104 protein-coding genes, 5 tRNA genes, 2 pseudogenes and 1 riboswitch (2 of these 112 cut by a window edge) are annotated in these 111109 nt (G+C 72.3%); of the genes and pseudogenes, 57 read left to right on the top strand and 54 right to left on the bottom strand.

Features of this window, described 5'->3' with window-relative positions:
* Nucleotides 1-1052, top strand: partial view of an IucA/IucC family protein gene (locus ACZ7JA_RS05380; protein WP_470807266.1) — the 3' portion only. 718 nt of this gene lie to the left of the window's left edge; 1052 of the gene's 1770 nt are visible here — the last part of the coding sequence; the start codon falls outside the window, past its left edge; it ends in the stop codon at nt 1050-1052.
* Between the two features lie 62 nt (nt 1053-1114).
* Here ACZ7JA_RS05380 and ACZ7JA_RS05375 read toward each other — a convergent pair whose 3' ends face one another.
* Entirely contained in the window at nt 1115-2719 is a 1605-nt protein-coding gene (locus ACZ7JA_RS05375) for a beta-N-acetylhexosaminidase (protein WP_351665121.1), read from the bottom strand.
* Between the two features lie 139 nt (nt 2720-2858).
* On the bottom strand, nt 2859-4424 hold the full coding sequence (locus ACZ7JA_RS05370) for a purple acid phosphatase family protein (protein WP_351665123.1): 1566 nt from the start codon (nt 4422-4424) through the stop codon (nt 2859-2861).
* Nucleotides 4425-4601: 177 nt separating this feature from the next.
* On the opposite strand from ACZ7JA_RS05370, the gene ACZ7JA_RS05365 reads away from it, so the two are divergent.
* A complete protein-coding gene (locus tag ACZ7JA_RS05365) occupies nt 4602-4859 on the top strand; it encodes a hypothetical protein (protein ID WP_351665125.1) in 258 nt (85 codons plus the stop codon).
* A 26-nt stretch (nt 4860-4885) separates the two neighbouring features.
* On the top strand, nt 4886-6703 hold the full coding sequence (glmS, locus tag ACZ7JA_RS05360; RefSeq protein WP_351665127.1) for a glutamine--fructose-6-phosphate transaminase (isomerizing): 1818 nt from the start codon (nt 4886-4888) through the stop codon (nt 6701-6703).
* A 219-nt stretch (nt 6704-6922) separates the two neighbouring features.
* Here the strand turns inward: glmS and ACZ7JA_RS05355 are convergent, their stop codons facing one another.
* On the bottom strand, nt 6923-7450 hold the full coding sequence (locus ACZ7JA_RS05355) for a universal stress protein (RefSeq protein ID WP_351665129.1): 528 nt from the start codon (nt 7448-7450) through the stop codon (nt 6923-6925).
* Between the two features lie 316 nt (nt 7451-7766).
* On the opposite strand from ACZ7JA_RS05355, the gene ACZ7JA_RS05350 reads away from it, so the two are divergent.
* The 4 genes from ACZ7JA_RS05350 to ACZ7JA_RS05335 all read left to right on the top strand — a co-directional run bounded on the left by ACZ7JA_RS05350 (nt 7767) and on the right by ACZ7JA_RS05335 (nt 10554).
* Nucleotides 7767-8024, top strand: a complete 258-nt coding sequence (locus tag ACZ7JA_RS05350) for a hypothetical protein (RefSeq protein ID WP_389299136.1) — start codon at nt 7767-7769, stop codon at nt 8022-8024.
* 378 nt (nt 8025-8402) lie between these two features.
* On the top strand, nt 8403-9614 hold the full coding sequence (locus ACZ7JA_RS05345; protein WP_351665133.1) for a helix-turn-helix domain-containing protein: 1212 nt from the start codon (nt 8403-8405) through the stop codon (nt 9612-9614).
* A gap of 129 nt (nt 9615-9743) precedes the next feature.
* Nucleotides 9744-10346, top strand: coding sequence for an oligoribonuclease (orn, locus tag ACZ7JA_RS05340; RefSeq protein ID WP_351665135.1), 603 nt, complete (start codon nt 9744-9746; stop codon nt 10344-10346).
* A gap of 135 nt (nt 10347-10481) precedes the next feature.
* Nucleotides 10482-10554 (top strand) — tRNA-His (locus ACZ7JA_RS05335).
* Between the two features lie 126 nt (nt 10555-10680).
* Here the strand turns inward: ACZ7JA_RS05335 and ACZ7JA_RS05330 are convergent.
* The 5 genes from ACZ7JA_RS05330 to ACZ7JA_RS05310 form a co-directional block, all read right to left on the bottom strand.
* A complete protein-coding gene (locus ACZ7JA_RS05330; protein WP_351665136.1) occupies nt 10681-11736 on the bottom strand; it encodes a LacI family DNA-binding transcriptional regulator in 1056 nt (351 codons plus the stop codon).
* Nucleotides 11737-11923: 187 nt separating this feature from the next.
* A complete protein-coding gene (locus tag ACZ7JA_RS05325; protein WP_470807263.1) occupies nt 11924-13381 on the bottom strand; it encodes a GH1 family beta-glucosidase in 1458 nt (485 codons plus the stop codon).
* Between the two features lie 64 nt (nt 13382-13445).
* Nucleotides 13446-14366: a carbohydrate ABC transporter permease gene (locus ACZ7JA_RS05320; RefSeq protein WP_351665138.1), complete on the bottom strand. Its 921-nt coding sequence runs from the start codon at nt 14364-14366 to the stop codon at nt 13446-13448.
* Nucleotides 14367-14380: 14 nt separating this feature from the next.
* Nucleotides 14381-15373, bottom strand: a complete 993-nt coding sequence (locus ACZ7JA_RS05315; protein ID WP_351665139.1) for a carbohydrate ABC transporter permease — start codon at nt 15371-15373, stop codon at nt 14381-14383.
* Nucleotides 15374-15793: 420 nt separating this feature from the next.
* Nucleotides 15794-17116 (bottom strand): ABC transporter substrate-binding protein, encoded by a 1323-nt coding sequence (locus ACZ7JA_RS05310; RefSeq protein ID WP_351665140.1) that lies wholly within the window; start codon nt 17114-17116, stop codon nt 15794-15796.
* Between the two features lie 495 nt (nt 17117-17611).
* On the opposite strand from ACZ7JA_RS05310, the gene ACZ7JA_RS05305 reads away from it, so the two are divergent.
* Together ACZ7JA_RS05305 and ACZ7JA_RS05300 are read left to right on the top strand one after the other, a co-directional pair.
* A complete protein-coding gene (locus tag ACZ7JA_RS05305) occupies nt 17612-18649 on the top strand; it encodes a LacI family DNA-binding transcriptional regulator (protein WP_351665141.1) in 1038 nt (345 codons plus the stop codon).
* 697 nt (nt 18650-19346) lie between these two features.
* The gene (locus tag ACZ7JA_RS05300; RefSeq protein WP_470807260.1) at nt 19347-20777 is read left to right on the top strand and encodes a GH1 family beta-glucosidase; all 1431 of its coding nucleotides are present in this window, start codon (nt 19347-19349) and stop codon (nt 20775-20777) included.
* Nucleotides 20778-20905: 128 nt separating this feature from the next.
* Here the strand turns inward: ACZ7JA_RS05300 and ACZ7JA_RS05295 are convergent, their stop codons facing one another.
* The 3 genes from ACZ7JA_RS05295 to ACZ7JA_RS05285 form a co-directional block, all read right to left on the bottom strand.
* A complete protein-coding gene (locus ACZ7JA_RS05295; protein WP_470807258.1) occupies nt 20906-22360 on the bottom strand; it encodes a glycoside hydrolase family 18 protein in 1455 nt (484 codons plus the stop codon).
* Between the two features lie 175 nt (nt 22361-22535).
* Nucleotides 22536-23909 carry a sensor histidine kinase gene (locus tag ACZ7JA_RS05290; protein WP_389299118.1) on the bottom strand — a complete coding sequence of 458 codons (1374 nt, stop codon included), beginning with the start codon at nt 23907-23909 and terminating at the stop codon, nt 22536-22538.
* Entirely contained in the window at nt 23906-24613 is a 708-nt protein-coding gene (locus ACZ7JA_RS05285; RefSeq protein ID WP_389299116.1) for a response regulator transcription factor, read from the bottom strand. The genes ACZ7JA_RS05290 and ACZ7JA_RS05285 overlap by 4 nt, the downstream gene beginning before the upstream one ends.
* A gap of 99 nt (nt 24614-24712) precedes the next feature.
* Between ACZ7JA_RS05285 and ACZ7JA_RS05280 the strand changes: the two genes are divergently transcribed.
* Nucleotides 24713-25234, top strand: a complete 522-nt coding sequence (locus tag ACZ7JA_RS05280) for a hypothetical protein (RefSeq protein WP_470807256.1) — start codon at nt 24713-24715, stop codon at nt 25232-25234.
* A gap of 30 nt (nt 25235-25264) precedes the next feature.
* On the opposite strand, the gene ACZ7JA_RS05275 is transcribed toward ACZ7JA_RS05280, so the two are convergent.
* A complete protein-coding gene (locus ACZ7JA_RS05275) occupies nt 25265-26134 on the bottom strand; it encodes a spermidine synthase (RefSeq protein ID WP_351665147.1) in 870 nt (289 codons plus the stop codon).
* Between the two features lie 34 nt (nt 26135-26168).
* Entirely contained in the window at nt 26169-26579 is a 411-nt protein-coding gene (locus ACZ7JA_RS05270) for a hypothetical protein (protein ID WP_351665148.1), read from the bottom strand.
* Between the two features lie 266 nt (nt 26580-26845).
* Here ACZ7JA_RS05270 and ACZ7JA_RS05265 point away from each other — a divergent pair, with 266 nt between their 5' ends.
* Nucleotides 26846-28297 (top strand): hypothetical protein, encoded by a 1452-nt coding sequence (locus tag ACZ7JA_RS05265; protein ID WP_389299113.1) that lies wholly within the window; start codon nt 26846-26848, stop codon nt 28295-28297.
* Between the two features lie 93 nt (nt 28298-28390).
* Here the strand turns inward: ACZ7JA_RS05265 and ACZ7JA_RS05260 are convergent, their stop codons facing one another.
* Complete coding sequence (locus ACZ7JA_RS05260; RefSeq protein ID WP_351665150.1) at nt 28391-28987, bottom strand: histidine phosphatase family protein; 597 nt, start codon at nt 28985-28987, stop codon at nt 28391-28393.
* 212 nt (nt 28988-29199) lie between these two features.
* On the opposite strand from ACZ7JA_RS05260, the gene ACZ7JA_RS05255 reads away from it, so the two are divergent.
* From ACZ7JA_RS05255 to ACZ7JA_RS05225, 7 genes are all read left to right on the top strand, one after another.
* A complete protein-coding gene (locus tag ACZ7JA_RS05255; protein WP_351665151.1) occupies nt 29200-30144 on the top strand; it encodes a phosphatase PAP2 family protein in 945 nt (314 codons plus the stop codon).
* Nucleotides 30041-31237 (top strand): hypothetical protein, encoded by a 1197-nt coding sequence (locus tag ACZ7JA_RS05250; protein ID WP_470807254.1) that lies wholly within the window; start codon nt 30041-30043, stop codon nt 31235-31237. The genes ACZ7JA_RS05255 and ACZ7JA_RS05250 overlap by 104 nt, the downstream gene beginning before the upstream one ends.
* The gene (locus ACZ7JA_RS05245; RefSeq protein ID WP_450744191.1) at nt 31228-32826 is read left to right on the top strand and encodes a hypothetical protein; all 1599 of its coding nucleotides are present in this window, start codon (nt 31228-31230) and stop codon (nt 32824-32826) included. Before ACZ7JA_RS05250 ends, ACZ7JA_RS05245 begins: the two co-directional genes overlap by 10 nt.
* Nucleotides 32823-34160, top strand: a complete 1338-nt coding sequence (locus tag ACZ7JA_RS05240) for an AAA family ATPase (protein ID WP_470807253.1) — start codon at nt 32823-32825, stop codon at nt 34158-34160. The genes ACZ7JA_RS05245 and ACZ7JA_RS05240 overlap by 4 nt, the downstream gene beginning before the upstream one ends.
* Before the next feature lie 290 nt (nt 34161-34450).
* A complete protein-coding gene (locus ACZ7JA_RS05235; RefSeq protein ID WP_389446528.1) occupies nt 34451-34822 on the top strand; it encodes a hypothetical protein in 372 nt (123 codons plus the stop codon).
* Between the two features lie 114 nt (nt 34823-34936).
* On the top strand, nt 34937-35509 hold the full coding sequence (locus tag ACZ7JA_RS05230) for a bifunctional DNA primase/polymerase (protein ID WP_351665156.1): 573 nt from the start codon (nt 34937-34939) through the stop codon (nt 35507-35509).
* Nucleotides 35500-35573 (top strand) — tRNA-Lys (locus ACZ7JA_RS05225). The genes ACZ7JA_RS05230 and ACZ7JA_RS05225 overlap by 10 nt, the downstream gene beginning before the upstream one ends.
* Before the next feature lie 77 nt (nt 35574-35650).
* On the opposite strand, the gene ACZ7JA_RS05220 is transcribed toward ACZ7JA_RS05225, so the two are convergent.
* Nucleotides 35651-36874 carry a M6 family metalloprotease domain-containing protein gene (locus ACZ7JA_RS05220; protein ID WP_389299913.1) on the bottom strand — a complete coding sequence of 408 codons (1224 nt, stop codon included), beginning with the start codon at nt 36872-36874 and terminating at the stop codon, nt 35651-35653.
* Between the two features lie 366 nt (nt 36875-37240).
* Between ACZ7JA_RS05220 and ACZ7JA_RS05215 the strand changes: the two genes are divergently transcribed.
* A complete protein-coding gene (locus ACZ7JA_RS05215) occupies nt 37241-39055 on the top strand; it encodes a putative bifunctional diguanylate cyclase/phosphodiesterase (protein ID WP_389299093.1) in 1815 nt (604 codons plus the stop codon).
* On the opposite strand, the gene ACZ7JA_RS05210 is transcribed toward ACZ7JA_RS05215, so the two are convergent.
* From ACZ7JA_RS05210 to ACZ7JA_RS05200, 3 genes and pseudogenes are all read right to left on the bottom strand, one after another.
* Nucleotides 39034-40122 (bottom strand): LLM class flavin-dependent oxidoreductase, encoded by a 1089-nt coding sequence (locus ACZ7JA_RS05210; RefSeq protein WP_351665158.1) that lies wholly within the window; start codon nt 40120-40122, stop codon nt 39034-39036. The genes ACZ7JA_RS05215 and ACZ7JA_RS05210 overlap by 22 nt on opposite strands.
* A gap of 109 nt (nt 40123-40231) precedes the next feature.
* Entirely contained in the window at nt 40232-40963 is a 732-nt protein-coding gene (locus ACZ7JA_RS05205; protein WP_470807252.1) for a maleate cis-trans isomerase family protein, read from the bottom strand.
* Nucleotides 40960-41122 (bottom strand): annotated as a pseudogene (locus ACZ7JA_RS05200) (maleate cis-trans isomerase family protein); the annotation flags it as partial. The gene ACZ7JA_RS05205 and the pseudogene ACZ7JA_RS05200, both read right to left, overlap by 4 nt.
* Before the next feature lie 259 nt (nt 41123-41381).
* On the opposite strand from ACZ7JA_RS05200, the gene ACZ7JA_RS05195 reads away from it, so the two are divergent.
* The 7 genes from ACZ7JA_RS05195 to ACZ7JA_RS05165 all read left to right on the top strand — a co-directional run bounded on the left by ACZ7JA_RS05195 (nt 41382) and on the right by ACZ7JA_RS05165 (nt 46848).
* The gene (locus tag ACZ7JA_RS05195; RefSeq protein WP_351665160.1) at nt 41382-42335 is read left to right on the top strand and encodes a D-2-hydroxyacid dehydrogenase; all 954 of its coding nucleotides are present in this window, start codon (nt 41382-41384) and stop codon (nt 42333-42335) included.
* Between the two features lie 311 nt (nt 42336-42646).
* Nucleotides 42647-43573: an ectoine/hydroxyectoine ABC transporter substrate-binding protein EhuB gene (gene ehuB, locus ACZ7JA_RS05190; protein ID WP_470807251.1), complete on the top strand. Its 927-nt coding sequence runs from the start codon at nt 42647-42649 to the stop codon at nt 43571-43573.
* On the top strand, nt 43570-44289 hold the full coding sequence (gene ehuC, locus ACZ7JA_RS05185) for an ectoine/hydroxyectoine ABC transporter permease subunit EhuC (RefSeq protein ID WP_351665162.1): 720 nt from the start codon (nt 43570-43572) through the stop codon (nt 44287-44289). The genes ehuB and ehuC overlap by 4 nt, the downstream gene beginning before the upstream one ends.
* Entirely contained in the window at nt 44286-44936 is a 651-nt protein-coding gene (gene ehuD / locus ACZ7JA_RS05180; protein WP_351665163.1) for an ectoine/hydroxyectoine ABC transporter permease subunit EhuD, read from the top strand. Before ehuC ends, ehuD begins: the two co-directional genes overlap by 4 nt.
* Nucleotides 44926-45723 carry an ectoine/hydroxyectoine ABC transporter ATP-binding protein EhuA gene (gene ehuA / locus ACZ7JA_RS05175; protein ID WP_470807250.1) on the top strand — a complete coding sequence of 266 codons (798 nt, stop codon included), beginning with the start codon at nt 44926-44928 and terminating at the stop codon, nt 45721-45723. The genes ehuD and ehuA overlap by 11 nt, the downstream gene beginning before the upstream one ends.
* A 206-nt stretch (nt 45724-45929) precedes the next feature.
* Complete coding sequence (locus tag ACZ7JA_RS05170; protein WP_351665164.1) at nt 45930-46688, top strand: IclR family transcriptional regulator; 759 nt, start codon at nt 45930-45932, stop codon at nt 46686-46688.
* Between the two features lie 86 nt (nt 46689-46774).
* A tRNA-Lys gene (locus ACZ7JA_RS05165) sits at nt 46775-46848 on the top strand.
* A 79-nt stretch (nt 46849-46927) separates the two neighbouring features.
* Here the strand turns inward: ACZ7JA_RS05165 and ACZ7JA_RS05160 are convergent.
* From ACZ7JA_RS05160 to ACZ7JA_RS05145, 4 genes are all read right to left on the bottom strand, one after another.
* Entirely contained in the window at nt 46928-47392 is a 465-nt protein-coding gene (locus ACZ7JA_RS05160) for a DUF3592 domain-containing protein (protein WP_389299910.1), read from the bottom strand.
* A gap of 126 nt (nt 47393-47518) precedes the next feature.
* Nucleotides 47519-48124: a lytic polysaccharide monooxygenase auxiliary activity family 9 protein gene (locus ACZ7JA_RS05155; RefSeq protein WP_351665165.1), complete on the bottom strand. Its 606-nt coding sequence runs from the start codon at nt 48122-48124 to the stop codon at nt 47519-47521.
* 122 nt (nt 48125-48246) lie between these two features.
* Nucleotides 48247-49386, bottom strand: a complete 1140-nt coding sequence (locus ACZ7JA_RS05150; protein WP_389446520.1) for an SPFH domain-containing protein — start codon at nt 49384-49386, stop codon at nt 48247-48249.
* A gap of 108 nt (nt 49387-49494) precedes the next feature.
* On the bottom strand, nt 49495-50562 hold the full coding sequence (locus tag ACZ7JA_RS05145) for a peptidoglycan-binding protein (protein WP_470807248.1): 1068 nt from the start codon (nt 50560-50562) through the stop codon (nt 49495-49497).
* A gap of 184 nt (nt 50563-50746) precedes the next feature.
* On the opposite strand from ACZ7JA_RS05145, the gene ACZ7JA_RS05140 reads away from it, so the two are divergent.
* The 4 genes from ACZ7JA_RS05140 (at nt 50747) to glxA (ending at nt 55999) form a co-directional block, all read left to right on the top strand.
* Nucleotides 50747-50820: transfer RNA gene (locus ACZ7JA_RS05140), tRNA-Lys, on the top strand.
* 175 nt (nt 50821-50995) lie between these two features.
* A complete protein-coding gene (locus tag ACZ7JA_RS05135; protein ID WP_389446516.1) occupies nt 50996-51718 on the top strand; it encodes a FadR/GntR family transcriptional regulator in 723 nt (240 codons plus the stop codon).
* 313 nt (nt 51719-52031) lie between these two features.
* Nucleotides 52032-54065 (top strand): glycosyltransferase family 2 protein, encoded by a 2034-nt coding sequence (locus ACZ7JA_RS05130; protein WP_470807246.1) that lies wholly within the window; start codon nt 52032-52034, stop codon nt 54063-54065.
* Complete coding sequence (gene glxA / locus ACZ7JA_RS05125; RefSeq protein WP_470807245.1) at nt 54062-55999, top strand: radical copper oxidase GlxA; 1938 nt, start codon at nt 54062-54064, stop codon at nt 55997-55999. The genes ACZ7JA_RS05130 and glxA overlap by 4 nt, the downstream gene beginning before the upstream one ends.
* Before the next feature lie 88 nt (nt 56000-56087).
* Here glxA and ACZ7JA_RS05120 read toward each other — a convergent pair whose 3' ends face one another.
* The 6 genes from ACZ7JA_RS05120 to ACZ7JA_RS05095 all read right to left on the bottom strand — a co-directional run bounded on the left by ACZ7JA_RS05120 (nt 56088) and on the right by ACZ7JA_RS05095 (nt 62577).
* The gene (locus tag ACZ7JA_RS05120; RefSeq protein WP_470807243.1) at nt 56088-57113 is read right to left on the bottom strand and encodes a glycoside hydrolase family 6 protein; all 1026 of its coding nucleotides are present in this window, start codon (nt 57111-57113) and stop codon (nt 56088-56090) included.
* 211 nt (nt 57114-57324) lie between these two features.
* Complete coding sequence (locus ACZ7JA_RS05115) at nt 57325-57993, bottom strand: class F sortase (RefSeq protein ID WP_389446508.1); 669 nt, start codon at nt 57991-57993, stop codon at nt 57325-57327.
* 16 nt (nt 57994-58009) lie between these two features.
* Complete coding sequence (locus ACZ7JA_RS05110; protein ID WP_450744181.1) at nt 58010-58507, bottom strand: hypothetical protein; 498 nt, start codon at nt 58505-58507, stop codon at nt 58010-58012.
* A 254-nt stretch (nt 58508-58761) separates the two neighbouring features.
* On the bottom strand, nt 58762-59541 hold the full coding sequence (locus ACZ7JA_RS05105; protein ID WP_389299056.1) for an HAD-IIA family hydrolase: 780 nt from the start codon (nt 59539-59541) through the stop codon (nt 58762-58764).
* 141 nt (nt 59542-59682) lie between these two features.
* Nucleotides 59683-60618, bottom strand: a complete 936-nt coding sequence (locus ACZ7JA_RS05100; protein ID WP_389446504.1) for a hypothetical protein — start codon at nt 60616-60618, stop codon at nt 59683-59685.
* Nucleotides 60619-61299: 681 nt separating this feature from the next.
* Nucleotides 61300-62577, bottom strand: coding sequence for an ROK family transcriptional regulator (locus ACZ7JA_RS05095; RefSeq protein WP_470807240.1), 1278 nt, complete (start codon nt 62575-62577; stop codon nt 61300-61302).
* 56 nt (nt 62578-62633) lie between these two features.
* On the opposite strand from ACZ7JA_RS05095, the gene ACZ7JA_RS05090 reads away from it, so the two are divergent.
* The 3 genes from ACZ7JA_RS05090 (at nt 62634) to ACZ7JA_RS05080 (ending at nt 65202) form a co-directional block, all read left to right on the top strand.
* Entirely contained in the window at nt 62634-63725 is a 1092-nt protein-coding gene (locus ACZ7JA_RS05090) for a Gfo/Idh/MocA family protein (protein WP_393440543.1), read from the top strand.
* On the top strand, nt 63725-64225 hold the full coding sequence (locus tag ACZ7JA_RS05085; protein ID WP_450744174.1) for a heme-degrading domain-containing protein: 501 nt from the start codon (nt 63725-63727) through the stop codon (nt 64223-64225). Before ACZ7JA_RS05090 ends, ACZ7JA_RS05085 begins: the two co-directional genes overlap by 1 nt.
* 92 nt (nt 64226-64317) lie before the next feature.
* Nucleotides 64318-65202 (top strand): LLM class F420-dependent oxidoreductase, encoded by an 885-nt coding sequence (locus ACZ7JA_RS05080; protein ID WP_470807239.1) that lies wholly within the window; start codon nt 64318-64320, stop codon nt 65200-65202.
* A gap of 248 nt (nt 65203-65450) precedes the next feature.
* Here the strand turns inward: ACZ7JA_RS05080 and ACZ7JA_RS05075 are convergent, their stop codons facing one another.
* From ACZ7JA_RS05075 to ACZ7JA_RS05065, 3 genes are all read right to left on the bottom strand, one after another.
* On the bottom strand, nt 65451-66308 hold the full coding sequence (locus ACZ7JA_RS05075) for a fumarylacetoacetate hydrolase family protein (RefSeq protein WP_470807237.1): 858 nt from the start codon (nt 66306-66308) through the stop codon (nt 65451-65453).
* 142 nt (nt 66309-66450) lie between these two features.
* On the bottom strand, nt 66451-67167 hold the full coding sequence (locus tag ACZ7JA_RS05070) for a YidC/Oxa1 family membrane protein insertase (RefSeq protein WP_351665412.1): 717 nt from the start codon (nt 67165-67167) through the stop codon (nt 66451-66453).
* 142 nt (nt 67168-67309) lie between these two features.
* The gene (locus ACZ7JA_RS05065; RefSeq protein ID WP_351665194.1) at nt 67310-67642 is read right to left on the bottom strand and encodes a DUF6412 domain-containing protein; all 333 of its coding nucleotides are present in this window, start codon (nt 67640-67642) and stop codon (nt 67310-67312) included.
* 289 nt (nt 67643-67931) lie between these two features.
* Between ACZ7JA_RS05065 and ACZ7JA_RS05060 the strand changes: the two genes are divergently transcribed.
* The 5 genes and pseudogenes from ACZ7JA_RS05060 to ACZ7JA_RS05040 all read left to right on the top strand — a co-directional run.
* Nucleotides 67932-68546 (top strand): DUF1326 domain-containing protein, encoded by a 615-nt coding sequence (locus ACZ7JA_RS05060; RefSeq protein ID WP_351665196.1) that lies wholly within the window; start codon nt 67932-67934, stop codon nt 68544-68546.
* On the top strand, nt 68543-69304 hold the full coding sequence (locus tag ACZ7JA_RS05055; RefSeq protein WP_351665198.1) for a DUF2182 domain-containing protein: 762 nt from the start codon (nt 68543-68545) through the stop codon (nt 69302-69304). Before ACZ7JA_RS05060 ends, ACZ7JA_RS05055 begins: the two co-directional genes overlap by 4 nt.
* A 70-nt stretch (nt 69305-69374) precedes the next feature.
* Entirely contained in the window at nt 69375-70406 is a 1032-nt protein-coding gene (locus ACZ7JA_RS05050) for an SEC-C domain-containing protein (RefSeq protein ID WP_389299032.1), read from the top strand.
* 44 nt (nt 70407-70450) lie between these two features.
* Nucleotides 70451-70894, top strand: a complete 444-nt coding sequence (locus ACZ7JA_RS05045; protein ID WP_470807234.1) for a DUF3592 domain-containing protein — start codon at nt 70451-70453, stop codon at nt 70892-70894.
* 438 nt (nt 70895-71332) lie between these two features.
* Nucleotides 71333-72205, top strand: a pseudogene (locus tag ACZ7JA_RS05040) (DUF3427 domain-containing protein); the annotation flags it as partial.
* 32 nt (nt 72206-72237) lie between these two features.
* Here ACZ7JA_RS05040 and ACZ7JA_RS05035 read toward each other — a convergent pair.
* Nucleotides 72238-73635 (bottom strand): serine/threonine-protein kinase, encoded by a 1398-nt coding sequence (locus ACZ7JA_RS05035; protein ID WP_470807233.1) that lies wholly within the window; start codon nt 73633-73635, stop codon nt 72238-72240.
* A gap of 362 nt (nt 73636-73997) precedes the next feature.
* On the opposite strand from ACZ7JA_RS05035, the gene ACZ7JA_RS05030 reads away from it, so the two are divergent.
* A complete protein-coding gene (locus ACZ7JA_RS05030) occupies nt 73998-74540 on the top strand; it encodes an MOSC domain-containing protein (RefSeq protein WP_470807231.1) in 543 nt (180 codons plus the stop codon).
* Nucleotides 74541-74744: 204 nt separating this feature from the next.
* Here the strand turns inward: ACZ7JA_RS05030 and ACZ7JA_RS05025 are convergent, their stop codons facing one another.
* Entirely contained in the window at nt 74745-75251 is a 507-nt protein-coding gene (locus tag ACZ7JA_RS05025; protein WP_450744162.1) for a DUF2267 domain-containing protein, read from the bottom strand.
* Between the two features lie 227 nt (nt 75252-75478).
* Nucleotides 75479-75916, bottom strand: a complete 438-nt coding sequence (locus tag ACZ7JA_RS05020) for an Hsp20/alpha crystallin family protein (protein WP_351665212.1) — start codon at nt 75914-75916, stop codon at nt 75479-75481.
* A gap of 186 nt (nt 75917-76102) precedes the next feature.
* On the opposite strand from ACZ7JA_RS05020, the gene ACZ7JA_RS05015 reads away from it, so the two are divergent.
* On the top strand, nt 76103-76405 hold the full coding sequence (locus tag ACZ7JA_RS05015; RefSeq protein WP_351665214.1) for a hypothetical protein: 303 nt from the start codon (nt 76103-76105) through the stop codon (nt 76403-76405).
* A 165-nt stretch (nt 76406-76570) separates the two neighbouring features.
* Here the strand turns inward: ACZ7JA_RS05015 and ACZ7JA_RS05010 are convergent, their stop codons facing one another.
* Nucleotides 76571-77587 (bottom strand): GlxA family transcriptional regulator, encoded by a 1017-nt coding sequence (locus ACZ7JA_RS05010; protein ID WP_470807230.1) that lies wholly within the window; start codon nt 77585-77587, stop codon nt 76571-76573.
* A gap of 152 nt (nt 77588-77739) precedes the next feature.
* Between ACZ7JA_RS05010 and ACZ7JA_RS05005 the strand changes: the two genes are divergently transcribed.
* Entirely contained in the window at nt 77740-78189 is a 450-nt protein-coding gene (locus ACZ7JA_RS05005; RefSeq protein ID WP_389299015.1) for a hypothetical protein, read from the top strand.
* 82 nt (nt 78190-78271) lie between these two features.
* Here ACZ7JA_RS05005 and ACZ7JA_RS05000 read toward each other — a convergent pair whose 3' ends face one another.
* Entirely contained in the window at nt 78272-79606 is a 1335-nt protein-coding gene (locus ACZ7JA_RS05000; RefSeq protein ID WP_470807228.1) for an SGNH/GDSL hydrolase family protein, read from the bottom strand.
* Nucleotides 79607-79814: 208 nt separating this feature from the next.
* Here ACZ7JA_RS05000 and ACZ7JA_RS04995 point away from each other — a divergent pair, with 208 nt between their 5' ends.
* From ACZ7JA_RS04995 to rdgB, 3 genes are all read left to right on the top strand, one after another.
* Nucleotides 79815-81143 (top strand): DUF445 domain-containing protein, encoded by a 1329-nt coding sequence (locus ACZ7JA_RS04995; RefSeq protein WP_389299009.1) that lies wholly within the window; start codon nt 79815-79817, stop codon nt 81141-81143.
* Nucleotides 81144-81261: 118 nt separating this feature from the next.
* On the top strand, nt 81262-82800 hold the full coding sequence (locus ACZ7JA_RS04990; RefSeq protein ID WP_470807227.1) for an MFS transporter: 1539 nt from the start codon (nt 81262-81264) through the stop codon (nt 82798-82800).
* A gap of 107 nt (nt 82801-82907) precedes the next feature.
* Nucleotides 82908-83510 (top strand): RdgB/HAM1 family non-canonical purine NTP pyrophosphatase, encoded by a 603-nt coding sequence (gene rdgB / locus ACZ7JA_RS04985; protein WP_351665226.1) that lies wholly within the window; start codon nt 82908-82910, stop codon nt 83508-83510.
* A 43-nt stretch (nt 83511-83553) separates the two neighbouring features.
* On the opposite strand, the gene ACZ7JA_RS04980 is transcribed toward rdgB, so the two are convergent.
* Both ACZ7JA_RS04980 and bcp read right to left on the bottom strand, forming a co-directional pair.
* A tRNA-Leu gene (locus ACZ7JA_RS04980) sits at nt 83554-83637 on the bottom strand.
* 87 nt (nt 83638-83724) lie between these two features.
* Entirely contained in the window at nt 83725-84192 is a 468-nt protein-coding gene (bcp, locus tag ACZ7JA_RS04975) for a thioredoxin-dependent thiol peroxidase (RefSeq protein ID WP_351665228.1), read from the bottom strand.
* Nucleotides 84193-84284: 92 nt separating this feature from the next.
* Here bcp and ACZ7JA_RS04970 point away from each other — a divergent pair, with 92 nt between their 5' ends.
* The 3 genes from ACZ7JA_RS04970 to ACZ7JA_RS04960 all read left to right on the top strand — a co-directional run bounded on the left by ACZ7JA_RS04970 (nt 84285) and on the right by ACZ7JA_RS04960 (nt 85519).
* The gene (locus ACZ7JA_RS04970) at nt 84285-84614 is read left to right on the top strand and encodes a DUF3618 domain-containing protein (RefSeq protein ID WP_351665230.1); all 330 of its coding nucleotides are present in this window, start codon (nt 84285-84287) and stop codon (nt 84612-84614) included.
* Nucleotides 84615-84669: 55 nt separating this feature from the next.
* A complete protein-coding gene (locus ACZ7JA_RS04965; protein ID WP_351665232.1) occupies nt 84670-85029 on the top strand; it encodes a GroES family chaperonin in 360 nt (119 codons plus the stop codon).
* A 69-nt stretch (nt 85030-85098) separates the two neighbouring features.
* Nucleotides 85099-85165: riboswitch (guanidine-III (ykkC-III) riboswitch) on the top strand.
* Nucleotides 85166-85198: 33 nt separating this feature from the next.
* Nucleotides 85199-85519, top strand: coding sequence for a DMT family transporter (locus ACZ7JA_RS04960; RefSeq protein ID WP_351665234.1), 321 nt, complete (start codon nt 85199-85201; stop codon nt 85517-85519).
* A gap of 13 nt (nt 85520-85532) precedes the next feature.
* Here the strand turns inward: ACZ7JA_RS04960 and ACZ7JA_RS04955 are convergent, their stop codons facing one another.
* Nucleotides 85533-89600, bottom strand: coding sequence for a transglycosylase domain-containing protein (locus ACZ7JA_RS04955; protein WP_470807224.1), 4068 nt, complete (start codon nt 89598-89600; stop codon nt 85533-85535).
* Nucleotides 89601-89803: 203 nt separating this feature from the next.
* On the opposite strand from ACZ7JA_RS04955, the gene ACZ7JA_RS04950 reads away from it, so the two are divergent.
* From ACZ7JA_RS04950 to ACZ7JA_RS04935, 4 genes are all read left to right on the top strand, one after another.
* Nucleotides 89804-90604, top strand: coding sequence for an ABC transporter permease (locus ACZ7JA_RS04950; RefSeq protein ID WP_351665238.1), 801 nt, complete (start codon nt 89804-89806; stop codon nt 90602-90604).
* 91 nt (nt 90605-90695) lie between these two features.
* On the top strand, nt 90696-91463 hold the full coding sequence (locus tag ACZ7JA_RS04945) for an ABC transporter permease (RefSeq protein WP_351665414.1): 768 nt from the start codon (nt 90696-90698) through the stop codon (nt 91461-91463).
* Nucleotides 91421-92428 (top strand): ABC transporter ATP-binding protein, encoded by a 1008-nt coding sequence (locus ACZ7JA_RS04940; protein WP_351665416.1) that lies wholly within the window; start codon nt 91421-91423, stop codon nt 92426-92428. The genes ACZ7JA_RS04945 and ACZ7JA_RS04940 overlap by 43 nt, the downstream gene beginning before the upstream one ends.
* Before the next feature lie 9 nt (nt 92429-92437).
* On the top strand, nt 92438-93163 hold the full coding sequence (locus ACZ7JA_RS04935; RefSeq protein ID WP_389446473.1) for a DUF1707 SHOCT-like domain-containing protein: 726 nt from the start codon (nt 92438-92440) through the stop codon (nt 93161-93163).
* Nucleotides 93164-93598: 435 nt separating this feature from the next.
* Here the strand turns inward: ACZ7JA_RS04935 and ACZ7JA_RS04930 are convergent, their stop codons facing one another.
* From ACZ7JA_RS04930 to ACZ7JA_RS04920, 3 genes are all read right to left on the bottom strand, one after another.
* Complete coding sequence (locus tag ACZ7JA_RS04930) at nt 93599-94000, bottom strand: prefoldin domain-containing protein (protein ID WP_351665242.1); 402 nt, start codon at nt 93998-94000, stop codon at nt 93599-93601.
* Nucleotides 94001-94126: 126 nt separating this feature from the next.
* Nucleotides 94127-94864 (bottom strand): ribonuclease PH, encoded by a 738-nt coding sequence (gene rph / locus ACZ7JA_RS04925; protein WP_351665244.1) that lies wholly within the window; start codon nt 94862-94864, stop codon nt 94127-94129.
* 77 nt (nt 94865-94941) lie between these two features.
* Nucleotides 94942-95175, bottom strand: a complete 234-nt coding sequence (locus ACZ7JA_RS04920) for a PTS sugar transporter subunit IIB (RefSeq protein WP_351665246.1) — start codon at nt 95173-95175, stop codon at nt 94942-94944.
* A 220-nt stretch (nt 95176-95395) separates the two neighbouring features.
* Between ACZ7JA_RS04920 and ACZ7JA_RS04915 the strand changes: the two genes are divergently transcribed.
* On the top strand, nt 95396-96694 hold the full coding sequence (locus ACZ7JA_RS04915) for a PTS transporter subunit EIIC (protein ID WP_470807223.1): 1299 nt from the start codon (nt 95396-95398) through the stop codon (nt 96692-96694).
* A gap of 171 nt (nt 96695-96865) precedes the next feature.
* A complete protein-coding gene (locus ACZ7JA_RS04910; RefSeq protein WP_351665250.1) occupies nt 96866-98131 on the top strand; it encodes a PTS transporter subunit EIIC in 1266 nt (421 codons plus the stop codon).
* Between the two features lie 67 nt (nt 98132-98198).
* On the opposite strand, the gene ACZ7JA_RS04905 is transcribed toward ACZ7JA_RS04910, so the two are convergent.
* Nucleotides 98199-98951 (bottom strand): MBL fold metallo-hydrolase, encoded by a 753-nt coding sequence (locus ACZ7JA_RS04905; RefSeq protein WP_351665252.1) that lies wholly within the window; start codon nt 98949-98951, stop codon nt 98199-98201.
* 239 nt (nt 98952-99190) lie between these two features.
* On the opposite strand from ACZ7JA_RS04905, the gene ACZ7JA_RS04900 reads away from it, so the two are divergent.
* Nucleotides 99191-99649, top strand: coding sequence for a type II toxin-antitoxin system PemK/MazF family toxin (locus ACZ7JA_RS04900; protein WP_389298979.1), 459 nt, complete (start codon nt 99191-99193; stop codon nt 99647-99649).
* Between the two features lie 12 nt (nt 99650-99661).
* Here ACZ7JA_RS04900 and ACZ7JA_RS04895 read toward each other — a convergent pair whose 3' ends face one another.
* The 8 genes from ACZ7JA_RS04895 to clpS all read right to left on the bottom strand — a co-directional run bounded on the left by ACZ7JA_RS04895 (nt 99662) and on the right by clpS (nt 105125).
* Nucleotides 99662-100132, bottom strand: coding sequence for a hypothetical protein (locus ACZ7JA_RS04895; RefSeq protein WP_389446467.1), 471 nt, complete (start codon nt 100130-100132; stop codon nt 99662-99664).
* A 148-nt stretch (nt 100133-100280) separates the two neighbouring features.
* A complete protein-coding gene (locus ACZ7JA_RS04890; RefSeq protein ID WP_351665258.1) occupies nt 100281-101231 on the bottom strand; it encodes a PLP-dependent cysteine synthase family protein in 951 nt (316 codons plus the stop codon).
* 6 nt (nt 101232-101237) lie between these two features.
* Nucleotides 101238-101516 (bottom strand): MoaD/ThiS family protein, encoded by a 279-nt coding sequence (locus ACZ7JA_RS04885; RefSeq protein WP_351665260.1) that lies wholly within the window; start codon nt 101514-101516, stop codon nt 101238-101240.
* Nucleotides 101517-101635: 119 nt separating this feature from the next.
* Nucleotides 101636-101731, bottom strand: coding sequence for a putative leader peptide (locus tag ACZ7JA_RS04880; protein WP_351665262.1), 96 nt, complete (start codon nt 101729-101731; stop codon nt 101636-101638).
* Between the two features lie 134 nt (nt 101732-101865).
* Complete coding sequence (locus ACZ7JA_RS04875; RefSeq protein WP_351665264.1) at nt 101866-102288, bottom strand: M67 family metallopeptidase; 423 nt, start codon at nt 102286-102288, stop codon at nt 101866-101868.
* Between the two features lie 145 nt (nt 102289-102433).
* Entirely contained in the window at nt 102434-103852 is a 1419-nt protein-coding gene (locus ACZ7JA_RS04870) for an amino acid permease (protein ID WP_389453586.1), read from the bottom strand.
* 341 nt (nt 103853-104193) lie between these two features.
* Nucleotides 104194-104796: a DUF2017 domain-containing protein gene (locus ACZ7JA_RS04865; RefSeq protein WP_470807218.1), complete on the bottom strand. Its 603-nt coding sequence runs from the start codon at nt 104794-104796 to the stop codon at nt 104194-104196.
* A gap of 11 nt (nt 104797-104807) precedes the next feature.
* Nucleotides 104808-105125: an ATP-dependent Clp protease adapter ClpS gene (gene clpS, locus ACZ7JA_RS04860; RefSeq protein ID WP_351665270.1), complete on the bottom strand. Its 318-nt coding sequence runs from the start codon at nt 105123-105125 to the stop codon at nt 104808-104810.
* A 139-nt stretch (nt 105126-105264) separates the two neighbouring features.
* Between clpS and ACZ7JA_RS04855 the strand changes: the two genes are divergently transcribed.
* Both ACZ7JA_RS04855 and ACZ7JA_RS04850 read left to right on the top strand, forming a co-directional pair.
* Entirely contained in the window at nt 105265-106611 is a 1347-nt protein-coding gene (locus ACZ7JA_RS04855; RefSeq protein WP_351665271.1) for a nicotinate phosphoribosyltransferase, read from the top strand.
* Between the two features lie 101 nt (nt 106612-106712).
* Complete coding sequence (locus ACZ7JA_RS04850) at nt 106713-107306, top strand: isochorismatase family protein (protein WP_351665272.1); 594 nt, start codon at nt 106713-106715, stop codon at nt 107304-107306.
* A gap of 33 nt (nt 107307-107339) precedes the next feature.
* Here ACZ7JA_RS04850 and ACZ7JA_RS04845 read toward each other — a convergent pair whose 3' ends face one another.
* Both ACZ7JA_RS04845 and ACZ7JA_RS04840 read right to left on the bottom strand, forming a co-directional pair.
* Complete coding sequence (locus ACZ7JA_RS04845; protein WP_351665273.1) at nt 107340-107678, bottom strand: hypothetical protein; 339 nt, start codon at nt 107676-107678, stop codon at nt 107340-107342.
* Between the two features lie 121 nt (nt 107679-107799).
* Complete coding sequence (locus ACZ7JA_RS04840; protein ID WP_470807216.1) at nt 107800-110154, bottom strand: immune inhibitor A domain-containing protein; 2355 nt, start codon at nt 110152-110154, stop codon at nt 107800-107802.
* Between the two features lie 368 nt (nt 110155-110522).
* Here ACZ7JA_RS04840 and ACZ7JA_RS04835 point away from each other — a divergent pair, with 368 nt between their 5' ends.
* The gene (locus ACZ7JA_RS04835) at nt 110523-110759 is read left to right on the top strand and encodes a hypothetical protein (RefSeq protein ID WP_351665275.1); all 237 of its coding nucleotides are present in this window, start codon (nt 110523-110525) and stop codon (nt 110757-110759) included.
* Nucleotides 110760-110831: 72 nt separating this feature from the next.
* Here ACZ7JA_RS04835 and ACZ7JA_RS04830 read toward each other — a convergent pair whose 3' ends face one another.
* A protein-coding gene (locus ACZ7JA_RS04830; RefSeq protein ID WP_351665276.1) for an RDD family protein crosses the window boundary here: on the bottom strand, nt 110832-111109 show its end. The gene runs 496 nt beyond the window's last position; 278 of the gene's 774 nt are visible here — the last part of the coding sequence; its start codon lies beyond the right edge, outside the window; it ends in the stop codon at nt 110832-110834.

Genomic DNA, 111109 nt, shown 5'->3' with positions numbered 1-111109 from the left:
GGTGGAACAAGCTCAGCGTCACCTTCGCCGCCGAGGTGGCCCGCCGGCATCTGGTGTGCCTGGGCGAGGGCGACGACGAGTACCTGGCCCAGCAGTCCATACGGACCTTCTTCAACACCTCCGACCCGCGCCGGCACTATGTGAAGACGGCCCTGTCCGTCCTCAACATGGGCTTCATGCGCGGTCTCTCGGCCGCCTACATGGAGGCGACGCCGGCGATCAACGACTGGCTCGCGAAGCTCGTCGAGAACGATCCCGTGCTGAGGTCCACGGGCCTGTCGATCATCCGGGAGCGGGCGGCCGTCGGCTACCGGCACCTGGAGTACGAGCGGGCCACCGACCGCCACTCGCCCTACCGGAAGATGCTGGCCGCGCTGTGGCGGGAGAGCCCGGTGCCGTCCCTGCGCGAGGGCGAGTCACTGGCCACCATGGCCTCGCTGCTGCACGTCGACGACGCGGGCGCCTCCTTCGCGGGCGCGCTGATCGAACGCTCCGGCCTCCCGCCCGCCGAGTGGCTGCGGCACTACCTGCGGGCCTACCTGACCCCGCTGCTGCACAGCTTCTACGCCTACGACCTGGCGTACATGCCGCACGGCGAGAACGTCATCCTCGTCCTGCGGGACGGGGTGGTGCGGCGGGCGGTCTACAAGGACATCGCCGAGGAGATCGTCGTCATGGACCCCGACGCGGTGCTCCCGCCGGAGGTGGCGCGGATCCGCGTCGAGGTGCCCGAGGACCAGAAGCTGCTGTCGGTCTTCACGGACGTCTTCGACTGCTTCTTCCGGTTCCTCGCGGCGAACCTCGCCGCCGAGGGGACCCTGGCGGAGGACGGCTTCTGGCGCACGGTCGCCGAGGTCGCCCGCGAGTACCAGCGCTCGGTGCCCGAACTGGCCGACCGGTTCGAGCGGTACGACCTGTTCGCCCCCGGGTTCGCGCTGTCCTGCCTCAACCGGCTCCAGCTCCGCGACAACCGGCAGATGGTGGACCTCGCCGATCCGTCCGGTGCGCTGCAGCTCGTGGGGCGGCTGGACAACCCCCTCGCCGGGTTCTGACGCCCCGGCGGACGGACGGGCACCCCGCGGTACGGTCCCGCGGGGTGCCCGTCGTGCTGTGCTCAGCCCGCAGGCCAGGGGACCTGGGGCGACTTGTAGTAGCTCATCCCGAGGGCGTCCCAGCGCGGGGCCTGGGCCGCGAGCCGGACCTTGTAGGCGTCCCAGTCGTGGGTGGCCGCCGGGGACCAGCCCAGCTCGGCCGCGCCGGGCAGGCGCGGGAAGGCCATGTACTCGATGTCGGAGGACTTGGTGAGGGTCTCCGACCACAGCGGCGCCTCGACCCCCCGGACCGCCGAGGCCGGCGCGCCGGGCAGGTAACTTCCCGGGTTCCAGTCGTAGGAGCGCCGCACCTCCACCAGGCCCGCCCACTTGGTGCCCAGCCTCGTGCCCGCGGTGTACTTCATGTCGAGGTAGACCCGGTCGGCCGGGGACAGGATCAGCCCGGTGCCGTCCTGGGCGGCCTTGGCCACCTGGGCCTTCTCCGTCGCGCTGGTCCCCTCCACGCCCCAGTACTGGGCGAGGGCGCCCGGGGCGGGGGTGGCGCCGGTGATCTGGTGCCAGCCGATGACCGTCTTGCCGTACTTGGCGACGACGGGCTGCACGCGGTTCATGAACGTCACGTAGTCGGCGTGGCTGGTGGAGTGCGCCTCGTCGCCGCCGATGTGCAGATAGCGGCCGGGGGTGATGGCGGCCAGTTCGCGGATCACGTCGTCCACGAAGTCGTACGTCACCTGCTTCGGCACGCACAGCGAGCTGAAGCCGACCTGGGTGCCGGTGTACAGCGGGGGCGCGGTGCCGTCGCAGTTGAGCTGCGCGTAGGAGGCGAGGGCCGCGTTGGTGTGGCCGGGCATGTCGATCTCGGGCACGACCTCCAGGTAGCGGGAGGCGGCGTAGCGGACGATGTCCTGGTAGTCGGCCTTGGTGAAGTAGCCGCCCTTGCCGCCGCCGACCTGGGTGGAGCCGCCGTAGGTGGTCAGGCGGGGCCAGGAGTCGACGGCGATGCGCCAGCCCTGGTCGTCGCTGAGGTGCAGGTGCAGGGTGTTGATCTTGTACAGGGCCAGCTCGTCGATGTAGCGCTTGACCTGACCGACGGTGAAGAAGTGCCGGGAGACGTCCAGCATGGCGCTGCGGTAGGCGTAGCGGGGGCGGTCCTCGACGGTGCCGCCGGCGATCCGCCACGGGCCGGGCTGGACGCTCCTGCGCTCGACGGCCGCCGGGAGGAGCTGACGCAGCGTCTGGACGCCGTGGAAGAGGCCGGCGGGGGCGCTCGCGGTGACGGTGACGCCGGTGGGCCCGCTGGTCAGCCGGTAGCCCTCGGCGCCGAACCGGTCCCCGGACAGGCGGAGCCGGATGCCGCCGGCGCCCTGGCCGGTGACCGGCACGCGGTAGCCGGTGGACGGGCGCAGGATGCCGGCGAGGTACTCGCCGATCCGGCGGACCTCGTCCGGGCCGTCCACGCGGACGGCGGTGGCCGGGGTGACCCGGTACGGACGCCCGCCGGGCTGGGCCTGGGCGGGCGCCGGGACCACCCGGGCCAGTGGGGTGGCCGCCGCGGCCGCCGCCGGCGCCGGGGCCGCGCCGACGGCGGTCACGCCCGCCGCCGCGACGAGCAGCAGGGACCCGAGGACGCGGGTCAGCCGGGGAGTCGTGCTGTGGTGCCGTCTCACATGCGCTCCCTTCACGAGTGGTAAAGACCACTCTCCCGCAGATCCGCCGAATCAATCCCCGCCCTGCGGAAATCATCCGCACGGACGGCGGTCGGCTCATCAGTGCGGACGTCCGGCCCCTACTCGGCCCGCCGGGCCCTTACTTGGCGGTGCGGGCCACCGTGAAGTGGTCGATGCGGCTGCCGGTCTCGGCGATGCCGGACACCGTCAGCGTGGTCCGGCGGCCCTTCGCCGCGGGCGTGACGTCCACGCGCAGGAAGGAGTAGTCGAGGTAGCGCACCCGGGACCAGGCGACCGTCTCGTTCCGCTTGCCGTCCTTGGTGTTGACGAAGGAGGCGACCGAGTCCACCTCGTGCTCGTGGCCCTCGTAGGAGTCGGGCGCCGAGAAGGCGTACAGGCTGCGGCCCGCCGCGCCGGCCGTGACGTAGACCACGCCGTCGGTTTCGGGATGCGCGGTGCCGCCGATCGGCAGCTTCTTGGTGACCTGGCCGCCCTTGATGACGTCGGTGCGCTCGTACTGGTGGTTGTGGCCGTTGATGACCAGGTCCACGGTGTACTTCTCGAACAGCGGCACCCACTCCTGGCGGACACCGCCCTCCGAGGCGTGCGCGGTGGAGGTGCAGTAGGCGCAGTGGTGGAAGAAGACGACGACGAAGTCGACGTCCTTCGCGGCGCGGAACCTCTTGAGCTGCGCCTCCAGCCAGGTGGTCTGGGTCCCGCCGGAGATGCCCAGGTTCGCGGGGATCTCGAAGGAGATGTCGTTGGCGTCGAGCGAGATGACGGCGGTGTTGCCGTAGACGAAGGAGTAGACGCCGGGCAGGTTCTCGCGGTCCGGGCCGTTGTCGGGGAGCGTCCAGCGGGCGTCCTCGCCGCCGTAGCCGTTGGGCGAGTACCAGGCCTCCATGTCGTGGTTGCCGTAGGCGGGCATCCACGGGACCTGCTTGGCGACCGACTCGGTCTGGTGCAGGAACTGGTCCCAGGTGCGCGAGTCGAAGCCGGTGTCGCCGGTCTTGCCCTGGCCGGCCGGGTCGCCGTAGGCGATGTCGCCGGCGTGCAGGTGGAAGGCGGGGTTCTGGCCGAGGATCAAAGCGTTGTTGGCCAGGCCGTGGTAGCCGACCCCCTCGTCGCCGAAGGCGGTGAAGGTGAAGGGCGCCTTGTGGGCGGGGGCGGTGGTGAACGTCCCCAGGGTGCCCAGCAGGTGGGGCTCGGCCGGGTCGAAGCCCTCGTGGCCGACGCCGTAGTAGTAGGTCCGGCCCGGACGCAGGTGGGTGAGCTTCGCGTGCAGGTAGTACTGGGTGTGGTCGCCGCTCGCGCCGACGCCGGCCGGGGTGTGGAGGGTGCGGACCTCGGCGTCGATCCGGCGGGAGAGGTCCGTGGGGTGGGCGCCGACGCGGATGAAGGGCTTCTTCACCGCGACCGGGACCTGCCACGAGACGCTGACCTCGGTGCGCGGGTCGTTGCCCCATGCGAGGTGGCGGCCGAAGGGGGCGACCAGCGAGCCGTCGACCCGCTCGGCCGCCGACGCGGTGCGCTGGGTGGGAACCGTGGCCCGGGCGGTGGCGCCCGGCACGAACGCGCCGCCGGTGACGGCGCCGAGGGTGACGGCGCCGCCCCTGATCAGGGTGCGCCGGGAGAACCTGGAGCGCAGGTACTCGTGCTGTTCGGCCATGCTCAGGCGCGCGGCCAGCTTCTCGGGTACGCCCATACGAGGAATGTCCATGACGTCTGAAACTCGTCCTCTTCGGCAACGAGGCGCGGGACGCAGGATGGACAGCCCGCAAACAGAGCGCCATAAGACTTCCAACAGCGCCTCCACCAGCGCCCTGCCCGGAATCGGGCAGGATTCTTGCGAAACTCGCGCTCTTACCTCAGGATCTACCGGGTGCACGAGGAACTTGTCGATCACCTGACGCGGTCCACGCCCCTCAGCAGGGGCGAGGCGCTGCGGGTGGTGCAGGACGTGCTCGCCTTCTTCGACGAGACGACGCAGGACTACGTCCGTCGCCGCCACCGCGAGCTGCAGGCCCAGGGCCTGACGAACACGGCGATCTTCGACCGGATCGAGGCGGACCTGAAATACCGGGCGGTGGCGCCGCCGGAGCTGACGCTCAGGCAGCTGCGCCGCATGGTCTACGGCTGAGACGCCAGACTGAGAGATACCTGTATATGTGCGGAATTGTCGGATACATCGGCAAGCGTGACGTGGCTCCGCTGCTCCTCGAGGGCCTGCAGCGCCTGGAGTACCGCGGCTACGACTCGGCGGGCATCGTCGTCACGTCCCCGAAGACGGCCGGCCTGCGGATGGTCAAGGCCAAGGGCCGGGTGCGCGACCTCGAGGCCAAGGTCCCGGCGCGCTTCAAGGGCACCACCGGCATAGCCCACACCCGCTGGGCCACCCACGGCGCCCCCTCCGACGTGAACGCCCACCCGCACATGTCGGCCGACAGCAAGGTCGCCGTCGTGCACAACGGCATCATCGACAACGCCGCCGACCTGCGCCGCAAGCTGGAGGCGGACGGTGTCGAGTTCCTCTCCGAGACCGACACCGAGGTCCTCACCCACCTCATCGCCCGCTCCACGGCGGAGAAGCTGGAGGACAAGGTCCGCGAGACCCTCCGGCTGGTCGAGGGCACGTACGGCATCGCGGTGATGCACGCCGACTTCAACGACCGCATCGTGGTGGCCCGCAACGGCTCCCCGGTGGTCCTCGGCATCGGCGAGAAGGAGATGTTCGTCGCGTCGGACATCGCCGCCCTGGTCGCCCACACCCGGCAGATCGTCACGCTGGACGACGGCGAGATGGCCACCCTCAAGGCCGACGACTTCCGCACCTACACCACCGAGGGCACCCGTACCAGCGCCGAGCCGACCACCGTGGAGTGGGAGGCGGCGTCGTACGACATGGGCGGCCACGACACGTACATGCACAAGGAGATCCACGAGCAGGCCGACGCCGTGGACCGGGTGCTGCGCGGCCGCATCGACGAGCGGTTCTCCACCGTGCACCTGGGCGGCCTCAACCTGGACGCCCGCGAGGCGCGACGGATCCGCCGCGTGAAGATCCTCGGCTGCGGCACCTCGTACCACGCGGGCATGATCGGCGCCCAGATGATCGAGGAGCTGGCGCGCATCCCCGCCGACGCCGAGCCGGCCTCCGAGTTCCGCTACCGCAACGCGGTCGTGGACCCCGACACGCTGTACGTGGCCGTCTCCCAGTCCGGTGAGACGTACGACGTGCTCGCCGCCGTTCAGGAGCTGAAGCGCAAGGGCGCCCGGGTGCTCGGCGTGGTCAACGTGGTGGGTTCCGCCATCGCCCGCGAGGCCGACGGCGGCATCTACGTGCACGCCGGTCCCGAGGTCTGCGTCGTCTCGACCAAGTGCTTCACCAACACCACGGTCGCCTTCGCCCTGCTCGCCCTGCACCTCGGCCGCACCCGCGACCTCTCGGTGCGCGACGGCAAGCGGATCATCGAGGGCCTGCGCCGGCTGCCGGAGCAGATCACCGAGATCCTCAAGCAGGAGGAGGACATCAGGCAGCTCGCGGAGAGCTACGCCGACGCCCGCTCCATGCTCTTCATCGGCCGCGTCCGGGGCTACCCGGTGGCCCGCGAGGCCTCCCTGAAGCTCAAGGAGGTCTCCTACATCCACGCCGAGGCCTACCCCGCCTCCGAGCTGAAGCACGGCCCGCTGGCGCTGATCGAGCCGGCCCTGCCGACGGTCGCGATCGTCCCCGACGACGACCTGCTGGAGAAGAACCGCGCGGCCCTGGAGGAGATCAAGGCCCGCAGCGGCAAGATCCTCGCGGTGGCCCACCAGGAGCAGGAGAAGGCCGACCGGACCATCGTGGTCCCGAAGAACGAGGACGAGCTGGACCCGATCCTCCTGGGCATCCCGCTCCAGCTCCTCGCGTACCACACGGCGAAGGCCCTGGGCCGGGACATCGACAAGCCGAGGAACCTGGCCAAGTCCGTGACGGTGGAGTAGCCGCCCGGACGCGCGAAGCGGACCCCTGCGTAGCCACCTCGTACGCGGGGGTCCGCTCTCGTGCCGCTGTGCTCGGCCGGCGGCCGTCACCCGCCGGCGCGCGGCACGCCTCGGTGCGATGACCGATGTATGCCCTTCACAAGGGCACAAACACCTCTACGCGCGAGTAGTTTCGCGCTGTGCAAAGGGAATTGACGGGCCGTCGGCAGAAGGAAGCCGTCAGGGGATGACGATGACCGGCCGCCGCGCCCGCTTGGCGAGCCGCCCGGCCACGGAGCCGAAGATCCGGCCCACGATGCCGTGGGTGGTGCCGACCACGATCGCGTCGGCCTCGTACTCGCGTCCCACCTCTTCGAGTTCGTGGCAGATGTCACCGCCGCGCTCGACCAGGATCCAGGGCACCTCGGCCAGGTAGTCCGCGCAGGCCAGTTCGAGACCGAGCACCTCGGTGCGGTGGTCCGGCACGTCGACGAAGACGGGCGGCTCGCAGCCGGCCCACACCGTGGTGGGCAGCCGGTTGGCCACGTGGACGATGATCAGCCCCGAGCCGGAGCGGTGGGCCATGCCGATCGCGTAGGCGAGGGCGCGCTCACTGGACGTCGAGCCGTCGAAGCCGACGACCACACCGTGCAGGAAGGCGGGGTCGCAGGGCGGGCGTGGCTCTGGCACCGCCAGGGGATCGGCCGCCGTGGGATCGGCGACGGGCCGCTTGCGGTCCGCGGGTTCGAAGAATTCGTGACCGGCCATGACTGTCTCGGCGTTGTGATCCTTGTGTGGTGGGAGTGACATCGAGCGGCGGAGCTGTGTCCGGGATTAGTCTTCCCAACCCCATACCCCCAAGGGTACGGCGGCACGCCTCCTCCGCCCATTTCCCGCGCACGCTCCGTAAGCGGGGCCCCCGAATGTCCGTGGGGGTTCCCCGGAGCATGCACGAGCCGCGCCCGTAACGCAATGGTTGCTGCCTCGTACAGGCGGTTTGCACAGCATGAACGGAGCAGCGGCCGGTGACCGACGGACCGGACGGGCGTTGATCTCCGTGAGCCACCGCCCCAGGGAGTACGAGTTGCCCGGACCGAGATCCACCACCGACCCGCGCCCCGCCCCGGACACCACGAGCGACGTGATCCGCTGGGCGGCCTTCAGCTGCGTCCTCGTTCCCGTGGTCCTCCTCTGGTACGGCGCCTCGTTCGCCGGCGCGGCCGGCACCGCCTTCGGGCTCGCCGCCGTCACGGCCGCCTGCCGGGTGCTGTTGCGGCGCTCCGAACGTTGCGCCGCGCAAAGAGGCGGACGTCACACCAGGGGAGAGACACCGGTCGACTGACCGGTTTCCGTACCCTCGAGCGCTTCTTTTCGGCCAACTTCCGGATACCGCCCAAGAGGGGTCCCGACCACCCCCGAACCCCCGTTCCACCTGCACGGAAAGGGTCCGGGCCGGCATCCGCACCCTACGCGGTTTGGCCACTGCGACAAGGCGCACTTCCCTGCACGCCCCACGAGTGCAACGCTTCGTGATCGAATGCTTCACGCCAAGTTGTCATGTCGACAATGTCCGGCGTGTCGAACTGGCCACCGTCAGACCGCGGTAGCCAGTAGATTCGATCTTGACTGTCTTACGGCGGGGGACTCGTGCAGGACCGAGGGGAAACGTGCAGGAGCGACACAACCGAGGAGCCGCGACCACCGAGGGGGGCTTAGCAGGATGAGCCACGACTCCACTGCCGCGCCGGAAGCCGCGGCCCGGAAACTGTCCGGGCGCCGCCGCAAGGAGATCGTCGCGGTGCTGCTGTTCAGCGGCGGCCCCATCTTCGAGAGTTCCATACCTCTATCGGTGTTCGGGATCGACCGCCAGGACGCCGGAGTGCCGCGGTACCGACTACTGGTGTCCGCCGGCGAGGAGGGCCCGCTGCGGACCACAGGGGGCCTGGAACTCACCGCGCCACATGGGCTCGAGGCGATCTCACGCGCCGGGACGGTCGTCGTGCCGGCCTGGCGCTCGATCACCTCGCCGCCACCGGAGGAGGCGCTCGACGCACTGCGCCGGGCCCACGAGGAGGGCGCCCGCATCGTCGGGCTGTGCACGGGCGCGTTCGTCCTCGCGGCGGCCGGCCTGCTGGACGGCCGCCCGGCGACCACCCACTGGATGTACGCGCCGACGCTGGCCAAGCGCTATCCGTCGGTGCACGTGGATCCGAGAGAGCTGTTCGTCGACGACGGCGACGTCCTGACGTCGGCGGGCACGGCGGCCGGGATCGACCTCTGTCTCCACATCGTGCGGACGGACCACGGCAACGAGGCGGCCGGCGCGCTCGCCCGGCGCCTGGTGGTCCCGCCGCGCCGGTCGGGCGGCCAGGAGCGCTACCTCGACAGGTCTTTACCCGAGGAGATCGGCGCCGACCCGCTCGCCGAGGTCGTCGCCTGGGCGCTGGAACACCTCCACGAGCAGTTCGACGTGGAGACCCTGGCGGCACGCGCCTACATGAGCCGCCGTACGTTCGACCGCCGGTTCCGCTCGCTCACCGGCAGCGCGCCGCTGCAGTGGCTGATCACCCAGCGGGTGCTCCAGGCGCAGCGGCTGCTGGAGACGTCGGACTACTCCGTGGACGAGGTGGCGGGCCGTTGCGGCTTCCGCTCCCCCGTCGCGCTGCGCGGGCACTTCCGCCGCCAGCTCGGCTCGTCCCCGGCCGCCTACCGCGCGGCCTACCGGGCCCGCCGGCCGCAGAGCGAGCGGCCCGGTGAGACGGAGATCCCGTTGCAGCCCGGACCGGGCGGACCCGGCCTGGCCGGCCACGGGCCGGTCGGCCACGCGCCGCCGGTGCTGCACCCGGACCGCGAGAGCGGGGTGCCGATGCAGAGCCGCCGGCAGGCGGCGGGCGCGGTGAGCCTGCTGCCGGGGCCGCGCAGCGGGAGCTGAGCGAGAAGCGCGAGGAGAGGGGCGGAGCACGGCTCCGCCCCTCTTTCGCCGTCGCCCTTCTGTGTGCACACCGACAAGGTCGCCGCACGCCCGGTCCGACCCGGGGCGGCGCGCCGTAAGGTGAGACACATGAACGATCGCATGGTGTGGATCGACTGCGAGATGACCGGCCTCTCGCTGTCCGACGACGCGCTCATCGAGGTGGCCGCCCTCGTCACCGACTCCGAGCTGAACGTGCTCGGCGAAGGGGTGGACATCGTCATCCGCCCGCCGGACTCGGCACTGGAGACCATGCCGGAGGTGGTGCGCGAGATGCACACCGCGTCCGGGCTGCTGGAGGAGCTGGCCGGCGGCACCACGCTGGCCGACGCCGAGGCGCAGGTCCTCGCCTACGTCCGCGAGCACGTCAAGGAGCCGGGCAAGGCCCCGCTGTGCGGCAACTCCGTCGGCACCGACCGCGGCTTCCTGCTGCGCGACATGCCGACCCTGGAGAACCACCTCCACTACCGCATCGTCGACGTCTCCTCGATCAAGGAGCTGGCCCGCCGCTGGTATCCCCGGGCCTACTTCAACAGCCCGGAGAAGAACGGTAACCACCGCGCCCTCGCCGACATCCGCGAGTCGATCGCCGAACTGCGCTACTACCGCGAGGCCGTCTTCGTCCCGCAGCCCGGCCCGGACTCCGACACCGCCAGGGCGATCGCCGCCAAGCACGTCCTGCCCGCGCAGTAGGCCCCCGGGGCCGACGCCCCGGCGCCCCGGGGTCCGCTCGGGGCCCGCGCGAAAACCTGTGCGCGAGCACCCCTGCGGACCCTGTAGACTTCTTCTCGGCCGGTCGGGGAGAGCCTCCTCGGACCACCGGTCATGGTGGGTGTAGCTCAGCTGGTAGAGCACCTGGTTGTGGTCCAGGATGCCGCGGGTTCGAGTCCCGTCACTCACCCTGGGTAATCAGCCGGTGACTCCGTCGAAAGACGCGGTCACCGGCTGATTCGTTTTGGCGGCCGTCTCCCGGGACCGGGGCGACCGCCGCGGGCGGGCGACAGCCGTCACCCGCCCGCGAGGGCCGTCACGACGACGCCCGTTCCACCAGTTCGGTGGGCAGCACCGTGTGGCGGGGCTGCGGGTCGCGGACGGGAGCCGGGCGGCGGCCGGCGATCTCGCTGAGGAGCAGGTCGATCATGGCGCGGCCCATCTCCTCGATCGGCTGGCGGACGCTGGTCAGCGGCGGGTCCATGTGCCGGGCGACGGCCGAGTCGTCGTAACCGACCAGGGCCACGTCACCGGGGATGCTCCGGCCGGCCTCGCGCAGCACCTGCCGGGCGCCCGCCGCCATCACGTCGGAGCCCGCGAAGACCGCGTCCAGGTCCGGGTGGCGTCCGAGCAGGGTCGTCATGGCCCGCCGGCCGCCCTCGTCGGTGAAGTCGCCGGGTTCGATCAGCCCCTCGTCCACGGGCAGGCCCGCGTCGCGCAGGGCGTCGCGGTAGCCGTCGACACGGCGCTGGGCGCCGTAGACGTCGAGGCGGCCGGTGATGTGGGCGATCCGGCGGCGGCCCCGGGACATCAGGTGCTCCACCGCGGAGCGGGCGCCGCCGTAGTTGTCCGAGTCCACCGAGGTCAGCGTCTCGGCGGCGGAGCGGGGGCCGCTGATCACCGCGGGGATCTCCAGCTGGGACAGCATGTCCGGCAGGGGGTCGTCGGCGTGCACCGAGACCAGCAGGACGCCGTCGACGCGGTGGGCGGCCAGGTACTGCGCGAGCCGCTGCCGCTCGCGGTCGCTGCCCGCGAAGATGAGCAGCAACTGCATCTCGCTGTCGGAGAGTTCCGCGCCGACGCCGCGCAGCATGTCGGAGAAGTACGGCTCCGAGAAGAAGCGGGTCTCCGGCTCCGGCACCACCAGCGCGATGGCGTCGGTGCGGTTGGCCGCGAGGGCGCGCGCGGCGGTGTTGGGCACGTAGCCGAGTTCCGCGACGGCCGCCTCCACCGCGGCCCGGGTCGCCTCGCTCACCCGGGGCGAGCCGTTGATCACCCGCGAGACCGTGCCTCTGCCGACACCGGCACGGGCGGCGACCTCTTCCAGCGTCGGCCGCCGACTGCTCCGGCTCCGCTCTCCGTTGACTGGCATGGTCTCCGCCTCCCGCTCACATCCGACCGGCCGGGGGATTGTCCGCTACCGTCCGGCCAGGAATGTAACCGGGATCCCACAGCACCCGCTCTCATCATCCCGCGCCCGCGGTCCCCGCGGTGCCGGGCCCCCGGCGGGCGGCCCGGGGGACGCCGCCATGGCGGGCGTCCCCGGGGCCGGGCGGAGGTCACATCCGCGGGCCGGGCTCCGGCAGCGCGTTGCGGCGGATCACGTCGGCGTACCAGTGGGCGCTGGCCTTGGGGATGCGGCGCTGGGTGCCGTAGTCGACGTAGACGGCGCCGAACCGCTTCGAGTAGCCGTAGGACCACTCGAAGTTGTCCAGCAGGGACCACAGGAAGTAGCCCCGGACGTCGACGCCGTCGGCGATGGCGCGCCGGACCGCCTCCAGGTGGCCGCGGAGGTAGGCGATCCGCTGCGGGTCGTTCACCTTCCCCTCGGGCGAGACGTAGTCGTCGAAGGCGGCGCCGTTCTCGGTGACCATCAGCGGCAGCCCGGGGTGCGCCGCCGCCATGCCGGCCAGCAGGGTGTGCAGGCCGTCCGCGTCGATGGCCCAGTTCATGGCCGTCAGCTCGTCGTTGGCGAGGTGGAAGGAGACGTCCTCGGAGCCGGTCCACGGCGAGTGGTCGCTGGCTCCGTGACCGTCGTTCTTGGTCGCGCCCGCGCCGTCGGCGGGCAGCGAGACCACGGTCGGCGAGTAGTAGTTGACGCCGAGCACGTCGATCGAGCGGGAGATCTCGGCGAGGTCGCCGGCGTGCACCAGCTCGTCCCAGTCGACGATGCGGGCGGTGTCCGCGAGGAGGTCCTCCGGGTAGGCGCCGTCGAGGATCGGGCCGGTGAAGATCCGGTTGCCGACCGCGTCGATGCGGCGGGCCGCCTCCGCGTCGCCGGGGGCGTCCGTGAGCGGGCGCACCTGGTGCAGGTTGAGGGTGATGGAGAGCTGCGCGGAGCTGGGCAGGACGGAGCGCAGCGCCCCGACCGCGCGGCCGTGCGCCAGGTTGAGGTGGTGGGCGGCGCGCAGGGTGGCGGCCGGGTCGGTGCGGCCGGGCGCGTGCACGCCGGAGCCGTAGCCGAGGAAGGCCGAGCACCACGGCTCGTTGAGCGTGGTCCACACCCCGACGCGGTCCCCGAGGGCCCGGCCCACGGCCTCGGCGTACTCGGCGAAGCGCTGCGCGGTGTCCCGCTGCGGCCAGCCGCCCGCGTCCTCCAGCTCCTGGGGCAGGTCCCAGTGGTAGAGGGTGGCGACGGGGGTGATGCCGGCCTCGAGCAGCTCGTCGGTGAGCCGGCGGTAGAAGTCCAGGCCGCGTTCGACGGCGGGGCCCCGCCCGGTGGGCTGCACCCGGGACCAGGAGACGGAGAACCGGTACGCCTGCAGGCCGAGGTCCTTCATCAGCGCCACGTCGTCGCGGTACCGGTGGTAGTGGTCGGCGGCGATGTCGCCGGTGTCGCCGTTGCGCACCCTGCCGGGCGTGTGGCTGAAGGTGTCCCAGATGGAGGGCGTGCGTCCGTCCTCGGCGGCCGCGCCCTCGACCTGGTAGGCGGCGGTGGCCGCGCCCCAGACGAAACCGGGCGGGAAGGAGAGGTCCGCGGCCGGCCGGGTCGTCGGCTCGGGTCGTACAGCGGTCATGGTGAGAGCGCTCCCAAAGTGGCGTGTGTAGAGGTCGGTTCGCTTGCCCGGGACGGCTGTGCCGTCAGCCCTTGACGGCGCCCGACATGATGCCCCCGACGATCTGCTTGCCGAAGACCACGAAGACCAGCAGCAGCGGAAGCGTGCTGATCAGCGCGCCGGCCATGACGATGCTCTGGTCGGGGGTGTAGGAGGCGCTGAGCTGGCCGAGCGCCACCTGGATGGTGGGGTTCTGCTGGTTGAGGGCGAGGAAGGGCCAGAAGAAGTCGTTCCACGCCTGCACGAAGGTGAGCATCCCGAGCACCATCATGGCGGGCCGGGCCACGGGCAGGACCACGCTCCACACGATGCGGAAGTTGGTCGCGCCGTCCACCTTGGCCGCCTCGATCAGCTCGTAGGGCAGGGCCTCCAGCAGGTACTGCCGCATGAAGAAGACGCCGAAGGCGCCGACGAGGGTCGGGAAGATCACCGACTCCAGCTTCCCGCCCCACCCGATGTCCGACATCATCATGAACAGCGGGACGACGCTGAGCTGCGGCGGGATGGTCAGCGTGGCGATGACGGCGGTCATCAGGAAGCCGCGGCCGCGGAAGCGCATCTTGGCGAAGGCGTAACCGGCCAGCGTGCAGAAGAACAGGGTCGCCACGGTGATGCAGCCGGCCACGATGACGCTGTTGACGATGGCCTTGCCCAGGTGGGCCTGCTCCCAGGCGGCCTGGAGGTTGCTCCACAGTCTGCCGCCCGGCAGCAGCGGCGGCGGGCTGTCCAGGACCCGCTGCTGGTCGTGCGAGGCGGCCACCAGGGTCCAGTACAGCGGGAAGATCGATCCCAGGCCGACGACGACGAGGGCGACGTAGGTGAAGGGGCCGCCCTTGAGCTGCTGGCCGGCGCCGAGCTTGAGGCGGGCGCGGCCGCCGCTGCCGGGGGCGGACGGGCGGGCCGGGGTGAGGTCGGCCGCGGTCTTGAGGGGACTGGTCGTGGTCATCGAAGTCGCTCCCGTCAGGCCGCGCTCTTGCGCACGAACCGGCCGACGATCCAGTTGATCAGGGCGATCAGCAGCAGCAGGACGAGCATCGCCCAGGCCACGGCGGCGGCCGGACCCAGGTGCCCGAGCTTCCAGCCGTAGTTGAAGAGGTAGATGCTCAGGGTTTCGTACTGGTGCTCGCTGCCGCCGATGGACCCGAGCGTTCCGCCCTGCAGCAGCAGCGGCTCGCCGAACAGCTGCATGGAGCCGATGGTCGAGATGACGATGGTGAACAGGATCGTCGGCCGCAGCGAGGGGATCGTCACCTTGCGGAACTGCTGCCACCGGGAGGCGCCGTCGATCGAGGCGGCCTCGTAGAGATCGGTGGGCACGGCCTGCATGGCCGCGAGGTAGATCAGGGCGTTGTAGCCGGTCCAGCGCCAGATCACGATGACCGAGATGGCGATCTTGGACGTCCACTCGCCGTTGCCCCAGTCGATGTTGTCGATGCCGGCGAAGTGCAGCACCCAGTTGAGGATGCCGCCGTCCGCGCGGAAGACGAGGGCGAAGACCAGCGCCGCGGTCGCCACCGAGGTGGCGTACGGGGTGAGGATGAGGGTGCGCCAGAACGTGCTGGCCCGCAGCTTGTAGTTGAGCAGGTGGGCCAGGCCCAGTGCCACGAGGAGCTGGGGGACGGTCGATATGACGCCGATGACGAAGGTGTTGGCGACGGCGGTCCAGAACTCCGAGTCCTGGAGGATCCGGGAGAAGTTGTCCCAGCCGACCCACTCGGACTGGCCGAGGCTGGTCATCTCGACCCGGTGCAGGGCGATCCAGCCGGTGTAGATCAGCGGGTAGAGCCCGAAGGCGCCGAAGATCAGGAAGAAGGGCGCGATGTAGGCGTAGGGCGACGCCAGGTCGTCGAAGCGCCAGAGCCGGCTGCGCCAGGTGCGGGTGCCGGGCCCGTCGGACACGGTGCCGCCGGGCGGCGGGCTGTACGCGCCCCGGGTGGGGGTTGTTGTTGCCACGGAGGAGTCCTTATCTGCAGGGTTTCGGCCGGATACGGGGCGGGCGCGGCGTCCACCGGACCGCGCGCCGGCCCCCGTCCCGCGCGCCACGGCGGCCGGTACGGTACCGAGCCCCCGGCCTCGCGGCCAGAGCCGGCGTCCCGGATCCGGTCCGCCGGGCCCGGTCCGCCGGGTACGGCTCACGGGCCGGGGGGCCGGGGGTGCGGCCCGCCGGCCGGCGCCGCCGGGGCGCCGCGGCCGGGCCGGTGCCCGGATCCGCCGCCGGGGCGCCGGACGCCGGGCGCCACCGGGCCGGCGGTGCCGCGTCGCCGCCCGTTCACCGGTGGGCCCTCGCGGTCACGGCACCGGCGCGGCGGGGACCCGGCCGGACGCGCGGGCGCGGGGCGGGCGGTCCGAGGGACCTGCCCGCCCCGGCGCGCGTCAGCCGATCGCCTTGTCGATCGTCTCGGTCGCGGCCTTCCATGCGTCGGCGGGCTTGGTGCCCCGCTGCTCCATGTTGTTGATCTGCGTCGAGATCGTGTCCTTGATGACCGCGTCCTTCGGGCCGAGCACCGCCTCGGGGATGGACTTGGCCTCGTCCGCGTAGATCTCGCCGATCGGGGCGTTGTTGAAGTACGGGAGCTTCGCGCTCTTCACGTCGGCCAGGTCGTAGGCGCCCTTGTTGGACGGGAAGACGCCGATCGCCTTGAACACCGCGGCCTGCTGCTCGGGCGCCGTCAGCCACTTGACCAGCTCGGTGGCCTCCTTGACGTGCTTGCCGCCCTGCGGGACCGCGAGGAAGGAGCCGCCCCAGTTGGCCGCGGTGGAGCCGGGCGCGCGGGAGATGTCCCACTTGCCCTTGTAGGCGTCACCGGAGTTGGTGGAGATCTGGCCGGCCATCCACGCCGGGCACGCCACCGTGGCCACGCTGCCCTTGCGCAGCGCCGCCGTCCAGGCGTCGGTGAACTGCGGCAGACCGTGGGTCAGCTTCTTGGACGCGGCCTCGGCGGAGAGGTCCCAGCCCTGCTGCACGGAGGCGCTGTCCTTGTAGACCGGCTTGCCGGAGGTGTCGTAGTACTGCTTGTCCGAGGAGCTGACGACCGCGTTGAACATGGCGCTCGCGGAGTCCATGAAGTAGGTGCCGGACGGCGCCTTCTTCTTGTACTGCTCGCCGAGCTTCAGGTAGTCCTCCCAGCCGCCGGCTATGGCCTTGGCCACGTCCTCGCGGTCGGTGGGCAGGCCCGCCTTCTCGAACAGGTCGCGGCGGTAGCACAGCGACATCGGGCCGATGTCGGTGCCGGCGCCGACCACCTTGCCGTCCTTCGTGGTGGCCTGCTTCTCCTTCCAGGAGACCCAGTTGTTCACGTCGATCGACTTGCTCAGGTCGGCGAACTTGTCCGCCTGGGTGTCGACGACCTCCTTGATACGGCCGACCTCGATACCGGTGACGTCTCCCAGACCGCTGCCCGTGTTCAGCTGCTGAAGGAGCTTGGGGTAGTAGTCCTGCTCGTTGGCGGTGACCTCTTCCTTCACCGTGATCTTCGGGTGGAGCTCGTGGTACTTGGCGAACAGGCCGGCCTCCTTGTAGCCGAACTGCCCGAAGTCGGCCACGGTGAGCGTGATCGAGCCGTCGGACGAGGCGTCCGAGTCGTCGTCGCTGCTGCAGCCCGTCAACAGCAGGGCCGATGCCGTCAGGACCGTGGTGGCCAGGGCCGCCGCTCTGCGACGGCGACCGCCTCCGCCGTCGGTACCGGTGATGCGCATTCCACTACTCCTTGTTCCGGTGGGAAACGGGACCCCAGGAAGCAGACCGCCAAGGGTCGACGGCCCGGACCTGCCCTCTCGATTTCGAGCAGCGACCGGCTCACCGCACAGGACGTGCGATGCAAAGGCGCTGGTCAACGGTGTGTCATGCGAGGTAGAGGGAAAGGTCATCAGTGCTTCATCCGCGCGGGACGGGCCCCGGAGACTTCCCGTGGGACCGCTCCCACGCGGCATGCCGGAAGACTCCTTGCTGCGGGGGCCGGGTGTCAAGACTTGAAAACAGCGTTGTTGCCTGAGCGTGTCCCAGACGTCACGTGAACGTGTCACGAAATCCCCTGCACCACCCTGGACATACGCCCGTCGTCCGATGGATCCACGCTGGTCACAGGGATGATCTTCGTCCGGGTCCGGCGGCCGGCCCGGACGGGGCGGCCGCCGGGGCAACGCGCTGGGACACAATGAAGTGCCCCCCTGCCGCACACCGGAAGGTGAACGATGAGCCACGCCCAGCCGCCCGAAGCACTCGGCGTCCGGCGCCCCACGCTGAACGCCGTGGCCGCTCGGGCCGGTGTCGGCCGTGGCACGGTGTCCCGAGTGCTCAACGGCTCACCCAAGGTGAGCGACCGGTCCCGGGCCGCGGTGGAGAAGGCGATCGCCGAACTCGGCTACGTCCCGAACCGCGCCGCGCGCTCTCTGGCCACGAGCCGTACCGACGCCGTGGCCCTCGTCGTTCCGGAGGCCGAGAGCCGGCTGTTCGCGGAACCGTACTTCTCGGGCATCATCCGGGGCGCCTCCGCCCGGCTCACCCACGCGGGCATGCAGTTGCTGGTGGTGCTCGCGCGCGACGGGAGGAAGCACCGGCGCCTGGCGTCGTACCTGACCGCCCAGCGGGTGGACGGCGTGCTGATGGTGGCGGTCCACCGCGACGACACCCTGCCCGACCTGCTGGACGAGCTGTCGGTGCCCACCGTGCTGGCCGGGCGGCGGGGCGATCCGGAACCGCTCGGCCATGTCCGCGCGGACAACGGCGGCGGCTCCCGCAGCGCGGTGCGGCACCTGCTCGACCGGGGGCGGCGCACCGTCGCCACGATCACCGGGCCCCTGGACATGGACGCGGCCCGGACCCGGCTCGACGGCTACCGCGAGGCGTTGCGGACCGCGGGGGTCGCGGTGGACGAGGAGCTCATCGAGCCGGGCGACTTCACCGAGGAGGGCGGCCGCGCGGCGATGCGCGAGCTGCTGCGCCGGCGCCCGGGGCTCGACGCGGTGTTCGCGGCCTCCGACGTGATGGCCTCCGGGGCGGTGCTCGAACTGCGCGCCGCGGGCCGGCGGATCCCGGACGACGTGGCCGTCGTCGGCTTCGACGACTCCATCGTGGCCCGGCACATCGACCCTCCGCTGACCAGCGTCCGCCAGCCGATGGAGGAGATGGGGCGCGCGATGGCGGACCTGCTGCTGGACGAGATCGCCGGCCGGGCCGGGCGCCGCGAGGTGGTCCTGCCGACCCGGCTGGTCGTACGCGAGTCGGCTTGATCGACGCCGATACGGGGGGATCGGATATCGGGGAGTCGGGCCACGAGCCGGCCTGACCGTCACCGATACGGGAGGGATCGCGCCGCGAGCCGGGAACGGTGCGAGGACCGTAAGCGGAACGGGGCGTGAGCGGTGAAACGGAACCGGTGGCGGGCCGCAGACCAGGGCCGCGCGCCGACACCGGGGCAGGCCGGGCGCACGGGTGAACCGAACCGGCCGCGAGAGGCGGCCGAGCGCGAGAGGCGGCCGAGCGCGAGAGGCGGCCGAGCGCGAGAGGCGGCCGAGCGCGAGAGGCGGCCGAGCGCGAGAGGCGGCCGGGACAGGCGCACGGCCCAAAGCGGGCGCGAGAGACCGGCCGGGGCAGGCGCACGGCATGCACAGGGCCGACCCCGAGCCGTGAGCCGGGCTCGCCGCACGGTACGGACTGGTCCCACCGCGAGCCGAGGCGGACGCGGACCGGGCGCGCGGCGCGGGTTGAGCGCACGCCGTGGAGCGGGCCGGGCGTACCGCGCGCAGTGGGCATCACCCCGAGCCGTGGCCGTGATGGACCCGGGCCGGGCGCACGCCGTAGGCCGGGCCGGGCCGCCGTAATCCGGGACGGGCGCCAGCTGTGAATCCGCGTATCGGACGGGGCGGGGGCTTCCGCATGGGAGCGCTCCCATGCACAATGGGCGCAGCCGATCCGGGGAGTCCTTCCATGACAGAGCCCTTGCCGCCCGCGACCTTCCCGCCCGCCTTCCTCTGGGGCGCCGCGACGTCCGCGTACCAGATCGAGGGCGCGGTACGGGAGGACGGCCGCACCCCTTCCATCTGGGACACCTTCAGCCACACCCCCGGCCGGACGGCGGGCGGTGACACCGGTGACATCGCCGTCGACCACTACCACCGCTACCGCGAGGACGTGGCGCTGATGGCGGAGCTGGGCCTGACCGCCTACCGCTTCTCCGTCTCCTGGCCCCGGGTGCAGCCGACCGGCCGGGGACCCGCGGTGCAGGTGGGCCTGGACTTCTACCGCCGTCTGGTCGACGAGCTGCTGGAGCACGGCATCAAGCCGGCGATCACCCTCTACCACTGGGACCTGCCCCAGGAACTGGAGGACGCGGGCGGCTGGCCGGAGCGGGACACCGCCCACCGGTTCGCCGAGTACGCGCGGCTGGTCGGCGAGGCGCTCGGCGACCGGGTGGAGCAGTGGATCACCCTGAACGAGCCGTGGTGCAGCGCCTTCCTGGGCTACGGCTCGGGCGTGCACGCCCCCGGTCGCACCGACCCGGCGGCCGCCCTGCGCGCGGCCCATCACCTCAACCTGGCGCACGGCCTGGGCGCGGCCGCGCTGCGTTCGGTGCTGCCGGCCGGCAACCAGATCGCGCTCAGCCTCAACTCCTCGGTGGTGCGCCCGCTCACCCAGAGCCCGGCCGATCTCGCGGCGGCCCGCCGGATCGACAACCTGGCCAACGGCGTCTTCCACGGCCCGGTCCTGCACGGCGCCTACCCGGAGACCCTGTTCGCCGAGACCGCCTCGGTCACCGACTGGTCGTTCGTGCTCGACGGGGACCTGCGCACGATCAGATCGCCGCTCGACGCGCTGGGCCTGAACTACTACACCCCGACCCTGGTCTCCGCGTCGGACGGCCGGGTCGCCGGCCCGCGGGCGGACGGGCACGGCGCCGGTGAGCACTCCCCCTGGCCGGCCGCCGACGACGTGCTGTTCCACCAGACGCCCGGCGAGCGGACCGAGATGGGCTGGACCGTCGACCCGACCGGGCTGCACGAGCTGATCATGCGCTACTCGCGCGAGGCGCCGGGCCTGCCGCTGTACATCACGGAGAACGGCGCGGCCTACGACGACAAGCCCGACGCCGAGGGACGGGTGCACGACCCGGAGCGCATCGCCTATCTGCGCGGCCACCTGGCGGCGGTCCGCCGGGCCGTCGCCGACGGCGCCGACGTGCGCGGCTACTACCTGTGGTCCCTGATGGACAACTTCGAGTGGGCGTACGGCTACGGGAAGCGGTTCGGCGCGGTGTACGTCGACTACCCGACGCTGGAGCGCACCCCGAAGTCGAGCGCCCTCTGGTACGGCGAGGCGGCGCGGACCGGGACGCTGCCGGCGGCGGAGCCGGTGGCCTGAAAGACCGTCCGGTGTCCGGGGGGCCGGACGGCGTGGGCGCGGCGCCCGGATAGGGGGTGCCGCGCCCACGTCATGCCGACGTACCCGGCCGGTGGGCCGGTGTAGCCGCTGCGCCCGGTGCGGCCGGGTCAGTTGAAGGCGCCGAAGGCCTTGGCGAAGGCGAACTTGTCCTGGGTGACGGAGCTGCAGGTCGCGTCGTCGGTGGGCTTGGTGCCGCCGTCGCACTGCTTGTCGCGGGTCGCGGACCACATGGAGAGCCAGCCGAGGCCCTTGGACTTGGCGAAGTTCACGAGCTGGGTGGCGTCGTCGACCTTGAAGACCTCGGCGGAGACGTCGTTGACGCCGATCATCGGGGTGACCGCGACCGTCTTCCAGGCGGCCTGGTCGGACAGCCCCAGCACGCTCTTGACCTGGGCCTGCGTGGCGGTGGCGGCCTGCTCGGCGTAGGTGCCCATGTCGCCGTTGTACGCGGGGCCGTAGTCCATCGCCATGATGTTGACGGTGTTGATCCGCACACCGTTGGACTTGGCGTTGGACAGGAGGTTCACGCCGTCCTGGGTCAGGCCCTCGGGCATCACCGGCAGGGTGAAGGAGACGTCCAGGCCGGGGTGCTGGGCCTGGAGCTTGGCGATGGCCTGGGCGCGGCGGGTGTTGGCCGCGGTGTCGGGCAGCGCGCCGCCCTCGACGTCGAAGTCGACCTTGGTCAGCTTGAAGGCGTCCACGGCCTTGCCGTACGCGGCGGCCAGGGCGTCCGCCGAGGAGCAGGTGGTGGCCAGCTCCGAGCCGGAGGCGCCGCCGAAGGAGACCCGGACGTCACCGCCCTTGGCACGCAGGGAGCCTATCTGCGCGGCCACCGCGTCGCCGGTGAGGTCGGTGACGCCGCCCCACTTGGGGGTGCAGCCGCCGCCGTCGGTGACGAAGGCGAGGTTGAAGTTCTTCACGCCGGTCGCGTCGGCGGCGGCGAGGAGGTCGAAGGCGGGGTAGAGGGACGTGTCCACGTAGGGGGCGAAGCCGGCCGAGGCGGTGGTGCCGGTGCCGGTGCTCTGCGTGGGGGTCGGGGTCGCGCTCTGGCCGGGGGTGGCGCTCTGGCTCGGGGTCGCGCTGGGGGCCGGGGTCTGGGTCTGGGACGGGCGGCCGCTCGGTTCGGGGGTGGCGCCGCCGTCCGCGGAACACTGGGCGTCGTCGACCCGGCAGCCCGTCGGGTCGCCCGTGCCGTCGACCACGAAGCCGACGGTGACCGACTTGCCCGCGGCCAGGCCGTCCGTGTCCCACTTCGCGGGCTTCACGGTGACGTGCTGACCGCTGACGGTGGATTCGCCGTTCCACAGGGAGCTGAGCCTGGCGCCCGCCGGGAGGTCGAACTCCAGCGTCCAGGTCTTCTCCGTCCCGCCGCTGTTGTTGGTGACGACGTACTGCGCGGTGTAGCCCGTCGACCAGTCGCTCGTCCTGGTGTACGCGGCGTTGACCCCCGCGGCGTTCGCCGTACCGGTGAGCACGAGGGCGCCGCCGCCGATCACCGCCGCGGCCACCACGGAGCCGATCGCCTTGTTCCTGCCACTGATCCTGCGCCGGTGCGTGCTCATGCGCGTGCCTGCCTTCGCTGTTCACGGGGGGTGGGGTGCGGCAGCACGCTAGCGAGCCGGAATCGGGCAAACGGGCCTATGGGGACGGCGGTCGCGGTCCTTAGGGTGCGCTTAAGGAAGGGATCGGGGGCGGTTAAAGGTCGAGACCAATCCGTGGTCCGGTGCGGACGGAGCGTCAGCGGGCGGTGGCCGTCCGACGGCGTCCGCGCACGCTCCCCCGGTGCCCCCGACCGGCCGGCTTGCGTCCGTCGAGCTGGAACCAGATGCGCACCTCGGTCCCGCCCAGCACCGAGGAGCCGATGCGCACATCGCCGCCGGTGGCCTCGGCGAGGCGGCGCACGATGTCCAGGCCCAGCCCGGTCGAGCCCGCGCTGCCGGAGCCGCGGCCGCGGGCCATCGCCGCGTCGGGGTCGGGTATGCCGGGGCCCGCGTCGGAGATCAGCACGATCACCGCGTCCTCCGCGTTGTGCACGTCGACCGCGAAGGCGGTGCCCTCGGCGGTGTGCCGGAAGACGTTGCCGAGCAGCGCGTCGAGGGCGGCGGCCAGGTCGGCGCGGGCCACGGGTATGCGCACCGGCCGCTCGACCCCGGCCACCCGCCACTTGCGGCCCTCGTCCTCGGCCAGCGCGGACCAGAACTCCATGCGCTCGCGCACCACTTCGGCCGCGTCGCAGCCGGCGCCCGGCCCGGCGGCCGCCGTCTGCGGCTTGGCCTCCCGTGCGGTGCGGATGATGGTGTCGACCTCGCCCTCCAGTTGGGCGACGGCCGCCCGGGTCTGGTCGGCGGCGGGCCCGGCGCCGAGGGAGGCCGCGTTCAGCCGGAGCACGGTCAGCGGAGTGCGCAGCCGGTGCGACAGGTCGGCCGCCAGCTCGCGCTCGTTGGCGAGCAGTTGGACGACCTGGTCGGCCATGGAGTTGAACGCGACCGCCGCGAGCCGCAGTTCGGTCGGACCGTCCTCCGGCACCCGGGCGCCCAGCTTGCCCTCGCCCAGCTCGTGCGCGCCCTCGACCAGCCGCCTCGCGGGCCGCACCATGCGCACCCCGAGCCGGTCGGCGACCGCGACCGAGCCGACGATCAGCGCGAGTCCGACCGCCGCGAGCACCGCCCAGGCGGTGCCGACCCCGTTGCTCGTCTCGGACTCGGGCACGTAGACCTCGACCACCGCGATTCCGGAGCCGAGCGCGACCGGCTGCAGCAGCGTGGAGCCGCCGGAGACGGAGGTGGTGGAGGCGCGGCCCAGCCTCCGTACGGCCGCGATGTCCTTGTCAGCGGCACGCTGCCGGCCGAGGTCGAGCGCTCCGCGGGCCCCGTCGGCGGGCAGGTGCACGGCCATCCCGGAGTCGTCGCCGGCCGAGGCCACCACCCGTTCCAGCTTGTCCCGGTCGGTGGTGATGGACAGCGCGGGGGCGACCGCGGCGGCCTCCCGCTCGGCGTTGGAGTACGCCCGGTCGCGGGCCATCTCCTTCACGACCAGTCCGAGCGGTACGGCGAAGGCCACCACGACCATGGTGGTGACCGCGAGGCACACCTTGACCAGAGCCCATCTCATCGCGGCGGCTCCCCTCCCCCGGGCGGCTCCAGCTTCACGCCGACACCCCGGAGGGTGTGCAGGTAGCGCGGCCGGGCCGCGGTCTCCCCCAGCTTGCGGCGCAGCCAGGACAGATGGACGTCGATCGTCTGGTCGTCGCCGTAGGACTGCTGCCAGACCTCGGCGAGGAGTTCCCTGCGGGCCACGACGACTCCGGGGCGGCCGGCCAGGAAGGCGAGCAGGTCGAACTCACGGCGGGTCAGGTCCAGTCGCATGCCGTCCAGTTCGGCCTGACGGCGCAGCGGGTCGACGGTGAGCCCGCCGACCCGCAGGACGCTGGAGGGCGGCGCCTCCCCGCCGGTGGCCCGGGCCCGGCGCAGCACGGCCGCCATGCGGGCCGCCAGGTGCTCGACCGAGAACGGCTTGGTCAGGTAGTCGTCCGCCCCCGCGTTGAGCAGGCGGACGATCTCCGCCTCGTCGTCCCGCGCGGTGGCGATGATGACGGGCACGTCGGTGATGCCGCGCAGCATCTTCAGGGCCTCGGAGCCGTCCAGATCGGGCAGTCCGAGGTCCAGGATGACCACGTCGAAACGGAGATGGGCGACCTCGCGCAGCGCCTCCAGCGCCGTACCGACGCTGCGCACGGTGTGGGAGGCGTCGGTCAGGTGCCGGATGAGCGCCGAGCGTACGAACTGGTCGTCCTCGACCACGAGCACACTTGCCATGCGCCGCACCGTACGCCATGCGGCCGATGCCGGTGTCCCGCCTGTGGACAACCGGGGACGCGTGCGCACCGCGGTGCCCCTGGGGCAGTATGGCCCGCGATGCGCAGAGGACTCGTACACGTACTGGCCTGGCTGCTCGCCACGGGCGCGGCGGTCACGCTGTCGTGGTGGGGTGTGCACACGGTCATGGCCGGCACGGCGTACGACCCGCCGCGTGCCCTGCCGATCACGGCGGCCGACACCACCGCCCAGGGCTCGAAGCCGGTGGGTTCGCCGACCGCCCGGCCGCCCCGGTCCCAGAGCCCGTCGGCCGAGCCGCCGACCCCAACGCCCTCCCGGGCCCCGTCGTCCCGCGCCGCCGCCCCCGGCCCCTCCGCCTCCGCGGGCCCCACCGCCGCCGGCCGGGTCAAGGCGTACGACACCGACGGCGGCCGGGCCGTCTTCGACCTGGGCAAGGCCGACGCGACGCTCGTCTCGGCCACCCCGGGCACCGGCTGGTCGATGCAGGTGTGGAAGACGGAGAGCTGGATCCGGGTGGAGTTCGGCCGGGACGCCGACCGGGTGTCGGTGTTCTGCACCTGGCACGACGGCCCGCCCCGCGTCGAAGTCGGCACCTACTGACGGCGCTTCGGCGGCGGGCCGGGCAGGCGGTCAGTGGAAGACGGAGGGCGGCGGGGCCGGGGAGGCCACCGCCGCCTCGTCCGTGACGGGCACGGCGCCGCCGGTGAAGTCGGTGAGCTGCCTGCCGTGTTCGACCCGGGCGGAGTGCGGGTCGGAGGCGGCGCGGCGGGTGAGTTCGGCGAGCGGCAGCGGCAGCGCGGAGGCGGCCAGGACGGCGTTGCCGAAGCGCTTGCCGCGCAGCACGGCCGGGTCCGCGATCAGGGCGAGTTCCGGGAAGCGGGCTGCTGCGGTGGCTATCTGACCGCGCAGGTGGGCGAGCGGCGGGCCGTCGGCGATGTTGGCCGCGTAGACGCCGGAGGGTTTCAGGGCCCGGCGGACCTCGTCCAGGAACTCGGTGGAGGTGAGGTGGGCGGGGGTCCGGGCGCCGCTGAAGACGTCGGCGATGATCAGGTCGGCCCAGCCGTCCGGGACCTTGGCCAGGCCCTCGCGGGCGTCCGCCGACCGCACCCGTATCCGCGCGTTGGGATCCAACGGCAGTTCGCGCCGCACCAGTTGCACGAGGGCCGCGTCCCGCTCGACGACCTGCTGGGTGGAGCGGGGCCGGGTGGCGGCGACGTAGCGGGCGAGCGTGAGGGCGCCACCGCCCAGATGCACGGCGTGCACCGGCCGGCCGGACGGCGCGGCGAGGTCGATGACATGGCCGAGCCGGCGCTGGTACTCGAAGGAGAGGTACGCGGGGTCGTCCAGGTCGACGTGCGACTGGGGCGCCCCGTCGATCAGCAGGGTCCGGGCGCGGGGGCGGTCGGGGTCGGGCACGAGCTGTGCGAGCCCGCCGTCGACGGTCTCCGTGACGGCCTGCGCGTCGGCCGGTCTGCGCCGGTTGTTCCTGGACCTGCCCATCGGTCCATCTTCGCAGGCGCCCCGGACGGCCGCCTCACCGGCAGTTGTCGGCCGCCTCGATCATCCGGGCCGCCTCCCCGAGGGCCCGGCGCAGCACCGCGGGGTCGGTCGCGAGGTCGGCCCCGCCGGGCGGCAGCAGCCAGTCCGAGCCCTCCACCGGCGGCTCGGGGTTGAGCCTGAGCCCGCGTCCGTCGGTCTCCGTGCAGGTGCTGCCCGGCACGTCCCAGCCGGCGGCGGTGCCGGCGGGGACCAGGAAGCCGAGGGTGTCGCAGCCGTCGTCGTGCAGCACGGGGCCCACGGTCTCGGGCGCGCCGCGCCGGAGGATGTCGACGGCCTCCAGCCCCTGCCGGGCCGGCACCGTCACGAGTTCGCAGGTCGCGTCACCCTCCGCCGCGGACGGTGGCGCGCCCGGTGTACAGGGATCGTTGCTCTGGCTGGTCTCCATGCCGGCCTCCACCACGCTGCACGTTTGCGGTCCGTGCAGTCCAACGCGCGACCGCGTCAACGGCTACGGCGCAAGTGCGCCGCAAAGGATGGCAGTTCATGGCAGATCGTGGATGAGATATCCGTTTTGTAGCTAAACACTGCGTGGCGGGTCCGACACAGCGGGTACGTTCGTGCTCGCCGGAACCAGGGTGTCACATGGACAACTCAGCCCGAATCCACCCCGGATCCGGCATGGTTCGACGGTTCGCACGAGAGGACCCGGCCATGGCGTCGTCAACGGAGACCTCGTCACAGTCCGAACGGCCCGCACGGCCGAACCTCGCCTTCCGGCAGTTGCGCGGCCGGCACTCGCCGGCCGAGTTCGCCGCGCTGGTGCGGCGGGCCGCGCGCGAGATCGGCGAGCGGGTGAGCTGTGACGCGCGCTACGTCGGCAGGGTCGAGGCGGGTGAGATCCGCTGCCCCAACTACGCGTACGAACGGGTGTTCCTGCACATGTTCCCCGGCCGCACGCTCACCGACCTCGGCTTCGCGCCGCGCTCGTCCGTCCGCGGGCGCGCGGCGCGGACGGCCACCGGGGCGCCCTTGGCGTTCGCTGTCACTGAGACGCGAGGGGCCCGTGAGCCGTATGACACGCAGGACCCGTACGACCCGCACGAGCCGTACGAGAACGACCCCCTGAACCACGAGGAGAGCGACGTGCTGCGTCGCGCATTCATGACCGGCGGAGGCGCCACCGTGGCCGCCGCCACGCTGGGCCCGCTGGGGCTCACCATCGACGCGACGGCGGCGGCCCGTCCGCAGCGCCGCGTCGGCACCCCCGAGGCGGCCGCCCTGGAAGAGGCCGTCCGCCGCATCCGGCTGCTGGACGACCGGCACGGCGCGGACGGCCTGTACCAGCGCGCGGCCGCACCGCTGCGTGCCGCCTACGCGCTCCTGGACGCCGGCGCGACCCGGCAGACGACCGCCGAGAGACTGCACTCGGGCGCCGGTGAACTGGCCATCTCGGTGGGCTGGCTGGCCCATGACTCCGGCCGCTTCGACGACGCCCGCTCGCACTACGCCGAAGCGCTGGCCACCGCCCGGATGACCGGGGACCCGGCCCTGGAGGCGCACGCCTTCTGCAACACCGCGTTCCTGGCCCGCGACGCCGGCCGCCCCCGGGAGGCGGTACGCGCCGCGCAGGCCGCGCGCCGGGCCGCCGCTCCCCTGGGCTCGCCCCGGCTGCTGTCGCTGCTCGCGCTGCGCGAGGCGGGCGGCTGGGCGGGGCTCGCCGACCGCACCGGCTGCGCGCAGGCGCTGGCCCGGGCGCAGGCCCTCTTCGAGCGGGGCCACTCGGACGCCGACCCCGAGTGGATGAGCTTCTACGGAGAGGCCGAGCTCGAGGGCCTGGAGGCGCAGTGCTGGTCGACGCTCGGCGACTGGCGGCGCGCGTCCCGGCACGCCCGCCGGGCGGCCCACCTGCAGGACCCGCACTTCACCCGCAACATCGCGCTCTACACCGCCGAACTGGCCGACGACCTGGCCCGCGAGGGCCGGCCCGACGAGGCGGCCGCGGCCGGCCTGCGCGTCCTGGACCTGCTGACCCAGGTCCAGTCCTCCCGCATCCAGACCATGCTGGCGGGCACGGCCCGGGTCCTGCTCCCCCACCGCCGTGCCTCGGGTGTCTCCGACTTCCTGGACCGCCATGCCTCGACCCCGAGAGCGGGCCGGGCGTAGGCGAGGCGGCCGGCCCCGGACCGCGGCACGCGCGCGTCCCGGTGACTCAGGTGCCTGGGGTGACCCGGTCCCCGGCAGGGGCGCCGCGCACCGTCACCCCGCCAGATGCCCCGAGTCGTTCCAGCTCTCGATGGCCGGCTCCCCGTAGGCCCACCCCAGCACCGACAGCGAGGTCGGATTGAGCCGTATCCGCCCCGCGAAGGCCAGCGGCAGCCCCAGCCAGCGCGCGCCGATGGACCGCAGGATGTGCCCGTGCGCGAACACCAGCACGTCCCGGTCCGCCGACCGCGCCCACGCCACCACCTCGTCCGCGCGCGCGGTGACCTCGGCGAGGCTCTCCCCCTCGGGCACCCCGTCGCGCCAGATCAGCCACCCGGGCCGGACGGCCTGGATCTCGGCGGGGGTCATGCCCTCGTAGGCGCCGTAGTCCCACTCCATGAGCGCGTCCCAGACGGCCGCGCGCTCACCGAACCCGGCCAGTTCGCACGTCTCACGCGCGCGTACCAGCGGGCTGGTCCGCACCTCGGCGGCCGGCAGCCCGTCCAGCGGGGCGCGGTGCAGCCGCTCGCCGAGCAGCTTGGCCCCGCGCCGCCCCTCCTCCAGCAGCGGTACGTCGGTCCTGCCGGTGTGCTTGCCGGACAGCGACCATTCCGTCTGTCCGTGCCGGGCCAGCAGGATGCGCGGTGCCATGGGAGACCTTTCGGGGACGTGCTGAACGGATCTTGGGCATCTTGAGCGGAAGACGCGGTACTCCCATCATCGCTCAGCCCAGGCAGGGGCAACCCGGCGGGCGATGCCGGCGTCTTTGAGGGCTGAAGCGCCCGCGTGGCCGTGATGCGGACACCGTAAAGTGGCACGGCCGCCGCCGGGGCGCGCCGCAGCAGAAGGGGGAGGGCGATCGGATGCCGCAGACCGACACACCGGGCACCGAGGTGACCCAGCGGGCCCGGCTGCGGTGGTGGACCGAGCTGCCCCTGATCCTGCTGGTCTACGGCTGCTACTCGGCCGGCCGCCTGCTCGCCCGCGGCGACGTCTCCTCCGCCGTCGACCACGGCCTGGCGATCCTGCGCGTCGAGAAGGCCCTGTACCTGAACGCCGAGCACCCGCTCAACCGGCTGTTCACACGCGAGCCGTGGCTCGGCATACCCGCCGACTTCTGGTACGCCTCACTGCACTACGTCGTCACGCCGGCCATCCTCGTCTGGCTGTTCCGGGCCCGTACCGAGCACTACCGGGCGGCCCGGACCTGGCTGATGTCGTCCACGTTCATCGGTCTGATCGGCTTCACCCTGCTGCCCACCTGCCCGCCCCGGCTGCTCTCCCCGGGCTACGGCTTCGTCGACACGATGGCCCACTACAGCTCGTACGGCTGGTGGGGCGGCGAGGCCAGCGCGCCGCGCGGCATGGGCGGCATGACCAACCAGTACGCGGCGATGCCGAGTCTGCACGTCGGCTGGGCCCTGTGGTGCGGGGTCATGCTGTGGCGGTACGGGGGCACGCGCCTCACCAGGATCCTCGCCGTCGCCTACCCCCTGCTGACCGCCGTGGTGGTCATGGGCACCGCCAACCACTACTTCCTCGACGCGGTCGCGGGCGTCGCCGTGATGGGCGTGGGCCTGCTGCTGGCGCCGCGGGTGACGCGGGGCGCGGACCTGCTCCGGGCCCGCCTGGCCGCCCGGGCGCCCCGGCCGACGACGGCCACCGGTTCCCCGGTTGTCAGTGGCGGATGCCAGACTTCCGCGGGTGAGCGAATTCCACGGCAGCGCGAGTCGCAGCCCGCTTCCGCCGCCGAGCCGGACGCCTCCCCCCGCGACGCGGGAGAAGGGGCTCCGGCAGCGGCTCGCTGAGCTGCGCGGTCCCGACGTACCGGCCAAGGCCCTGGACGCGCGCGCCCTCGCGGCGCTGGCCGCGAACCCGGGGTGCCGCAGGCGGGCGATCCTGGACGGCGCCGGGGTGGACAAGGCGGCGCTCGCGGCGAGGCTGGGCGCGCCGTCCGGGTTCGGCCAGTCGCAGTTCGCGCTGACCCGGGGCAACGCGTTCGAGGCGAAGGTGAAGGCCGACGGCGGCGCGGAGCTGCTGCGGCTGGTCCACTCGCGGCTCGACCCGGGCGCCGAACCGCCCGCCGGGGCCTCGGTCCCCGACCTGTCCGCGCACGGCCCCGAGGGGCGCACGGCTCGTACGGCGCTGGCCCTGCGCGAGGCCGTGGTCGCGGGCGGCTGGACGCTGCTGGACCATCCGATGCTGGCGCTGGACGTGGCGGGCTCGCTCGCCTTCCTGGAGCCGGACGCGGTGGTGGTGCACCCGGACGGGAGCTGGACGGTCGTGGAGATCAAGTCCTTCCCGATGCTGGACGGCTCGGCCGACCCGGCGAAGGTCGGCGCCGCCGCCCGGCAGTCGGCGGTGTACGTGCTGGCCCTGGAGGACGTCGCCGCACGGCTCGACCCGGCCCCGGCGGTGCGGCACCGGGTGCTGCTGGTCTGCCCCAGGGACTTCTCCAACCTGCCCACCGCGTCCGCCGTCGACGTGCGCAAGCAGCGCGCGGTCACCGCACGGCAGCTCGCCCGGCTCACCCGCGTCGAGGACATCGCGGGCGCCCTGCCCGAGGGCACCTGCTTCGCTCCGGACCGGCCCGCCGAGGAGCTGACGGCGGCCGTCGAGTCGGTCCCGGCCGCGTACGCGCCGGAGTGCCTGTCCGCCTGCGAACTGGCCTTCCACTGCCGCGGCCGGTCCCGCGCGGACGGCGCCGTGACCAGCCTCGGCCGCCCGCTGCGGGCCGAACTCGGCGGTCTGACCACGGTCGAGGACGTCCTCGCGGCGGCCCGCGGCGAGAGCGGCGACCCGGACGATCCGGCGGTCGCCGCCCTGCGCCGGGCGGCCGCCCTGCGCGCGGAGGCGCTCGCCCAGGCGGCCGGCCGGGAGGTGGCGGCCCCGTGTCGCTGATCGCCACCCTGGCCCGCCTCGAGGCCGTCAGCACCGGCCGCGCCCAGCCGGCGGCGACCGTCCGGCACCGCCGGCTGTCCGACCGCCCCCTGGTGTTCGTGCCGCTCACCACCGCCGGTGAGGCCGGCGCCCCGCTGGGCGCGCTGGTCGGCACCGACCGGGACGCGCCGCGGCTGCTGGTCGTGCCGCAGCCGCGCGACCGCGACCTGCGCTTCGCGTTCCTCGCCGAACTCGCCGATGTGGTCCTGCCGTACCTCGACTCCTACGCGCAGGACGTCGAGGCGGCCGAGCGCACGGAGACCGACCCGGAGACCGGCAAGCGGGTCAAGGTCGAGGTCGAGCTGTGCGCCGACGCGCCCCAGCTCGTCGTGCCCAGCCGGGCGGGCGTGGACTTCGTACGGCTGCTGGGCCGTTCCATGCGGTTCCGGCGTACCGCCGAGCAGGATCCGGAGGCGCCCCACCCGGCGCCGCCCCGGGTCCCGCTGCTCGGCCGCTGGCTGACCCACTACGGGGAGCGGGCCCGGGTGCCCGGCTCGTCCCTGCTCCTGGCGCTCACCGAGGTGCTGGCCCGGCACTGGGCGACCGGTCAGTCCAGCCTGGAGGACCAGCACCTGGGCGCCCTGCTCGCCTGGATCGACCCGCCCGACGGCGGCACCGGCGCGCAGGCCGCCCAGTGGGCCGAGCTGGCCCGGGACGGCGAGGGACAGCTCCGGTGCCCGCCGGCCGGCCCGGCCACCGACCCGGCGTTCGACAACAAGCTGCTGGCCCCGGCCATCGAGCGCTACGACCGGGCGCGGACCGCGCTCGCCGCCGCCGAGGACGCCGTGGAGGCCGACGACCGGCTGGCCGCGCTCGCCGCGGCCGAGCAGCGGGTCCGTGATCTGGTGGAGAGCCGCGTCCGGCCCACCTGGGACTCGGTGTGGCGGGGCCTGGACCTGCTGCGGGCGCTGCCGGAGGGCGCGCACGTCGAGGAGCGGTGGACGCGGGACCGCTGGTCGTTCACCGGCCACCGCGACCGGGTGCTGGCCGGCGAGCCCCCGCAGCCGCGCCGGGACGACGCGGTGACCGCGGCGAACAAACTGGCCACGCGCGAGCGCGAGCAGGCCAGGCTGGAGGCCCAGGAGGCGCTGGACGACCCGCTGGTGATGGCCGGGCGGCGGCTGGCCGGGGAGGCCTTCGCGGGCGAGGTCACCGACGCCGTCATGGCGTACAGCGAGGGCAAGCGGCCCAGCCCGCGCCCGCTGGTGACGGTCCGCACGGACGACCGCCCGCATCTGGCGGAGCGCGCGAAGGTGTACCGCTCGCTGGGCGGCAAGCCGCAGGCGGCCGAGTTCGTCGGCTACGAGGGCGCCCCGGAGGACGGGGTGCTCGTCCTGCGCATCGTGGACAGGATGGGCCGGGGCAAGGAGCCCGAGCCGGGTTCGGTGCCGGAGAAGGGCGACGCGGTCTGCTTCACGCTGTTCGAGCACGAGCAGCGCGGCGGCGCGAAGCTGCCCGACCCTGAGGAGACCCCGTGGACGCACGGCGGGCCGCCGGGCGAGGCGGCGCCCGAGGCGCCCGACACCGTGACCGAGGAGGACGTGCTGTGACGACCGTCGACTTCGACCCCGGAGCCGCGGCGGCACGGGCCACGGAGGCGATCCTGCACGACACCCTGCACGGCGCCGAGCGGGGCGTGGTCGTCGACTCCCCGCCGGGCGCGGGCAAGTCCACCCTGGTGGTCCGCGCGGCCCTCGAACTCGCCGCCGCGGGGCGTCCGCTGATGGTGGTCGCGCAGACCAACGCGCAGGTGGACGACCTGGTGCTGCGGCTCGCCGAGAAGGATCCCGACCTGCCCGTGGGCCGGCTGCACAGCAGCGACGCCGACCCGTACGACAAGGCGCTGGACGACCTGCCGCGGGTTCGCACGTCGGCGAAGGCGGCCGATCTGAACGGCCTGCCGGTCGTCGTCTCCACCGCCGCGAAGTGGGCGCACGTCAAGATGGACGAGCCGTGGCGGCACGCGATCGTCGACGAGGCGTACCAGATGCGGTCGGACTCGCTGCTGGCCGTGGCGGGCCTGTTCGAGCGGGCGCTGTTCGTGGGCGACCCGGGGCAGCTCGACCCGTTCTCGATCGTGGGCGGCGAGCAGTGGGCGGGCCTGTCGTACGACCCGTCGGCCTCGGCGGTCACCACTCTGCTGGCCCACAACCCGCAGCTTCCGCAGCACCGGCTGCCGGTGTCCTGGCGGCTGCCGGCGTCGGCGGCCCCGCTGGTCTCGGCCGCCTTCTACCCGTACACCCCGTTCCGCAGCGGAACCGGCCACGGCGACCGCCGGCTGACGTTCGCGGTCCCCTCCGACGGCTCCGGTCCCGACCGGGTGATCGACGAGGCGGCCGCGTCCGGCTGGGGCCTGCTCGAACTGCCCGCCCGCCACACCCCGCGCACGGACCCGGAGGCCGTACGGGCGGTCGCGGCGGTCGTACGGCGCCTGCTGGACCGGGGCGGCGCCGCCGTCTCCGAACGCTCACCGGACGCGACCCCGCTGACCGCCGGCCGCGTCGCCGTCGGCACGGCCCACCGCGACCAGGCCGCGGCGGTCCGCGCGGCCCTGGCCGACCTCGGCGTGCCGGACGTCACGGTGGACACCGCCAACCGCCTCCAGGGCAGGGAGTACGACGTCACGGTCGTCCTGCATCCGCTGTCCGGCCGCCCCGACGCCACGGCCTTCCACCTGGAGACCGGCCGCCTGTGCGTGCTGGCCTCCCGCCACCGCCACGCCTGCGTCGTGGTGTGCCGCGCGGGCGTCGGCGACCTCCTGGACGACTATCCGTCCACGGAACCGGTGCAGCTGGGCACGCTGGTCAAGTTTCCGGATGGATGGGAGGCGAACCACGCGGTGCTGGCCCATCTGGCCGAACACCGGGTGGAATGGCGCCCGTGACCGCCACGCGGCTCGCCCCGCCCACCCGCCGGACGGAGTCCGGCACGCCGCCGCAGGCGGCCGACCCACACAGCCCGGATGGATGGGAGGCGAACCACGCGGTTCTGGCCCATCTGGCCGAACACCGGGTGGAATGGCGCCCGTGACCGCGCCCTCGCGTGGCGGGCCGGGAACACGGTCCGCTCGGCGGCCCGGGACCGTTCGCCGAGGGCCTCTTGCGGGGGCGCGGGACAATGGACGGTGGGCCGCACGAAGGCGGTGCCGAACCGACCGTACGGAGGAGACGAGACATGGCGGAGCCCACGCCGCGCAGGAACCAACCGCGGCTACGCCCCGCGCCCCTGCTCTTCGAGCCCGCGGAGGCGGCCACCGATCCCGAGCACTTCTTCGACCTGGAGTCGGTCGAGGACCCGCGGGAGCTGCTGGCGCGGGCGACGGAGCTGACCCAGGCGTTCCGCGCGGCGGCCGACCGGGCCATGGAGTTCCAGGCCGTGGCCGCGGCCCAGCTCGCCGACCCGCGCCGGTTCGACCGGCTCACCCCGGCGGACATCGCCGAGCGCGCGGAGTGGACCGAGGACTACGCCAAGAAGATGGTCGAGTTCGGCCGTGATCTGATGCGCGGGGCCGACACCGAGGGCCGGCCGTCCGTCGACCCGATCTGATCAACTCCGTCCGGCATATGCCAGGCGGGCAAGATACTCCCCTCCGCCCTCTCCCGTCCCGGATTTCCGCAACTCAGGAGAACCGCGCACTCACGGCCGGTACATCTGGGAGGCATGAGCAGCACGCCGAACGTCACCTGTGCCACGGCCGACGGAGCCTCCTGGCTCGCCTCGGCGGGAACGTACCCGCGCAGCACGCTCGCCCTCTGGCGTGAGCGTCCGGACGCCCCGCTGGTGCTGCCCTGCGGCACCGTGTTCGACGTGGTGAGCGCCCCCGCGATCTTCGGGCGCCGGATGCTGGACCGGCTGTGGGACGAGGGGCCGGGCTCCGGGCCGGTGGCGGTGTTCCGGGGCCGCATGCTGCTGTTCACCGCTCCTGGCACCGCCCAGCGCCTGCCCTCCCTGCTGACCTGGGAGGAGTGGGGGTCCAACCGCACCGCGGCGGTCCCGCCGCTGCTCTGCCACGGCACCGGGGACGCGGTGACCGTCCCGGCTCTGAGCGGCGGCGACTCCGCCTCCGGCGGGTCCCGCTGGCTGGTGGCGCCGGACACCCGTCATCCCTGGCTGCCGGGCCCCGAGGTACTCCTCTGGGCGGCGGTACGGGCGGCCCGCGCGGCGGTGCGGATATCGATTTTTCCTCCCGCCGACCATGATGCTAATGTCTACGACGTCAGCAGGCGCCGCTAGCTCAGTTGGTTAGAGCAGCTGACTCTTAATCAGCGGGTCCGGGGTTCGAGTCCCTGGCGGCGCACGATGACGATGGCGAGGAGTGTTCGCGTGAAGCGCGAACCACCTCGCCATCTCTGTTTCGCGCCGCTCCACCGCGCATCAGCCGACCAGCCCCGGTGTGATCTTCACCGTCCAGGCCCCGGACGCGGTCCGCTCCTCCACCTCGACCTTCACGCCCTCGCCGGGCACCGTGAAGCTCTCGCCCAGGGCGACGGGGGCGTCGGCCAGGGGCGGGTAGACCGAGTTCTCCCAGCAGGCCTCGGTGCCGGGATGGGCGTCCACCACCTCGATCGGCCCGCCGCCCGACGCCTCACCGCTGCGCACGCGGTACACCAGGACCCCCTGCCGGCAGGCCGCCCGGTCGTTCCCGGCCGGGCCGCGCGCCTCGAACGCGAGCGCGCTGTCCGGGCCGGTGCGCACCACCGCCAGCTTGGTGCCGTGGCCGAGGCCGAACGCCGGCGCGCCCCCGGCGCCCGCCGAGCCGGAGCCGGCGGCCCCGGGACCGGCGGTCAGCGGCTCCAGGGTCAGCCGGGTCGGACCCGTACCCCGTACGCACGCCACCTGGCGCGGGTCCAGCCAGCCCAGCTTCCACTTGTGCCAGGCGAACAGATCAGGGGCGAGTCCGAACTGGCTGCCCATCAGGTCCCAGTCGCCGACGTAGGTGTCCCAGTCGCCCTTCCCGTCGACGGGACGGTGGTAGAGGTCGGGCAGGTCGAAGACGTGCCCGGTCTCGTGGGCCAGTACCAGGCGGTCCGGCGGGTGCTTCTCGAACACGGTGACGACCCGGCGGACGTCGGTGCCGTCGACCCGCATCGGGGTCGCGAGGTTGACCACCTTCGTCGCGTCCGAGTCGACCCCGGGGGCGTCCGGATCGGCGACGAGGTAGACCACGTCGTAGCGGGAGAAGTCCACCTCGCCGTCGGCCGCCGCGAAGGCGTCGCGCAGGTAGGCGGCCCGGTCGGCGGCGCTCCAGTCACGCCTTATGGCGTACGCGGTCGACGGCCGCGGCATGCGCAGCCAGTGCTTCAGCGGGTGCGGGCGCAGGGTGAACCTGCCGTAGGACGCCTGCTCGTAGAAGCGGCTGGTGGCGGGGAAGTGGTCGGCGGCCAGCTCCTCGGGCGTGGTGTCCGGGCGGGCGTCCGGGAAGGACAGGAAGATCATGACGGCGTCGAGGGTGCCGGCCGGCCGGGGATAGGCCGTGTTCCAGGTGTCCAGGCCCTCCGAGTGGTGGGCCTCGGTCCGGTGCAGCGCGCAGGGGGTCGTCGAGAAGGGCTCGGCGACCGACGGGCCGGTCAGGATCGAGGTGGCGGCGAGCGCCGACATCGTGGTGGCCACGGCGGCGGTGCTGCGCAGCTTGGGCACGGAAATGACCTCCGGAGGCGGTTCACGGGGACACCGAATCCAGAGTGTGGGAGTTTCTTGCGATTCGTCCTGTTTGCCTGAACCAGAAGGGTGAGTGCGCCCGTTTGCGCGGCGCGCGCACCGGCGGTCGACACCCCGAAACACTCACGGAACGTCACAACTGGTCGAGGGGCCTAAGAACCCGTCCAGGTGCGGGCAGAAACGATCTGTCAGAACCTGTGGTCTGTCCGGGACACTGACAAGCGGCTGGAAGGCCCGAGAGCCAGCCTCTATGATCGGCACACTTTCCGGCACGGACCGAGATCGAGTGCACTGCGGGAGCGAGCGGTGAGCGGAACGTCCGAAGGGCCGACGCCCGCGGCAGACCTCGACCGGTCAGCCGTCACAGACAGTGATCACACCATCTACCACCGTGTCTTCACGGCCGCCCCGCTGTCCATGGCAGTCGTCGACCCCGAGGGCCTCGTCGTCAGCGCCAACGCCGCCCTCGGCGAACTCCTCGGCACCGATCCCCGCTCGCTGGCCGGGCGGGCCGCCGCCGACCTGATGGACCTGGCCTCGGACACCCGCACCTGGCACGCCTACCGCGAGGTCCTGTGCGGCCGGCAGGCGAAGCTGCGCTGCACCCGCCGGATCAAGCACCCCGAGGGACACTCGGTGTGGGTGCGGGTCACCGTGACCCCGCTGGCGGACGGCGGACCGGGGGCGCTGGTCTCGGCCACCGACATCAGCGCCCGCCGTGAACTGCAGTCCCGCCTGCGGCACTTGGAGATGCACGACCCGGTGACCCGGCTGCCCAACCGCACCCTGTTCTTCGAGCGCCTGACGGCCGCGCTCGAGACGGAGGCCTACGAGCGCGGCGGCACCGGCCGGATCGGCCTGTGCTACCTGGACATCGACGGCTTCAAGGCCGTCAACGACACCCTCGGCCACCGGGTGGGCGACCGGCTGCTCGCGGCGGTCGCCGAACGCCTGACCCGGGTCGCCGACGAGGCCGGCCACGCCCGCGCGGGCACCCCGCTGGTGGCGCGGCTCGGCGGGGACGAATTCGCCCTGCTGGTCGAGGACTCCACCGGCACCGAGCAGGTCGCCGATCTCGCCGAGTCCGCACTGAAGGCGCTGGAGGAGCCGTTCGACCTTGCCGGGCAGCGGCTGTCGCTGACCGCCTCCATCGGCGTCGTCGAGCGGCACGCGGCCGGCACGACCGCGACCGGTCTGATGCAGGCGGCCGACACGACGCTGTACTGGGCGAAGGCGGACGGCAAGGGCCGCTGGACCCTGTTCGACCCCGAGCGCAACGCGCACCGCATGACCCGCCAGGCCCTCTCCTCCACCCTGCGCCCCGCCATCGAACGCGGTGAATTCGCCCTGGAGTACCAGCCGTTGGTGGGCATGGAGGACGGACGGCTCAGCGGCGTCGAGGCGCTGGTCCGCTGGCACCACCCGCAGTTCGGCACGCTGACGCCGAATCGGTTCATCGCACTGGCCGAGGAGGACGGCTCGATCGTGCAGCTCGGCCGCTGGGCCCTGGCCACCGCCTGCCGGCAGGCCCGCCGCTGGCAGCTCGACCACCCGGACGAGCCGCCGATCTTCGTCAGCGTGAACGTGGCCGTGCGCCAGGTGTGGGACTCCGACCTGGTGGCGGACGTGGCGCAGACCCTCGCCGAGACCGGGCTCGACCCGCACCTGCTCCAGCTGGAGCTGACCGAGTCGGCCGTGATGGGCTCGGCCGGCCGGCCGCTGCAGACCCTTCAGGCGCTCAGCGACATGGGCGTGCGCATCGCCATCGACGACTTCGGCACCGGCTACTCCAACCTGGCGTATCTGAGCCGGCTGCCGGTGAAGGTCCTGAAGCTGGACGGCTCCTTCGTGCGCGGCTTCCAGTACGAGGAGGCGGCCACGGGGGCGACGCAGGCGCCGCCCAACCCGGCCGACGAGGTGATCGTGGAGGCGATGATCCAGCTCGCCCACCGGCTCGGCCTGACCGTCACCGCCGAGTGCGTGGAGACCTCGGCCCAGGCCACCCGGCTGCGCCGGATCGGCTGCGACACCGGACAGGGCTGGCTGTACTCCCGTCCGGTGCCGCCGGACCGCATCTCCGAGCTGCTGGGGACGCAGGACTACGCGGTGGGCAAGCCGTAGGCGTCGGCGATCAGTTCGTAGGAGCGCAGCCGCAGGTCGCCGCGGTGGGCGTGCGTGGTGAGCATCAGCTCGTCGGCGCCGGTGCGCTTGTGCAGGTCGTCGAGGCCGGTGCGGACCTCGTCGGCGGTGCCGTGCACGATGTTGCCGGCCCAGGAGGCCACGAAGTCCTCCTCCATCGGACTGAACTCGTAGCTCTCGGCCTCGTCCGGGTCGGGGAAGAGACCGGGCCGGCCGGTGCGCAGCCGGATCATGTTCAGCGCGGTCGCGCGCACCTGCCGGCGGGCCTCCCGCTCGTCGTCGGCGGCGAGCGCGGAGACGCCGATGACGGCGTACGGCCGGTCGAGGAGCTCGGAGGGCCGGAAGGTCTGCCGGTAGAGGTCGAGCGCCGGGATGGTGTTCTGCGCGGAGAAGTGGTGGGCGAAGGCGAAGGGCAGTCCGAGCATTCCGGCGAGGCGGGCGCTGAAGCCGGAGGAGCCCAGCAGCCAGACGGGCGGGCGGTGCGCGGACTGCACGCCGCCGGGGGTGCTGCCCTGCACGGGGCCGGGGATCGCGTGGATCCGCCGGTAGGGGTGGCCGTCGGGGAAGTCGTCGTCCAGGAAGCGGATGAGCTCGGCGAGCTGCTGCGGGAAGTCGTCGGCGCCCTCGTTCAGGCCGTCGGTGCGGCGCAGCGCGGCGGCGGTGGCGCCGTCCGTGCCGGGGGCGCGGCCGAGGCCCAGGTCGACCCGCCCGGGGGCCATCGCCTCCAGCGTGCCGAACTGCTCGGCGATCACCAGGGGCGCGTGGTTGGGCAGCATGACGCCGCCCGAGCCGAGCCGGATGCGGTCGGTGTGGGCGGCGAGGTGGGCGAGGATCACCGCGGGCGAGGAGGAGGCGACGCCGGGCATGGAGTGGTGTTCCGCCACCCAGTACCGGTGGAAGCCGCGGGACTCCGCGAACCGGGACAGCTCCACGCTGGTGCGCAGCGCCTCGGTGGCGGTGCTGCCCGCGCCCACGGTCACCAGGTCCAGTACGGAGAGGGGGACGGGGGCGGTGCCGTGCGTCGTGCCCCGGATCTCGTCTGCCGACACGGTGTGTGCCTCCTGTTTCTGGGCCGTGAGCTGTCCAGCGTGGGCCAACAGGAGGCTGTCCCCGTTTATTCCGGGGCCCCGTCCCGGCCCCGCCCCTTCCCGCCCCCGGTCAGGCCTGGACGATCGGCTCGCGGGTGAACAGTGTGCCCAGCTCGGGGGCGTTCACCCGGCGGTCGGCCAGCCGCAGCGCCTCCCACACGGTCACCTGGTTGGCGGTGAGCACCGGCTTGGACAGGGACTTCTCCAGCAGACCGAGGTGGGCGACCGTGCGCAGCGCGGTGTCCGGCAGCAGCACGGCCTCGGCGTCGGCCACGTCCGCGGCCCGGGCCAGCGTGAGCACCTCCTCCTCGCCCCAGCCGCCCGCCTCGGCCGCCGTGACGATCCCCGACGACCGGGTCGCGACCACCTCCAGTCCCCCGGCCCGCAGGAAGTCCGTGAACAGCGCGGCCACCTCCTCCGGGTAGGTCGTGCCCACGGCCACCCGCCGCACGCCGATCTCGCGGGCCGCGTGCACGAAGGCGAAGGACGTCGAGGAGGCGGGCATCCCTGCCATCATGGCCAGCGACCGCACCTGGTCCTGGGCGCCGTCCCAGCCGTGCACGAAGCTGCCGCTGGTGCAGGCCCACACCACCGTCTCGGCGCCGGACAGCCGCAGCCGCTCCATGCCGTCGGCGAGCCGCTCGGGCGATCCCAGCGCGCGCAGGGCGTCGACGCGGAGGACGTCCTCCGCCATGTCCGTGTGCACCAGGTCCACCCGGATGTCGCTGCCCAGGAGCTGCTCGATGCGCGGGTAGTCGTCCTCTCCGGAGTGGCCCGAGTAGAGGAATCCGAGTGCTGTCATGTCAGCCCTTCTCCGTGTTCCTGTGTCTCTTCCGGCAGTGCGGGCCGGTCACGCGCGGCCTCGTCGAGCGGCGCCTGACAGGTCCCCCATGGCTCGGGTACCCAGTCGGCGCAGCGCCGCCCACATCGTGACCTGGTTGGCCGAGAGCAGGGGGGTGCGAGCACCCCGCGGGCCGTCACCGCGACGCCGTCCGGCCGGGCGGGATCCGGGTTCACCTCGACCGGCACGAGCGGTCCGGGTCGGATGCGGCCGACACCGGTCCGGCGCCCGGCGCCACCGCCGGGGAGACGTCCGCGGCACACCCGCCTCACGCGGGGAGATGAGGGCAACGCTCGGTGGCCACGCCCGTGTTGACGAAGGTGGGCCCTGGTGCGAGCGTGGTCGAACCGCGCATGTCGGACGCTCGGAGCCGCCCCCTATGACGTCGACCCTCCCCACCCTGCTCGTGCTGGACGCCGACCCGCCGCCCCGGCTCGGCCGGCTGACCGGCCGCGCCCGGATCGAGCACACGGACGCGGCCGGCCTCGCGGACCTGCTGCCGGGCGCGGACGTGCTGCTGGTGTGGGACTTCACCTCGCACGCGGTGCGCGGGGCCTGGCCCGGCGAGGGGCCGCGGCCGCGCTGGGTGCACACGGCGAGCGCCGGGGTGGATCATCTGATGTGCCCGGAGCTGGCCGCGTCGGACACCGTGGTGACCAACGCGCGCGGGATCTTCGACCAGCCGGTCGCGGAGTACGTGGCCGCGCTGGTGCTGGCGGTCGCCAAGGACCTGCCGCGCACCCTGGAGCTGCAGCGGGAGCGGACCTGGCGGCACCGGGAGACCCGCCGGGTGGCGGGCACGCGCGCCTGCGTCGTCGGTTCGGGGCCGATCGGCCGGGCGATCGCGCGCACCCTGAAGGCGCTGGACGTGACCACGGCCCTGGTCGGCCGGGTGCCGCGCACCGGCGTGCACGGGCCCGGCGACCTCGACCGGCTGATCGCCCGCGCCGACTGGGTGATCGCCGCCGCGCCGCTGACCGGGCAGACGCGCGGCATGTTCGACGCGCACCGGTTCGGCGTGATGCAGCCCTCGGCGGTCTTCGTGAACGTCGGCCGCGGGCAGCTCGTCGACGAGGACGCCCTCGCGGAGGCGCTGCGCAGGCGCTGGATCGCGGGCGCCGCGCTGGACGTCTTCGCCGCCGAGCCGTTGCCCGGGGACAGTCCGCTGTGGGGTCTTCCCGGACTGGTCGTCTCCCCGCACATGAGCGGCGACACGGTCGGCTGGCGGGACGAACTGGGACTGCAGTTCGTGGAGTTGTACGAGCGGTGGGCGGCGGGCAGGCCGCTGCAGAACGTGGTCGACAAGAAACGCGGATACGTGCCCGGCCACTGACCCGGCGCCGGAGGACGCGAAACGCCACGAGCCGCCGGGAATCCGGGGGGACCGTGGGGTGCTCCGGTGGGGGTTCGGTGGAGGCGAAGGGCAGGACGGGGGCGGAGATCCCGTCGCGCGCGTACGCGGCGCAGTGGGCGTCGTCCGCCAGGGGCGGTGCCTCCCCACACCGCCGCGCAGGTCAGGGGCGCGCGGTCGTCCAGCGGGCGTGACGTGCGGCGCGCGCCCCGCAGGAGCGGCGAGGCGGTGGCGCGTCGTTCGGCCGAAAACCGGGTCGCATGGGACGGATGCGTCTGGGTAGCCGCGCCGCCATGGCTCCACCACTTGGGAAAGACGCGCACATATTCCGGTCAAAACACAGACACAGCAGGCGTTCGTTGCTCACGGGCGTCGCGGCGATCGGCGCGGTGGGCGCGCTCGGCGCCACCGGCTGCACACGAGTGGCCTCGGCGTCGGACGAGAACGGCGGCGAACTGCTCGACCGGTTGCGGGCGCAGGGCGTCGTACGTCTCGGGATCGCCGGCGAGATCCCCTTCGGGTACATCGACCGCAACGGTCATCTCACCGGCGAGGCGCCCGAGCTGGCGAAGGTGATCTTCAAGCGGCTCGGAGTGGACCGGGTGCAGCCGGTGCCGACGGAGTTCGGCTCGCTGATCCCCGGTCTCAACTCCCAGCAGTTCGACGTCGTCGCCGCCGGCATGTACGTCAATCCCGAGCGGTGCGAGCAGGTGATCTTCGCCGACCCGGATTACCAGATGCTGGATTCGTTCATCGTCCGCAAGGGGAACCCGAAGGGGTTGCACTCCTACCGGGACGTGGTGGAGAAGAAGGCGAGGTTCGCCACCGGCACCGGATACGCCGAGATCGCGTACGCGGTGGAGGCCGGTTACAAGGAGAGCGACATCCTGATCGTCCCCGACCAGGTGGCCGGGCTGAACGCCGTGGAGGCCGGGCGGGTCGACGTCTTCGCCGGCACGGCGCTCACCACCCGCGAGGTGGTGAGGAAGTCGAGCAAGGCGGAGGCGACCAAGCCGTTCGCCCCGCTGGTCAAGGGCAAGCCGCACGTCGACGGCGGCGCGTTCGCGTTCCGGCCGACCGAGACGAGGCTGCGCGACGCCTTCAACGCCGAGCTGCGCCAGCTGAAGCGGAGCGGGGAGCTGCTGCGCGTCCTGCGGCCCTTCGGCTTCTCCGAGGCGGAGATGACGGACCTCACCGCGAAGGAGCTGTGCGGCGGATGACCTCAGGCCTCTGGGATCTGGTACTGAAAGGCATATGGGTCACCGTCCAGCTGCTGGTGTTCAGCGCGCTGCTGGCCACCGCGGTGTCCTTCGTCGTCGGCATCGCGCGCACCCACCGGCTGTGGATCGTGCGCTTCCTCGCCGGCTTCTACACCGAGGTGTTCCGCGGTACGTCGGCCCTCGTGATGATCTTCTGGGTGTTCTTCGTGCTGCCCGTCGCCTTCGGCTGGCAGCTCGTCCCCATGTGGGCGGGCACGCTGGCGCTCGGGCTGACGTACGGCGCGTACGGCTCGGAGATCGTGCGCGGCGCGCTGAACGCGGTCGACCCGGCGCAGAAGGAGGGCGGTGTCGCGCTCGGCTTCACGCCCTGGCAGCGACTGCGGCTGATCGTCCTGCCGCAGGCGGTGCCGGAGATGATCCCCTCGTTCTGCAACCTGCTGATCGAGCTGCTCAAGGGCACCGCGCTGGTGTCGGTGATGGGCATGGGCGATCTGACGTTCAGCGCCAACCTGGTGCGGCTCGCGCTGCAGCAGAGCGCGGAGATCTACACGTACGTGCTGCTGATCTACTTCGCGATCGCCTTCGTGCTCACCCGGCTGATGCGCGGTCTCGAGAAGCGGCTGAAGGCCGGGGTCGGCAAGGCCCCGGGGACGGAGTCGGCGGCGCGTGAGCTGAAGCGGGCGCAGACGACCGGTGTCGGCGGGGGTGTCGCATGAAGTGGGACTGGAACGCCGTCGGCGACTTCATGCCGGACTTCTGGCACGGGCTGCTGGTCAGCCTGCAGGCCCTGGCCCTCGGCTCGCTGCTCTCCTTCACCCTGGGCCTGGTGTGGACGCTGCTGATGCGCGCGCCCTCCCGGTGGGTGCGCTGGCCGGTCGGGGTGGTCACGGAGTTCGTGCGCAACACCCCGCTGCTGGTCCAGCTGTTCTTCCTGTTCTACGTGCTGCCCGAGTGGGGCCTCACCTTCTCGGCGCTGGCCACCGGCGTCTTCGCGATCGGGCTGCACTACTCGACGTACACGATGCAGGTCTACCGGGCCGGCATCGAGGCGGTGCCCGTCGGCCAGTGGGAGGCGGCGACGGCGCTGAACCTGCCGCGGCGGCGCACCTGGACCGCGGTGATCCTGCCGCAGGCGATCCGCCGGGTGGTCCCCGCCCTCGGCAACTACGTGATCTCCATGCTGAAGGACACGCCGATGCTGATGGTGATCACCGTGCTGGAGATGCTCGGCCGGGCCCGGCTCTTCTCCCAGCAGCACTTCCAGTTCACCGAGCCGCTCACCGTGATCGGTGTGGCCTTCATCCTCATTTCCTACCTGGCCTCCCTTCTCCTGCGAGCCCTGGAGCGACGTCTTGTCCGCTGACACTCCCCTGACGAAAGAGCCCGACGCGAACGCCGGCCCCCTAACGGCCGGGCGTGAGCTGATCCGGCTGGAGGAGGTCACCAAGCGGTTCGGGACGAACACCGTGCTCGACCGGCTGAACTTCTCCGTCGACCCCGGCAAGCACGTGACGCTGATCGGCCCCTCCGGGTCCGGCAAGACCACGATCCTGCGGCTGCTGATGACCCTCACCAAGCCGGACGAGGGCACCATCACCGTGGACGGGGAGCGCCTGTTCCCGGCCCCGGAGAAGCAGGTCCGCGAGGCCCGCAAGAAGATCGGGATGGTGTTCCAGCAGTTCAACCTGTTCCCGAACATGACCGTGCTGCGCAACCTCACCGAGGCGCCGGTGCAGGTGCTCGGCATGTCCAAGGACGAGGCCGAGGCACGCGCCCGGGAACTGCTGGAGCTGGTGGGGCTCGCCGACAAGTGCGACGCGCGGCCGACCATGCTCTCCGGCGGTCAGCAGCAGCGGGTTGCCATCGCCCGGGCGCTGGCGATGCGGCCGCGGGTGCTGCTGCTGGACGAGGTGACCTCGGCGCTGGACCCGGAGCTGGTCGCGGGCGTGCTCGACCTGCTCCGGGACATCGCCCGCAGCACGGACATCACGATGCTCTGCGTGACCCACGAGATGAACTTCGCCCGGGACATCTCCGACCAGGTGCTCATGTTCGACTCCGGCCGGGTGATCGAGGCGGGGCCGCCGGAGCAGATCTTCGGCGATCCGGAGCAGGAGCGCACCCGGGAATTCCTCAGCGCGGTGCTGTGACCACCCGCCGTGAAAACGGCAACAGCCGAGGTCCCGGCGCTGGGCGATGACCCTGGCATATGCCAGAGGGCCTGAGGCCCAGTTGGGAGGGGCGTGCCGGCGGCAGAATCTCGCCAACACCCTCTCCCCGCCGGGCCTTTGCCCGTTATCGTGGTATCGATCCGACCGACCGGAATCACGGCCACAGAGCGAGCCAGGGGGACACCGTGGCGCTGATGAACGAGCCGACCGCTCCGTACCACTCCGCCCACGACGCGCTGCGCGTACTGGAGACCGTGGCCCGTCACCCCGCCGGCGTCACCGAGGCGGAGCTGTCCCAGCGCACCGCCCTGGACCCCGAGCGGCTGGCCGCGCTGCTGCGCATGCTGCGCCGCGAGGGCTACGTCGAGCAGGTCACCGACGGGGCGTACGTCACCGGCGAGACCCTGCGCCGGCTCACCTCGGCGCACGAGCGCGAGGGCGCCCTGCGCGACAAGCTCCAGCACACCCTGGACCGGCTGCGGGACTCCGTGGGCGCGGCCGTCTACATCAGCCGGTACGTGGACGGCGAGGTCACGGTCACCCAGTACGCCGCCGGCCCAGGCACTCCCGCGGTCAACGAGTGGGTGGACTTCCGCGTCTCCGCCCACGCCACCGCCGTGGGCAAGAGCCTGCTGACCCAGCTCGACCACAACGCCCGCCGCGACCATCTGTCCCGGCACAAGATGGCCCGGCTCACCTCGCGCACCATCACCAGCGACAAGCTGCTGCTCTCCCGGCTGGAGTCGCAGCCGGCGACGGTGCCGGTTCTGGACCTCCAGGAGTACGCGATCGGCACGGTCTGCGCCGCCGTCCCGATCACCGCGGGCTCGACCGTCGGGTGCCTGGCGCTCTCGCTCCCGGTGGAGCACGCGCACCGCCTGAAGCAGGCCGCGGACACCCTCAACCGGAACGCGGCGCCGGTGCTGCTGTCCCTGGCGATCTAGCCGCTCCCGGGTGGTCACGAGCACCCCTCAGGACCAGGTAGTATTTTCTTCGTCGCCGGCCGCGGTAAGCGGAAGGCGAGAGTCATGCGCCGCTAGCTCAGTTGGTTAGAGCAGCTGACTCTTAATCAGCGGGTCCGGGGTTCGAGTCCCTGGCGGCGCACAGAAGAAGGGCCCCTCGCCTCGGCGAGGGGCCCTTCGGCGTGCCGGGGCCCGGGCGGTCCGCCACCGGGCCGCACGGGTCACGGCATCAGATCGCCCGCCTCGCTGAACATCATGTGGGCCACGACGATGAAGACCGAGCAGAAGGCGATGCCCACCCCGAGGAACGTCAGCGCGAAGCCGGTGCCGACGGCGAGCCTGCCACGGGCGGGCGGGAGCGCGGTGGCCCGGTGGGGCTGCTCCGCGAGGTAACGCACGGTGACGAAGTCGCCCTCCAGGACGGTCCCGGGGCCGCCCTCCTCCTCGAAGCGCTGCGTGCGGCCGTCGCGGGTGGTGAACTCGTAGACGTGGTGGACGGCCGTCCGCACGGACGTGTCCCCGCCGCCCCCGCTGGTCGTCGTGTACATCCGCAGGCAGCGCGCCTCGGCGGTCAGTCCGTGCTTCCACGTCCTGCTGATCCGCCGGGCGCGGCGCAGCAGCAGGTACGCGGCGAACCCGAAGCCCGCGATCATGAGGCAGGGCACGGCGTAGAAGAGCGGTTCCATCATGAGGTTCCCCCGAGGTCGGCACACCGCCGTCGGTCGAACGGACGGTGTGGCGGGAACCTACCCGGCGGTAGGGCCGGCCGGCCTCAAGGGAACCTCAGTTTCCGTGCTGTACCGCGCCGGTGCTCAGAAGGTGACGTCGGAGCAGGCGTAGAACGCGTTGCCCGTGTCGGCGATGGTCCACACCGCGAGGATGACGTGGTGGCCGCTCAGGCCGGACGGCAGCGTGCCGCTGTGACTGAGCGTGGCCGGCGGGCGCTGGCCGTTGTACGGCACCGTCAGGAACGGGGTGAGGTTGAGGTCCGAGCGGGACAGGGCGTGGCCCTGGTTCCAGCCCGGCTTGGTGACGTAGTACTTGAAGTCCGTCGTGGCGTGCATGGCGGTGAACTGCCAGCGGAACGTGTACGACTGACCGCCGGTCACCCGGGTGGTGGGCCAGGCCGCGCCGGACGGGGTCTTCGGTGCGCTGAGCTGGGCGAACTGGCCGAGGCCGCCGTTGCAGAGCTGGCCGTCGGCGGGTCCGCCGGCCGGGAAGCCCTTGGGGCCCTCGACGCTCTGCGGCTCCCACTGGATGGAGCCGCAGTTCGTCACGGTGCCGTTCTGGCAGAGCTTCTGCCTGCTGATGGGGAGGTCGGTGTAGCCGTGTCCGCTGGCGCCGCCGGTCGAGAGCGCGAAGGCGCCGGCGGTCGCCGCGCCCAGCACGACCGCGGTCAACTTGGTCTTGGTACGCATGCTGCCGCTCCTGGAGAACGTGGGGGATGTTCGCTGAGCCGAGCTGAGCCGTGCAGTAGGTCTAGACCAAGTCACAGATTATTGCCGTGTCTTGAACATGTCCAGACCAATCCCCAGGTCCGTCACACACGCTCCGAGCGCCCTGAGCAGAACGCCACCGTCAGGTCCCGCACGAGCACCTTGCGCTCGTAGTCGTCGAGTTCGACGAGGCCGCGCATGGTCAGCCGGGTCACCGTGTCCTCCACCGAGTCCACGACCGAGTTGAGCATCCCGGCCCGCTCCCGGGCGTCCAGCGCCGCGATCCGGCGCCGGTCCATCGCGGCGGCGACCTCGGGGGCGTACTCCACCCGGACCGGCTGCGCCGAGTAGACCTCCAGGCCGACCGGCGCCGCGTCCGCCACCACCAGCCGGGTCAGCGCCTCCCCGGCCGCCGCCACGCCGCCGCCCGCACCCGCGGGCATCTCCACCGGCACCCGGGCCAGCGCCGCCTCCACGCACTCCCGCAGATAGGTCTCGTGGTCGTCGATGCCGAGTACGGCCCGCGCGGTGTCCCGCACCCGCCACACCACCAGCACCACCACGCGCAGCGCCACCCCGTTGGCGTCCGCCGCCGGCATCACCTCGCTGCGCCAGTGCCGCAGCCGCACGTCCACCCGGCGGCGGCGCAGGAGCGGGTTCACCCAGAGCAGGCCGGTGCGCCGCACCGTGCCGCGGTAGCGGCCGAACAGCCCGAGCAGCCGGGCCTGTCCGGTGCGGCCCCGGGCCAGTCCGCCGAAGCCGAGCACACCGAGCGCCCCGGACCCGGCGAACGCCGCCCACTGAGCCGGACCGAGTCCGGCGCCCCCGTACGGCGGCAGGCGCAGCGCCCCCGAGGCGAGCGGCGGCAGGACACCCGCCCACCACGAGGTGACCAGGCCGCCCACCAGCCCGCCCGCGCCGGCCAGCACCCCGGCCAGACCGGGCAGCACCCGGGCCGGACGCTCCGCCAGCTCCGGGTCGAGTCGCGGCGCCGTCCGGCAGCGGGCCGGCACGGGCCGCCTGAGCCGCGGCTGCTCGCCGGTGCCCTGCCGGCGGGCCACCACCGCCGGCCGCACCGGCACCGACGCCGCCTCCGGTTCGTCGCGGAACAGCAGGTGGACGGGGATCTCGGTGGTCGCCTCGTTCTGGATCAGCCGGGCCGGCCGGGTGGCCGTGCCGCCCGCCGGGCGCCCGCTCTCCGGCTGCTCCTCGGACTCCGACGTGTGTGACGTGGTCGTACTCATGCGTGCTCCAGCCTCCGCGCCAGATGCGTCATGACAGTGAGAAAGGGGGAAGGGGAACGGTCGGGACGGGCCGCGGGGCCGTGCGGGCCGGGACGGGGGGAGCGGCGCCTACGAGAACAGGCGGCGCCAGGTCTCCGGGCCCGGGTAGCCGTCCGCGGCTCCGCCGCGCCAGCCCTGGCCGCGCTGGAAGGCCTCCACGGCCCGCCGGTCAGCGTCGCCCCAGCGCGGACCGGGCCCCGTGGGATAGAAGCGGCCGAACCCCTTCCGCACCAGCCGCTCCCCCAGCTCGGTCACGTGGGCGTTGACCTCGCCCGGGCGGAACCGGGCCCGGCCGGGGTAGCCGGGCACCCCGTGCAAGGCCGGCCCGGACGGGCCCGCCCGGCCGGTGACCGGACGCGGCGCCTTGCCGTCGCTCGCCGCCTGCGAGCCCGCGGTGTCCGCGACGACGCCCTTGTAGCGGTAGGGGACGTACTTGGAGGCGTTGCTCCAGTACGGGTAGGGGGTGGCCTGGGTGCGGGCATGCGGGGGCGTCTGCTCGTAGACCGTGTAGTAGGTGTGCGTGTGGTCCGTCCAGCCGCCGAAGATCACGACGTGGGAGCCGCGCTCGGGGTCGTCCGGGTTGTGGAAGAGCAGGATGTCGCCGGCGAGCAGCTCGTCCTTGGTGATCTTCACGCCGTACTGGTCGAGGCTGCCCGTCCACTCGTTGGAGCCCAGCCCCCACGCCATGGACACATAGCCCGAGCAGTCCTGCCGGTAACCGTCCGTCCAGTAGTCCTCCATGCTGTACGGCACCTTCGCGGCCACCCAGACCTTCGCCCGGTTGATGATCTGGGTCCGGGTGGCGGGGGGCGGGGCGGCCGGAGGCGTGGTGGCCGGGTCGGGCAGGGGCCCGGCCGGGCCGTGCAGCGGCGACTTGACGCCCTGCGGGGTGGCCGGCTCACCGTCCCCGGGGTCGCCGGGGCGGTGCGGGGACTCGGGCGCGGTGAGGGCGGCGGCCGGGGTGAGCGCGCCGAGGGCGGCGGACGCGGCGGCCGCCACGATCACCACTCCCCGGGCCGCCAGGTGGCCGCCGGAGCGCCCGGACAGCGGGCGGGAGCCGGCCCGCCGCGCGTGGACGCAGGACGGGCAGTCGCACTCGCGCCCGGGGGCGACCTCTTCGAACGCCGGAGCGGTCATGCGATCTGCCTCACATTCGGGGTGGATATGTCCGCCTCTGTGCACGATGCCCAGTCTCACAACTGTCGTCACGGTGCGCATGCTGACGGTCCGAATGATGTACATCCCGTATGACCGGCTCCCCCGTGCGCAGCACATGGTCGGGAGCACCCGCGCCGGTCGGGTAGAGTTCTCTCGTCAGCAGGCGCCGCTAGCTCAGTTGGTTAGAGCAGCTGACTCTTAATCAGCGGGTCCGGGGTTCGAGTCCCTGGCGGCGCACGATGACGATGGCGAGGAGTGTTCGCGTGAAGCGCGAACCACCTCGCCATCTCTGTTTCGCGCGGCTCCACCGCGCGTCGTGGGGGCTTCGCCACTCGCACCCCCTGGCCGCGGCGACCGGCGCCTCGGGCCGGAACCGGGCCCTCCCCCCCGATCGGCCGGATACCCTCTCGCCATGGCGGCCCGGGACCTGCAGGAGCGGATCAAGAAGCTCATCGTCGACCGACGACTGCCCCCGGGCGCCCCGCTGCCGACCGAGCCCGAGCTGATGGAGCACCTCGGGGCGAGCCGGAACTCGGTGCGCGAGGCGCTGAAGGCACTGCAGGCGATGGGCATCGTCGAGATCAGGCACGGCTTCGGCACCTATGTGGGCCCGATGTCGCTCGCCCCGATGATCGAGGGGCTCGCCTTCCGCACGGTCGCCGGGCACTACCGGGGCGAGGACTCCCTGCTGCAGCTCCTGGAGCTGCGCGAGGCCGTCGAGACCGGACTGGTGTCCCGGCTGGCCGGGCGGCTGCCCGAGTCCGACCTCGTTGAACTGGACGCCCTCGTCACCCGTATGGAACAGGAGGCCGCCGACGGGGCGGACCTCGCCGAGACCGACCGCGCCTTTCACGCCACCCTCTACCGGGGGCTGGACAACGTGCTGCTGAGCGAGGTGCTGGAGGCGTTCTGGGACGCCTTCCACCGCGTCCGGCGGGATCTGCTGGAGGGGCCGCAGGACCCGCGGGTCACCTGCCGGCAGCACCGGGAGATCCTGGACGCGGTCGGGTCCGGCGACTCCCTGCGGGCGGAGGAGGCCATACGGGACCACTTCGGCCATGTCCGCGCCCGGCTCTCCCCCACCGGCGCACCGGAGCCCCCCGAACACCACCCGCGCCACAATCAACGGGTTTGACCGGTAAACTCCACGTTTCCCGTCTTGCGATCACGCTGGACGGCGTAGAACCCTGGATGCCACGAAGTCGCGTCTTCGCGGCAGTTGGGGGGAAGCAACCGGTTGCCGGCCGGCGGGGAGGGGGCCCTGCTCAGCGAGCGGATGCCGAGGGGGGCATCATGCAACCGGAAGGCCGCGATCCCGTGTCTATAAGGTGTGCAGGACATGGTGACCGCGACCACCACTGTGTCCGCCTGTGACGGCCGAGGGGACCCCGACCGGGCGGTATAAGACCGACGAAACACGCGGTGACTCGCGTGTGGGGGGATGACTCATGACGTCGACGCCGACGGGCGCCGGACAGAGCCACGAACAACACGACGATCCGTCACAGACCACACAGCTGCGTGCGGTGACGCATCGGACCGGCCAGTTCCGCCGAATAAAGAAGAGCCTGCCCAGATACGACTACGAGCACTACAGCCGCCTCTCGGGTCCCCTCACCCAGCCCGACCCGGCGAAGCCCTACCAGGTGCAGTACCGTTCGCTGCTCTCGCAGGAGCCGCACCGTCTGCGGGCCGCGCTCATGCTCGGCGCGGCCCCGGTGCTCTCGCTGGTGCTGCTGTTCTGGCTGCTGCAGCCGGAGCACTGGACCGAACGCGACTACCCGGCCTACGACTTCCTGCCCGCGCTGGACGTCGTGATGCTGGTCGCGATCGGCCTGATCGAGTTCTTCCGCTGCATGAACGTGCTGTCCAACGCGCACGCCACCCTGGTCGCCCGCGACCCGGTCCCGGTGGTGCCGGAGACCGGCACGCGCGTCGCGTTCCTCACCTCCTTCGTGCCCGGCAAGGAGCCGCTGGAGATGGTGACCAAGACGCTGGAGGCGGCCGTGAAGCTCCGTCACCGGGGCCTGATGCACGTCTGGCTGCTCGACGAGGGCGACGACCCGGCCGTCAAGGAGGTCTGCGCCCGGCTCGGCGTCCACCACTTCTCCCGCAAGGGCGTCGCCCGGTGGAACCAGGCCAAGGGCCCGCACCGCGCCAAGACCAAGCACGGCAACTACAACGCCTGGCTGGAGGCGCACGGCGGCGACTACGACTTCTTCGCCTCCGTCGACACCGATCACGTGCCGCTGCCCAACTACCTGGAGCGGATGCTCGGTTACTTCCGCGACCCGGACGTGGGCTTCGTCATCGGCCCGCAGGTCTACGGCAACTACGACACGTTCGTCACCAAGGCCGCCGAGTCGCAGCAGTTCCTCTTCCACGCGCTCATCCAGCGGGCCGGCAACCGGTACGGCGCCCCGATGTTCGTGGGCACCTCGAACGCCGTGCGCATCAGGGCGATCAAGCAGATCGGCGGCCTGTACGACTCGATCACCGAGGACATGGCCACCGGGTTCGAGATGCACCGCGCCAAGAACCCGGCCACCGGCCGCAAGTGGAAGTCCGTGTACACCCCGGACGTGCTCGCGGTCGGCGAGGGCCCCAACGCCTGGACCGACTTCTTCACCCAGCAGATGCGCTGGTCGCGGGGCACCTACGAGACGATCCTCAAGCAGTACTGGAAGGGCTTCTTCACCCTGCCGCCCGGCAAGCTCTTCAACTACACGATGATGATCATCTTCTACCCGATGTCCGCCCTGAACTGGATCCTCGCGGCCCTGAGCTGTGCCCTGTTCCTGGGCCTGGGCGCCTCGGGTGTGAACATCGACCCGACCGTGTGGCTGATGCTCTACGGCAACGCCTCCGCGCTCCAGATCGGCCTGTACATCTGGAACCGCCGGCACAACGTCTCCCCGCACGAACCGGAGGGCTCCGGCGGTGTGGCCGGCATGGTGATGTCGGCGCTGTCCGCGCCGCTGTACGCCAAGGCCCTGATCGACTCTGTGCTGCGCCGCAAGAGCAAGTTCGTGGTCACGCCCAAGGGCGACTCGGCGAGCCCGGACACCTGGTTCGGCACCTTCCGGTACCACTGGTACTTCATCGCGATCTTCGGCGCGTCGATCGCCGCCGGTCTCGTCCTCGGGCACGCCCATCCGGCGATGATCACCTGGGCCTCGTTCGCCCTGCTCATCACCGCGACACCGGTCTTCGTCTGGCGCCACGAGCTGCGGCAGCAGAAGAAGCGGCCCCGGCACGCCGCCGGTGCGCCCGCGCCCGTCCCGGCGTCCGCGCCCGCGCCCGTCCCGGCGTCCGCGCCCGCGCCCGTCCCGGCGGCCGGGCCGCAGGACGCGGTGCCCGCCGGCTACGCGGCCCAGGCGCCGCAGGTCCCGCAGCAGTGGACCGGCCACGCCGGCCCGGCCGCGGGCAACGACCAGACCATGCAGATCGCCCTTGGTGGACTTGGGGGACGTAAGGAATGAAGGACCAGGCCGGCCGCCGCCGTGCTCGCCGACTCGCGATAGGCACGGCGGTGGTAGTCGCGCTGGCCGGGATGAACGGGCCGTGGCTCTACCGCTTCGGAACCGAGCAGTACCACCAGTACAAGATCAACAAGCCGGAGTACAAGGCCTCCAACGGCAAGTGGGACATCGTCGAGTTCCCACCGGAGTACCGGCAGGACACCATCCACGCGGCGCTGCTGCACACCGGCAAGGTGCTGCTGGTCGCGGGGTCGGGCAACAACCAGGACAACTTCGACAGGAAGCAGTTCGACACCCGGATCTGGGACCCGGTGAAGGGCACGATCAAGAAGATCCCCACGCCCACCGACCTGTTCTGCACCGGGCACACCCAGCTCGCCAACGGCAACCTGCTGATCGCGGGCGGCACCAAGCGGTACGAGAAGCTCAAGGGTGACGTCACCAAGGCCGGCGGCCTGATGATCGTCCACAACGAGAACCCGGACAAGCCGATCACGCTGCCCGCGGGCACCCGGTTCACCGGCAGGACCAACGGCAGGACGTTCGTCTCCAAGGACCCGGTGCTGGTGCCCCGCGCGAAGAAGGTGTTCGACCCGCAGACCGGCGCCTTCCTGCGCAACGACCCCGGTCTCGGCCGCATCTACGTCGAGGCGCAGCGCAGCGGCGCCAAGTACGAGACGGGCACCCAGGACAACTACCGGATCCAGGGCCTGAGCGGCGCCGACGCGCGCAACACCTACGGCATCGCGCAGAAGCTCGCGCTGGACAAGAAGGACTTCCAGGGCATCCGCGACGCCTACGAGTTCGACCCGGTCGCCGAGCGGTACATCAAGGTCGACCCGATGAACGAGGCCCGCTGGTACCCGACGCTCACCACCCTGTCCGACGGCAAGGTCCTCAGCGTCTCCGGGCTGGACGACATCGGCCAGCTCGTGCCGGGCAAGAACGAGGTCTTCGACCCGAAGACCAAGAAGTGGACCTACACGAAGAAGCTCCGGCAGTTCCCGACGTACCCGGCGCTGTTCCTGATGCAGAACGGGAAGGTCTTCTACTCGGGCTCCAACGCGGGCTACGGACCGGACAACGTGGGCCGCAAGCCGGGCGTCTGGGACGTGGAGACCAACAAGTTCACCAAGCTGCCGGGGCTCGGCGACGCCGACCTGATGGAGACGTCCGGCACGGTGCTGCTGCCGCCGGCCCAGGACGAGAAGTTCATGGTGGTCGGCGGCGGCGGGGTCGGCGAGTCCAAGCTGTCCAGCAGGAAGACCCGGCTGATCGACCTCAAGGCGAAGAACCCCCGGTTCGTGGACGGACCGGAGCTGGAGAAGGGCACCCGGTACCCGCAGACCTCGATCCTGCCCGACGACACCGTGCTGGTCTCCGGCGGTTCCGAGGACTACCGCGGGCGCGGCGACTCCAACATCCTGCAGGCCCGGATGTACCACCCGGACAGCAACAGCTTCACCGAGGTCGCCGACCCGCTGGTGGGCCGCAACTACCACTCCGGGTCGATCCTGCTGCCGGACGGGCGGGTGATGTTCTTCGGGTCCGACTCGCTGTACGCGGACGCGGCCAACACCCGGCCCGGCAAGTTCGAGCAGCGGATCGAGATCTACACCCCGCCGTACCTGTACCGGGGTTCGCGGCCGTCGCTCGGCGGAGGGCCGCAGACCATCGCCCGGGGCACCTCGGGGACGTTCACCTCGGCGCAGGCCTCCGGCATCAGGAAGGTGCGGCTGATCCGGCCGAGCGCCTCGACCCATGTGACGGACGTGGACCAGCGGTCCATCGCGCTGGACTTCACCACGTCGGGAGACAAGATCACCGTGACCGTGCCGAAGAACCGGAACCTGGTGCAGTCCGGCTGGTACATGCTGTTCGTGGACGACGCCCAGGGGACGCCCAGCAAGGCGCAGTGGGTCAAGGTCCCCTGAGCCGGCCTGCGCCGGGCCCGCTGGGGCACGGCCGGGTTCAGCGGGCCGGAAGCGGCGCCCTCCGCACGGGAGGGCGCCCCTTCCGTGCCTACCGCGCGGCCGACTTGGCCAGCCCGAGGGCGTAACCGGCCCACCACTCGCCCGCCTTGGGACCGCCCTTGCAGGTGCCGTCCGACTCCCCCGGGCGCTTGACCCACAGGTAGGCGTCGACCAGCGGGTCGTCCGTCCTGATCGTCGGGGCCTGCCCCAGCGCCCGGCCGGGCGGGTTGCACCACCGCTGGGCGGGGTCGCCGCCCGTGTAGGGGCCGTTGCCGTTGCGGCTGGTGTCCACGACGAAGTGCTTGCCGCGCACCTTCGCCGAGAGCTGCTTGCCGTAGGCGATGGAGTCCTCGGTGGAGTAGAAGTTGGAGACGTTGACGGCGAACCCGTCGGCCTGGTCGACGCCGGCCTGGCGGAGGGGTTCGAAGATCTGGTCGGGGTGGCCCCAGCCGGCGTTGCCCGCGTCCAGGTAGACCTTGGTGTTCTTCAGCGACTTCAGTCTGGCGACGGCGCCCTTGAGCAGGTCGTAGCGCTCCTCGTGGAACTCGTCCGGGGTGCAGCCGTCGACGAGGTGCAGTACGGCGTCGGGTTCGAGGACGACGGTGGCGGCACGGTCGCCGATGCCCCGGGCCACGCCGTCGATCCAGGCGCGGTAGCCGTCGCCGTCGGCGGCGCCGCCCTGCGAGTACTGGCCGCAGTCGCGGTGCGGGATGTTGTAGAGGACCAGCAGTGCCGTGCGGTCGGCCTTCTCGGCGGCCTCGGTGAAGCCGCGGGCCTCCTGCTCGGGGTTCTCGGAGCCGATCCACTCCCCGGTCGGCTGCTCGGCGATCCGGCGGATCCGCTCGGCCTCGGTCTTCTTGCCGGCCTTCTCGTAGGCGGCGAGCTGGCGGGCCGCGTTGCCGTCCGGGTTCACCCAGTACGGGTCGGCGGACTTGGGCCGCTGGCCGATGTCCGCCTTCGCGTCGTCCGCTCCGTCCCCGCCGGACGAGCAGCCGGCGAGCAGCAGCGCCGCCCCCAGCACCGCCGCGGACGCCCGTACCCGTGCCGCGGTGCGGGCCCCCCTGCTGTCGTGCATGCGATTCCCCCTGGGCGCATCGTTCCGGGTGCCAATCGTGGCACACCGACCGGGCCGGTCACGAGGTCGCTCGGGGGCTGCGGGCGGGGGTTCGGGGGGCGCTCGAACGGGGTGAAAGCGGCCTCGGGGGTGGCGCTCGGGTGGGCTGGGGCCGCTTTCGGGGGTGGCGTCCGCGGGTGCCTGAAGGCGGCTCAGGTGGTCGTTCCGGCGGTCAGGGGCCGGTGCCGGTCAGGTACGCGGAGACGATCACGTTGGCCGTGTAGCTGTGGCTCGCCCGGTCGAAGGTGCCGCCGCAGGTGATCAGCCTGAGTTCGGCGCGGCCCGCCTTCCGGGGGCCGTAGGCCGTCCTCGCGTCGAAGTCGTCGCGGGGCAGGACGCGTACATCGTCGACCGTGAAGCGGGCGACCCGGCCGTCGGCGCGGACCACCCGGACCGTGTCACCGGCCCTGAGCGTGCTGAGCTTGTAGAACACGGCGGGCCGGGTCTCGGTGTCGACGTGCCCGACCAGCAGCGCGGCCCCCGCCGCGCCGGGCTTCGTACCGGAGCCGTACCAGCCGACCACTCCCGGCTGGTCGAACGGGGGCGGCTCGATGGCGCCCCGCGCGTCCAGCCCCCGGGCCACGACCGGTGCGGTGACGGCCAGTTGAGGGATGTCGAGGCGCTGCGGGACCGCGGCCGCGAGCGGCTGGGCCGCCGGCGGCAGCCGGACCGCCTCGGCGCGGCCGATCCCGGCCACGTCGCCCGTCGCGGGCCCCGCCGGGCTCTGCGGCACTCCGGTGACGCCCCGTCCCCACAGCCACAGCCCGAACAGCAGCAGCGTCCAGGCCAGGACGGTGACCAGGCGCCCGGTGGCGGAGCTGTGCCCGTACTCGTCGGACATGTGCCGCTGCCCGCGCTCAGTCCGTGCCCTGGCTCCGGCGGGCCCTGCGCAGCCCGACGGCGGCCGCGGCGATCCCGGCGAGGGCGAGCCCGGTCACCGCCTGGCCGGCGCCGGGGCCGGACCCGTCGGTGGCCACCGTGGCGAAGTGCGCGGTGCCGCCACCACCAGCGGCGACCGGCGCGACGGGCGAGGCGGCCGTCGTGAGCGTGCCGGACGCGTCGTCGGCCTGCACCGTGCCGCCGGTGGCGTCACCCGGCTGCTGCGGCCGGGTCACGCCCGCGCGCCCGATGGTGATCTTGCTGTCCAGCGCCACGTCGGCGCAGGTGACCCGCACGTCGTAGACACCGGGCGCGACCGAGGCGCGCACGCGGGTGTCGCCGCTCAGGACGCCCATGTCGGACGTCAGCCGGGCGTCGGCGACGAAGGCCTTCGAGGCGGCGACGGCCCGCGCCGCGCTGCACCCACGCACCCGCAGGGACACGTCGGTGCCGGGCGCCGGGGAGACCGGGGTCACGGAGACTCCTCGCTCGCCGTCGTTCGCACAGGCGGCCGTGGTGAGGGCGGTGACGGCGAGCAGTCCGGCGCAGAGTGTCCCGGTACAGAGAGTGAGGCGTTGTGAGCCCATCGTGAACCTCCAGACACTGGGAGGCTCCCCCGTACCGCGCGCCTCCGCATCCTCGGGAGGCGCGCGATTACTCCGAACGGGTGGGACTCGGTCGGAGACTCCCTGTTCAGGGCGGTCCCCCGGTCCACGGCCGGGGACCGGCCTCAGACGAGGTCGACCACGTCCGCGATGGAGTCGACGACCTCCGAGGGACGGAAGGGGTAGCGGTCCACGTCGTCCGGCTGCGTGACACCGGTGAGCACCAGGAAGGTCCGCATCCCGGCCTCCAGGCCCGCCAGGACGTCGGTGTCCATCCGGTCGCCGATCATCGCGGAGGTCTCCGAGTGGGCGCCGATCGCGTTGAGCCCGGCGCGCATCATCAGCGGGTTGGGCTTGCCGACGAAGTACGGCTTCTTGCCGGTCGCCGCGGTGATCAGGGCGGCGACCGAGCCGGTGGCGGGCAGGTCGCCCTCGGTGGAGGGGCCCACGTTGTCGGGGTTGGTGGCGATGAACCGCGCACCGTTGTTGATCAGCCGCACGGCCTTGGTCAGGGCCTCGAAGGAGTACGTGCGGGTCTCACCGAGGATCACGAAGTCGGGCTCGTGGTCGGTCAGGATGTAGCCGATGTCGTGCAGCGCGGTGGTCAGACCGGCCTCGCCGATGACGTAGGCGCTGCCGCCGGGCCGCTGGTCGTCCAGGAACTGCGCGGTGGCCAGGGCGGAGGTCCAGATGTTCTCCACCGGCACGTCCAGGCCCATCCGCCGGAGCCGGGCGTGCAGGTCGCGGGCGGTGTAGATGGAGTTGTTGGTGAGCACCAGGAAGGGCCGCCCCGAGTCGCGCAGCTTCTTCAGGAAGGCGTCGGCACCGGGGATCGGGACCCCTTCGTGGATCAGGACGCCGTCCATGTCGGTGAGCCATGACTCTATGGGCTTGCGGTCTGCCATGCGTTTGCGTCTCCTGACATGCGTACGGCCAAGAACGGGGGCGCCGGAACCACGGCGTACCGACGCCACCAGCCTAATCAGGTGCCCGGGATCTTGACCCGGGCACGTCGCAGGTCAGTAAGGCGCGGGGCGGAGCCGCTCTCAGCGGCGCCGGCGGGCCAGCAGGAAGGCGCCGCCGGCGACGACCAGGAGCGAGGTGACGGCGGCGAGCAGCCCGCGGGCGACGCCGATCCCGGTGCGGGCGAGCTCCCGGTCCCGCTCCCCGGCCTGCTGCGCGGCCTCGGTGAAGGGCAGCGAGCTGGTGCCCGGATCGGCGCCGCCGGCCGTGGGCCGGGGCCCGGTCCCGGGGTCCGTCGAGCTGACCGGGGTCGCGGCTCCGGGACTTGCGCTGCCGCCCGGACTCGCCGTACCGCCCGGACTGGGGCTGCCGTCCGGGCCGGCGGTCCCGGTGCCGTCCTCGGGCGTCCGCGTCCCGTCTCCTTCCTCCTCCGGCTCCTGCTTCTGCTCCTGGTCCTCGCCCTGCTCCCGCCCGTTCCCCCCGCCGCTGATCGCGAAGCGGTAGTCGTTGGACTGACCCACCCAGTCGCCGTCCTCGCCCCGGCGCTGGACGACGGCGGCGTTCGCGGTGACCTGGTCGGACACGGCGTCGGAGGTGAGGGAGAGCCTGAGCTTGACGGTGACGGTCCTGCCGGGCGGCACGGTGAAACCGCCGAACCCGTCCGCGTCCAGCACACCGACCAGTTCCTGGGCGTCGGTGCTCTCGAAGCCGACGGGCAGGGTGCGGGCGCCGTCGTAGAACTCCAGCTTGGGCTGGGACGGCTTCAGGGCACGCTTGTCGTCGACGAGCACGACGACGGGGTGGAGGTCGGTGCAGGTCCGGGTGGTGGAGTTGGTGAGGTCGAGGTACCAGGTGCCGAATCCACCGCCCGCCTCGTAGGCGCCGGGCCCGCCGTGGATGCGGGTGGCCAGCGGGAAGGCACGGTCGCCGGACGCCGCACACGTCGCGTCCGCCTGGGCAGCGGCCGACGGAACGGGCCCGAACGCGGCGCCTGCGGCAAGACCCAGGGACAGGGACACGCACGCACACAGTCGCATAAACACATGACCATCCCGGAACCCCCGACCAACCCCGCCCCACCACACCGCACACCCACCGAATTCCCACCGATCAGCGCAAGGCCGGGGGCCGTGGGCCGTGAGTGCGTGCAGCCTTGGGCACTGGGCGCGTGCAGCCCGGGCCACTGGGCGCGTGCAGCCCGAGGCACTGGGCGCGTGCAGCCTTGGGCACTGGGCGCGGGCAGCCCGGGGCGCAGAGCCCGTCCAGCCCCGGACTCCGGCTCCGCTGCGAGCGCCGAGCCCGCCTGACTGCGGGTATGCGTGCCGCTAGGGGCGGCACGGGTGGGCGGTGGCGGTCCCCCCGCCCGAGCGAAGCCGAGAGTTGGGGGAGGCACCCGCAAGCGCGGGCGAGCGAAACCCCCTGGGCCAGTACCGACGCTGAGCAACTGACGAGCACCGGCACGCGAGACACCCACCAGCCGGCACCAACACCGCGCACCCGACAAGCACGGGCAAGCGCATCACCGCCGGCCGAGCACCAGTACCGCGCCCCCGGCAAGCACGGGCAAGCGCATCACCGCCGGCCGAGCACCAGTACCGCGCCCCCGGCAAGCACGGGCAAGCACGTCACCGCCGGCCGAGCACCAACACCGCAGCACCGCCAAGACAAGGCACCGCCAACCACGACACCCCACGCGCCCCCTATCCCCCCGCCCGCCCAAACACCGGCGCCAACAACAACTGCGCAGCCCCCTCGGCGACAACCCGCTCCCCACCCACGACCCGCACCGGCACACACCCCCCACCCCCCTCCCGCCGATCCCGAGCCCGAGCAGCCAGCACCTCCGAGACCCCCGCCACGAACACCTCCGGCGCTCCCGCCACCGTCCGCCCCCCGAGCAGCACCAGATCGATGTCGAGCAGCCCGGCCAGATTCCCCGCCCCCACCCCCAGCACCCGCGCCGCCTCCCGCACGTCGCCGCGCGCCACGGCCCCCAGGCACAGCACCTCGACACACCCCCGGTTCCCGCACTCGCACGGAGGCCCGTCGAGCTGCACGACCTGGTGCCCGAACTCCCCCGCCCCGGTACGCGCCCCCCGGTGCACGTTCCCGCCGATCACCAGCCCCGCCCCCAGCCCCGTACCGAGATGCAGATAGGCGAACGACCCACCACCGCCGCCGTCACCACCGTCAACGCCGTCACCACCAGCCCCCACCCGGCCGCCCCCCGCACCACCGCACACCCCCACCGACAACCCCAGAGCCGCCGCGTTCGTGTCCTTGTCCACCACCACCGGCACCCCCAGCCGCTCCACCAGCGCGTCCCGCAGCGGAAACCCGTCCCACTCCGGAAAGCCGGTGACCCGGTGCAGCACCCCCCGCGCGTGATCGAGCGGCCCGGGAAGCGCCACTCCCACACCGAGCAGCGAGCCGACACCGGAAAGCCCACCCGAGAGGCCATCCGGAAGGCCGCCCGAGAGGCCGCCGGAGGTGTCACCAGATGTGTCACCGGCCCCCAGCACCTCCCCAACCAGCCCCGACACCTCCCCCGCGACCATCCCCAGCACGGCCCGCGCCTCACCCCCGAGATCCAGCGCCGCGGACCGCTCGCCCACGACGGCCCCGTCGAGATCCACCAGCACCGCCCGCAGCTCGTCCCGGTCCAGGTGCACCCCCACCGCGTGCCCGGCCGACGGCACCAGCCGCAGCACGGTGCGCGGCTTGCCCCCGGTGGACGCCCGGCGCCCGGCCTCCGCCGCGAACCCCGCCTCCCGCAGCCGCGCGGTGATCTTGCTGACGGCCTGCGGGGTCAGCCCGGTCCGCTCGGCCAGCTCCAGCCTGCTGATCCCCGCCGCCCCGGCGCCGCGCAGCAGATCCAGCACCAGTGCGGTGTTGTGGGACCGCACCGCGAACAGATTCGCTCCGACCGGCCCGCTCTTCGTCCTGCTCACGCTGCTCACGTTGTCGACGCCGCCCATCCCCCCATTGTCCCCGCCGCTTGCACTTTGGCAACAGCGTTGCGAAAGTAGAAGGCATGACTGCTACCCCCCTCCGCGTCGGCCTGATCGGCTACGGCCTCGCAGGCTCCGTCTTCCACGCCCCGCTGATCGCGGCCACCGAGGGCCTGACCCTGGACACGGTGGTCACCTCGAACCCCGAGCGGCAGGAGCAGGCCCGCGCCGAGTTCCCGGACGTCCGCTGCGTCGGCACCCCCGAGGAACTGTTCGGCCGGGCGGACGAGCTGGACCTGATCGTCATCGCCTCCCCGAACAAGACGCACGTCCCGCTCGCGACCGCCGCCCTGGAAGCGGGTCTGCCGGTGGTCGTGGACAAGCCGGTCGCGGGCACGGCGGCCGAGGCCCGGCAGCTGGCCGCCCTCGCCGAGGAGCGCGGTCTGCTGCTGTCGGTCTTCCAGAACCGCCGCTGGGACAACGACTTCCTGACCTTGCGCGCCCTGCTGGAGAAGGGGGAGCTGGGCGACGTCTGGCGCTTCGAGTCCCGCTTCGAGCGGTGGCGCCCGCGCCCGAAGGGCGGCTGGCGCGAGTCCGGTGACCCGGCGGAGATCGGCGGCCTGCTCTACGACCTCGGCAGCCATGTCGTCGACCAGGCACTGGTCCTCTTCGGCCCGGTCACCGAGGTGTACGCCGAGACGGACATCCGCCGCCCGGGTGCGGAGACCGACGACGACACCTTCATCGCGCTCACCCACGCGAGCGGTGTCCGCTCCCACCTCTACGTCTCCGCGACCACGGCCCAGCTCGGCCCGCGCTTCCGGGTCCTCGGCTCGCAGGCCGGCTTCGTCAAGTACGGCCTGGACCCCCAGGAGGCGGCCCTGCGCGCGGACGAGCGCCCCGGCACCAGCGCCGACTGGGGCACGGAACCCGAGTCGCTGTGGGGCCGGCTCGGCGTTGGGGGTCCCCCCTCTGGGGGAGAGTCCCCGGTGACCGGCGGCGGCCGCCCCGTGCCGACCCTCGCCGGCGACTACCCCGCCTACTACGCGGCCGTCGCCGCGGCCCTCACCGGCGCGGGCCCCAACCCGGTGCCCGCCCTCGAGGCGGCCGCCGCCCTCGACGTACTCGAAGCGGCCCGCCGGTCCGCCCGCGACAAGGTGACGGTGACCCTCTGATGCACAGCCCCAAGATCACCCCGAAGTTCGCCCCGGAGATCACCCCGAGCGTGGAGGAGCTGGAGGGGCAGGAACGCCGCCTGGTCTTCCGGCAGTTCACCTACGACGACGCGTGGACGCTCGGCTCGCTGCTGGTCGAGCTGGCCCGGGACCGCCAGGCCCCGGTCGCCATCGACATCCACCGCGCCGGCCAGCAGCTCTTCCACGCGGCCCTGCCCGGCTCCACTCCCGACAACGACGCCTGGATCCTGCGCAAGCGCCGGGTGGTGGAGCGCTACGGCGCCTCGTCGTACCTGGTAGGCGCCCGTTTCCGGGCCAAGGGCACGACGTTCGAGGAGTCCTCCCGCCTGGACGCCGACGCCTACGCGGCACACGGCGGCGCCTTCCCCATAAACGTCGAGAACGTGGGCGTCATCGGCACGGTGACGGTCTCCGGGCTGCCCCAGCTCCAGGACCACCGGCTCGTCGTGGAGGCGCTGGAGCGGTTCCTCGGCCAATAGCCCGCGGGCGGGATTACCGCGCGGCTCCCTCCGGTTGGGACCGACGTGCACGATGATCACGGCACGCCACCCATCCGGAGGGAAGTGACCCGATGAGCGAGTCGACGAACGACGGGAACACCGCCAAGGAGGCCGTCGGCCGGTACGGCGTCTGGAGCGTGGGACTGCGCTCGGAGGAGCCCGCCCTGCGCGGCGAGATCGCCGAGGCCGCCGCGGAACTGGAGCAGCTCGGGTACGGCGCTGCCTGGCTGGGCGGCAGCAGCTCGGCCCGGCACGCCCTCCCGCTCCTGGCGGCGACGTCCCGGCTGGCCGTCGGCACGAGCATCCAGAGCATCTGGCAGTACGAGGCCGAGGAGAGCGCGGCCGCCTTCGCCGAGGTGGAGTCGGCCCACCCCGGCCGCTTCCTGCTCGGCCTCGGCGTGAGCCACGCCAAGCTCGCCGAGCAGTACCGGCGCCCGTACTCCGCGCTGGTCGCCTACCTCGACGCGCTGGACAAGGCCGGCGTCCCGGCCGGGCGCCGGGTCCTCGCGGCACTCGGCCCGAAGACGCTGGAGCTGTCCCGCGACCGGGCGGCGGGCTCGGTCCCCTACCTCGTCACCCCCGAGCACACCGCCCGGGCCCGCGAGATCCTGGGCGAGCAGCCGCTGCTGGCACCGGAGTTCAAGGTGGTCCTGGAGACGGACCCGGCCACGGCTCGCGCCCTGGCCCGCGAACACCTGGCGATGTACCTGGCGCTGCCCAACTACACCAACAACTTCCAGCGCCTGGGCTTCACCGAGGACGACCTGTCGGCGGGCGGCAGCGACCGCCTGATCGACGCCCTCTACGCCTGGGGCTCCGAAGACCGCATCCGCGACCGGATCACCGCCTTCCACGAGGCAGGCGCCGACCACGTCGCCCTCCAGGTCATCGACGACGGCGACCGGGACTCCCTCCCCCGCGATTCCTGGCGCCGCCTGTCCGACCTACTCCACTGACCAAAGCCCCCCGCGCCCCGCCAGGGGCGCGGGGAACCGCGCGCTCAACCCCAACCCACCCGCAGCCAACCCCACGACCGCAGCACCCCAAAAGGGGCGCGAGGAACCGCGCGCTCAGCCACAACCCACCCGCAGCCAACCCCACGACCGCAGCACCCCAAAAGGGGCGCGGGGAACTGCGCGAACAGCCACAACCCACCCCGCAGCCGAACCCCTTACCGGAGCCGCCCGCACCCCCAGCGGAGCGCCTACGCGTGCTTCAGCTCCTGCCGCTGCCGCCCCAGCCCCTCGACCTCCAGCTCGACCACATCCCCGGCCCGCAGATACGGCTTCGGGTCGGGCCGGCCCATGGCGACCCCGGCCGGCGTACCGGTGTTGATGACGTCCCCGGGATACAGCGTCATGAACTGGCTGACGTACCGCACCACTTCCCCCACCGGGAAGATCTGCTCGGCCGTGGTCCCGTCCTGCTTCAGCTCCCCGTTGACCCACAGCCTCAGCGCGAGCGCCTGCGGGTCGGAGACCTCGTCCGCCGTCACCAGCCAGGGACCCAGCGGGTTGAACGTCTCGCAGTTCTTCCCCTTGTCCCAGGTGCCGCCCCGCTCGATCTGGAACTCCCGCTCGGACACGTCGTGCGCCACCGCGTACCCGGCGACATGCGCGAGCCCCTCCTCGGCCGACTCCAGATAGCGGGCCGTACGCCCGACGACGACGGCCAGCTCCACCTCCCAGTCGGTCTTGCCGGACCCGCGCGGCACCAGCACGGTGTCGTACGGCCCGACGACCGTGTCCGGGGCCTTGAAGAAGATCACGGGCTCGGTGGGCGGCTCGGCGCCGGTCTCCCGGGCGTGGTCGTGGTAGTTGAGCCCGATGCACACGATCTTGCCGATGCGGCCGACGGGAGGCCCGATCCGCAGCCCCGCCGCCTCCAGCGCGGGCAGTTCACCGGCGTCGGCCGCCGCCCGGACGCGACCGAGCGCGCCGTCGTCGGCGAGCAGCGCGCCGTCGATGTCGTCCACGATCCCCGACAGGTCGCGCAGGGTTCCCTGGGCGTCGAGCAGCGCCGGGCGCTCCGCTCCGGCAGTACCGACTCGCAGCAGCTTCATGGTCACCATCTCCCTCGATAGCGGGCGCCCGGCGGATGGGTGCAGCCATCGCAGGACTGGTCGATCCTCCAAGTCGCCTGTCCAGTCCACAAGACCCTGTTCAGGTACTGGACCGTAACCCGGCCCCGCAGCGCGCCCCGGCTTACCGGTACAGCGCGGCCCGCTCCAGCGCGCTCCAGGTCGTGCTGGTGACGACGTACAGCGCCGCCGCGAGCGGTATGACCGCCACGGTGACGAGCGTGAAGAAGGACATGAACGGCATCACCTTGCCGACCGCCGCGAGCCCCGGCACCTGACCGCCGTCCCCCGCGGGCACCGCGACGGGGTTCTTCGCCGCCATCAGCTTGGTGCGCCGGTAGTTGAAGGCGGCGACGGCCGCGACGAGGACGAAGAGAACGACGTAGACGAGCCCGGCCGGTCCGAACAACCCGCCGTCGGCGAGGGCGTCGGCCCAGCGGCCGCCGAGCGGCGCGGCGAGCAGGGAGTGCGTCAGCAGTCCGTTGCTCGCGCCGCCGATCGAGGTGTTGGAGAACAGGTGGTAGAGGAGGAAGAAGGCCGGAAGCTGGAGCAGGCCGGGCAGGCAGCCGGAGAGCGGCGACACCTTCTCCTCGGCGTGCAGCTCCAGTACCGCCTTCTGCAGCCGCTGCGGATCCTTGGCGTGCTTCTCACGCAGCTCCGCGATCCGCGGCTGGAGTTCGGCGCGGGCGCGCTGGCCACGGGCGGCGGCCCGGGACAGGGGGTGCACGAGCAGCCGTACGAGCGCGGTGAACAGGACGATCGCCGCGGCCGCCGCGGAGGCGTGGAAGAGCGGCTGGAGCAGGTCGGCGAGCTGCTCGACGAGGTGCGCGAAGACGGACATGGGGGTGGACATGGGTTGAGCCCTTCGGGACGGGGTGCGTCGGCGCCGGTGTGACCGGAGTGGACAGGACGGCACGACGACCCGCGCGAGGGCACCGGTGAGGACCGGCGGTCTCGTCGGTGAAGGCGAGGAGAGGGGTGCCCTACGCGCGGATCGTCGCGAGGGCGTGTCCGGGCGCCCGGGGCCGGCGGCGTCCCGGGGCGTCGGGGTCGCGCTGGGGCAGGAAGGCCGTACGGCGGGCCCGGTCGCGTATCGCGGTGCGCACCCGGTGGGGCGGGACGGCGGGCGCGCAGCGGGCGGCCAGCAGCGAGCAGGCGGCGAGGGCGGACCCGGCGGCGGCCGTCGCGGCCAGGGCGACGGCGGCGGAGAGGCCGCCGGTGTCGAGGAGCACGGCCTGGAGCACGAGCAGGTGCACCAGCACCAGCAGGAAGGCGGCAGGCGCGAGAGGACGCGCGACGCGGCTGCGGCCGATCACGGCACCCCCCTCTCTCTTCCCCTGCCGGGACCGGTTCCCGGCCCCCTCGTTCCTACAACGCCCGGACTCCCCGCGATGGTTCCACATCCACGGCACAGACCTCCCGGCCGCCGGCCTCCGGGGCTCCGCTCCCCGGGCCGCCGGCGGACCTGCGGGGCGGGCGCCCCCGGGAATAGCCTGGGAGCAGAGCGGCATCGCGAGCGATCGGGCCCTTCCGAAGCGGTCCACGGGTGACGTGGACCGAGGGGGACGCAGAACCGCGGGGGACGTGACGAGGGAGGCGAAAGCCGTGCCCTGGAATCTGAACGGCACGTATCTGGAGAGCTGCAACTGCGACGTGGTGTGCCCCTGCACCACCTCGGGCCTCACCGCACCGGCCGACCACGAGCGCTGCCAGGTGACCTTCGCCTTCCACGTGGACAGCGGGACCGTGGACGGCGTGGACGTCGCCGGCCGCAACGTCGCCGTCTTCATCGACGCGCCCCGGGTCATGGCCGACGGCGGCTGGCAGGTGGCGCTGTACCTGGACGCCTCGGCCGACGACGGCCAGGCGGACGCGCTCGGCAAGGTCTTCTCCGGCCAGGCCGGCGGGCCCATGGCGGCGCTCGCCCCGCTCATCGGCGAGGTCCTCGGGGTGGAGCGCGTCCCCATCGACTACCGCGACGACGGCCGCCGCCACTCCGCGCGGGTGGGCGACGCCATCGACATCGAGATCGAGGACCAGGTCGCACCGCAGTACGGCGAGGACGGTCCGGTCATGGGCCTCACCGGCATGTTCCACCCGGTGAACAGCACGTTGACGATCGCCAGATCCAGCCGCGCTACCGGCGCCGGCGTCCACGGCCGGTCCTGGGACTTCTCCGGCGGCAACGCCCACTCGGCGCCCTTCACGTGGTCGGCGTGACCGGCCGGTCGGTCGCCGTCGGCCGCGGGGCGGCCGCCCCCTCCGCACTGCTGCTGGTCGCGGCGGCCGCCGCCTGGGTGTGGATGGTCGCGCGTTGGGGCGGCACTCCGGCGACGACCGGGACCATGGGGCTGGGCCTGCCCGCCTTCCTGGCCGTGTGGACGCTGATGATGGCGGCCATGATGCTGCCCGCGACGGCGCCCGTCGCCGGGCTGTACGCGCGCACGATCGCCGTTCACCGGGCGCCGCGCATGGTGGTCTTCACCGTCGCCTACCTGCTGGTGTGGGCCGCCGCCGGGCTGCCGGCCTACGGACTGGCGGCCGCCCTGGGCCGGGTGACGAGCCTGCCCGTCGTGGCCGGGACCGCGGTGGCCGCCGCCGTCTTCGCCGTCAACGGCGTGTACCAGCTCACCCCCCTGAAGGACCGCTGCCTGGCGAAGTGCCGCTCGCCGGTCGGGACGATGCTGCGCTACGCCTCCTACCCGGCGCCCTGGCGCGATCCGCGTGCCGGCCTCCACCACGGGGCCTTCTGCCTGGGGTGCTGCTGGTCGCTGATGGTGGTGCTGGCGGCCTTCGGCGTGATGAACCTGTGGGCCATGGTGGTCCTCGCCGCCGTGATCTCCGTGGAGAAACTGGCTCCGGCCGGCCACCTGGTGGCCCGTGCCGTGGGCATCGCCTCGCTCGCACTGGCCGTCGCCGTCTTCTGGGTCCCGGCGCTGGCCCCGGCCCTCACCGGCGGCGGCATGACCGGAATGTGAGGAGCGGGGGCCGCACCCCGGGAAACCACGTACTCCACCTGTGTCACCGGTCGGCAGTACGGTGTCACCCATGCGCCCCGACACGCCTGCCGAGAACGTCGACCACACCGCCGAAGCGGCACGCCTGGAGCGGACCGCCGGCCTGTACCCCGAGGACGCCGAAGCCCTGCTCCTGCGCGCCGCGGCCCATCTGGAACTGTCCGGCGACCGCCCCGCCGCGACGACGCTCTACGACCGCCTGCTGTCCTCCGCCGACGGCCTGGATGACCCCCACCTCGTCCGCGCCCTGAAGGCCTCGAACCTGTGGGAGTACGACCACGAGGCGGAGGCCAGGGCGATCATCGACGGCATCCGCGCGTCCGCGCCCCGCGACCCGGCCCCCTGGGTGATCGTCGCCGAGTCCCTGGAGTCGCACGACGAGCTGGAGGCGGCGGAGCAGACCTTCACGCAGGCGGCCACCCTCCTCCTGCCGGACGGCACGGAGCCCTCGTACGGCACGCACCCCCTCCTCTACGGCCGCCACCGCGTCCGCCGCATGCTGGGCCTGCCCCACGACCACTGGGACACCCTCGCGGACAGCCTCCATACCTCCCCGGTCTCCCTGGACGAACTCCACGACCCGAAGCGGGTCTGGTCCCTGGGCTCGGACAACCCGGCGGAGCTGGCCGCGGAGATCTCCCGCCTCAACGCCGAACTGGGCGCCTACCGGGAGGCCCTCTCCCGCCCGTTCCCGGTGGCGGTCCTGCACTGGCCGGCGGCCGAACTGGCGGAACTGCTCGCGGCCTACGCCGACCTGGCCACCGAGTACCCCTCCCACGACGCCCACCTGGCGACCATAGAGGCCTCCCTCCGCGAACTGGCCTCCTCGGGCACCCCCAACCTGGGCATCGTCACCGGCACGGTCCCGTCCTACGAGGCCTTCGCCGCCTCGGAGAGCTCGAGCCCGTCCGATCCGACCCTCCTCCCCCAGTACGCCACCACCCTCGCGGCCCGCGGCCGAGCCGTCGCCTGGCCCCCGCAGCGGACGGCGCACTGCTGGTGCGGCTCGGGGCGGGCGTACGGCGAGTGCCACGGAACCCCGGACGCCGCGGTAGCCGTCTAGAGAGCTGGTCCCAGCGGAACGAGGCGGAGGGGGCGGACCCGGCCGTGCCCCAACCCTGGCTCGCCCTCTCCCTCCTCTGCGCCGCCCTCTGCACGTCCATCGGCGCCCACGGCGCCCACGCCGCCCTGCGCGCCCGCCGGTCCCTGGGCCGACTCGGCGTGCGGGGCGTCCAGACCCGGGGCGAGGTGGCCAACTCCCCGCGCCGCGTCGGCACGTCCTACCACCCACCCCAGATCCGCTACGAGGCCCCACCTCCGGGCCACACCTCAGCCCCCGCCACCCAGACCTACCGCCAGGTCCCCCTGAACCCCGACGCCCCCAACGCCCTGTACCGCGGCACCCCGGTGACCCTTCGCTACGACCCGGCGGACCCAAGACGCGCGGTGGTGGTCCGCACGGCGAAGTCGTACTCACCCACCGCGAACTTGGTGTGGTGCGCGCTTTTCACGGCCTTCGGGGTCGGGTTGGCGGTTTTCTCCCTCCTGTAGCTGCGGACGCCTGTCAGTGCCTCCTGTTAAAACAGATGCACATTGAAAGTGGTCGAGGGGGGCTAGGTGGCGGAGCCGGGGGAACAGGTGCAGCCGGTCGCCGGCGTGTACGAGCGGCTGATCACCGAGGACGTGAGCAAGGCGCTGGGACAGCTCGAGGCCGAGGGGTGGAAGGCCGTCGACGCGGAGGTCAGCGCGGAGTCGGCGCCCCATGTGCTGGCCCGTCACATCGGTGAGGTGGTCGCCCGCAGGCTCCATCAGCTGCCGCCCGCCCAGCAGGTTCGGTTCGCCAACCAGATCCTCACGTCGCTGAGTACCGCTTCTCCCGAGCTCGGCGAAGCCTCGCCGGTCAGCACGGTCGCAGAAGGCCCGCGGCAGTTGCTCGCCCTGGCGAAGCAGGAGGCACCCGGGGCCTTCGCGATCCGGCCCCTCACCCCGCTCTCGGAGCTCTACAAGAGTGACAACTCCTGGACTTCCGTGCTGCGGCGAGCCGGTCTGACCGAGGAGGCCCCGGCTCCGGGCGAGGCGGCGCTACTCAAGCGGGTCCACGCGTTCCTCCATGTCGACGACCCGGAGCGGGCCGCGGCCTATCTCCGGCTACTCGAGGAAGGCGCTCCTACCTACGAGGATCTGACTCCGGGCGACCAGTCGTACGCCCGCATGCTGTTCTTCAACCTGTGGGACAACGCGGGCGGGTTCACCGGCTTCCAGGAGGGCCTTGAGTCACTGCGCGTTCAGCGGGCGCTCCGCGACGAGCTGCGGCAGGTGCTGTCACATGTCATGGAACAGGCGGACCACTTCCCGATCCCGCTGACCGGCCGGCTCAGCCATGTCCCACTCAGAGTCCACAGCGCGTACAACCGTTCCGAGATCCTCGCCGCCCTCGGAGTGGCCCGCTTCGGCGGGCAGATGCCGCGATCCTTCGCGCAGGGCGTGCAGTGGGTCGATGAGCTGAAGACGGATGCCCTGCTCATCACGCTGGAGAAGAACGAGAAGGACTTCTCACCCACCGTCCGCTACAAGGACTATGCCCTGAGTCCGACGCTCTTCCACTGGGAGTCCCAGAACTCGACGGCGGAGAACTCCCCTACCGGCCTGCGGTACCGGCAGCACAAACAGCGTGGGAGCCACGTCCTGCTGTTCATGCGCCGCTACAGGAACACCGACATAGGTAAGTCTCAGCCGTGGATGCTCCTCGGCCCGGCCACCTACGAGAGCCACACCGGCAGCAAGCCGATGGCGATCACCTGGCGTCTGGATCACCAGCTCCCAGCGGACGTGTGGACCTACTCAGCGATCACCGCGAGCTGAGCGCGTGAGGCGGAGGACCTGACGGTCCGGCCTCACTCTTCGCCCTCTTCGCCTTCCGGCGTAGTGGACGGCGACGGCTCGTTGCTCTGGCCCGGGGGGCTCGGGGTGGCCTGGGGCGGGTGGGCCGTGTTGCCGGGGTGGCGGGTGGAGGGGTCCTGGGGGCGGGCGCCGTTGTTGCCGTGGGTGGTGTGGGGCGTGGGGGCCGCCGGTGAGGACGGGGGCAGGGTCCTGGAGATGGGCTCGGCGTGGGGGGTGGCCGGGGTGGCGGCCTGAGCGCGGGGGCCGGATGTGCCGGACGTGGGCTGGGTGCGCGTCGGTCCGGAGCCGGGCTGGGTGCGGGGGGCGGCCGGTGGGGCGGTGCTGGGCCCGTTGCCGGGAGTCGCCTTCTCGGACGCCGGGCGATCGGGGGTCGTGGCGGTGGAGCTCGCCTCGGCCCGGTCGTCGCTGGTTCCGCTGGTGTCCGGGGAGACGGCGAAGGCCGTGCCCAGGGCCACGGAGATGGCGGCCAGGGCGGTGCCCACCGCCAGGCGGCGGCCGTGCCGGCGGCCGTCCGCGGGCCGCGCGGGGCCCGGTCCGGCCGCGGCGTCCGCGGTGGTCGGGCGGAGCGCTGCCGGCGTTTTCAGACCCTCCGTACGGGCGGGGCGGGTTGCCGTCGGTCGCCGCGTCATCGCGAGGCCCGCGGCAGGGCTGGCCGCGGTACCGGGCGCGTTCAGGGCGGCCAGGGTGCGCGCGCACTGTTCGGCGTCGGGGCGGGCCTCGGGGTCCTTGGCGGTCATGGCGCGGAGCAGGGTCGCCAGGTCCGGGGAGATCCAGGGAGGGAGCTCCGGTGCGCGCAGGAGGCGGGCGACCGCGGCCTCCAGCGCGGTGCCCGGGTATTCCAGTTCCCCTTTGAGGCATTCCAGCAGGACCAGGCCGAGCGCGTAGACGTCGGCGGGCGGTCCGACGTAGCCGCCCTCGACCTGCTCCGGCGCCAGATACGCGGCCGTGCCCGTCAGCACGTCGGGGGCCGTCTGGCGGGTGGCGTCCGTCAGGCGCGCTATGCCGAAGTCGGCCAGGTGGGGGTCGCCGGCCGGGTCGAGCAGGACGTTCGACGGTTTGACGTCGCGGTGCACTATGTCGGCGCGGTGGACGTGGGCGAGCGCCCGGGCGAGGGCGGCGCCGAGGGCCGTCACGCGTCGCTCGGGCAGCGGGCCGCTCTCCAGGAGGCTGTGCAGCGTGGGGCCTTCGACCAGTTGCATGACCAGGTACGTGTGGTTGTCCTCGCGGCCGGAGTCGTAGACCGTGACCAGTCCGGGGTGCTGCAGGCCGGCGAGCAGCACGGCCTCCGCCGTGAGTCGGTCCTCGGTCTGCGGGCCCGGGCCGGGCCGGAACACCTTGACGGCGACGGGCCGTCCGAGGCGCGTGTCCACGCCCTCGTAGACGTCGGCCATGCCTCCCGATCCGATTCTCGCGCCCAGCCGGTAGCGTCCGGCGAGGACGTGCGCGGAGCGCGTTTCCGCTGCGACCGGCGCGGGGGCCGTCGGGACTGCCGTTCGGCTGGCCTTCATCTAAGTCTCCGTTGCTGTCACCTCGTGCCGGGCTCGGCCATGGGCCGTACTCCGAGCCGGGTACCCGAGCCCGTGTCAGGTATCCGGACCAAGTCGCCGGTTCGAGGGGCGTCGGTGCCGTGGCGCGGGGTCCGGTCGGGGAAACGGGGCGTGAAGTACGCCCAGCGGGCGGGCGGTCGGGCGGCCGGGACCGCCGCTACGCTCTCGGTGGATTCTGCGACGAAGAGCCGACACGGGGGTCTGCGATGAGCGCGACTGTCACTGCCGTCAGCAGCAACGGCGAGTACTCCTTCACCAAGCCCAACCGGGAGCGGATCACCCTGCTCGCCGGGCTCGGGGTCGAGGGGGACGTGCATGCGGGGGTGACCGTGAAGCACCGGTCACGTGTAGCCCAGGATCCGACCCGGCCGAACCTCCGGCAGGTGCACCTCATCCATGAGGAACTGTTCGAGGAGGTCGCGGCGAGCGGGTTCCGGGTGGCCGCCGGGGAACTGGGCGAGAACATCACCACCCGGGGGATCGATCTGCTGGGGCTGCCGACGGGGGCGCTGCTCCGGATCGGGGACGAGGCCGTCGTGGAGGTGACCGGGCTGCGCAATCCGTGCCTCCAGATCGACGGCTTCCAACGGGGGCTGCTGAAGCAGGTGGTGGGACACGATGCGGACGGGCGCGTCCGCTACCGGGCCGGGGTGATGGGTGTGGTGAGGGTGGGCGGCGTCGTGCGCGCCGGGGACGCGATCTCCGTGGAGCTGCCCGACGGGCCGCACCGGGAGCTCGAGCGGGTCTGACCGCACGGGGTTCATGTGGTCCGTCCGGTCCATGCGCTCCACGCCGTCCGCTCCGTGCGCTCCACGCGGTCCGTACGGTCGGTTCGGTTCCGGGCGCCGCCGTCGGCCGTCGGCCATCAGCCGTCGGCGGTCGCCGAGGGACGACGGCGGTTCGTGCGGCGCCCGGGAGAGCGGGGTGGAGGACCGGGGCGGCGGCGGCGGGGACTATGCCGTCGCCGCCAGGTCGGCGCGGCCGAACAGCAGGGCGTAGCCCGCCGGGAGTTGGGTCAGGACCCGGGTCGTCAGGGGCTCGCCGACGGTGTCCGCGAGGACGCCGAGGACCGAGGTGACGTCCCAGCGGGCCGTGGCCGGGGTGGCGTCCTCGTCGAGGTGGCTCGCCACGGACTCGACGAACTCGCGCGCGGACAGCGGGGTGTTCGCGGGGATCTGGGAGGCGACCAGGGTGCCCGCCTGCCTGGGCAGGGCCTGGGCGAGGGCGACGCGCTCCTCGCCGGTCACGTGGCCGCCCAGGGCGGTCAGGACGGTGCGGGTGACGTGTTCGGCCTCGGCCGCGGTCGAGTACCGACCGGCCTCGCGCACCGCGTCGACGAGTTCCTCCCAGCGCGCGGTGTCGGCTCCGGCCTCGGGGGCGATCGGGCGCAGCGCCGGGGTCACGGCGGGGGCGATGGGGGCGGGGATGGTCGTTCTCGGCTGCGGGGTCGTCACGGTCATCGGGGTGGATCCTCCTACGGGACACTTCGGGACACCGGGAAGCCCGGTACCCCGTAATGCGGCGTGCATGAGGCGCAATTCAGCCAAAGCGCGGTATGTGGTGGCATGCGGTCCGTGCGACCAGTGCGGCTCGGGGGCCGGCGCCCGGCACGACGGGCGGGTCGACGGCGGCGCTCCGCGGCCCCCGGTCGGGGCCACGGAGCGCGGGGTGATGCGACCGGGGGCGGTCAGCCGGTGATCTGCCTGCGGCCGCTGTCTCCGCCGCTGATCTGGATGCGGCGCGGCTTGGCCTGTTCGGCCACCGGGATGCGCAGGGTCAGGACGCCCGCCTCGTACGAGGCGTCGATGCGCTCGGTGTCGAGGGTCTCGCCGAGGAAGAGCTGACGGGTGAAGGTGCCCGTGGGGCGCTCGGCGACGATCATCTCGGCGCCCTCCGGCGCGGGGCCGCGGCGCTCGGCGCGGACGTTGAGGACGTTGCGTTCGACGTCCAGCTCGATCGTCTCCGGGTCGATGCCGGGGAGGTCGAAGTGGACCAGGAAGTCGTCACCGGAGCGGTAGGCGTCCATCGGCATGGCCGACGGGCGGCCGGCGGCGGCGTTCGCGGGACCGAAGACCTGCTGCGCGAGTCGGTCGAATTCGCGGAACGGGTCCGTACGCATGAGCATCACGGCTCACTCCTCTCACCAGGTGCTGGGTGCGATGCCCTACGCCTTCTTATATAGCTCGGAGCCGGAAAGTTGACAAGCCACGACTCAGCTTGTTGGAGCCGTATGGGCGCGCGCTAGCCTCGGAGCAGGTGGTGAAGCCACCCGAAGCACACCAAGACGTGACGACGTAGATGGAGGCAGCTCATGGCCAGGGTTCCCAGCGCGGTGGTCGCCGCGACCGGACTCGTCGGCGGGTACGGCGTCGCGCGCTGGACCGGGAAGCGGCAGCTCGGCGGGGTCGTGCTGGCCGCCGCGGGGACCGCCGCCGCGCAGCAGTGGCGCAGGCGGGCGGGCGGTAGGGCCGCCGGGGCGCTGACCGCCGGGTACGTGGCCGCGTTCGCCGGATCGCATCCGCTGGCCAAGAAGGTCGGCGCCTGGCCGTCCGTCCTCGGCGTCGCGGGCGCGGTCGCCCTGGCCTCCTGGGCCGTCGCCGACCGACGCGGCTGAGCGGCGCGGCCGAGTCGCGCGTACGACCGACGCGGCTGTGCGACGCGCCGGAGTCGCGGCCGACCGACGCGGCTGAGCGGCGCGGCGGAGTCGCGCGGCCGGCCGACGCGGCTGAGCGGCGCGCCTGAGCCCCAGAGCGCTGGACGGCGTCGACGCCCCACGGTGTCAGGCCGTCGGGCCGTCCACCGCCACCCGCGCACCCGGCGCCACCCGCTCCCCCTCCGCCCGGAACGAACGCCGGTACGCCTGCGGGCTGGTCCCCACCACCCGGCGGAAGCGTTCACGGAAGGCCGTCGGGGAGCCGAAGCCCACCTGCACGGCGATCCGTTCCACCGGATGCGGCGTCGTCTCCAGCAGGTACTGGGCCCGCCGCACCCGCGCCCGGTGCAGCCACTGCAGCGGCGTCGTGCCGGTCTGCTCGCGGAAGCGGCGGTTCAGCGTGCGGCTGCTCATGCGGGCCCGGGCGGCGATCTCGTCCAGGGCGAGATCGCGGTCGCAGTTGTCCTCCAGCCAGGCCAGCAGCGGCTCCAGGGTCGCGCCGGCCGGCGCCGGGGGCAGGTCGTGCACGATGAACTGGGCCTGCCCGCCCTCCCGCTCCAGCGGCATCACCGACATCCGGGCCGCGTGCGCGGCGACCGCCGAGCCGTGGTCCCGGCGGACCATGTGCAGGCACATGTCCAGAGCCGCGGCCGCGCCCGCCGAGGTCAGGAACTGGCCGTTGTCGACGTAGAGGACGTTCGGGTCGACCGTGACCGCCGGGTACCGCTCCGCCAGTTCCCGCGCCGCCCGCCAGTGCGTCGTCGCGCGCAGCCCGTCCAGCAGTCCGGTGGCCGCGAGGACGAACGCGCCCACGCAGATCGACGCCACGCGCGTGCCGTTCGCCGCCGCCGCGCGCACCGCCTCCGCGACGCCCGGCGGAAGCGGCAGCGCTGGATCGGCGACGCCCGGCAGGACGATCGTGTCCGCGTCCGCCATCGCCTCAAGTCCGTACGGCGCCCGCACCGCGAAGACGCCCCCGGCCGCGCTCACCTCCCCCGGCCCCGGTCCGGCTCCCGGGGAGCAGACCCGTACGCGGTAGGCGGGGCGGCCGTCGGGCAGCCGGGCCCAGCCGAAGGTATCGATCGGGACGGAGAGGTCGAACGGGATCACCTGGTCCAGCGCCAGGACGGCCACGGTGTGCATGGCGGGAAAGTAGCCGTACGACGGGTTGCCGCCAAGCTGCGGGGGCGGCAACCGCTCCCCTGCCACCCCCGTGGAAGGCGGCGGCGAGAATCCGTCGGGTACTGGCAATCCGGCCACTGCCGGGTGATCGTTGCGCCGCCTAGCCTCCTGCCGTGACCAAGTTCCTCCTCGCCGTCCACGTCATCGCCGCCATCGTCGCCATCGGGCCCGTCACGGTCGCCGCGAGCATGTTCCCGCCCGCCGCCCGCCGCGCCCTGAGCGCACCGGACGACGACCGGGCCGCGGAGACGCAGGCGCTGCTGCACCGGATCTGCCGGGTGTACGCCGTCGTCGGCGTCGTCGTCCCCGTCTTCGGGTTCGCCACGGCAAGCGGCATGCACGTGCTCGGCAGCGCCTGGCTGATCGCGTCCATCGGCCTCACGGCGCTGGCCGCCGTCGTGCTGGGAGCGCTGGTGCTGCCCGCCCAGGCCGCGCTGGTGGAGGGGGCCGGCAGCCACCGCAGCACCGCTCGGCTGGCCATGTTCACCGGCGTGTTCAACCTGCTGTGGGCGGCCGTGACCGTGCTGATGATCGTGCGGCCCGGCTCCACGACGGGCGCGTGAGGCCGCACCCGCCGTACCGGCACCGCCCCCGTCGCCGTCGACGGCCGTCCGCCGGTACGGCCCACCGAGCCGGACCGGCGCCTTACAGCTCCGCCTGACCCGCGCCCTTCAGCGCGCCCAGGTCGAAGACGTCGCCCATCCTGGCGAAGCCCAGGTCGCTGGGGTGCAGATGATCGCCGGAGTCGTACGCGGGCCGCAGTCGCCGCGCGTCGTACGGGTCCCGCAGGGCCTGGTCGAAGTCGACGACCGAGTCGTAGACCCGGCCGGACCGGATCTCCGCGTTGACCTGCTGCCGCACCGCCTCACGGGCCGGCGTCCAGCCGCGGTGGCCGCGGAACGGCATGAGGGTCGCGCCCACCACCCGGAGCCCGCGGGCGTGCGCCTGGCGGACCAGGGTGCGCAGGCCTTCGGTGATCCTGCCCGGGTCGGCGAGATCCGGGTTGCGGATGATGTCGTTGATGCCGAGGTCGATGACGACGACCTTCACATTGGTCCGGGACAGCGCGTCCCGGCCGAAGCGGCCGAGGCCGCTCTGGTTCTCCGCCGGCCGGCCCAGCCCGTCCGCGAGGACCTGGTTGCCGCTGATGCCCTCGTTGACGACGCCGTAGCGCGGCAGGGCGTCACCGGCCGCCACCGCCGTGTGCAGCCGGCCCGCGAGGACGTCGGTCCAGCGGCGGTTGGCGCCGACCGTGGACGTTATGCCGTCGGTGATCGAGTCGCCGAAGACGACCGCCGTGCCCGTCGCCTCGTTGCTCAGCACGTCAAGGGCCGTCAGATAGCGCCAGTACGGCGTCTGTTCGGTGTACGCGGCGCCCGTCGCGTCCTCCGTGCGGTCGCCCTGGGCGACGTACGACATCTGCTGCGCGTGCGGGTGGTAGGTGACCGGGCCCGACGGGGTCGGCGAGTACGTGGTGACCAGCACGTCAGAGTCGTGCGGGACGACGACGCGCACGGCGTCGCTGAGCACCTGGCCGCCGGCCGGGATCACGACGCTCGCGGCGCCGTTGAACGTCAGCCGCCGCATCGTCGCCGCGTCGGCCTCGGCCGTGTCGTGGCCCACCGCCACCGCCAGGGAGGCGTGCGAGACGGTCAGCGGGGACTGCCCGTAGAGGTTGGACAGCGTGATGCGGGCACTCGTACCCGCGGTGCTCGCGTGCACGACGTTGCGCACCGAACGGCCGGCGAGACCGGTGGTCTCGGTGCCCGGCTCGCCGCCCACGGGCGCCGTGGACCAGGCGCCGACCCAGGTGCCGGTCGACGCGGGAGCGACGGAGGAACCATGACGCGGGCGGCTGCCGGCGAAAGTGCCACTGGGGGTGCCGTCGTCCGCGGCCACCGCGACGTAGACGGCTGCACACACGGCCACGATCAGCGCGACCAGCGCGCTGAGCACGGCATAACCATGACGCTTGGTCATGCTTGCGTTGTTCTCCTCGGGAGATGGGAGCCCGAGGCTCCGATCTTGATGAACCCATGATGCGTCATGGGCTCGGGAGACCTGACAGGACCCTGCCCGAAACCCCCCTACAGACAGACGCCGGGAACTCCTGTTTCGTTCCGGGAGTCGGTCAGGAAGGGACAATTGTGCGCGGGATCACCGCACGCGCCGAGCACGGGTGGAGCTGATGGAACAGACCGAGACACGAACAGCGGACCGGACCACGACGCAGCAGACCGCGTCGCACCGGACCATGAACGCCTTCACCCCCGCCGACGAGGAACGGCGGCGGGGCGTACGGCGCATGAAACTCACCGCGACCGGACTGCTGCTGTTCGTCGCCCTCGTCTACGTGCTCTCCCGGCTCGCCGCACACCAGGGCGCGGGCCCCTGGGCGGGCTACGTGGCCGCCGCCGCCGAGGCCGGCATGGTCGGCGCGCTCGCCGACTGGTTCGCCGTCACCGCCCTCTTCCGGCACCCCCTCGGGCTGCCCATCCCGCACACCGCGATCATCCCCACCAAGAAGGACCAGCTCGGCATCTCCCTCGGCGAGTTCGTCGGCGAGAACTTCCTCTCCCAGGACGTCGTACGGCAGCGGCTGCGCGCCGTCGGCATCGGCAGCCGGCTCGGCGCCTGGCTCGCCCTGCCCGAACACGCCGACCGGGTCACCGCCGAACTCGCCACCGCGCTCCGCGGCGCCCTCACCGTCATGCGCGACCGGGACGTCCAGGCCGTCGTCACCGAGGCCGTCACCCGGCGCGCCGACATCCAGGAGATCGCCCCCGGCCTCGGCAAGATGCTCGAACGGATCGTCGCCGACGGCGGCCACAAACGCGTCGTCGACCTCGTCGTCGCCCGCGCCCACGACTGGCTCGAACTGCACCGCGCCGACGTCATGAGCGCCGTCGAGGGCGGAGCACCCGGCTGGACCCCGCGCTTCGTCGACAAGAAGGTCGGCGACCGCGTCTACAAGGAACTGCTGCGCTTCGTCACCGAGATGCGCGACATGCCCTCCCACCCGGCCCGCGGCGCCCTCGACCGCTTCCTCACCGACTTCGCCTCCGATCTGCAGTCCGACACCGACACCCGCGGCCGGGTGGAACGGCTCAAGGGCGACATCCTCGGCCGCGCCGAGGTGCAGGACCTGATCGCCTCCGCCTGGACCGCCGTGCGCTCCATGGTCGTCGCGGCGGCCGAGGACGAGCGCAGCGAGCTGCGGACGCGGGTACGGGCCGCCCTGCTGTCGCTCGGCAACCGGATGGCGAGCGAGCCCAAGGTGCAGCAGAAGGTCGACCACTGGGTCGAGGGCGCGGCCGTGCACGTCGTCACCACCTACCGCAAGGAGATCACCTCCCTGATCACCGACACCGTCGCCGGCTGGGACGCCGAGCACACCACCCGCAAGATCGAGGCGCACATCGGCCGCGACCTGCAGTTCATCCGCATCAACGGCACCGTCGTCGGCTCGCTGGCCGGCCTGCTCATCTACGTCGTCACCCGCGCCGTGGGCGCCTGAGCCGGGCCCGGCCGGCGCCAGCCGCCGTTCCCGCGCCGGGCCCGCCGCCGAGCGCCCCGGGCCTACTCCGGCGACGCCAGGGCACCCGTACCCCGTCCTTCGGCGTTGAGGGGAGCCCATGAGCACAGCCGCAGCACCGGCACCGCAGAGCGGCCGGACCATCACCACGAACATCCCCGCCCGGCTCGACCGCCTGCCCTGGTCCCGGTGGCACTGGTCGATCGTCATCGGCCTGGGCACCGTATGGATCCTCGACGGCCTCGAGGTCACCGTCGTCGGCAACATCGCCAGCCGCCTGTCCGAACCCGGCAGCGGCCTGAGCATCAGCTCCGGGCAGATCACCGGCGTCGCCGCCGCGCTCTACGTCGCCGGCGCCTGCGTCGGGGCGCTGTTCTGGGGCCGGCTGACCGACCGCTTCGGCCGCAAGAAGCTGTTCATGATCACCCTCGCGGTGTACCTCGCGGCCACCGCGCTCACCGCGGTCTCCACCGAGGCCTGGTGGTTCTTCGTGTTCCGGTTCCTCACCGGCTTCGGCATCGGCGGTGAGTACGCCGCCATCAACAGCGCCATCGACGAACTCATCCCCGCGAAGTACCGGGGCCGCGTCGACCTCATCATCAACGGCAGCTTCTGGCTCGGCGCCGTCGGCGGCTCCCTGCTCTCCATCCTCGCCCTCAACACCGACCTCCTCCCCGCCGACATCGGCTGGCGCCTCACCTTCGCGCTCGGCGCCGTCCTGGCCCTCGTCATCCTGCTGGTCCGCCGGCACGTCCCCGAGAGCCCGCGGTGGCTGCTCATCCACGGCCGCGACCGCGAGGCGGAGGAGATCGTCACCGGCATCGAACGCCAGGTGCAGGACGAGAAGCGCGAACCGCTCGCCCGGCCCGAGGGCGAACTCGAGATCCACCAGCGCAAGAACGTCACCTTCATGGAGATCGCGCGCACCGTCTTCGGCCAGTACCGCAAGCGCGCCGTCCTCGGCTTCTCCCTCTTCATCGGCCAGGCGTTCCTCTACAACGCCATCACCTTCGGCTTCGGCGCCATCCTCACCAAGTTCTTCGACGTGCCGGCCGACCACACGGGCTACTACTTCGCCGTCATCGCCATCGGCAACTTCTTCGGCCCGCTGCTGCTCGGCCACCTCTTCGACACCGTCGGCCGCCGGGTGATGATCTCCTCGACCTACCTGCTGTCCGGCGTGCTGCTGTTCGGCACCGCCTGGCTCTTCGACCGCGGCTCGCTCAGCGCCGGCACCCTCACCGCCTGCTGGTGCGCGGTGCTCTTCTTCGCCTCCGCCGGCGCCTCCAGCGCCTACCTGACCGTCTCCGAGATCTTCCCGATGGAGACCCGGGCCATGTCCATCGCCTTCTTCTACGCCCTCGGCACCGCCGCCGGCGGCATCAGCGGCCCGCTGCTCTTCGCCGACCTCACCAGCACCGGCAAGGTCGGCGACACCGTCCTGGCCTTCCAGATCGGCGCCGGGCTGATGTGCGCGGCCGGTCTCGTCGCCGCGTTCCTCGCCGTGAACGCCGAACGCCGGTCCCTGGAGGACATCGCCCGCCCGCTGACCGCGGCCGCGGGCAAGGCCAAGGCGGCGGCCCGTCCCGCCCGCGGCCCGCAGGGGCCCTCGGCGCCGCCGGCGGCCAGCAGGCCCTGACGAGCGTTCCGTTCGCGGGCCGGCGTCCGCGACGGAGGAGCCCCCGGAGTCCGGCGCCCTTGCGGCCGGTCGCCGGGGGCTTCGGCCGTCAAGGGATACTGGCCCCCATGACCCGCCTGATCCTCGCCACCCGCAACGCCGGAAAGATCACCGAACTGAGGGCCATCCTCGCCGAAGCAGGCCTCCCCCACGAGCTGATCGGCGCCGACGCCTACCCCGAGATCCCCGACGTCCGGGAGACCGGCGTCACCTTCGCCGAGAACGCCCTGCTCAAGGCCCACGCGCTCGCCCAGGCCACCGGCATCCCCGCCGTCGCCGACGACTCCGGCCTCTGCGTCGACGTCCTGAACGGCGCCCCCGGCATCTTCTCCGCCCGCTGGGCGGGCGCCCACGGCGACGACAAGGCCAACCTGGACCTCCTGCTGGCCCAGATCTCCGACATCGCGGAGGAACACCGGGGCGCGCACTTCGCCTGCGCGGCGGCGCTGGCCCTGCCGGACGGCACCGAGCGGGTGGTCGAGGGACAGCTGAGGGGCACCCTGCGGCACGCCCCGGCCGGCACGAACGGCTTCGGCTACGACCCGATCCTCCAGCCGGACGGCGAGAGCCGCACCTGCGCCGAGCTGAGCGCCGACGAGAAGAACGCGATCAGCCACCGGGGCAAGGCGTTCCGGGCACTGGTGCCGGTGGTGCGGGAGCTGCTGGGCTGACATACGAAACGCCCCTCACCTTCAATCCGAAGGCGAGGGGCGGTGCGGCCGGTGGGATTCGAACCCACACGGGCGTGAACCCACTGGGACCTAAACCCAGCATGACTGCCAGTTCCATCACGGCCGCCTGAGGCGCGGCCTACTTTACTGTGCCGCTCCGTTCACCGTCCGCCCCCGCAGGAGAAGCGGCACGACCGCGGCGGCACGAGCGGGGTCAGATCCCCAGATCCTTGATGATCTTGGCGACGTGGCCCGTGGCGCGGACGTTGTAGAGGGCTCGGTCGACCTTGCCCTGCTCGTCGACGATGATCGTGGAGCGGATGACGCCCATGTACGTCTTGCCGTAGTTCTTCTTCTCGCCGTAGGCGCCGTAGGCCTCGGTGGTCTTCTTGTCGGGGTCGGCGAGCAGCGTGATCTTCAGGGACTCCTTCTCGCGGAACTTGGCCAGCTTCTCCGGCTGGTCCGGGGAGATGCCGATGACGTCGTAGCCGGCGTCGGCCAGGAGGGAGAGGTTGTCCGTGAAGTCGCAGGCCTGCTTGGTGCAGCCGGGGGTCAGCGCCGCGGGGTAGAAGTAGACGATGACCTTGCGGCCCTTGTGGTCCGACAGGGACACCTGGTTGCCGTCGGCGTCGGGGAGGGTGAAGGCGGGGGCCACGTCGCCGGGCTGGAGTCGCTCGCTCATCGGTCCAGCGTAACGGGGGGCGTTGCGGTGCGGCCGTACTGGGAACTGACAGACTGTCCAGGACAGCATCAGGAGACTTCGGAGGCCGTACGGTGGCGGACACGTCGGACACCAGAACCCCGGCAGAGATCGAGGCGGACATCAGGCGCCGCCGCGAAGTGCTGGCCGAGACGCTCGACGAGATCGGGGTGCGGGTGCACCCGAAGACGATCGTCGGGGATGCCAAGGCCAAGGTGGTCGCCAATCTCGATCACACGGTTGGACGGGCGTATGTCCAGGTCAACCGGGTGGTGAGCGACGTCAGGGCACAGTTCGTGGACGAGGAGGGCGCCCCGCGTCTGGAGCGGGTGGTGCCGGTGGCGCTGGTCGCGGTCGGGCTGGTGGGGCTGCTCGCGCTGAGTGTGCGGCGGCGCGGCCGCTGAGCGGCTCGGCGACCCGGGCTCGTACGGGCGTGCAGAAGGCAGGTAGGTTCGGAGCGTGAGCGCCAACAGAAACGTGCAGAGCACCCCCCATCACGACAAGCTGCCCATTCGGATGCTGCATGACCGGGTGCTGGTCAAGCAGGAGACGGGTGAGGGCGAGCGGCGTTCGGGCGGCGGCATCCTGATCCCCGCCACGGCGGCGGTCGGGCGCCGGCTGGCCTGGGCCGAGGTGGTCGCGGTGGGTCAGAACGTGCGGACCGTGGAGACGGGCGACCGGGTGTTGTTCGACCCGGAGGACCGGGCCGAGGTCGAGGTGCGGGGCGTGGCGTACGTGCTGATGCGGGAGCGGGATCTGCACGCGGTGGCCGCCGACCGGTTCGAGGGCGCGGAGGACTCCACGGGCCTGTACCTCTGAGGCGGCCGGGAGTCCCGGAGAGCGACGGCGGAGGGGCCGGTGACCGTGGTCACCGGCCCCTCCGCCGTCGCTTTGCTATGTTCGAGGGAGCCCGACGAGACGCGCCGTACCGGGATGCTGGCAAAGACGACGCACCAGGAATGGGTTCGTCTGCCGGAGGTGTGTCGTCGTGGCGTGGGTTCTGCTGATTGTCGCCGGTCTGCTCGAGGTGGCCTGGTCGGTGGGGATGAAGTACACCGACGGGTTCACCCGGCTCGTGCCGAGTGTGTTCACGGGTGCCGGGATCGTGGCGAGCATGATGCTGCTGTCGTACGCCGCCAGGTCGCTGCCGATCGGTACGGCGTACGGCGTGTGGGTGGGGATCGGGGCGGCCGGGGCGGCGGTGCTCGGCATGGTGGTGCTGGGTGAGCCGGTCACCGCCGCCCGTGTCTTCTTCGTCTGCCTGCTGCTGGTCGCCGTGGTGGGGCTCAAGGCGACCGGCGGTCACTGACGGGCGCTTCTTCCTACGGCTGGCCTGCGGTGGCTCCGCTGTCGGTGCCTCCGCCCGTGTCGACGCCTCCGGTGCCGCCGCCCGGTGTGCCGCCGCCGGTGTCCGTGCCGCCGCCCGTGGTCAGGCCGCCGTTCGTGTCCCCGCCGGTGGTGGTGCCGCCGCCGTCGGTGGTTCCGCCGGTGGTGGTGCCGCCTCCGTCGGTCGTGGCGCCGCCGTCGGTGGCGCCCCCGTCGGTGGTGGGGGTGCTGCCGGTGCCGCCGTCGGTGCTGGGGGTGCTGCCGGTGGTGCCGCCGTCGGTGGTGCTCCCGTCCGTGGTGACGCCGTCGTCCGGGCCGCCGGTGCTCGGGTCGGCGGAGGGGTCGATGGGGGCCTGGGTCTTGTCGGCGCCCGGCTGGAGCTGGAGGTCGAAGTCGCTGACCGGCTTCCCCTTCAGCGCGTCGCGGGTGTACTGGGCCCAGATGGCGGTGGGCGGGCCGCCGCCGTTCATCCGGGGCTGGCCGAGGGCGTAGTACAGGGACTTGTGCGCCGCGGTGACCGGGTCCTGTCCCATGACGGAGACGACGGTGGCGAGTTCGGGGGTGTAGCCCGCGAACCAGGCGGCGGTGTCCTCCTCGGCGGTGCCGGTCTTGCCGGCCGCGGGGCGGCCGGCGGCCTGGGCGGCGACGGCGGTGCCGTTGTCGACGACGCTCTGCAGGATCGAGGTGGTGGTGTCGGCGGCCTCGCGGGTGACGGCCCGCCTGGTCTGCCGCTGGGGCAGGTCGACCTGCTGGGTGCCGTCCTTGGTGACCTTCTCGACCATGGTGTACGTGGCGCGCTGGCCGTGGTTGGCGAGCGTGGCGTAGGCCTCCGCCATGTCGAGGACGCTGGCGGTGGCGGTGCCGAGGGCGATGGACGGGTAGGGCTGGAGGTCCTTGGTGTGCTCGGGGATGCCGAGGTCGACGGCGGTCTGCTTGACCCTGTCGGGGCCGACGTCGACGGCCATCTGCGCGTAGACGGCGTTGACGGAGAGGTCGGTGGCCTTGCGGACGGGGATGTCGCCGTAGGACTTCTCGTCCTCGTTGGCGGGGTTGTAGGCGCCGCCGGGCCAGCCCTGCACGGGGCGCCTGGTGGTGCCGTCGTAGATGGTGTTCGGGGTGATGGGCCGGCCGTCCTGCGTGGTGGAGCTGTTCTGTACGGCCGAGGTGAACACGAAGGGCTTGAAGGTGGAGCCGACCTGGAAGTCGCCCCGGGTCGCGCCGTTGGTGAACTGCTTCACGTAGTCGATGCCGCCGTACATGGCGACGATCTTGCCGGTCTTGGGGTCGACGGAGGCGCCGCCGGCGCGGACGTAGTTGTCGGCCTTGCGGTTCTTCTTGTCGAGCTTGGAGATCAGCTGGTCGTCGACGGCCTTGACGAAGGCGTTCTGCCGGTTCTTCTGGATGGTGGTGGTGATGCGGTAGCCGCCGGCCGCGAGCTGGTCGGCGGTGACGATGTCGTTGCTGATCAGGTACTGCCGCACGGCGTCGACGAGGTAGCCGCGCTGGCCGGACAGGCCGTTGGGCACGGTCTGGTCCTTGGGCGTGGGGAACTTCAGGCCCGCGCGCTCGCCCTTGCCGAGCCAGCCTTCCTTGACCATGCCGTCCAGGACGTAGTTCCAGCGGGCGACGGCGGCGGGCTTGTTCTCGGGGTGCGCGACGACGTCGTACTCGCTGGGGGCGTTGACGAGGGCGGCGAGGTAGGCGGCGCGGGCCGGGTCGAGGTCCGTCGCGTCCTTGCCGTAGTAGGCCTGGGCGGCGGCCTGGATGCCGTAGGCGCTGCGGCCGAAGTAGCTGGTGTTGAGGTAGCCCTCGAGGATCTCGTCCTTGGACTTCTCGCGGTCCAGCTTGATCGAGATGAAGAACTCCTTGGCCTTGCGGGTGACGGTCTGCTCCTGGCCCAGGTAGTAGTTCTTCACGTACTGCTGGGTGATCGTCGAACCGGACTGCTTGCCCTTGCCCAGGGCCGTGTTCCAGCCGGCGCGGAGCATGGCCTTGGGGTCGACCGCGGACTCGGAGTAGAAGTCCCGGTCCTCGGCGGCGAGCACGGCGTGCTGGGCGGCCTTGGAGACCTGGGCGAGGCTGACGTTCTCGCGGTTGACCTTGCTGTCGCGGGTGTCGCGGGCGAGCTGGGAGCCGTCGGAGTAGAGGTAGACGTTGCTCTGCTTGGTGGCCAGGGCGTTGGCGGACGGGATCTGTACGAGCGAGTAGCCGAGGAAGAGCAGGCCGATGATCAGCATGACGCCGATCACGAAGGTGCTGAGCAGCATGCGCCAGGTGGGGACGAGGCGGCGCCAGCCGGTCCGCTTGGGGCGCTTGGGCTTCTTGCCCTTGCCGCCTCCGCCGCCGGTGCCGCCGCTGTCCGCGTTGGCGGTGTCGGCGGTCGTGTTCCCGGCGCCGGCCGCGGCGGTCCCCGCCTTGGCGGCGCCGGCACCGCCCGTCGCGGCCCGGGCGCCCTTGGCCGCGCCGCTTCCGGCGGCGGCCTGAGCCGCTGCTGCGGCGCCGCCGGCCATGGCTGCCCGGGGTCCGTTCTTCGTGCCGCCGCTCTTCGCGCCGGTGGTGGCGTTGCCCGGCCGGGCCGGCTCGGACGTGGTGGGGGCCTTGACGTTGCGGAGGACCTGGGTCGTCTCGGCCGCCTGGGCGTCCCCGGCTTCCTGCGGGCCGCCGGCCGCCTTTCCGCCGTCGCCCTTGCGGGCCGCTTCGGCTCCCTGGGCGGCGGTGGAGGCACGGGACGTGTTGACGCGCCGCAGCACCTGGGTGCTCTCGGCCGCGTCGGCGTCCTGGGCGCCGGGCTCCCGCGGGCCCTTGGCGGACGCGGGTGGCTGCGCTGCCTGGCCGGGCACTGCGGGGCGCCGGCCGGTCGCGGACCGCTCGGCCGCCGGGTTCCCGGTGCCGCCGGACCGCGCGGAGCCCTGCGGCTCGCCCGCCTGACCGGGCACCCCGGGCCGCCGAGGCGCGCCGGAACGCCCGGCCGCCTGCTGATCGGAGCCCGCGGACTTCCCCGAGCCCTGCGACTGCTGCGGCACACCGGAGCCCTGGGCCCCGGCCGACCGCTCGCCGGCCCGCCCCTCGAAGGTCCCGGACTTCCCCGAGCCCTGCGACTGCTGCGGCACACCGGGGCGCTGAGTGCCCTCGGCGCGACCGGCCCCCGGCTCCTTGGAGCCCTCGCCCTTCCCGGGCGCCTGCGGAGGCACCCCGGGACGCCGGGGCCCGGCCGGCCGCTCGGACGTCGGCACCCCGGAGTCGGAAGACATCGCCGTGGGCGTCTGCGGCGACTGCCCCGGCCGGCCGGACTGCCCCGGCGTCTTCGGCTGCCCCGGCGTCTTCGGCTGCCCCGGCGTCTTCGGCTGTCCCGGCTGCTGGGACGCACCGGAGCCCTGGGCCCCGGCCGACCGCTCGCCGGCCGGCCCCTCGGACGCCCCGGACTTCCCGGAGTCCTGCGACTTCCCCGACTGCTGCGGCACACCGGGGCGCTGAGACCCCTCGGCCCGGCCGGCCCCCGGCTCCCGGGAGCCCTCGGGCTTCGCGGGTGCCTGCGGAGGCAGGCCGGGGCGGTCGCTCCGGCTGTCCTCGGGCTGCGCGGGCGTCGGTGACTGTCCCGCCTGCTGGACGGGCAGGCCGTTCTGCGGCCGCCGAGGCGCTCCGGCCCCGGTGCTTGCGTCGCCCGCGCGGCCGGCCCGGCCCATCTGGGCGGCCAGGGCCGCACGGCGGGCCCGGGCGGCCTGGTCCACACCGGTACCCGGCGACGACTGGTCGCCGGAGGCGCCGTCGGCCGGAGCCGCGGACTTCTCCTCCCGGCCACCCCGGGCCGGTCCGGCCCCCGAGCCCTCCCGGCCCTGCCCCTGCGCCTGCCCCTGTTCACGGCCCTGCGCCCGGCCCTCGGCCCGGTCCGGGCCGGGCCGGTCCTTGCCGCCCTCCCGGTCGCGGTCGTGGCCGCCGTCTCCGGGTCGGGTGTCTCCGGTGGCACCGCCGGCGGCCTCACCGGATCGTGCGGGCCCTGCAGTCGGCAGCGGTTGTTCCGGTGCCCCGCCCTTGTTCGGCTGCTGCGGCTGCGGCTCGTCGCTCATGTCGTGCACGGACTCCTGTTTCGCGTCGTACGTTTCCCGTACGCCTCGTACGCCTTCTGCGCCCCCGGATTGAAGACTCTCGCACCTGGCGATCCGTTCCCGGATTCCGGCACGCTTCCGGAACGAAAATGCGTCGCCGGTCGCCGGGCCTCCGGACTAGGCTCCTGCGCTTCGGTGTCGAGCGGTCCGGGAGGTTGACTGACGTGGGCGCTGGACGGTTGTACGCCGCCGTCGCGGCGGGGGGATTCAGACGGTACGCGACGTATCGGGCGGCCACTGCGGCAGGGGTGTTCACGAACACGGCCTTCGGCCTGATCCTCGTCTACACCTACCTGGCGTTGTGGGAGGCGAAACCGCACCTCGGGGGCTACGACCAGGCCCAGGCCGTCACGTTCGTCTGGCTGGGACAGGCGCTGTACGCGACGCTGGCGATCCAGGGTGGCGGCTTCGAGACCGAGTTCATGGAACGCATCCGTACGGGTGAGGTCGCGATCGACCTGTACCGGCCGGCGGACCTGCAAGTGTGGTGGCTGGCGAACGATTTGGGCCGGGCGCTGTTCCAGCTCCTCGGCCGCGGGGTGGTCCCGTTCGCGTTCGGCGCGCTGGTGTTCCCCACGGCGCTGCCCGGCGACGTGGGGACGTGGCTGGCGTTCCTGGTCTCCGTGGCGCTGGCGATGGTCGTCAGCTTCGGTATCCGCTACCTGGTGGCGCTGACGGGGTTCTGGCTGATGGACGGCACGGGGGCGCTGCAGGCGCTGATGGTCACCGGCATCTTCTGCTCGGGCATGACGCTGCCGCTGAACGCCTTCCCCGGGACGCTCGGCGAGGTCGTACGGGCGCTGCCGTGGGCGGCGCAGGTGCAGGTGCCGGCGGACGTGCTGATGGGGACGGCCGATCCGCTGCCGTCGTTCCTGTTCCAGGCGGGGTGGGCGGTGGTGCTGCTGGCGGTGGGACGGCTGGTGCAGACGGCGGCGGCCCGGCGGGTGGTGGTCCAGGGTGGGTGAGTACAGGCAGGGCGAGTACCGGCCGGGTCAGTACCGGGGTGAGTACCGGCCGCTGGCCGAGGGACTGCGCGCCTACCGGCTGATCGCCGGGATGTGGATCCGCTCCACGCTGACCTACCGGGCCTCCTTCGTGATGACTGCGTTCGGCGGGCTGGTGGTGACCGGCCTCGACTTCGTGACGATCATGCTGATGTTCTCCAGGGTCGACGTCCTCGGCGGCTACTCGCTGCCCGAGGTGGCGTTTCTGTACGGGCTGTCGGCGACGTCCTTCGGTCTCGCCGACCTGGCGATCGGTTCGGCCGACCGACTGGGCCGCCGGGTGCGCGACGGCACGCTGGACACCCTGCTGGTGCGGCCCGCGCCGGTGCTGGCGCAGGTCGCCGCGGACCGGTTCGCGCTGCGCCGGGTCGGGCGGATCAGCCAGGGGGCGCTGGTGCTGGGCTACTCGCTGGTCGCGTCGGACATCGCCTGGACGCCGGTCAAGGTGCTGATGGTGCCGGGGATGCTGGTCTGCGGCGGGGTGATCTTCTCCGCGGTGTTCGTGGCGGGGGCGGCCTTCCAGTTCGTGGCGCAGGACGCGTCCGAGGTGCAGCACGCGTTCACGTACGGCGGCCAGACGCTGCTGCAGTACCCGCCGACGGTGTTCGGCAAGGAGCTGGTGCGGGGCGTGACGTTCATGTTCCCGCTGGCCTTCGTCAACTGGGTGCCGGCCGCCTATGTGCTGGGGCGGCCGTACCCGCTGGGCGGGCTGCCGGGGTGGGCGGCCTTCGCGCCGCCGCTGGTGGCGGTGGTGTGCTGCGCGGCGGCGGGGCTGGCGTGGCGGGCGGGGCTTCGGTCGTATCGGAGTACAGGGAGTTAGCGGTGGACGCGTTCATCGAGGTGGACAGGGTCGAGAAGGTCTTCGAGGTGCGCCGGAAGACCGGGTTCATGAAGCGGGAGCGGCGGCAGGTGCGGGCGGTGGACTCGATCTCGTTCACCGTGGCGCGCGGCGAGATGGTCGGTTACATCGGCCCGAACGGCGCCGGGAAGTCGACGACGATCAAGATGCTGACCGGGATCCTCACGCCGAGCGCCGGCCGGCTGCGGGTGGCGGGGATCGATCCGTCGCGGGAGCGGACCCGGCTGGCGCACCGGATCGGCGTGGTGTTCGGGCAGCGGACGACGCTGTGGTGGGACCTGCCGCTGATCGACTCCTACCGGCTGGCGCACCGCATGTACCGCATCCCGGACGGCCGTTACCGGGAGAACCTGGACCGCTGTGTCGAACTGCTGGAGCTGGGCGAGCTGTTGGACGTGCCGGTGCGGCAGCTGTCGCTGGGGCAGCGGATGCGCGGGGACATCGCGGCGGCCCTGCTGCACGATCCCGAGGTGCTGTACCTGGACGAGCCGACGATCGGTCTGGACGTGGTGTCCAAGGCCAAGGTGCGGGGGTTCCTGAAGGAGCTGAACGCCGGGGGCGGTACGACGGTGCTGCTGACGACGCACGACCTGCAGGACATCGAGCAGTTGTGCTCGCGGGTGATGGTGATCGACCACGGACGGCTGATGTACGACGGCGCCCTGGCCGGGCTGCACGAGGCCGGGGAGGGCGAGCGGACGCTGGTGGTGGACCTGGAGCGGGAGTTGCCGCCGATCGAGGCGCCGTCGTGCCGGGTGGTGCGGGTGTCGGGGCCGCGGCAGTGGCTGGCGTTCCCCGCCGGGCAGTCGGCGGCGCCGCTGGTGGCGCACATCGCGGCCGAGTACCCGCTGGTGGACCTGTCGGTGCGGGAGCCGGACATCGAGGCGGTCATCGCGAAGATGTACGCGGAGAAGGCGGTCTCGTAGTCTGCTGCCATGACCGACGACGCAAGTCCGGACCTCCGGGCGTCCGACGCCGACCGTGAGCGGGTCGCCGAGGTCCTGCGGGACGCCCTCGCCGAAGGGCGCCTGGACATGGGGGAGTTCGAGGAGCGGCTGGAGGCGGCGTACAAGGCGCGTACGTACGGTGAGCTGACGCCGATCACCCGCGATCTGCCGGCCGGGGCCGTGGCGGCGCCCGTGCCCGTCTCCTTCTCGAAGGAGCCCGCGGAGCGGGGTGGCTGGGCGGGCCGGATCGTCGGGGGCGAGGGTTCCTCGGCGGGCGGGTTCGCGGTGCTGTCGGGGTTCGAGCGCAGGGGCCGCTGGACGGTGCCGAAGCGGTTCAACTGCCTCGCCTTCATGGGTGGCGGGGAGATCGACCTGCGGGAGGCGAACTTCGCGGACCGCGAGGTCGAGATCAACTGCGTGGCGATCATGGGCGGGGTGCAGGTGATCGTGCCGCCGGGCGTCGAGGTGGTGGTGCGGGGCATCGGCGTGATGGGGGGCTTCGAGCACCCGAGGGACGACGGTCCGCCGGAGCCGGGCGCCCCGCGGGTCGTCGTCGGCGGCTTCGCCTTCTGGGGCGGGGTGGGCGTCGAGCGCAAGGTGACGCGGGCCGAGCGGCAGCGGCTGAAGGAGCAGCGCCGGCAGGAGCGGCTGGAGCGCAGGGAGGCCCGGCACGAACTGCACCGGGCGCGACGCGAGGAGCGCCGGCGGGACTAGGTCCGGTCCGCGAGGTCGCGTCGTTCGCCCGTAAAGGGCGGGCGTCGCGGCGTCCGGGTGCGGCGAGAGGGCGCGCCGGGCGCCGCGACGCAGGCGCGACTTCGCGAACACGGCCCAGGGCCTGTCCGACGGGCCCGCTCCGCCAGGGGCGGCGGCGTGCCGGGCCGGAGTGCCGAGCGCCGCGAGGCAGGCGCGACTTCGCGAACACGGCCCAGGCGCTGCCCGGCGGCCCCGCTCTGCCAAGGGCGGCGCGGCGGCGTGCCGGGCCAGGGGTGCCGAGCGCCGCAACGCAGGCGCGACTTCGCGGAAACGGCCCAGGGCCTGTCCGACGGGCCCGCTCTGCCAGGGGCGGCGTGCCGGCCGGTGCGGCGAGAGTGCGTGCCGGGCGGCGCGGCGGCGTGCCGGGCGCGCTCCCCCGGCCCCGGCGGTCCGCGGCTACGAGGTGCAGACCTTGGTCAGTTCGCCGGCGGCGTCCGTGACGGGGCTGACGTCGGGGGCCGGGTCGCCGTTCCTGATGGCGGTACGGACGTTGCCGACCGCCTTGGAGAGGTCGTCGACGGCCTTGTTGACGTCGGCGTCGTCGGTCTTGTCGCCGATCTTGTCCAGGTTCTTCTCGATGGAGTCGAGGGAGGCGTCGGCCTGCGTGGGGTCGTCGCCGGCGTTCTCCACGGCCTGCTGGAGGTCGGTGACGCTGTCGGCGATGGAGTCGGCGGTCTGCACGCAGTCCAGGGCCTTGTTCACGGCGTCGCAGCCGGTGGTGAGGCCGGCGGTGAGCGCGGCGGTCGCTAGGGCGGCGGCGACGGCGGTGAGCCGGCTTCGGCGTCGGCTGGCGGCCATGGTGTGGTGTCCCTCCCCTGGTACGGCTGGCCGGGCGCACGGTGATGAGCCGCGCGCCCGTACCCATACGGACGCCGGGAAGGATGCGGGGGTTGCCCTCGCGTACCGGCTTTTTTGGCGGTCCCTTTACTTTGCGAGGGTGGCCTCGAGGGCAGCCCGCTGGGCCGCCGCGAGCTGGTCGCAGCCGGCCACGGCGAGGTCGAGCAGGGCGTTGAGCTCGTCGCGGGCGAAGGGCTCGGCCTCGGCGGTGCCCTGGACCTCGACGAAGCGGCCGTCGCCGGTGCAGACGACGTTCATGTCGGTCTCGGCGCGCACGTCCTCCTCGTAGCAGAGGTCGAGCAGGGGCACCCCGCCGACGATGCCGACGGAGACGGCGCTGACGGTCCCGGTGAGCGGCTGCCGGCCGGCCTTGATCAGCTTGCGGCCCTGGGCCCAGGCGACGGCGTCGGCGAGGGCGACGTAGGCGCCGGTGATGGCGGCGGTGCGGGTGCCGCCGTCGGCCTGGAGGACGTCGCAGTCGAGGACGATGGTGTTCTCGCCGAGCGCCTTGTAGTCGATGACGGCGCGCAGGGAGCGGCCGATGAGCCGGGAGATCTCGTGGGTGCGGCCGCCGATCCGGCCCTTGACGGACTCGCGGTCGCCGCGGGTGTTGGTGGCGCGGGGCAGCATGGCGTACTCCGCGGTGACCCAGCCCTCGCCGCTGCCCTTGCGCCAGCGCGGGACGCCTTCGGTGACGGAGGCGGTGCAGAAGACCTTGGTGTCGCCGAAGGAGACGAGGACGGAGCCCTCGGCGTGCTTGCTCCAGCCGCGTTGGATGGTGACCGGGCGGAGCTGTTCGGGCGTGCGGCCGTCGATTCGAGACATGCTCCCGAGCCTAGCCGTACGCGCGGAAGGGGCTCCTCCCGCGTCGGGAAGTGCCCCTTCCAGGTGAACCGGGAGGCTCACATCATGTCTTCGATCTCCGCGGCGATCGGGTCGGCGTCGGTGCCGATGACGACCTGGATGGCGGTGCCCATCTTGACGACGCCGTGGGCGCCCGCGGCCTTCAGGGCGGTGTCGTCGACGAGCGAGGGGTCGGCGACCTCGGTGCGGAGCCGGGTGATGCAGCCCTCGATCTCCTCGATGTTCTCGATGCCGCCGAGGCCGGCGACGATCTTCTCAGCCTTGCTGGCCATGTTGCTTCTCCCTGATCCGAACCGCTTTGTCGCAGTAACCCACAGTTGGCCCATCTTCGCGAGCGGCCGTGCGGTACGTGCCCAATGATGGCGATCACCACAGCGGAACCGTCCGCCGACTGGTCTACACCACCGGAGGGACGGTAGCCAAACCGGCTTGTGCGCCGAGGGGTTCGGCCGCCGGGCCGGGTCCGGGCCGAGGGGATCAGGAAGGACGCCGATGAGCGCCGACAGCGCCGAGAGCACGGCCGGCCCCGGGCGCGTCCGGCTGCACCGGTTCTACCAGGGCCTGCAGAAAATGGGCCGGAGCCTGCAGCTGCCGATCGCGGTGCTGCCGGCCGCGGGCATCCTGATCGGGCTGGCGCAGCCGGGCGTGGTCGGCGAGGGCGGCCTCGGGTGGACCGCGGTCTCGAAGGTGATGCTGGGCGCGGGCGGCGCGCTGCTCGACGGTTCGCTGGGGCTGCCGCTGCTGTTCTGCGTGGGCGTGGCGATCGGCATGGCCAAGAAGGCCGACGGCTCGACGGCGCTCGCGGCGGTGGCGGGCTTCCTCGTCTACTACGGCGTGCTGCACGAGTTCCCGCAGGACTGCCCGGCCGGCTCGAAGCCGATCGAGCACATCGGCTGCCAGGTGGCGGACGGGTCGGTGACGGCCTTCACCTTCCAGAACCCGGGCGTCTTCGGCGGCATCGTCATGGGGCTGCTGGCCGCCTTCTTCTGGGCCCGCTTCCACCGCACCCGGCTGGTGGACTGGCTGGGCTTCTTCAACGGCCGCCGGCTGGTGCCGATCATCATGTCGTTCGTCGCCATCGTCTTCGCCGGCCTGTGCCTGTGGGTGTGGCCGCCGATCGGCAGCGGCCTGGAGAGCTTCGGCCACTGGCTGCGCGACGCGGGACCGTGGGGCGCGGGGCTGTTCGGCGTCGCCAACCGGGCGCTGCTGGTGGTCGGGCTGCACCAGTTCCTGAACGTGCCCCTGTGGTTCCAGTTCGGCAGCTACACCAAGCCGGACGGCACGGTGGTGCACGGCGACATCAACATGTTCCTGTCGGGCGACCCGAACGCGGGGCAGTTGACCTCGGGGTTCTTCCCGATCATGATGTTCGCGCTGCCGGCGGCGGCGCTGGCCATCACGCACTGCGCGCGGCCGGAGCGGCGCAAGGAGGTCGGCGGGCTGATGCTGTCGGTGGCGCTGACGTCGTTCGTGACGGGCATCACCGAGCCGATCGAGTACTCCTTCCTCTTCATCGCGCCGGCGCTGTACGCGGTCCACGCGGTTCTGACGGGGGTCTCGATGGCGGTGACGTGGGCGCTGGGCGTGCACGACGGCTTCGCCTTCTCCGCGGGTCTGATCGACTACGTCATCAACTGGCACCTGGCGACGAAACCGTGGCTGATCATCCCGATCGGCCTGTGCTTCGCGGCGGTGTACTACGCGGTCTTCCGCTTCGCGATCACCAGGTTCGACCTGCGGACACCGGGGCGGGAGCGGGCGGAGGAGATGGAGGACGTCACCAAGGCGTAGCGGCCTCACGGGGGCACGGCGCGTAGCGCGGCGGTGACGGGAATCGCGGGTTCCTTACACCGCCTTCATCGTGCTACAACAGGTCTACACCACTGGGTGGTGTAGACCAGAGACGCCGCCGTCCTCCCTCCCCCACGTTACGGGCGGCGCCATGCCCACATGGAGGAAGTTGTGACCACGGCCAGCGCCGCTCCCGCGGCCGAGAAGAAAAAGGGCGCCGGCACGATGGCTGTGCTGCAGCGCATCGGCCGCAGCCTCATGCTGCCGGTGGCGGTGCTGCCGGCCGCCGCCCTCCTGGTGCGCCTCGGCAACACCGACATGCTGGGACGCCCGTCGTTCCCCACGTTCCTGACGAAGATAGCGGGCTTCATGGCCGCCGGCGGGAACGCGATCCTCGACAACATGGCGCTGCTGTTCGCCGTGGGCATCGCCATCGGCTTCGCCAAGAAGTCGGACGGCTCGACCGCGCTCGCGGCGGTCGTCGGCTACCTGGTCTTCAAGAACGTGCTGGGCACGTTCACCGACAAGAACCTGCCGAAGGTGGCGACGGCCGTCGACGGCAAGGTCGTCATGGTGGACGCGCCGGTGGACGCCAAGGTCCTCGGCGGTGTCGTGATGGGCATCGTGGTGGCCCTGATCTACCAGCGCTTCTACCGCACCAAGCTGCCCGACTGGGCTGGCTTCTTCGGCGGCCGGCGCCTGGTCCCGATCCTGTCGGCCTTCGCGGGTCTGCTGCTCGGCATCGTGTTCGGCTACATCTGGCCGGTCCTCGGCACGGGTCTGCACAACTTCGGTGAGTGGCTGGTGGGGTCGGGCGCCGTCGGCGCCGGCATCTTCGGTGTCGCCAACCGGGCGCTGATCCCGATCGGCATGCACCACCTGCTGAACTCCTTCCCCTGGTTCCAGGCCGGCGACTACCACGGCAAGAGCGGCGACATCGCCCGCTTCCTGGCCGGCGACCCGTCCGCCGGGCAGTTCATGACCGGCTTCTTCCCGATCATGATGTTCGGTCTCCCAGCGGCCTGCCTGGCCATCGTGCACTGCGCCCGCCCGGAGCGCCGCAAGGTCGTCGGCGGCATGATGTTCTCGATCGCGCTGACCTCGTTCGTGACCGGTGTGACCGAGCCGATCGAGTTCACCTTCATGTTCATCGCGCCGGTCCTGTACGCCATCCACGCGGTCCTCACCGGCGTCTCGCTGGCGCTGACCTGGGCGCTGGGCATGAAGGACGGGTTCGGTTTCTCGGCCGGCGTGGTCGACTTCGGCCTCAACCTGGGCATCGCGACCAACCCCTGGGGCCTGGTCCTGGTCGGCCTGTGCTTCGCGGTCGTCTACTACGTGATCTTCCGCTTCGCGATCATCAGGTTCAACCTGCCGACGCCGGGCCGTGAGTCCGACGAGGAGCTGGCGGAGCTGCAGAAGGCGGAGGCCAAGTAGCCCTCCCCCGCACGACGAAGGCCCCCGGAGCCGCTCGGCTCCGGGGGCCTTCGTGTGTGCCGTGGGGTCAGATCTCGTACGTCGTCCCCGGCGCCGCCAGGTCCACCGGGCCGGTGAAGACCTCGCGGGCGTGGGCCGCGTTGAGCTGGGGGTCGGTCCACGGCGGGATGTGGGTGAGGACCAGGCGGCGGGCGTTCGCGCGGGCCGCCGTCTCGCCGGCCTCGCGGCCGTTGAGGTGCAGGTCCGGGATGTCTTCCTTGCCGTACGTGAACGCGGCCTCGCACAGGAACAGGTCCGCGTCCCGGGCCAGCTCGTCCAGCGTCGCCGTGACACCCGTGTCGCCGGAATACGTCAGCACCTTGCCGCCGTGCTCGATCCGGATGCCGTACGCCTCCACGGGGTGCCGCACCCGCTCGGTGTGCACGGTGAACGGGCCGATCTCGAACGTGGACGGCTTGACCGTGTGGAAGTCGAAGACCTCGCTCATGGAGGAGGCCGAGGGCGTGTCGGCGTAGGCCGTGGTCAGGCGGTGCTCGGTGCCCTCGGGACCGTGGACCGGAAGGGGGGCGCAGCGGCCGCCGTCGTAGCGGTAGTAGCGCGCGACGAAGTAGGCGCACATGTCGATGCAGTGGTCGACGTGCAGATGGCTCAGGAAGATCGCGTCGAGGTCGTAGAGACCGCAGTGGCGCTGCAGCTCGCCGAGGGCGCCGTTGCCCATGTCGAGGAGCAGCCGGAAGCCGTCGGCCTCGACGAGGTAGCTCGAGCAGGCCGATTCCGCGGATGGGAACGACCCCGAGCAGCCGACGACGGTGAGCTTCATGAAGCAGAGACCTCCGTTGGCAGAAAGGCGGCGGGCGGGGAGCCGGCACAGCGGGCCGGGGCATGGCGAAGGGGGTCGTGCGGTCCGTCGAGCGTAAGGCGCAAAAGCACGGGTCGCTCCTCCGCCAGGGGCCGTTGTGGGCGAACTCACCTGTGCTGTCACCGGTTCGGCTGGTCCGGGAGCGCACAAGTACAGAGGAGGGCGCGCAATGCCGGGCGCGCGCCGGTAACGTCGTCCTCATGGACACGTCCTGGTGGCTGGCGCTCGCGGCGGTGGTACTGCTCGCCCTGGTCGCCACGCTCGTCGACGGCTGGGGGCGGGGCCGGCGGCCCGGCGGGCGCAGACTGCGGCCGCCCGGACGGCCGGGGACCCGGGGCCGGGCCCCGACCCGTCCGCACCCCGGGGACATCTGGTGGGCGAACGTGCCCTACGAGGACCGGGCGGAGTCCAAGGACCGCCCCTGTCTGGTGCTGGCCGTGCGCGGCAACCGGGCCACGGTCGCGAAGATCACCAGCAAGTACCACGACGAGCGCGCCGGGGTCATCCCGCTGCCGCCCGGCGCGGTCGGCGACGCGCACGGGCGGCCCAGCTTCCTGCAGACCGACGAGCTGCGGGAGGTGCCGGTGGGGGAGTTCAGGCGCCGGGTGGGCGTGGTCGACCCGGTCCTGTGGGACCAGGTCCGGCACCTGGCGGGCTGAGCGGCCGAACGGCTACCGGCGGACCGTCACCGTGACCGCCCACTCCTCGACGCCCTTGCAGGAGACCTGGCCGGAGGCCGTGGGCTCGGGGCACATGGGCCGGGAGGACGTCAGCTTCGTGGTGCCGGCGGCCTTCGCCCGGTAGGCGGCGGTGGCGTCGCCCGGCTGGATGACGAAGCCCGAGTTGATCGCCTCCAGGGCGGGGCCGCTCGCCGAGACCGGCTTCCAGGGGCGGTCCTTGGTGCCGTCGAGGGTGAGCCGCAGTTCGCCGCCCTCGGTCAGGCAGAGGGTGTGGCCGTTGTCGGCGGCCGTCAGCTCGGCGTGGGAGACGCATCCGCCGGAGGACGGTGAGCCGCTCGCCGACGGGGACACCTTGCCGCTGCCGCCCCCGGTGTCGTCCCCGCCGTCCCCGCCGCTCTGCGAGCCGCAGCCCGCGAGGAGCAGCGCGGCTGCCGCGAGGGCGAGGGTCGTGGTTCGACGCATGGGTCCGCCTTTCGTCCGTGGCCGGCCGTCCGGCCGCTGGTACGGATGTGACGTACCACCGGCGCGGACGGATCCCGCTTACGGAGGACGGAATTCCCCGTCAGGTGGACGGACCGTCGCGACGCACGCGCGACTTCGCGGACACGGCCTAGGCCCAGAGCTGGCCGTGCAGGGTCTCGATGGCCTCTTCGGTGGTGGCGGCGGTGTAGACGCCGGTGGAGAGGTACTTCCAGCCGCCGTCGGCCACGACGAAGACGATGTCGGCGCTCTCGCCGGCCCGGACGGCCTTGTTGCCGACGCCGATCGCCGCGTGCAGGGCGGCGCCGGTGGAGACGCCCGCGAAGATGCCCTCCTGCTGGAGCAGTTCCCGGGTGCGGGTGACCGCGTCGGCGGAGCCGACCGAGAAGCGGGTGGTGAGCACGGAGGCGTCGTACAGCTCCGGGACGAAGCCCTCGTCGAGGTTGCGCAGGCCGTAGACCAGGTCGTCGTAGCGCGGTTCGGCGGCGACGATCCGCACGTCCGGCTTGTGCTCGCGCAGGTAGCGGCCGACGCCCATGAGGGTGCCGGTGGTGCCGAGGCCCGCGACGAAGTGGGTGACGGAGGGCAGGTCGGCGAGGATCTCCGGGCCGGTCGTGGCGTAGTGGGCGCCCGCGTTGTCCGGGTTGCCGTACTGGTAGAGCATCACCCAGTCGGGGTGCTCGGCGGAGAGCTCCTTGGCGACGCGCACGGCGGTGTTGGAGCCGCCCGCCGCCGGGGACGAGATGATCTCGGCGCCCCACATGCCGAGCAGGTCCCGGCGCTCCTGCGAGGTGTTCTCCGGCATCACGCACACCATGCGGTAGCCCTTGAGCTTGGCGGCCATGGCGAGGGAGATGCCGGTGTTGCCCGAGGTGGGCTCGAGGATGGTGCAGCCCGGGGTCAGCCGGCCGTCCTTCTCCGCCTGCTCGATCATGTGCAGGGCCGGGCGGTCCTTGACCGAGCCGGTCGGGTTGCGGTCCTCCAGCTTGGCCCAGATGCGGACGTCCTCGGACGGCGACAGCCGCGGCAGGCGCACCAGAGGGGTGTTGCCCACCGCGGCCAGCGGGGAGTCGTAGCGCATGGGGGATCAGACCATCCCGCCGGCCACGGCCGGCAGGATCGTCACGCTGTCGCCGTCGGCCAGCTTGGTGGAGATGCCGTCGAGGAAGCGCACGTCCTCGTCGTTCAGGTAGACGTTCACGAACCGGCGGAGCTGCTCGCCGTCCACGATGCGGGCCTGGATGCCCGGGTGGCGGGACTCGAGGTCGGCGAAGAGTTCGGCGAGAGTGTCCCCGTTGCCCTCCACGGCCTTCTGGCCGTCGGTGTACGTGCGGAGGATGGTCGGGATGCGGACCTCGATGGCCATGGCGTCAGGGCTCCTGTCGGAATGAGTCAGGTCGGTGGGCGCGACAGCGCGGGCGTCTCGTGTACGCGGGGGTGGAGCGCCGTCGGCTCACGGCCGTACGGCGGCAGGACGGTGGTGCGTCAACAGATGGCGCTGGCCAGCCTGCACAGGTCGACGTGCAGCCGCGCCACGAGCAGCATGCCCGGCGTCTTGTCGCTCACGTCTCGGATAACCATGAGGTCATCGTATCGATTCCCGCCCCCGCACCCGGAGTGTCGTCCCACACTTCGGATGGCCGTCGGCCACTTGCTGAGACCTCCGAGATCAGCGGGCCCGCCGGGGCGCCTGCCGGCGCCCGTCGGCACGGCCGTCAGTACGCCTGCACGACCTTGACCTCCTCCTCCGTGACCTCGCCCTCGAGGATGCGGAAGGAGCGGAACTGGAAGTCGCCGAGGCCGTCGGCGTCGGCGGTGGAGACGAGGACGTAGTGGGCGCCGGGCTCGTTGGCGTAGCCGATGTCGGTGCGGGAGGGGTAGGCCTCGGTCGCGGTGTGGGAGTGGTAGATGATCACCGGCTCCTCGTCGCGGTCGTCCATCTCGCGGTAGAGCTTGAGCAGGTCCTGCGAGTCGAACTCGTAGAAGGTGGGCGAGCGGGCCGCGTTCAGCATCGGGATGAAGCGCTCAGGGCGGCCGGCGCCCACCGGGCCCGCGACGACGCCGCACGCCTCGTCGGGGTGGTCCTCGCGGGCGTGGGCCACGATCTGGTCGTACAGGGCCTGGGTGATGGTCAGCATGGGGGTCAGGATAAGCAGAGGGGCCGCTCCGTACCGGGGAGTGGTACGGAGCGGCCCACATGCTGGACGCCCTGAGCGGTGGCCGCCGGGACTGCCACGAGTACTCCCGGCGGCCGGACGTCCTGGGGGAAGGTTTCTGCGGCGGTCAGCCGACCTTCTCGTACGCCTGCTCGTCGCGGTCCGCGATCTGCGGGGCGCGGGACTTCACGACCATCCAGCCGGCGCCCAGCGCGACCGCCCAGCCCGCCATCACGTACAGGCAGACGCGGGAGTCGGCGTCGTACGCGATCAGGCCGGTGACGAAGAGCAGGAACGCGATGGCGATGTACGAGCACACCGCGCCGCCCGGCGCCGGGAAGGAGGACGCGGGCAGCCGGCCCGCGTCGACCGCGCGGCGGTAGAGGACGTGGCTGACCAGGATCATCAGCCAGGTCCAGATGCCGGCCGCGGTGGCGACGGAGGTGACGTAGCCGAAGGCCTTCTCCGGGACGACGTAGTTCAGGACCACGCCGATGCCCATGAACAGCACCGAGACGGTGATGCCGAGCGCGGGGGTCTTGGTGGTCGACAGCTTCGCGAAGACGCGCGGGGCCTCGCCGTTGTCGGCCAGGGTGCGCAGCATGCGGCCGGTGGAGTACATGCCCGAGTTGCACGAGGACAGGGCGGCGGTGAGCACCACGAAGTTGACGATGCCGGCGCCGGCCGGGATGCCGATGACCGCGAACGCCTTCACGAAGGGGCTGACGCCTTCGGCGAACTCGGTCCACTTGACCACGCAGAGGATGACCGTCAGGGCGCCCACGTAGAACAGGGCGATGCGCCACGGCAGGGTGTTGATCGCCTTCGGGAGGGTCTTCTCCGGGTTCTCGGACTCGCCCGCGGTGACGCCGACCAGCTCGACGGCGAGGTAGGCGAACATCACGCCCTGCAGGGTCATCAGCGAGGAGCCGACGCCCTTGGGGAAGAAGCCGTCGAACTGCCAGAGGTTGGCCACGTGCGCGGTGTCACCGGCGGCGCTGAAGCCGAAGGTGAGCACGCCGAGGCCGATCACGATCATGCCGATCAGGGCGGTGACCTTGACCATGGAGAACCAGAACTCGATCTCGCCGAACAGCTTGACCGAGATCAGGTTGGCCACGAAGAGGACCACGAGGAAGACCAGGGCCGTGACCCACTGCGGGACGGCCGGGAACCAGTAGTTGACGTAGATGGCGGCGGCCGTGAGCTCGGCCATGCCGGTGACCACCCACATCAGCCAGTACGTCCAGCCGGTGAAGTAGCCGAAGAACGGGCCGAGGAACTCACGGGAGTACTCGGCGAAGGAGCCGGAGACGGGACGGTAGAGCAGCAGCTCGCCCAGGGCCCGCATGATGAAGAAGATGATCACGCCGGCGAGGGCGTACATGAGGATGAGGCTGGGGCCGGCCTTGGCGATGTTCGCCCCGGCTCCCAGGAACAGGCCGACGCCGATGGCACCGCCGATGGCGATCATCTGGACCTGACGGCTGCCGAGCCCGCGCTCGTACCCCTCTTCGGGGGTTTCGGTGACCCTCTCGGAGGCCATGTGTGGTGCGCCTTTCTCCATGCCGACCCAGGCCTTTCGTCGGCCTCGGATCGGGTTTCGATCCCCCCGGATTGATGGAGCTGGGCAGGGCTCAGGGAGCCCGCCCGTGCCTGGCCGGCGGTTGCCGGCTCGGTGGCGCACCCGGCCGGACATGGGTGGTGTCGGCCGGGCGGTCGTGAAGATTTATCACGGCCGCAATATTGAGCACGAGAGGCGGTTGTGACGCACCACACAGGGAGAAGCGGACAAAGAGCGCTCGAACGCGTGAAATCGGACCGCAGTGGTGACGCGATCGTTATCCGGATTTGAGTGTCCTTTGAGCGAACACCGAATCGGGACGATCAGGGCATCAAGGTCGTCACGAGGGTTTCCTGGAGCCCGCCGAGCCACAGATAGGCCATCACCATCGGCTTGCGCGGGTCCTCGTCCGGCAGCTGGTAGAGCAGCTCGGTGTCGTCCTCGTCGGTGATCTCCAGCCGGGCGCCGATCGCCAGCCGGAGGTCGTTGAGGGCCCCGAGCCACCAGCGCGACTCGTCCGGGGACAGCTTGAGGACCGCCGCGCCCGCGTCCGACGCGTGCAGCGCGTCCAGGGTGCGGATCACCGCCAGCGCGTTTTCCCGCTTGCCGGCGCGCAGGTCGTTCTCGGTGTAGCGGCGGAACTCGGCGGAGTGCGCCTGCCGCTCCTCCGCCTCGGCCGGCGAGGCGGGCTCCCGCTCGGGGTCGCTGTACGCGTCGGGGAAGAGCCTTCTGAGGACCGGGTCGGCGGGCGGCTCGCTCGGCCCGTCGGCGAACAGCTCGGCCAGCGGGTCGGCGGCTTCCTCGGCGGGGCCGGGGCCGATGAGCTCCAGGAGCTGCACGGCCAGCGACCGGATGATGGAGATCTCGACGTCGTCGAGCGCGACGGCAGCGCCGCCACCGGGAATCGGTTCGAAGGTTCCGGGCATGGAGGAGATCGCTACTTCCGGTCCTGCTGGAGGGTGGCCCACAGTCCGTAGCCGTGCATCGCCTGCACGTCGCGCTCCATCTCCTCGCGGCTTCCGCTGGAGACGACCGCCCGGCCCTTGTGGTGGACGTCGAGCATGAGCTTGGTGGCCTTGTCCTTCGGGTAGCCGAAGTAGGACTGGAAGACGTAGGTCACGTAGCTCATGAGGTTGACCGGGTCGTTGTGCACGATCGTGACCCAGGGGACGTCGGGCTCGGGTACGGCGAAGACCTCCTCCGCCGACTCGGTGCGTTCGATCTCTACGGGCGCGGGTGACGTCACACAGCCCATGCTGCCACGCGGGGCAGTATTCGTCACACTGACGAAATGGGGGTACGATCCTCGTCATGCTGCACACACCGGGGGACAACCCCCGGGCCCCCGGCATGTCCTGGGGCGGCCAGGCAGTCACGAGCTGACGGAGGTAGTGGTGGACGTGGCGGACCTTGGGCTGCCGGTGGACGTTCCCTCGACGGCGCTCTTCACGGACCAGTACGAGCTGACCATGCTGCAGGCCGCCCTGAAGGGCGGGACGGCCGAGCGGCGCAGCGTCTTCGAGGTCTTCACCCGGCGGCTGCCCCACGGGCGCCGGTACGGCGTGGTGGCGGGCACCGGACGGGTGCTGGACGCGGTCGAGAACTTCCGTTTCGACGAAGGCGTCCTCGGCTTCCTGCGCGAGCGCGGGATCGTCGACGAGGAGACCCTGAAGTGGCTCGCCGGCTACCGCTTCCGCGGTGACGTGTGGGGCTACCCCGAGGGGGAGGTGTACTTCCCGGGCTCGCCGATCCTGCGGGTCGAGGGCTCCTTCGCCGAGTGCGTGCTGCTGGAGACCGTGATCCTCTCCATCCTCAACCACGACTCGGCGATCGCGGCCGCCGCGTCCCGGATGGCCTCGGCGGCCGGCGACCGGCCGCTGATCGAGATGGGCGCCCGCCGCACCCACGAGCTGGCCGCCGTGGCCGCCTCCCGGGCCGCGTACGTCGGCGGCTTCGCGACCACCTCCGACCTCGCGGCCGGCTTCCGGTACGGCATCCCGACCGTGGGCACCTCCGCGCACGCCTTCACCCTGCTGCACGACCGGGAGCGGGACGCCTTCCAGGCCCAGGTGGAGTCCCTCGGCCGGGGCACCACCCTGCTCGTGGACACCTACGACGTCGCCGAGGCCGTCCGCACGGCGGTGGAGGTGGCCGGTCCCGAGCTGGGCGCGGTGCGCATCGACTCCGGGGACCTGCTGCTGGTCGCGCACCGGGTGCGGCAGCAGCTCGACGAGCTGGGCGCGACCGGCACCAAGATCGTCGTCACCTCCGACCTGGACGAGTACGCCATCGCCTCGCTCGCGGCGGCGCCCGTGGACGCGTACGGCGTCGGCACCCAGCTCGTGACCGGCTCCGGGCACCCCACCTGCTCGATGGTCTACAAGCTGGTCGCGCGGGCCGATTCCGCCGACCCGGCGGCGCCGCTGGTGCCGGTGGCGAAGAAGTCCAGCGGGGGCAAGACCTCCGTCGGCGGCCGCAAGTGGGCGGCGCGCCGGCTGGACCGGGACGGTGTCGCGGAGGCCGAGGTCGTGGGCACCGGGCCGGTCCCCGACGAGCTGGCCGGACGGCAGCTTCTGGTGCGGCTGGTCGAGGCCGGCGAGGTGGTCGCGCGCGAGCCGCTGGACGTGGCCCGCGACCGGCACATCGCGGCGCGCGCCGCCCTGCCGCTGTCCGCGACGCAGCTCTCCCGGGGCGAGCCCGTCCTCCCGACGGAGTACACGCGGGACGTCTCGGGTAGCTAAAGCAGGACGCCACCGCTCCCCCCGTCCGTCGGCCCCCTCCCGCGGGGACCGTGAAATCTCCAGGCTCAGTCAGTCACCCGGACAGTCGAAGGACACCCATCATGCGCCGCGCCTTGATCGTCGTAGACGTGCAGAACGACTTCTGCGAGGGAGGCAGCCTGGCGGTGGCCGGCGGCGCCGACGTGGCCGCCGCCGTCACCGAGCTGATCGGCCAGGCGGGGGGCACCGGGTACCGCCATGTGGTGGCCACCCGCGACCACCACATCGCGCCCGGCGGCCACTTCGCCGACGACCCCGACTTCGTCCGCTCCTGGCCCGCGCACTGCGTCGCGGGGACCGAGGGGGTGGGCTTCCACCCGAACTTCGCGCCGGCCGTCGCCTCGGGGGCGGTGGACGCGGTGTTCGACAAGGGCGCGTACTCGGCGGCCTACAGCGGTTTCGAGGGCGCCGACGAGAACGGCGTCCCGCTGGCCGAGTGGCTGCGCGACCGGCACATCGACGAGGTGGACGTGGTCGGCATAGCCACCGACCACTGCGTACGGGCCACCGCGCTGGACGCGGTCCGCGAGGGCTTCCGCACGCAGATCCTCCTGGACCTGACCGCGGGCGTCGCCCCGGAGACGACGGAGCGGGCCCTGGAGGAGCTGCGCGGGGCCGGGGTGGAGCTCACCGGCAAGCCGGTGGTCGGCGGCTAGGCGGCCGCGCCCGTCCGCCGCCCGGCCGGGGGCTCAGCCGTGCTGGGCCACGGCCGGCGCGCGCAGCAGCGCGCGGATCGGGTGCCACAGCTCGGTGACCGGGACACCGGCGTCCGGCGCCGTGCGCCATATCAGGCCGTCCGGGTGGTGCAGCACCGCCGTGATCTCGTCCGGGGTCGGCGGTGCGGCGTTGCCCCGCAGGTATATCGCCCGCAGGCCGAGGTTGCGGAGCCTGGTCAGGGCCCGGGCGCGGTTCTGGGCGTGCACCAGGACGCGTACCCCGGCGGAGCCGCCGGCCGGGCCGGGGCTGGGCAGGTTGAGTGCCACCACCACGGTGCCGTTCGGCAGTTTGCTGAAGCCTCCTGCGGCCATGCGGTCACATCCCCGTTCCGGTCGGTGTCAATAAGCGAGCCACAGGACGCACCTAAACACGATCGGCGGCGACCCGCCAGGGGGTCACCGCCGATACGCTTTTGACCTGCGGATATATCCGCTACTTCACCGCCGGGCCGACCTCGAGGTCGATCGTCGTGCCGCCGTGGCTCTGCTTGACGATCTTGATCTTGGTGTTGGTGTCAGTGATCTTGACACCGCCGGTCGGGTTGGACGGGTCGTAGTAGGTGCTGGTGTGGTCGTTGAAGACCCGCACGCCCTTCTGCGACTTGATCTTGAGCGCCTTGTCGGCCTTGTGCAGCGTGATGCCGTCCGTGGCGTCCAGGCCGAACGGCGAGTCGTAGGCCTGGATCCGGTTGCGCAGCAGCGTGCCGTCGGACCACTTGAGCGCCTTGTAGTGGGCGTCCACGGGCAGGATCAGACCGGTGCCCGGGTGGCCGTTGACGTTGGTGTTGTTGTCCGCCTGGGAGGTGTCCCACTTCCAGATCAGCAGGCCGTTCTGGTAGGGGTAGTGCTCGACCCAGTCCGGGCGCGACGAGAAGCCGAAGTTGTACGGGCCGACCTGGAGGGTCTTGTCGTACGAGACGTACTGGCGGTTCTCGGCGATGTAGTACTGCTTGTAGTCCTTGGTGAAGGACGCGCCGACGCGGGAGAAGCCGTTGGCGGTCCAAGCGGCGTCCGCGGACTCGGCGTTGTCGGAGAAGACCGGCGCGCCGTCGGCCGTCACCGTGATCTCGTCGGCCGCGAAGCCCTTGAGGGCCACACCGCCGTCGGTCTGGTAGCGGAAGCGGAGCTGGATCTTCTGGCCGGCGTAGGCGTCCAGCGGGTACGACAGCTTCTTGTAGCCGTCGACCGTGCCGGTCAGCGCCGGCTTGTCGGACGCGTCGTGCGGGATGGCCTGGCCGTCCACCGTGCCGTCGATGGCGGTCCAGTTGGCGCCGCCGTCGGTCGACACCTCGGTGTAGAGGAAGTCGTACTCGGACTCGATGTCGTACCAGCCGTCGAGCGTGAGCGCGGCCGACTTCTTGCCCGTGAGGTCCACGGAGCGGGTCAGCGTGTTCTTGAGGTCGTCGCCGCTGCCGCTCCACCACTGGGTGGCGCCCTCGGCCGGGGTGACGATCTCGGTCTTCACGGCCTTGTTCGGCAGCGAGACGACCAGCGCCTGGCGGTACTTGGTGTTGTACTCGGCGACGCCCAGCTTGTGCCAGGACTTGACGCCCGCCTTGGCGGTGTCGTAGTTCAGCCAGCCCAGCTGCAGCTTGTCCCAGGCGTTCATGTCGCCCGGCATGTCGCCGATGGACTCCTTGCCGGTGCCCAGCCAGGAGCCGGAGGACATCAGCGTCCAGAAGCCGGTGGAGTTGTCGCCGCCGGCGGTGTCGTACTCGTCCGGCAGACCGAGGTCGTGGCCGTACTCGTGGGCGAAGACACCGAGGCCGCCGTTCTCCGGCTGGATGGTGTAGTCGCCGACCCAGACACCGGTGTCGCCGACCTGCGTGCCGCCGAGCTTGTTGTCGCTGGGGCCGGTGGCGCCGGCGTCGGTGCCGAAGGCGTACCAGCGGTGCGCCCAGATGGCGTCCGTGCCCTGGGCGCCGCCGCCCGCGGACTCGTCCTCACCGGCGTGCACGAGCTGGAAGTGGTCGACGTAGCCGTCGGGCTCGTTGAAGTTGCCGTCGCCGTCGTAGTCGTAGCGGTCCCACTGGTCGTACTTGGCCAGGTCCGCCTTAATGTCGGCGTCGGACTTGCCCGCCTTCTTCTGGTCGGCGACCCAGGCGTTGAGGCCGTCGCGGACGACGTTCCACACGCTGGAGCAGGTCGTCTGGCCACAGGCGTTGTTGCCGTAACGGGCCTCGTTGTACGGGACCTTGACCCAGTCCGAGACCTCGCCGTCGACCGAGTAGCGGCCCGAGGACTGCTTCTCGTAGTACTTCTTCAGCGACTCCGTCTTCGAGCCGGTGCCGAAGTAGAGGTTCTGGAAGTGCTTCTGGTTGTAGTCCTGCTGCCAGGCCGTCGAGTTGTCCTTCTTGCGGTCCGGCTTGGCGATCGTGTTGTGCATCGGACCGGCGGTGCCCCCGTACTTGGGGTCCGTCTGGTCGCCGAACTCCACCAGGATGGTGAAGATCTTGTCGGTCTTCTCGCGGCCGAGCTCGACGTACTTGCTGTCGCCCTTCTTGCTCTTGAGCTGGACGACCTTCGAGCCGTTGCGGTCCTTGGCCTTCGCCTTGCCCGCGATGATCTGGTTCAGGGCCTCCTGACGCTGGGCGCGCTGCGTCTTGCTCAGCGGGCCGTCCAGGTCGTGGGCCTTCTGCTTCACCGGGGCCGGGTCATGCCGGTTCACGGCTGCCGACGGGGCCTGGGTGCTCGCCTCGGCGACCGCGAAGGTCGCGTAGGTGGCGGAGGCCGTCGCGAGCGCCACGGCTATGGCGGCGGCTCTGAACGTCCAGGGTCTGCTGGTCACTTGAGTTCCTCCCCCGCGCCGCGCACACGGACAGGGGGTTCCCGGTTGATGGAGAGTTCCGTGCGCGCACGTTCAACGCGTGTATCAAGTGACGTCATTTGACTAGAGGTTTAGAAGAAAAAACAGACCTTGACTTGAGCAGGACAAGTGCACTATGCGGAGACGAGGTTCGCTTTACGAACGCCGCACGGTGCGGTCCGGCGGGCGCGCGGACCGTCCACTTCCCGGACCCCATGACTCCGTGCGCCCCCTGTGCACCGGTACCGTGGGTTAGGTCATGCTTACCGGGCGCGTCGCTCGGGCATGCACCGCGAAGAGAGTCGAACGGCACCCCGAATCCCCCGAGATGCTCCGAGGACACGATTGCCATGCCTCGTCCGACCGCCGCACAGCTCGCCTACGGTTCGTGCACCGTGATCCTGTCGACACTCGCCATGCTGCTGCTGTCGCAGGCGAGTTCGGGCCTCGCGATCGCCGTCATCGCCCTGGCAGCGCTCGCCCTCGGGCTGCTCGTCGCGATGACGGTGCCGCTGCCCGGGACGCGCACCGTCGCCACGTCCGCCGAGCCCGCGCGGGAGGCCGAGCGGGTCCCGACCAGGCTCTGAACGGCGCACACGAAAGCGGCGGGTCCGTGGCGACCACGGACCCGCCGCTCCCGTAGGGGGAACCCGCGCGCCTCAGCGGGTGTCGACCTCCACCGTCTTGGCGGCCTTGTCGTGCAGGCCCTGTTTGTACGGCTTGTCGAAGTAGCTCCAGCCGCCGCAGATCACCGTCCAGAAGCAGGCGCAGCAGAAGGCGAACGGCAGCCACAGCACCAGGGCGCGGATCAGCGAGGTCTGCGTGGAGGGCGTCGCGCCGTCGTTGAGGTTGGCCACCCGCATCTTGAGCCACTTCTTGCCGAGGGTCTGCCCCGACCTGGCGATCATGATCGTGTCGTACGCGACGTAGAGGACGG

It is taken from the genome of Streptomyces sp. NPDC038135, from assembly GCF_055601245.1.
The sequence above is the reverse complement of the archived record's forward strand: the minus strand, read 5'-3'. Positions and strand labels throughout refer to the sequence as shown.

Coding starts and splice junctions, on each gene's coding strand:
- ACZ7JA_RS05370 (WP_351665123.1), bottom strand. CDS start 4,424: ATGGGCGTACCCGAGAAGCTGGCCGCGCGCCTGAGCATGGCCGAACAG.
- glmS (WP_351665127.1), top strand. CDS start 4,886: ATGTGCGGAATTGTCGGATACATCGGCAAGCGTGACGTGGCTCCGCTG.
- ACZ7JA_RS05355 (WP_351665129.1), bottom strand. CDS start 7,450: ATGGCCGGTCACGAATTCTTCGAACCCGCGGACCGCAAGCGGCCCGTC.
- ACZ7JA_RS05345 (WP_351665133.1), top strand. CDS start 8,403: ATGAGCCACGACTCCACTGCCGCGCCGGAAGCCGCGGCCCGGAAACTG.
- orn (WP_351665135.1), top strand. CDS start 9,744: ATGAACGATCGCATGGTGTGGATCGACTGCGAGATGACCGGCCTCTCG.
- ACZ7JA_RS05330 (WP_351665136.1), bottom strand. CDS start 11,736: ATGCCAGTCAACGGAGAGCGGAGCCGGAGCAGTCGGCGGCCGACGCTG.
- ACZ7JA_RS05325 (WP_470807263.1), bottom strand. CDS start 13,381: ATGACCGCTGTACGACCCGAGCCGACGACCCGGCCGGCCGCGGACCTC.
- ACZ7JA_RS05320 (WP_351665138.1), bottom strand. CDS start 14,366: ATGACCACGACCAGTCCCCTCAAGACCGCGGCCGACCTCACCCCGGCC.
- ACZ7JA_RS05310 (WP_351665140.1), bottom strand. CDS start 17,116: ATGCGCATCACCGGTACCGACGGCGGAGGCGGTCGCCGTCGCAGAGCG.
- ACZ7JA_RS05305 (WP_351665141.1), top strand. CDS start 17,612: ATGAGCCACGCCCAGCCGCCCGAAGCACTCGGCGTCCGGCGCCCCACG.
- ACZ7JA_RS05300 (WP_470807260.1), top strand. CDS start 19,347: ATGACAGAGCCCTTGCCGCCCGCGACCTTCCCGCCCGCCTTCCTCTGG.
- ACZ7JA_RS05295 (WP_470807258.1), bottom strand. CDS start 22,360: ATGAGCACGCACCGGCGCAGGATCAGTGGCAGGAACAAGGCGATCGGC.
- ACZ7JA_RS05290 (WP_389299118.1), bottom strand. CDS start 23,909: ATGAGATGGGCTCTGGTCAAGGTGTGCCTCGCGGTCACCACCATGGTC.
- ACZ7JA_RS05285 (WP_389299116.1), bottom strand. CDS start 24,613: ATGGCAAGTGTGCTCGTGGTCGAGGACGACCAGTTCGTACGCTCGGCG.
- ACZ7JA_RS05280 (WP_470807256.1), top strand. CDS start 24,713: ATGCGCAGAGGACTCGTACACGTACTGGCCTGGCTGCTCGCCACGGGC.
- ACZ7JA_RS05275 (WP_351665147.1), bottom strand. CDS start 26,134: ATGGGCAGGTCCAGGAACAACCGGCGCAGACCGGCCGACGCGCAGGCC.
- ACZ7JA_RS05270 (WP_351665148.1), bottom strand. CDS start 26,579: ATGGAGACCAGCCAGAGCAACGATCCCTGTACACCGGGCGCGCCACCG.
- ACZ7JA_RS05265 (WP_389299113.1), top strand. CDS start 26,846: ATGGCGTCGTCAACGGAGACCTCGTCACAGTCCGAACGGCCCGCACGG.
- ACZ7JA_RS05260 (WP_351665150.1), bottom strand. CDS start 28,987: ATGGCACCGCGCATCCTGCTGGCCCGGCACGGACAGACGGAATGGTCG.
- ACZ7JA_RS05255 (WP_351665151.1), top strand. CDS start 29,200: ATGCCGCAGACCGACACACCGGGCACCGAGGTGACCCAGCGGGCCCGG.
- ACZ7JA_RS05235 (WP_389446528.1), top strand. CDS start 34,451: ATGGCGGAGCCCACGCCGCGCAGGAACCAACCGCGGCTACGCCCCGCG.
- ACZ7JA_RS05230 (WP_351665156.1), top strand. CDS start 34,937: ATGAGCAGCACGCCGAACGTCACCTGTGCCACGGCCGACGGAGCCTCC.
- ACZ7JA_RS05220 (WP_389299913.1), bottom strand. CDS start 36,874: ATGTCGGCGCTCGCCGCCACCTCGATCCTGACCGGCCCGTCGGTCGCC.
- ACZ7JA_RS05205 (WP_470807252.1), bottom strand. CDS start 40,963: ATGACAGCACTCGGATTCCTCTACTCGGGCCACTCCGGAGAGGACGAC.
- ACZ7JA_RS05195 (WP_351665160.1), top strand. CDS start 41,382: ATGACGTCGACCCTCCCCACCCTGCTCGTGCTGGACGCCGACCCGCCG.
- ehuB (WP_470807251.1), top strand. CDS start 42,647: ATGGCTCCACCACTTGGGAAAGACGCGCACATATTCCGGTCAAAACAC.
- ehuC (WP_351665162.1), top strand. CDS start 43,570: ATGACCTCAGGCCTCTGGGATCTGGTACTGAAAGGCATATGGGTCACC.
- ehuD (WP_351665163.1), top strand. CDS start 44,286: ATGAAGTGGGACTGGAACGCCGTCGGCGACTTCATGCCGGACTTCTGG.
- ACZ7JA_RS05160 (WP_389299910.1), bottom strand. CDS start 47,392: ATGGAACCGCTCTTCTACGCCGTGCCCTGCCTCATGATCGCGGGCTTC.
- ACZ7JA_RS05155 (WP_351665165.1), bottom strand. CDS start 48,124: ATGCGTACCAAGACCAAGTTGACCGCGGTCGTGCTGGGCGCGGCGACC.
- ACZ7JA_RS05150 (WP_389446520.1), bottom strand. CDS start 49,386: ATGAGTACGACCACGTCACACACGTCGGAGTCCGAGGAGCAGCCGGAG.
- ACZ7JA_RS05145 (WP_470807248.1), bottom strand. CDS start 50,562: ATGACCGCTCCGGCGTTCGAAGAGGTCGCCCCCGGGCGCGAGTGCGAC.
- ACZ7JA_RS05135 (WP_389446516.1), top strand. CDS start 50,996: ATGGCGGCCCGGGACCTGCAGGAGCGGATCAAGAAGCTCATCGTCGAC.
- ACZ7JA_RS05130 (WP_470807246.1), top strand. CDS start 52,032: ATGACGTCGACGCCGACGGGCGCCGGACAGAGCCACGAACAACACGAC.
- glxA (WP_470807245.1), top strand. CDS start 54,062: ATGAAGGACCAGGCCGGCCGCCGCCGTGCTCGCCGACTCGCGATAGGC.
- ACZ7JA_RS05120 (WP_470807243.1), bottom strand. CDS start 57,113: ATGCACGACAGCAGGGGGGCCCGCACCGCGGCACGGGTACGGGCGTCC.
- ACZ7JA_RS05115 (WP_389446508.1), bottom strand. CDS start 57,993: ATGTCCGACGAGTACGGGCACAGCTCCGCCACCGGGCGCCTGGTCACC.
- ACZ7JA_RS05105 (WP_389299056.1), bottom strand. CDS start 59,541: ATGGCAGACCGCAAGCCCATAGAGTCATGGCTCACCGACATGGACGGC.
- ACZ7JA_RS05095 (WP_470807240.1), bottom strand. CDS start 62,577: ATGGGCGGCGTCGACAACGTGAGCAGCGTGAGCAGGACGAAGAGCGGG.
- ACZ7JA_RS05090 (WP_393440543.1), top strand. CDS start 62,634: ATGACTGCTACCCCCCTCCGCGTCGGCCTGATCGGCTACGGCCTCGCA.
- ACZ7JA_RS05085 (WP_450744174.1), top strand. CDS start 63,725: ATGCACAGCCCCAAGATCACCCCGAAGTTCGCCCCGGAGATCACCCCG.
- ACZ7JA_RS05080 (WP_470807239.1), top strand. CDS start 64,318: ATGAGCGAGTCGACGAACGACGGGAACACCGCCAAGGAGGCCGTCGGC.
- ACZ7JA_RS05075 (WP_470807237.1), bottom strand. CDS start 66,308: ATGAAGCTGCTGCGAGTCGGTACTGCCGGAGCGGAGCGCCCGGCGCTG.
- ACZ7JA_RS05070 (WP_351665412.1), bottom strand. CDS start 67,167: ATGTCCGTCTTCGCGCACCTCGTCGAGCAGCTCGCCGACCTGCTCCAG.
- ACZ7JA_RS05050 (WP_389299032.1), top strand. CDS start 69,375: ATGCGCCCCGACACGCCTGCCGAGAACGTCGACCACACCGCCGAAGCG.
- ACZ7JA_RS05035 (WP_470807233.1), bottom strand. CDS start 73,635: ATGGCCGACGTCTACGAGGGCGTGGACACGCGCCTCGGACGGCCCGTC.
- ACZ7JA_RS05030 (WP_470807231.1), top strand. CDS start 73,998: ATGAGCGCGACTGTCACTGCCGTCAGCAGCAACGGCGAGTACTCCTTC.
- ACZ7JA_RS05025 (WP_450744162.1), bottom strand. CDS start 75,251: ATGACCGTGACGACCCCGCAGCCGAGAACGACCATCCCCGCCCCCATC.
- ACZ7JA_RS05020 (WP_351665212.1), bottom strand. CDS start 75,916: ATGCTCATGCGTACGGACCCGTTCCGCGAATTCGACCGACTCGCGCAG.
- ACZ7JA_RS05015 (WP_351665214.1), top strand. CDS start 76,103: ATGGCCAGGGTTCCCAGCGCGGTGGTCGCCGCGACCGGACTCGTCGGC.
- ACZ7JA_RS05010 (WP_470807230.1), bottom strand. CDS start 77,587: ATGCACACCGTGGCCGTCCTGGCGCTGGACCAGGTGATCCCGTTCGAC.
- ACZ7JA_RS05000 (WP_470807228.1), bottom strand. CDS start 79,606: ATGACCAAGCGTCATGGTTATGCCGTGCTCAGCGCGCTGGTCGCGCTG.
- ACZ7JA_RS04995 (WP_389299009.1), top strand. CDS start 79,815: ATGGAACAGACCGAGACACGAACAGCGGACCGGACCACGACGCAGCAG.
- ACZ7JA_RS04990 (WP_470807227.1), top strand. CDS start 81,262: ATGAGCACAGCCGCAGCACCGGCACCGCAGAGCGGCCGGACCATCACC.
- rdgB (WP_351665226.1), top strand. CDS start 82,908: ATGACCCGCCTGATCCTCGCCACCCGCAACGCCGGAAAGATCACCGAA.
- bcp (WP_351665228.1), bottom strand. CDS start 84,192: ATGAGCGAGCGACTCCAGCCCGGCGACGTGGCCCCCGCCTTCACCCTC.
- ACZ7JA_RS04955 (WP_470807224.1), bottom strand. CDS start 89,600: ATGAGCGACGAGCCGCAGCCGCAGCAGCCGAACAAGGGCGGGGCACCG.
- ACZ7JA_RS04945 (WP_351665414.1), top strand. CDS start 90,696: ATGTGGATCCGCTCCACGCTGACCTACCGGGCCTCCTTCGTGATGACT.
- ACZ7JA_RS04935 (WP_389446473.1), top strand. CDS start 92,438: ATGACCGACGACGCAAGTCCGGACCTCCGGGCGTCCGACGCCGACCGT.
- ACZ7JA_RS04930 (WP_351665242.1), bottom strand. CDS start 94,000: ATGGCCGCCAGCCGACGCCGAAGCCGGCTCACCGCCGTCGCCGCCGCC.
- rph (WP_351665244.1), bottom strand. CDS start 94,864: ATGTCTCGAATCGACGGCCGCACGCCCGAACAGCTCCGCCCGGTCACC.
- ACZ7JA_RS04920 (WP_351665246.1), bottom strand. CDS start 95,175: ATGGCCAGCAAGGCTGAGAAGATCGTCGCCGGCCTCGGCGGCATCGAG.
- ACZ7JA_RS04915 (WP_470807223.1), top strand. CDS start 95,396: ATGAGCGCCGACAGCGCCGAGAGCACGGCCGGCCCCGGGCGCGTCCGG.
- ACZ7JA_RS04905 (WP_351665252.1), bottom strand. CDS start 98,951: ATGAAGCTCACCGTCGTCGGCTGCTCGGGGTCGTTCCCATCCGCGGAA.
- ACZ7JA_RS04900 (WP_389298979.1), top strand. CDS start 99,191: ATGGACACGTCCTGGTGGCTGGCGCTCGCGGCGGTGGTACTGCTCGCC.
- ACZ7JA_RS04895 (WP_389446467.1), bottom strand. CDS start 100,132: ATGCGTCGAACCACGACCCTCGCCCTCGCGGCAGCCGCGCTGCTCCTC.
- ACZ7JA_RS04890 (WP_351665258.1), bottom strand. CDS start 101,231: ATGCGCTACGACTCCCCGCTGGCCGCGGTGGGCAACACCCCTCTGGTG.
- ACZ7JA_RS04885 (WP_351665260.1), bottom strand. CDS start 101,516: ATGGCCATCGAGGTCCGCATCCCGACCATCCTCCGCACGTACACCGAC.
- ACZ7JA_RS04880 (WP_351665262.1), bottom strand. CDS start 101,731: ATGGTTATCCGAGACGTGAGCGACAAGACGCCGGGCATGCTGCTCGTG.
- ACZ7JA_RS04875 (WP_351665264.1), bottom strand. CDS start 102,288: ATGCTGACCATCACCCAGGCCCTGTACGACCAGATCGTGGCCCACGCC.
- ACZ7JA_RS04870 (WP_389453586.1), bottom strand. CDS start 103,852: ATGGCCTCCGAGAGGGTCACCGAAACCCCCGAAGAGGGGTACGAGCGC.
- ACZ7JA_RS04865 (WP_470807218.1), bottom strand. CDS start 104,796: ATGCCCGGAACCTTCGAACCGATTCCCGGTGGCGGCGCTGCCGTCGCG.
- clpS (WP_351665270.1), bottom strand. CDS start 105,125: ATGGGCTGTGTGACGTCACCCGCGCCCGTAGAGATCGAACGCACCGAG.
- ACZ7JA_RS04850 (WP_351665272.1), top strand. CDS start 106,713: ATGCGCCGCGCCTTGATCGTCGTAGACGTGCAGAACGACTTCTGCGAG.
- ACZ7JA_RS04845 (WP_351665273.1), bottom strand. CDS start 107,678: ATGGCCGCAGGAGGCTTCAGCAAACTGCCGAACGGCACCGTGGTGGTG.
- ACZ7JA_RS04835 (WP_351665275.1), top strand. CDS start 110,523: ATGCCTCGTCCGACCGCCGCACAGCTCGCCTACGGTTCGTGCACCGTG.